The sequence below is a fragment of the Variovorax sp. OV329 genome (assembly GCF_900114785.1).
Lineage (GTDB): Bacteria > Pseudomonadota > Gammaproteobacteria > Burkholderiales > Burkholderiaceae_C > Variovorax.
This window is the reverse complement of the sequence record NZ_FOUG01000010.1, coordinates 1-111,742: the sequence shown is the minus strand read 5'-3', so window position 1 is coordinate 111,742 and position 111,742 is coordinate 1. Positions and strand designations below refer to the sequence as shown.

General features: G+C 67.1%; 104 protein-coding genes, 2 tRNA genes and 1 pseudogene (1 of these 107 cut by a window edge). 54 read left to right on the top strand and 53 right to left on the bottom strand.

Annotated features, from left to right (window positions below):
* Window positions 1-2,944 carry the 3' portion of an efflux RND transporter permease subunit gene (locus BM345_RS17835; protein WP_093381629.1) on the top strand. 251 nt of this gene lie to the left of the window's left edge, so 2,944 of the gene's 3,195 nt are visible here — the last part of the coding sequence; its start codon lies beyond the left edge, outside the window; it ends in the stop codon at window positions 2,942-2,944.
* Window positions 2,931-4,397, top strand: coding sequence for an efflux transporter outer membrane subunit (locus BM345_RS17830; protein ID WP_139237544.1), 1,467 nt, complete (start codon window positions 2,931-2,933; stop codon window positions 4,395-4,397). The genes BM345_RS17835 and BM345_RS17830 overlap by 14 nt, the downstream gene beginning before the upstream one ends.
* Window positions 4,398-4,410: 13 nt before the next feature.
* Here BM345_RS17830 and BM345_RS17825 read toward each other — a convergent pair whose 3' ends face one another.
* From BM345_RS17825 to hppD, 4 genes are all read right to left on the bottom strand, one after another.
* Window positions 4,411-4,701 (bottom strand): hypothetical protein, encoded by a 291-nt coding sequence (locus BM345_RS17825; protein WP_093381627.1) that lies wholly within the window; start codon window positions 4,699-4,701, stop codon window positions 4,411-4,413.
* Window positions 4,702-4,878: 177 nt separating this feature from the next.
* The gene (locus BM345_RS17820; protein WP_093381626.1) at window positions 4,879-5,595 is read right to left on the bottom strand and encodes an SDR family oxidoreductase; all 717 of its coding nucleotides are present in this window, start codon (window positions 5,593-5,595) and stop codon (window positions 4,879-4,881) included.
* Between the two features lies 1 nt (window position 5,596).
* A complete protein-coding gene (gene phhA, locus BM345_RS17815) occupies window positions 5,597-6,445 on the bottom strand; it encodes a phenylalanine 4-monooxygenase (RefSeq protein WP_254789797.1) in 849 nt (282 codons plus the stop codon).
* Window positions 6,446-6,534: 89 nt separating this feature from the next.
* Window positions 6,535-7,617: a 4-hydroxyphenylpyruvate dioxygenase gene (hppD, locus tag BM345_RS17810; protein ID WP_093381623.1), complete on the bottom strand. Its 1,083-nt coding sequence runs from the start codon at window positions 7,615-7,617 to the stop codon at window positions 6,535-6,537.
* 125 nt (window positions 7,618-7,742) lie between these two features.
* Between hppD and BM345_RS17805 the strand changes: the two genes are divergently transcribed.
* From BM345_RS17805 to BM345_RS17795, 3 genes are all read left to right on the top strand, one after another.
* On the top strand, window positions 7,743-8,225 hold the full coding sequence (locus BM345_RS17805) for an Lrp/AsnC family transcriptional regulator (protein WP_093381621.1): 483 nt from the start codon (window positions 7,743-7,745) through the stop codon (window positions 8,223-8,225).
* A gap of 182 nt (window positions 8,226-8,407) precedes the next feature.
* Complete coding sequence (locus BM345_RS17800; protein ID WP_093381619.1) at window positions 8,408-8,941, top strand: hypothetical protein; 534 nt, start codon at window positions 8,408-8,410, stop codon at window positions 8,939-8,941.
* Between the two features lie 38 nt (window positions 8,942-8,979).
* Complete coding sequence (locus BM345_RS17795; RefSeq protein WP_217653999.1) at window positions 8,980-9,615, top strand: class I SAM-dependent methyltransferase; 636 nt, start codon at window positions 8,980-8,982, stop codon at window positions 9,613-9,615.
* Here the strand turns inward: BM345_RS17795 and BM345_RS17790 are convergent.
* The 4 genes from BM345_RS17790 to ureE all read right to left on the bottom strand — a co-directional run bounded on the left by BM345_RS17790 (window position 9,592) and on the right by ureE (window position 14,951).
* A complete protein-coding gene (locus BM345_RS17790; protein ID WP_093381616.1) occupies window positions 9,592-12,828 on the bottom strand; it encodes an adenylate/guanylate cyclase domain-containing protein in 3,237 nt (1,078 codons plus the stop codon). The genes BM345_RS17795 and BM345_RS17790 overlap by 24 nt on opposite strands.
* 127 nt (window positions 12,829-12,955) lie before the next feature.
* Entirely contained in the window at window positions 12,956-13,603 is a 648-nt protein-coding gene (gene ureG, locus BM345_RS17785) for an urease accessory protein UreG (RefSeq protein ID WP_093381615.1), read from the bottom strand.
* 21 nt (window positions 13,604-13,624) lie between these two features.
* Window positions 13,625-14,302, bottom strand: a complete 678-nt coding sequence (locus BM345_RS17780; protein ID WP_093381614.1) for an urease accessory protein UreF — start codon at window positions 14,300-14,302, stop codon at window positions 13,625-13,627.
* A 4-nt stretch (window positions 14,303-14,306) separates the two neighbouring features.
* Complete coding sequence (ureE, locus tag BM345_RS17775) at window positions 14,307-14,951, bottom strand: urease accessory protein UreE (protein ID WP_093381612.1); 645 nt, start codon at window positions 14,949-14,951, stop codon at window positions 14,307-14,309.
* Window positions 14,952-15,001: 50 nt separating this feature from the next.
* Here ureE and BM345_RS17770 point away from each other — a divergent pair, with 50 nt between their 5' ends.
* The gene (locus BM345_RS17770) at window positions 15,002-15,202 is read left to right on the top strand and encodes a hypothetical protein (RefSeq protein WP_093381610.1); all 201 of its coding nucleotides are present in this window, start codon (window positions 15,002-15,004) and stop codon (window positions 15,200-15,202) included.
* 20 nt (window positions 15,203-15,222) lie between these two features.
* On the opposite strand, the gene ureC is transcribed toward BM345_RS17770, so the two are convergent.
* The 4 genes from ureC to BM345_RS17750 are packed head-to-tail and all read right to left on the bottom strand — an operon-like array spanning window position 15,223 to window position 18,201.
* Complete coding sequence (ureC, locus tag BM345_RS17765; RefSeq protein ID WP_093381609.1) at window positions 15,223-16,941, bottom strand: urease subunit alpha; 1,719 nt, start codon at window positions 16,939-16,941, stop codon at window positions 15,223-15,225.
* Window positions 16,942-16,943: 2 nt separating this feature from the next.
* Window positions 16,944-17,249, bottom strand: coding sequence for an urease subunit beta (locus BM345_RS17760; protein ID WP_093381608.1), 306 nt, complete (start codon window positions 17,247-17,249; stop codon window positions 16,944-16,946).
* A gap of 11 nt (window positions 17,250-17,260) precedes the next feature.
* Window positions 17,261-17,869 (bottom strand): HupE/UreJ family protein, encoded by a 609-nt coding sequence (locus tag BM345_RS17755; RefSeq protein WP_093381606.1) that lies wholly within the window; start codon window positions 17,867-17,869, stop codon window positions 17,261-17,263.
* A gap of 29 nt (window positions 17,870-17,898) precedes the next feature.
* Window positions 17,899-18,201: an urease subunit gamma gene (locus BM345_RS17750; protein ID WP_093381605.1), complete on the bottom strand. Its 303-nt coding sequence runs from the start codon at window positions 18,199-18,201 to the stop codon at window positions 17,899-17,901.
* A gap of 86 nt (window positions 18,202-18,287) precedes the next feature.
* Here BM345_RS17750 and BM345_RS17745 point away from each other — a divergent pair, with 86 nt between their 5' ends.
* From BM345_RS17745 to BM345_RS17730, 4 genes are all read left to right on the top strand, one after another.
* On the top strand, window positions 18,288-21,740 hold the full coding sequence (locus BM345_RS17745; RefSeq protein WP_254789791.1) for a hybrid sensor histidine kinase/response regulator: 3,453 nt from the start codon (window positions 18,288-18,290) through the stop codon (window positions 21,738-21,740).
* Window positions 21,737-22,756 carry a response regulator transcription factor gene (locus BM345_RS17740; protein ID WP_093381604.1) on the top strand — a complete coding sequence of 340 codons (1,020 nt, stop codon included), beginning with the start codon at window positions 21,737-21,739 and terminating at the stop codon, window positions 22,754-22,756. Before BM345_RS17745 ends, BM345_RS17740 begins: the two co-directional genes overlap by 4 nt.
* Before the next feature lie 139 nt (window positions 22,757-22,895).
* Complete coding sequence (locus BM345_RS17735; protein WP_139237543.1) at window positions 22,896-23,582, top strand: hypothetical protein; 687 nt, start codon at window positions 22,896-22,898, stop codon at window positions 23,580-23,582.
* A 73-nt stretch (window positions 23,583-23,655) separates the two neighbouring features.
* Window positions 23,656-24,576 (top strand): NAD(P)-dependent oxidoreductase, encoded by a 921-nt coding sequence (locus BM345_RS17730; RefSeq protein ID WP_093381601.1) that lies wholly within the window; start codon window positions 23,656-23,658, stop codon window positions 24,574-24,576.
* A 10-nt stretch (window positions 24,577-24,586) separates the two neighbouring features.
* Here the strand turns inward: BM345_RS17730 and BM345_RS17725 are convergent, their stop codons facing one another.
* The 4 genes from BM345_RS17725 to BM345_RS17710 are packed head-to-tail and all read right to left on the bottom strand — an operon-like array spanning window position 24,587 to window position 28,103.
* A complete protein-coding gene (locus tag BM345_RS17725; protein ID WP_093381600.1) occupies window positions 24,587-24,991 on the bottom strand; it encodes a hypothetical protein in 405 nt (134 codons plus the stop codon).
* A gap of 39 nt (window positions 24,992-25,030) precedes the next feature.
* Window positions 25,031-25,387 carry an MliC family protein gene (locus BM345_RS17720; RefSeq protein ID WP_093381598.1) on the bottom strand — a complete coding sequence of 119 codons (357 nt, stop codon included), beginning with the start codon at window positions 25,385-25,387 and terminating at the stop codon, window positions 25,031-25,033.
* A complete protein-coding gene (gene recJ, locus BM345_RS17715; RefSeq protein ID WP_093381597.1) occupies window positions 25,384-27,126 on the bottom strand; it encodes a single-stranded-DNA-specific exonuclease RecJ in 1,743 nt (580 codons plus the stop codon). Before recJ ends, BM345_RS17720 begins: the two co-directional genes overlap by 4 nt.
* Window positions 27,123-28,103, bottom strand: coding sequence for a hypothetical protein (locus BM345_RS17710; RefSeq protein ID WP_093381595.1), 981 nt, complete (start codon window positions 28,101-28,103; stop codon window positions 27,123-27,125). The genes recJ and BM345_RS17710 overlap by 4 nt, the downstream gene beginning before the upstream one ends.
* A gap of 32 nt (window positions 28,104-28,135) precedes the next feature.
* Between BM345_RS17710 and BM345_RS17705 the strand changes: the two genes are divergently transcribed.
* Window positions 28,136-29,392 carry a lipoprotein-releasing ABC transporter permease subunit gene (locus BM345_RS17705; protein WP_093381593.1) on the top strand — a complete coding sequence of 419 codons (1,257 nt, stop codon included), beginning with the start codon at window positions 28,136-28,138 and terminating at the stop codon, window positions 29,390-29,392.
* Window positions 29,385-30,119: a lipoprotein-releasing ABC transporter ATP-binding protein LolD gene (gene lolD / locus BM345_RS17700; protein ID WP_093381592.1), complete on the top strand. Its 735-nt coding sequence runs from the start codon at window positions 29,385-29,387 to the stop codon at window positions 30,117-30,119. The genes BM345_RS17705 and lolD overlap by 8 nt, the downstream gene beginning before the upstream one ends.
* A 34-nt stretch (window positions 30,120-30,153) precedes the next feature.
* On the opposite strand, the gene BM345_RS17695 is transcribed toward lolD, so the two are convergent.
* From BM345_RS17695 to BM345_RS17680, 4 genes are all read right to left on the bottom strand, one after another.
* On the bottom strand, window positions 30,154-31,194 hold the full coding sequence (locus BM345_RS17695) for a VWA domain-containing protein (protein ID WP_093381591.1): 1,041 nt from the start codon (window positions 31,192-31,194) through the stop codon (window positions 30,154-30,156).
* Window positions 31,194-32,186 carry a DUF58 domain-containing protein gene (locus tag BM345_RS17690; protein WP_093381589.1) on the bottom strand — a complete coding sequence of 331 codons (993 nt, stop codon included), beginning with the start codon at window positions 32,184-32,186 and terminating at the stop codon, window positions 31,194-31,196. Before BM345_RS17690 ends, BM345_RS17695 begins: the two co-directional genes overlap by 1 nt.
* Entirely contained in the window at window positions 32,167-33,132 is a 966-nt protein-coding gene (locus BM345_RS17685; protein ID WP_093381769.1) for an AAA family ATPase, read from the bottom strand. The genes BM345_RS17690 and BM345_RS17685 overlap by 20 nt, the downstream gene beginning before the upstream one ends.
* A gap of 102 nt (window positions 33,133-33,234) precedes the next feature.
* Window positions 33,235-34,245: a S1C family serine protease gene (locus BM345_RS17680; RefSeq protein WP_093381588.1), complete on the bottom strand. Its 1,011-nt coding sequence runs from the start codon at window positions 34,243-34,245 to the stop codon at window positions 33,235-33,237.
* 117 nt (window positions 34,246-34,362) lie between these two features.
* On the opposite strand from BM345_RS17680, the gene BM345_RS17675 reads away from it, so the two are divergent.
* Both BM345_RS17675 and BM345_RS17670 read left to right on the top strand, forming a co-directional pair.
* Window positions 34,363-35,214: a TatD family hydrolase gene (locus tag BM345_RS17675; RefSeq protein WP_093381586.1), complete on the top strand. Its 852-nt coding sequence runs from the start codon at window positions 34,363-34,365 to the stop codon at window positions 35,212-35,214.
* Window positions 35,215-35,353: 139 nt separating this feature from the next.
* On the top strand, window positions 35,354-35,701 hold the full coding sequence (locus tag BM345_RS17670) for a hypothetical protein (protein ID WP_093381585.1): 348 nt from the start codon (window positions 35,354-35,356) through the stop codon (window positions 35,699-35,701).
* A gap of 68 nt (window positions 35,702-35,769) precedes the next feature.
* Here BM345_RS17670 and BM345_RS17665 read toward each other — a convergent pair whose 3' ends face one another.
* On the bottom strand, window positions 35,770-36,600 hold the full coding sequence (locus BM345_RS17665; RefSeq protein WP_093381583.1) for a mechanosensitive ion channel family protein: 831 nt from the start codon (window positions 36,598-36,600) through the stop codon (window positions 35,770-35,772).
* 281 nt (window positions 36,601-36,881) lie between these two features.
* Here BM345_RS17665 and BM345_RS17660 point away from each other — a divergent pair, with 281 nt between their 5' ends.
* The 4 genes from BM345_RS17660 to BM345_RS17645 all read left to right on the top strand — a co-directional run bounded on the left by BM345_RS17660 (window position 36,882) and on the right by BM345_RS17645 (window position 41,584).
* On the top strand, window positions 36,882-37,628 hold the full coding sequence (locus BM345_RS17660; RefSeq protein ID WP_093381582.1) for a class I SAM-dependent methyltransferase: 747 nt from the start codon (window positions 36,882-36,884) through the stop codon (window positions 37,626-37,628).
* The gene (locus BM345_RS17655) at window positions 37,625-39,433 is read left to right on the top strand and encodes a type IV pilus assembly ATPase TfpB (RefSeq protein ID WP_093381580.1); all 1,809 of its coding nucleotides are present in this window, start codon (window positions 37,625-37,627) and stop codon (window positions 39,431-39,433) included. The genes BM345_RS17660 and BM345_RS17655 overlap by 4 nt, the downstream gene beginning before the upstream one ends.
* A gap of 136 nt (window positions 39,434-39,569) precedes the next feature.
* On the top strand, window positions 39,570-40,058 hold the full coding sequence (locus BM345_RS17650) for a tripartite tricarboxylate transporter TctB family protein (protein WP_093381579.1): 489 nt from the start codon (window positions 39,570-39,572) through the stop codon (window positions 40,056-40,058).
* A gap of 14 nt (window positions 40,059-40,072) precedes the next feature.
* Complete coding sequence (locus BM345_RS17645; RefSeq protein WP_093381577.1) at window positions 40,073-41,584, top strand: tripartite tricarboxylate transporter permease; 1,512 nt, start codon at window positions 40,073-40,075, stop codon at window positions 41,582-41,584.
* A gap of 65 nt (window positions 41,585-41,649) precedes the next feature.
* Here BM345_RS17645 and BM345_RS17640 read toward each other — a convergent pair whose 3' ends face one another.
* Entirely contained in the window at window positions 41,650-42,576 is a 927-nt protein-coding gene (locus tag BM345_RS17640; protein WP_093381576.1) for a LysR family transcriptional regulator, read from the bottom strand.
* Between the two features lie 93 nt (window positions 42,577-42,669).
* Between BM345_RS17640 and BM345_RS17635 the strand changes: the two genes are divergently transcribed.
* From BM345_RS17635 to BM345_RS17620, 4 genes are read left to right on the top strand one after another with little or no spacing between them, the layout of a single operon-like run.
* On the top strand, window positions 42,670-43,638 hold the full coding sequence (locus BM345_RS17635; protein ID WP_093381574.1) for a Bug family tripartite tricarboxylate transporter substrate binding protein: 969 nt from the start codon (window positions 42,670-42,672) through the stop codon (window positions 43,636-43,638).
* A 37-nt stretch (window positions 43,639-43,675) separates the two neighbouring features.
* Window positions 43,676-45,289 carry a gamma-glutamyltransferase family protein gene (locus tag BM345_RS17630; protein WP_093381573.1) on the top strand — a complete coding sequence of 538 codons (1,614 nt, stop codon included), beginning with the start codon at window positions 43,676-43,678 and terminating at the stop codon, window positions 45,287-45,289.
* 14 nt (window positions 45,290-45,303) lie between these two features.
* Entirely contained in the window at window positions 45,304-46,266 is a 963-nt protein-coding gene (locus BM345_RS17625; RefSeq protein WP_093381571.1) for a DMT family transporter, read from the top strand.
* Between the two features lie 26 nt (window positions 46,267-46,292).
* Window positions 46,293-47,084: an SDR family oxidoreductase gene (locus tag BM345_RS17620; RefSeq protein ID WP_093381569.1), complete on the top strand. Its 792-nt coding sequence runs from the start codon at window positions 46,293-46,295 to the stop codon at window positions 47,082-47,084.
* A gap of 74 nt (window positions 47,085-47,158) precedes the next feature.
* On the opposite strand, the gene BM345_RS17615 is transcribed toward BM345_RS17620, so the two are convergent.
* A complete protein-coding gene (locus tag BM345_RS17615; RefSeq protein WP_093381767.1) occupies window positions 47,159-48,643 on the bottom strand; it encodes an alpha/beta hydrolase family protein in 1,485 nt (494 codons plus the stop codon).
* Window positions 48,644-48,896: 253 nt separating this feature from the next.
* Between BM345_RS17615 and BM345_RS17610 the strand changes: the two genes are divergently transcribed.
* The 4 genes from BM345_RS17610 (at window position 48,897) to BM345_RS17595 (ending at window position 52,897) form a co-directional block, all read left to right on the top strand.
* Entirely contained in the window at window positions 48,897-49,886 is a 990-nt protein-coding gene (locus BM345_RS17610; protein ID WP_093381563.1) for a quinone oxidoreductase family protein, read from the top strand.
* Window positions 49,887-49,911: 25 nt separating this feature from the next.
* On the top strand, window positions 49,912-50,844 hold the full coding sequence (locus BM345_RS17605; protein ID WP_093381562.1) for a LysR family transcriptional regulator: 933 nt from the start codon (window positions 49,912-49,914) through the stop codon (window positions 50,842-50,844).
* 99 nt (window positions 50,845-50,943) lie between these two features.
* The gene (gcl, locus tag BM345_RS17600) at window positions 50,944-52,734 is read left to right on the top strand and encodes a glyoxylate carboligase (protein WP_093381560.1); all 1,791 of its coding nucleotides are present in this window, start codon (window positions 50,944-50,946) and stop codon (window positions 52,732-52,734) included.
* A gap of 87 nt (window positions 52,735-52,821) precedes the next feature.
* A tRNA-Gly gene (locus BM345_RS17595) sits at window positions 52,822-52,897 on the top strand.
* Window positions 52,898-52,975: 78 nt separating this feature from the next.
* Here the strand turns inward: BM345_RS17595 and BM345_RS17590 are convergent.
* The 7 genes from BM345_RS17590 to oxc form a co-directional block, all read right to left on the bottom strand.
* Window positions 52,976-53,986 (bottom strand): 2-dehydropantoate 2-reductase, encoded by a 1,011-nt coding sequence (locus tag BM345_RS17590; RefSeq protein WP_093381559.1) that lies wholly within the window; start codon window positions 53,984-53,986, stop codon window positions 52,976-52,978.
* A 25-nt stretch (window positions 53,987-54,011) separates the two neighbouring features.
* On the bottom strand, window positions 54,012-54,845 hold the full coding sequence (locus BM345_RS17585; RefSeq protein WP_254789796.1) for a fumarylacetoacetate hydrolase family protein: 834 nt from the start codon (window positions 54,843-54,845) through the stop codon (window positions 54,012-54,014).
* A gap of 51 nt (window positions 54,846-54,896) precedes the next feature.
* The gene (locus BM345_RS17580; RefSeq protein WP_093381558.1) at window positions 54,897-55,226 is read right to left on the bottom strand and encodes an HAD family hydrolase; all 330 of its coding nucleotides are present in this window, start codon (window positions 55,224-55,226) and stop codon (window positions 54,897-54,899) included.
* A gap of 220 nt (window positions 55,227-55,446) precedes the next feature.
* Window positions 55,447-56,700: a formyl-CoA transferase gene (gene frc, locus BM345_RS17575; protein WP_093381556.1), complete on the bottom strand. Its 1,254-nt coding sequence runs from the start codon at window positions 56,698-56,700 to the stop codon at window positions 55,447-55,449.
* A 12-nt stretch (window positions 56,701-56,712) separates the two neighbouring features.
* On the bottom strand, window positions 56,713-57,144 hold the full coding sequence (locus BM345_RS17570) for a PAS domain-containing protein (RefSeq protein ID WP_093381555.1): 432 nt from the start codon (window positions 57,142-57,144) through the stop codon (window positions 56,713-56,715).
* Window positions 57,145-57,252: 108 nt separating this feature from the next.
* On the bottom strand, window positions 57,253-58,521 hold the full coding sequence (gene frc, locus BM345_RS17565) for a formyl-CoA transferase (RefSeq protein WP_093381553.1): 1,269 nt from the start codon (window positions 58,519-58,521) through the stop codon (window positions 57,253-57,255).
* Between the two features lie 27 nt (window positions 58,522-58,548).
* Entirely contained in the window at window positions 58,549-60,333 is a 1,785-nt protein-coding gene (gene oxc / locus BM345_RS17560; protein WP_254789790.1) for an oxalyl-CoA decarboxylase, read from the bottom strand.
* 140 nt (window positions 60,334-60,473) lie between these two features.
* Here oxc and BM345_RS17555 point away from each other — a divergent pair, with 140 nt between their 5' ends.
* On the top strand, window positions 60,474-61,082 hold the full coding sequence (locus tag BM345_RS17555; protein ID WP_093381552.1) for a Crp/Fnr family transcriptional regulator: 609 nt from the start codon (window positions 60,474-60,476) through the stop codon (window positions 61,080-61,082).
* A gap of 73 nt (window positions 61,083-61,155) precedes the next feature.
* Here the strand turns inward: BM345_RS17555 and BM345_RS17550 are convergent, their stop codons facing one another.
* The 4 genes from BM345_RS17550 to BM345_RS17535 all read right to left on the bottom strand — a co-directional run bounded on the left by BM345_RS17550 (window position 61,156) and on the right by BM345_RS17535 (window position 65,535).
* On the bottom strand, window positions 61,156-62,685 hold the full coding sequence (locus BM345_RS17550; RefSeq protein ID WP_093381550.1) for a tripartite tricarboxylate transporter permease: 1,530 nt from the start codon (window positions 62,683-62,685) through the stop codon (window positions 61,156-61,158).
* Window positions 62,686-62,700: 15 nt separating this feature from the next.
* Entirely contained in the window at window positions 62,701-63,210 is a 510-nt protein-coding gene (locus tag BM345_RS17545; protein WP_093381549.1) for a tripartite tricarboxylate transporter TctB family protein, read from the bottom strand.
* Window positions 63,211-63,338: 128 nt separating this feature from the next.
* Window positions 63,339-64,361, bottom strand: a complete 1,023-nt coding sequence (locus BM345_RS17540) for a Bug family tripartite tricarboxylate transporter substrate binding protein (RefSeq protein WP_093381547.1) — start codon at window positions 64,359-64,361, stop codon at window positions 63,339-63,341.
* A 241-nt stretch (window positions 64,362-64,602) separates the two neighbouring features.
* The gene (locus tag BM345_RS17535; protein ID WP_093381546.1) at window positions 64,603-65,535 is read right to left on the bottom strand and encodes a histone deacetylase family protein; all 933 of its coding nucleotides are present in this window, start codon (window positions 65,533-65,535) and stop codon (window positions 64,603-64,605) included.
* A gap of 164 nt (window positions 65,536-65,699) precedes the next feature.
* Here BM345_RS17535 and BM345_RS17530 point away from each other — a divergent pair, with 164 nt between their 5' ends.
* A complete protein-coding gene (locus BM345_RS17530; protein WP_093381545.1) occupies window positions 65,700-65,939 on the top strand; it encodes a hypothetical protein in 240 nt (79 codons plus the stop codon).
* 78 nt (window positions 65,940-66,017) lie between these two features.
* Here BM345_RS17530 and BM345_RS17525 read toward each other — a convergent pair whose 3' ends face one another.
* Entirely contained in the window at window positions 66,018-66,926 is a 909-nt protein-coding gene (locus tag BM345_RS17525; RefSeq protein WP_093381543.1) for a LysR family transcriptional regulator, read from the bottom strand.
* 115 nt (window positions 66,927-67,041) lie between these two features.
* On the opposite strand from BM345_RS17525, the gene BM345_RS17520 reads away from it, so the two are divergent.
* Window positions 67,042-67,281, top strand: coding sequence for a hypothetical protein (locus tag BM345_RS17520; RefSeq protein WP_093381542.1), 240 nt, complete (start codon window positions 67,042-67,044; stop codon window positions 67,279-67,281).
* A 98-nt stretch (window positions 67,282-67,379) separates the two neighbouring features.
* Entirely contained in the window at window positions 67,380-67,676 is a 297-nt protein-coding gene (locus BM345_RS17515) for a hypothetical protein (RefSeq protein WP_093381541.1), read from the top strand.
* A gap of 7 nt (window positions 67,677-67,683) precedes the next feature.
* Here BM345_RS17515 and BM345_RS17510 read toward each other — a convergent pair whose 3' ends face one another.
* The 4 genes from BM345_RS17510 to BM345_RS17495 all read right to left on the bottom strand — a co-directional run bounded on the left by BM345_RS17510 (window position 67,684) and on the right by BM345_RS17495 (window position 73,978).
* A complete protein-coding gene (locus BM345_RS17510) occupies window positions 67,684-69,342 on the bottom strand; it encodes a Na/Pi cotransporter family protein (protein ID WP_093381539.1) in 1,659 nt (552 codons plus the stop codon).
* A gap of 43 nt (window positions 69,343-69,385) precedes the next feature.
* Entirely contained in the window at window positions 69,386-69,892 is a 507-nt protein-coding gene (gene lspA, locus BM345_RS17505) for a signal peptidase II (protein WP_093381764.1), read from the bottom strand.
* On the bottom strand, window positions 69,892-72,756 hold the full coding sequence (gene ileS, locus BM345_RS17500) for an isoleucine--tRNA ligase (RefSeq protein ID WP_093381538.1): 2,865 nt from the start codon (window positions 72,754-72,756) through the stop codon (window positions 69,892-69,894). Before ileS ends, lspA begins: the two co-directional genes overlap by 1 nt.
* Before the next feature lie 196 nt (window positions 72,757-72,952).
* On the bottom strand, window positions 72,953-73,978 hold the full coding sequence (locus BM345_RS17495; protein WP_093381537.1) for a bifunctional riboflavin kinase/FAD synthetase: 1,026 nt from the start codon (window positions 73,976-73,978) through the stop codon (window positions 72,953-72,955).
* Window positions 73,979-74,119: 141 nt separating this feature from the next.
* Here BM345_RS17495 and BM345_RS17490 point away from each other — a divergent pair, with 141 nt between their 5' ends.
* The gene (locus tag BM345_RS17490; protein WP_093381763.1) at window positions 74,120-74,677 is read left to right on the top strand and encodes an HNH endonuclease; all 558 of its coding nucleotides are present in this window, start codon (window positions 74,120-74,122) and stop codon (window positions 74,675-74,677) included.
* Between the two features lie 78 nt (window positions 74,678-74,755).
* Here BM345_RS17490 and BM345_RS17485 read toward each other — a convergent pair whose 3' ends face one another.
* Together BM345_RS17485 and BM345_RS17480 are read right to left on the bottom strand one after the other, a co-directional pair.
* Window positions 74,756-75,871, bottom strand: coding sequence for an acyl-CoA dehydrogenase family protein (locus BM345_RS17485; protein WP_093381536.1), 1,116 nt, complete (start codon window positions 75,869-75,871; stop codon window positions 74,756-74,758).
* A 94-nt stretch (window positions 75,872-75,965) separates the two neighbouring features.
* Window positions 75,966-77,147 (bottom strand): acyl-CoA dehydrogenase family protein, encoded by a 1,182-nt coding sequence (locus BM345_RS17480; RefSeq protein ID WP_093381534.1) that lies wholly within the window; start codon window positions 77,145-77,147, stop codon window positions 75,966-75,968.
* An 86-nt stretch (window positions 77,148-77,233) separates the two neighbouring features.
* Here BM345_RS17480 and purN point away from each other — a divergent pair, with 86 nt between their 5' ends.
* The 4 genes from purN (at window position 77,234) to BM345_RS17460 (ending at window position 82,475) form a co-directional block, all read left to right on the top strand.
* The gene (gene purN / locus BM345_RS17475; protein WP_093381533.1) at window positions 77,234-77,827 is read left to right on the top strand and encodes a phosphoribosylglycinamide formyltransferase; all 594 of its coding nucleotides are present in this window, start codon (window positions 77,234-77,236) and stop codon (window positions 77,825-77,827) included.
* A 108-nt stretch (window positions 77,828-77,935) separates the two neighbouring features.
* Window positions 77,936-79,798, top strand: a complete 1,863-nt coding sequence (locus tag BM345_RS17470) for a M48 family metallopeptidase (protein WP_093381531.1) — start codon at window positions 77,936-77,938, stop codon at window positions 79,796-79,798.
* A gap of 51 nt (window positions 79,799-79,849) precedes the next feature.
* Window positions 79,850-81,121 (top strand): RsmB/NOP family class I SAM-dependent RNA methyltransferase, encoded by a 1,272-nt coding sequence (locus BM345_RS17465; RefSeq protein WP_093381530.1) that lies wholly within the window; start codon window positions 79,850-79,852, stop codon window positions 81,119-81,121.
* A gap of 139 nt (window positions 81,122-81,260) precedes the next feature.
* Window positions 81,261-82,475 (top strand): DesA family fatty acid desaturase, encoded by a 1,215-nt coding sequence (locus BM345_RS17460; protein WP_093381528.1) that lies wholly within the window; start codon window positions 81,261-81,263, stop codon window positions 82,473-82,475.
* Between the two features lie 130 nt (window positions 82,476-82,605).
* Here BM345_RS17460 and rpmG read toward each other — a convergent pair whose 3' ends face one another.
* From rpmG to trxB, 3 genes are all read right to left on the bottom strand, one after another.
* Window positions 82,606-82,779 carry a 50S ribosomal protein L33 gene (rpmG, locus tag BM345_RS17455; RefSeq protein WP_093381527.1) on the bottom strand — a complete coding sequence of 58 codons (174 nt, stop codon included), beginning with the start codon at window positions 82,777-82,779 and terminating at the stop codon, window positions 82,606-82,608.
* An 11-nt stretch (window positions 82,780-82,790) separates the two neighbouring features.
* A complete protein-coding gene (rpmB, locus tag BM345_RS17450; protein WP_093381525.1) occupies window positions 82,791-83,024 on the bottom strand; it encodes a 50S ribosomal protein L28 in 234 nt (77 codons plus the stop codon).
* Between the two features lie 200 nt (window positions 83,025-83,224).
* Window positions 83,225-84,175 carry a thioredoxin-disulfide reductase gene (gene trxB / locus BM345_RS17445; RefSeq protein ID WP_093381524.1) on the bottom strand — a complete coding sequence of 317 codons (951 nt, stop codon included), beginning with the start codon at window positions 84,173-84,175 and terminating at the stop codon, window positions 83,225-83,227.
* Between the two features lie 168 nt (window positions 84,176-84,343).
* On the opposite strand from trxB, the gene BM345_RS17440 reads away from it, so the two are divergent.
* The 8 genes from BM345_RS17440 to BM345_RS17405 all read left to right on the top strand — a co-directional run bounded on the left by BM345_RS17440 (window position 84,344) and on the right by BM345_RS17405 (window position 93,396).
* Window positions 84,344-85,018: a Crp/Fnr family transcriptional regulator gene (locus tag BM345_RS17440; RefSeq protein WP_093381522.1), complete on the top strand. Its 675-nt coding sequence runs from the start codon at window positions 84,344-84,346 to the stop codon at window positions 85,016-85,018.
* Window positions 85,019-85,139: 121 nt separating this feature from the next.
* Window positions 85,140-87,533 (top strand): DNA translocase FtsK, encoded by a 2,394-nt coding sequence (locus BM345_RS17435; RefSeq protein ID WP_093381521.1) that lies wholly within the window; start codon window positions 85,140-85,142, stop codon window positions 87,531-87,533.
* Between the two features lie 34 nt (window positions 87,534-87,567).
* Entirely contained in the window at window positions 87,568-88,209 is a 642-nt protein-coding gene (lolA, locus tag BM345_RS17430; RefSeq protein WP_093381519.1) for an outer membrane lipoprotein periplasmic chaperone LolA, read from the top strand.
* Between the two features lie 4 nt (window positions 88,210-88,213).
* Window positions 88,214-89,527, top strand: a complete 1,314-nt coding sequence (locus tag BM345_RS17425; RefSeq protein ID WP_093381517.1) for a replication-associated recombination protein A — start codon at window positions 88,214-88,216, stop codon at window positions 89,525-89,527.
* A gap of 224 nt (window positions 89,528-89,751) precedes the next feature.
* Window positions 89,752-90,681: a branched-chain amino acid ABC transporter permease gene (locus BM345_RS17420; protein WP_093381516.1), complete on the top strand. Its 930-nt coding sequence runs from the start codon at window positions 89,752-89,754 to the stop codon at window positions 90,679-90,681.
* Between the two features lie 13 nt (window positions 90,682-90,694).
* A complete protein-coding gene (locus BM345_RS17415) occupies window positions 90,695-91,885 on the top strand; it encodes a branched-chain amino acid ABC transporter permease (RefSeq protein ID WP_093381514.1) in 1,191 nt (396 codons plus the stop codon).
* 19 nt (window positions 91,886-91,904) lie between these two features.
* Window positions 91,905-92,675 (top strand): ABC transporter ATP-binding protein, encoded by a 771-nt coding sequence (locus tag BM345_RS17410; RefSeq protein WP_093381513.1) that lies wholly within the window; start codon window positions 91,905-91,907, stop codon window positions 92,673-92,675.
* 1 nt (window position 92,676) lies between these two features.
* Window positions 92,677-93,396: an ABC transporter ATP-binding protein gene (locus BM345_RS17405; protein ID WP_093381511.1), complete on the top strand. Its 720-nt coding sequence runs from the start codon at window positions 92,677-92,679 to the stop codon at window positions 93,394-93,396.
* A gap of 46 nt (window positions 93,397-93,442) precedes the next feature.
* Here the strand turns inward: BM345_RS17405 and BM345_RS17400 are convergent, their stop codons facing one another.
* Both BM345_RS17400 and BM345_RS17395 read right to left on the bottom strand, forming a co-directional pair.
* Window positions 93,443-94,420, bottom strand: coding sequence for a Bug family tripartite tricarboxylate transporter substrate binding protein (locus tag BM345_RS17400; protein ID WP_093381509.1), 978 nt, complete (start codon window positions 94,418-94,420; stop codon window positions 93,443-93,445).
* A gap of 47 nt (window positions 94,421-94,467) precedes the next feature.
* On the bottom strand, window positions 94,468-95,529 hold the full coding sequence (locus tag BM345_RS17395; RefSeq protein WP_093381502.1) for a CDP-6-deoxy-delta-3,4-glucoseen reductase: 1,062 nt from the start codon (window positions 95,527-95,529) through the stop codon (window positions 94,468-94,470).
* A gap of 34 nt (window positions 95,530-95,563) precedes the next feature.
* Here BM345_RS17395 and BM345_RS17390 point away from each other — a divergent pair, with 34 nt between their 5' ends.
* On the top strand, window positions 95,564-96,487 hold the full coding sequence (locus BM345_RS17390) for an NAD-dependent epimerase/dehydratase family protein (RefSeq protein ID WP_093381501.1): 924 nt from the start codon (window positions 95,564-95,566) through the stop codon (window positions 96,485-96,487).
* A gap of 15 nt (window positions 96,488-96,502) precedes the next feature.
* Here BM345_RS17390 and BM345_RS17385 read toward each other — a convergent pair whose 3' ends face one another.
* Together BM345_RS17385 and BM345_RS17380 are read right to left on the bottom strand one after the other, a co-directional pair.
* Window positions 96,503-97,384: a prohibitin family protein gene (locus BM345_RS17385; RefSeq protein WP_217653998.1), complete on the bottom strand. Its 882-nt coding sequence runs from the start codon at window positions 97,382-97,384 to the stop codon at window positions 96,503-96,505.
* Between the two features lie 235 nt (window positions 97,385-97,619).
* Window positions 97,620-97,704 (bottom strand) — tRNA-Leu (locus tag BM345_RS17380).
* A 43-nt stretch (window positions 97,705-97,747) separates the two neighbouring features.
* Here BM345_RS17380 and cysM point away from each other — a divergent pair.
* Genes cysM through BM345_RS17365 form a run of 3 tightly spaced genes read left to right on the top strand, consistent with a single transcriptional unit; the run spans window position 97,748 to window position 99,460 of the window.
* The gene (cysM, locus tag BM345_RS17375) at window positions 97,748-98,650 is read left to right on the top strand and encodes a cysteine synthase CysM (protein WP_093381497.1); all 903 of its coding nucleotides are present in this window, start codon (window positions 97,748-97,750) and stop codon (window positions 98,648-98,650) included.
* A 14-nt stretch (window positions 98,651-98,664) separates the two neighbouring features.
* On the top strand, window positions 98,665-99,243 hold the full coding sequence (locus tag BM345_RS17370; protein ID WP_093381495.1) for an NUDIX hydrolase: 579 nt from the start codon (window positions 98,665-98,667) through the stop codon (window positions 99,241-99,243).
* Window positions 99,233-99,460, top strand: coding sequence for a sulfurtransferase TusA family protein (locus BM345_RS17365; protein ID WP_093381493.1), 228 nt, complete (start codon window positions 99,233-99,235; stop codon window positions 99,458-99,460). Before BM345_RS17370 ends, BM345_RS17365 begins: the two co-directional genes overlap by 11 nt.
* Before the next feature lie 76 nt (window positions 99,461-99,536).
* Here BM345_RS17365 and galU read toward each other — a convergent pair whose 3' ends face one another.
* Together galU and BM345_RS17355 are read right to left on the bottom strand one after the other, a co-directional pair.
* Entirely contained in the window at window positions 99,537-100,430 is an 894-nt protein-coding gene (gene galU, locus BM345_RS17360; RefSeq protein ID WP_093381491.1) for a UTP--glucose-1-phosphate uridylyltransferase GalU, read from the bottom strand.
* 70 nt (window positions 100,431-100,500) lie between these two features.
* The gene (locus BM345_RS17355; protein WP_093381489.1) at window positions 100,501-103,371 is read right to left on the bottom strand and encodes a valine--tRNA ligase; all 2,871 of its coding nucleotides are present in this window, start codon (window positions 103,369-103,371) and stop codon (window positions 100,501-100,503) included.
* A 226-nt stretch (window positions 103,372-103,597) separates the two neighbouring features.
* Here BM345_RS17355 and yaaA point away from each other — a divergent pair, with 226 nt between their 5' ends.
* The 6 genes from yaaA (at window position 103,598) to BM345_RS17325 (ending at window position 108,941) form a co-directional block, all read left to right on the top strand.
* On the top strand, window positions 103,598-104,404 hold the full coding sequence (gene yaaA / locus BM345_RS17350) for a peroxide stress protein YaaA (protein ID WP_093381487.1): 807 nt from the start codon (window positions 103,598-103,600) through the stop codon (window positions 104,402-104,404).
* Window positions 104,401-105,273 (top strand): 2OG-Fe(II) oxygenase, encoded by an 873-nt coding sequence (locus BM345_RS17345; protein ID WP_093381486.1) that lies wholly within the window; start codon window positions 104,401-104,403, stop codon window positions 105,271-105,273. Before yaaA ends, BM345_RS17345 begins: the two co-directional genes overlap by 4 nt.
* A 2-nt stretch (window positions 105,274-105,275) precedes the next feature.
* On the top strand, window positions 105,276-106,181 hold the full coding sequence (locus BM345_RS17340) for an alpha/beta fold hydrolase (protein ID WP_093381484.1): 906 nt from the start codon (window positions 105,276-105,278) through the stop codon (window positions 106,179-106,181).
* Window positions 106,178-107,035, top strand: a complete 858-nt coding sequence (gene queF, locus BM345_RS17335) for an NADPH-dependent 7-cyano-7-deazaguanine reductase QueF (protein ID WP_093381483.1) — start codon at window positions 106,178-106,180, stop codon at window positions 107,033-107,035. The genes BM345_RS17340 and queF overlap by 4 nt, the downstream gene beginning before the upstream one ends.
* A gap of 55 nt (window positions 107,036-107,090) precedes the next feature.
* Complete coding sequence (locus BM345_RS17330) at window positions 107,091-107,795, top strand: hypothetical protein (protein ID WP_093381762.1); 705 nt, start codon at window positions 107,091-107,093, stop codon at window positions 107,793-107,795.
* Between the two features lie 69 nt (window positions 107,796-107,864).
* A complete protein-coding gene (locus BM345_RS17325; protein ID WP_254789789.1) occupies window positions 107,865-108,941 on the top strand; it encodes a purine-nucleoside phosphorylase in 1,077 nt (358 codons plus the stop codon).
* A 3-nt stretch (window positions 108,942-108,944) separates the two neighbouring features.
* On the opposite strand, the gene BM345_RS17320 is transcribed toward BM345_RS17325, so the two are convergent.
* On the bottom strand, window positions 108,945-109,625 hold the full coding sequence (locus BM345_RS17320) for a TIGR02117 family protein (RefSeq protein ID WP_093381481.1): 681 nt from the start codon (window positions 109,623-109,625) through the stop codon (window positions 108,945-108,947).
* Between the two features lie 13 nt (window positions 109,626-109,638).
* Window positions 109,639-110,847, bottom strand: coding sequence for a Y-family DNA polymerase (locus BM345_RS17315; protein WP_175545045.1), 1,209 nt, complete (start codon window positions 110,845-110,847; stop codon window positions 109,639-109,641).
* A 147-nt stretch (window positions 110,848-110,994) separates the two neighbouring features.
* Here BM345_RS17315 and BM345_RS17310 point away from each other — a divergent pair, with 147 nt between their 5' ends.
* The gene (locus tag BM345_RS17310) at window positions 110,995-111,555 is read left to right on the top strand and encodes a putative glycolipid-binding domain-containing protein (RefSeq protein ID WP_093381478.1); all 561 of its coding nucleotides are present in this window, start codon (window positions 110,995-110,997) and stop codon (window positions 111,553-111,555) included.
* 7 nt (window positions 111,556-111,562) lie between these two features.
* Here the strand turns inward: BM345_RS17310 and BM345_RS17305 are convergent.
* A pseudogene (locus tag BM345_RS17305) lies at window positions 111,563-111,742 on the bottom strand (twin-arginine translocation pathway signal protein); the annotation flags it as partial.

Genomic DNA, 111,742 nt, shown 5'->3' with positions numbered 1-111,742 from the left:
GAGTTCGACCGGCAACCTGACGCTGTCGGTGTTCTTCGAGATCGGCACCGACCCGTCGCTGGCGCAGGTGGACGTGCAGAACCGGGTGAACCTGGCACTGCCCACGCTGCCCTCGGCGGTGAGCGCACAGGGCGTCTCGGTGGCCAAGAAGTCGCAAGCCTTCATGATGATCGTGGCGATCTACTCGCCCGACCAGAGCCTGGACCAGACCTACGTGGCGAACTACGCCAACATCAACGTCCTGGACAACATCAAGCGTATTCCCGGCGCCAACCAGAGCTCCATTTTCGGCTCGCCCGACTACGCCATGCGCCTGTGGCTCAAGCCCGACCGCATGGCCAGCCTGGGCCTCACCGCCACCGACGTGCAGAACGCGGTGGCGCAGCAGAACCAGCAGTTCGCCGCCGGCCGCCTGGGCGCCTCGCCCACGGCCGCGCCGGTGCAGCAGACCTTTCCGGTGGCCACCTCGGGCCGCATGACCGAGCCCTCGCAGTTCGAGAACATCATCCTGCGCGCGCAGTCGGGCACCGGCGCCATCGTGCGGGTCAAGGACATCGGCCGGGCCGAGCTGGGCGCCAAGGACTACTCGATCCGCTCCAAGTACAACGGCAAGACGGCCACGCTCATCGCCATCTACCAGCAGCCCGGCGCCAACGCCCTGCAGGTGGCCACCGACGTGCGCAAGGCGCTGACCCAGATGAAGGGCACCTTCCCGCCGGGACTGGACTACGACATCGCGCTGGACACCACCGAGTTCGTCAAGGAATCGATCAACGAGGTGGTCCACACCTTCTTCGAGGCCGTGGTGCTGGTCGTGCTGGTGGTGTTCATCTTCCTGCAGAGCTTTCGCGCGACCATCGTGCCGATCCTGGCGGTGCCCGTGTCCATCATCGGCGCCTTCATCGGCATGTCGGCCATGGGCTTCTCGATCAACATGCTGACCCTGTTCGGCATGATCCTGGCCATCGGCATCGTGGTGGACGACGCCATCGTGGTGGTGGAGAACGTCGAGCGGAACATGAACGAGTTCGGGCTCGACCCCAAGACCGCGGCCAAGCGCGCCATGGACGAGGTGAGCGGGCCGGTGGTGGCCATCGTGCTGGTGCTGTGCGCGGTGTTCATCCCGGTGGCCTTCCTCTCGGGCATCACCGGCCAGCTGTACAAGCAGTTCGCCATCACCATCGCGGTGTCGGTGGTGCTCTCGGGCATCGTGGCGCTGACGCTGTCGCCGGCGCTCGCGGCCATCCTGCTCAAGCCGCATCCGCCCGGCAAGCACGAGAAGAAGGGCTTCTTCGGCTGGTTCAACCGCAACTTCGACAAGCTCACCAACAGCTACGGTCGCAGCACGCAGCTGGTGATCAAGCGCGTGCTGGTGGCCCTGCTGCTGATGGTTGGCATGGTCGCCATCATGATGGGCCTGTTCAAGAGCGTGCCTGGCTCCTTCCTGCCGGTGGAAGACCAGGGCTACATCTACACCGCCGCGGTGCTGCCCGATGCCGCGAGCCTGGACCGCACCGAGGCCGCCACCGACCGGGCGCAGCAGTGGTTCTCCAAGCAGCCGGGCGTGAAGTCCGTGGCCACCGTGCCGGGCTTCAGCCTGATCGACTCGCAGAACAAGTCCAACGCCGGCGTGCTCTTCGTGTCGCTCAAGGGCTTTGCAGAACGGCAGGCGGCGTCGGACAAGGCGGATGCGCTCATCCGCCAGGCCGGCCACGAGTTCTCGAAGAACGAGGACTCGCTGATGATTCCGGTGAACCCGCCCTCCATCCCGGGCCTGGGCACCACCGGCGGCTTCGAGTTCTGGGTGCAGAGCGAGGGCGATGCCCCGCTGCAGCGGCTGGAGGAACTCACCCGCGCCATCATCGCCAAGACGCGCGAGCGGCCCGAGCTGCAGGGCGTGAACTCCACCATCAACACCCGCTCGCGCCAGTTGATGGTGGACGTGGACCGCGACAAGGCCGAGAGCCTGGGCGTGCCGGTGGAAGACGTGTACTCCACGCTGCAGACGCTGTTCGGCTCGCTTTACGTGAGCCAGTTCCCCAAGAACAGCCGCCTGTTCCAGGTGATCCTGCAGGCAGAGCCCACCTACCGCACCAAGCCCGAAGACCTGCAGAACATGTACGTGCGCAGCCGCAGCGGCGACATGGTGCCGCTCAAGGCGGTGGCCAACACGCGCTACGTGGTGGGTGCCGACCTGGTCACGCGCTTCAACAACTATCCGGCGGCCAAGATCTCGGGCGGGCCCGCGCCCGGCTACAGCTCGGGCCAGGCGCTCAACGCCATGGAGGAGGTGGCCCGCGAGGTGCTGCCCGAGGGCTTCGCCTTCGCCTGGTCCGGCCAGGCCTACGAGGAAAAGAAGGCCGGCTCAACCGCGGGCATGGTGTTCGCCTTCGCGCTGGTGATGGTGTTCCTGATCTTGGCGGCGCAGTACGAGAAGTGGTCGCTGCCCGTAGGCGTGCTGCTGGCGGTGCCCTTCGCGCTCTTCGGCGCCATCCTCGCCATCTGGCTGCGCGGCACCGAGAACGACGTGTACTTCCAGATCGGGCTGACGGTGCTCATTGCGCTGGCGGCCAAGAACGCGATCCTGATCTTCGAGTTTGCGGTCGAGCTGCGCCACAAGGAAGGCATGTCGCCCTACGACGCCGCCGTGTCCGCCGCCAAGCTGCGTCTGCGTCCGATCATCATGACCTCGCTGGCCTTCATCCTGGGCTGCGTGCCGCTGGCGATTGCCAGCGGTGCCTCCTCGGCCAGCCGCCATTCGCTGGGCACCGGCGTCATCGGCGGCATGCTGGGCGCCACGGTGATCGCGATCTTCTTCATTCCGATGTTCTTCTGGGGCCTGGAAACCCTGAGCGAGCGAAGCGCCGGCAAGAAGAAAAAGGACGCGCCGGACACGCCGCCCGCCGGGGGCACGGCCGAGGGGGTGGACCATGCGTCGCACTGACTGGAGCAAGGGCGCGGCTGCAACTGCCGCACTGATGCTGCTGTCCGGCTGCCTGCTGGGGCCGGACTACAAGCGCCCGGAACTGGGCGCGCCCGAGCAGTTCCGCTTCACGCCGCCGCGCGACCAGATCAGCCCCAGCTCGGCCGACACGGCCTGGTGGAAGCTGTTCGGCGATGCGCAGCTGGACGCGTTGATCGACGAGGCGCTGGCCAGCAACCTGGACGTGGTCGCTGCCGCCGCGCGCGTGGACCAGTTCTATGGCGCCCTGGGCGTGACGCGTTCCGCGCTGTTCCCGCAGGTGGGCGCCGACCTGGGGGGCAGCCGCAACCGGGCCAGCAGCCTGAGTGCGGCGGGCGCACCTGTCACCAACCCCTACAACGCCGTGCAGGCCAGCCTGCTGGCCAGCTGGGAGATCGACCTGTTCGGCCGCACTCGCCGGCTGACCGAGTCGGCCACGGCGCAGCTCAACGCCAGCGAGGCCGCCCGCCGCGCCACGGTGCTGTCGGTGGTGGCGGCCGTGACCAGCGGCTACGTGAGCCTGCGCGACCTGGACCGCCAGGTGGACGTGGCGCGCGACACGATCAAGCTGCGCGCGGACTCGCTCAAGCTCTTCGAGCGGCGCTTCCAGGGTGGCGTGGTGTCGGAGCTGGAGCTGAGCCAGGCCCGATCGGAATACGCGACGGCCCTGCGCACCCTGCCGCAGCTGGAGCAGTCGGCGGCGCAGCAGGAGAACGCGCTCTCGGTGCTGGTGGGCCGCAACCCCGGCCCCATCGTGCGCGGCCGTGCCATCGACCAGCTGGCGATGCCGCCGGTCCCTGCCGGATTGCCATCGGAGCTGATCGAACGCCGGCCCGATTTGTTGGCGGCCGAGCAGGCGCTGGTCGCGGCCAATGCGCGCATCGGCGCGGCGAAGGCGGCGTACTTCCCCAGCATCTCGCTCACCGGCGCCTTCGGCGGGGCAAGCACCAGCCTGTCGGGCCTTTCAAGCGGGTCGGCGCGCGTGTGGTCCTACGGCCTGGACATCAGCGTGCCGATCTTCACGGCCGGTGCCATCGCCGGCCAGGTGGAGAGCGCGGAGGCAGGCCAGCGCGAGTCGCTGGCGCAATACCGCAAGGCGGTGCAGACGGGGTTCCAGGAGACCGAGGACGCGCTGGTCGGCGTGGACAAGACGCGGCTGGCGCTCGATGCATCCAGGCAGCAGACCGACGCGCTGGCCAACTATGCGCGGCTGGCGCGCAGGCGCTATGACGGGGGCTATTCGAGCTACCTGGAAGTGCTGGACGCGGAGCGCAGCCTGTTCAATGCGCAGCTGCAGCTGGCGCAGAGCCAGGCCGACGTGCTGCTGCAGGCCACGGCGCTCTACAAGGCGATGGGCGGCGGCTGGGTCGACCTGGCGGACCAGGCGACGCCCAAGCCGAAGAACGCGCCCGAAGCGCCGCCGCCCAAGGGCTAGGAATCCGGGCGGCTCAGCGCACGTAGGCGGCGCGGGCCTCGTGCACGATTCGCTCGCGCAGCAAGACGAGGCTGTCTTCGTCGCCGTCGCAGCTCTCGCGCAGCGCTTGGGCGGCGTCGGTATCGTCCAGCGTCTTCAGCAGGATGCGCAGTGCCTTGGACTGTGCCTTGGTGAATTCACCCTGGGCTTCGAAATCGCCGAGTTGCCGCAACGATGCGGTGGGGGCGAAGTCGCGGAACTCCAGAAGATCCAGCGCAAGCGAAAGCTGGTGCGAGGAGAGCGTGGGGATGGCGAGAGCTGTCATGTGGGCTGGGCCTCACTTCCTGAAAAAGAGATGAGGCAGTCTCTGTCCAAACGCTTAAGCCGCGCTGAAGCGGCTGCGATGCTCGCCCGTGCTTTCGTGGAGTGCTTCACGTCCCGGCCTTCGAGACGCCGTGCCCGTGCCATTGCGGCAACAGGCCCTAAGTACTCGTTCGCTGCTTCAGCTCAGGCCGGTGACCGGCAGCGCCGCGCCGTGAACCGCGCGCGCCGCATCGGAGGCCAGGAAGACGATCACCTGAGCCAGGTCGCGCGGCGCGACCCAGTTGGCCGGGTCGGCATCGGGCATGTCGGCACGGTTCTCCGGCGTGTCGATGATCGTGGGCAGCACGCAGTTCACGTTGATGTTCTGCGTGCGCAATTCGGCCGCCATCGACTCGGTCAGGCGGATCACCGCGCTCTTGGCCGCGATGTAGGCGCCCATGTTGGCCAGCCCTCGCTGCGCGGAGAAGGCGCCGATGTTGACGATCTTTCCGCTGCCCTGCTGCTGCATCTGCGGCACCACGGCATGGGCCATGTGCTGCACCGTGCGCACGTTCAGGTCGTAAAGGAAGTCCCAGGTCCTGGCCTCGGTGCCGTGCACGGGCGTGCCCATGCGAAAGCCCCCGGCCAGGTTGCACAGCACGTCGATGCGGCCGAAGCGCTTGACCACGGCCTGCGCCGCGGCGTCGGCCTCGGCGGGCTTGAGCAGGTCGGCGGAAAGGAACATGCGGCGCTCGCCCGCATCGCCGAAGACGGCGCTGAGCCGCTCGGCCTGCAGGTCGACCAGCGCAAGGCGTGCGCCGCGCGAGGAAAACTCCTCGGCCACCGCGCGGCCCAGGTTGCCGGCGGCGCCGGTGATCATCACGACGGCGTCGTCGAGGTTGCTGCTGGCAGTCATGTCAGGTGCTGGCCTTGGCCGAGTTGCGAGCCTCGAGATGGTACCGGCCCGTGCCGCGCGAGACCACGCGGTCGGTGGGCAGCACCGTGCCCGGTTCGTACTCGGGCTGGCCGGCGATGCGCTCGTACAGCGGCGCGAAGTCGATGTGCGCCAACTCCAGCAGTTGCTGCAGGCCGTCGATGACGAAGTAGCTTTCCTGGAAGTCGTCGATGCGGTAGCGGGTGCGCATCACGCGCTCCAGGTCGAAGCCGATGCGGTTGGGCGAGTCGTCTTCCAGCGCGAACACCGATTCGGTGCGGGAGGACGCAATGCCCGCGCCGTAGATGCGCACGCCGTCCTTCTGCTGCACCAGGCCGAACTCGACCGTGTACCAGTACACGCGCGCCAGCTTGTCCAGCACGCCCAGCTTCTGCGCGCGCAGGCCGCCGCGGCCATAGGCCTGGATGTAGTCGGCGATCACCGGGTTCATCAGCATCGGCACGTGGCCGAACACGTCGTGGAAGACGTCCGGCTCTTCCAGGTAGTCCAGTTCGTGCGGCTTGCGGATGAACTGTCCCGACGGAAAGCGCCGGTTGGCCAGGTGGTCGAAGAAGACTTCGTCGGGCACCAGGCCGGGCACCGCCACCACCTGCCAGCCGGTCTTTTGCATCAGCACCTCGGACAGGCGCCGGAAGTCGGGGATCTGGTCCGGGCCGATGGGCAGCTTGTTCATGCCGTCGACGAACTCGTCGCAGGCACGGCCGGGCAGCAGGCGCGACTGGCGCTCGAAGAGCGTCTTCCACACGGCGTGCTCGGCCGGCGTGTACTTCTCCCAGCCCTGGTCGATGGTCCAGTCGGCCCGCGTGGGCATATCGCCCGCGGCCAGGCCGTGCAGTTCCTTCGTTTCCTGCTCGATGGTTTCCAGCATGACGGTCCTCCCGCTGTTTGCGATGGCCTGGCTCAGGCCTTTTCCAGCACGCCGCGGTTGATCTGGTCGCGCTCCAGCGACTCGAACAGCGCCTTGAAGTTGCCTTCGCCGAAGCCTTCGCGGTAGTTGCCCTTGCGCTCGATGAACTCGAAGAACACCGGGCCCAGCAGCGGCTCCGAGAAGATCTGCAGCAACAGGCGCGGCTGGCCGCCTTCGGTCGTGCCGTCCAGCAGGATGCCGCGTGCCTGCAGCTCGGAAACTTCCTGGCCGTGGCCCGGCAGGCGCTTGGCCAGGTTCTCGTAGTAGATGTCGTTGGGCGCGCTCAGCAGCGGGATGCCGGCCATCTGCAACTGGTCGATGGACTCCAGCAGGTTGTCCGTCAGCAGGGCGATGTGCTGGATGCCCTCGCCGTTGAACTGCATCAGGAACTCCTCGATCTGCCCGCCGCCCTGCTTGGCTTCCTCGTTCAGCGGGATGCGCACCAGGCCGTCGGGCGCGGTCATGGCCTTGGAGGTCAGGCCGGTGTATTCGCCCTGGATGTCGAAGTAGCGGATCTCGCGGAAGTTGAACAGCCGCTCGTAGAAGGCTGCCCAATGCGCCATGCGGCCGCGGTAGACGTTGTGCGTGAGGTGATCCACCACCTGGAAGCCGTGGCCCTTGGGACGGCGGTCCACGCCCTCGATGAATTCGAAGTCGATGTCGTAGATCGACTTGCCGTCTTCGTAGCGGTCGATCAGGTACAGCGGCGCGCCGCCGATGCCCTTGATGGCCGGCAGGCGCAGCTCCATCGGGCCGGTGGCCATGTCCAGGGGTTGGGCACCCAGCTCCAGGGCGCGGGCATAGGCCTTGTGCGAATCCTTCACGCGGAAGGCCAGGCCGCAGGCCGAGGCGCCATGCTCGGCGGCGAAATACCAGGCCGGGCTCTGCGGTTCGCGGTTGACGATGAAGTTGATCTCGCCCTGGCGGTACAGCACCACGTCCTTGGAGCGGTGCCTGGCGACCAGCGTGAAGCCCAGCTTCTCGAAGATGGGTTCCAGCGTGTTGGCCACGGGCGCGGCGAATTCGACGAACTCGAAGCCTTGCAGTCCCATGGGGTTGTCGAACAGATCGGCCATGCCAGTGTCTCCATCGGTGGGTGGTTATCGGATGGATTCCGATGCTACGAATTCAGCGCGCAGTGTTACTGCGTTTTTCGGCTTTTGCAGTTCCGAGATTGCAGGATTCATGCAAAATCGTCCGGATGAGCGCTGAAGTTCAACTCGACAAGATCGATCTGCGCGTATTGGAGGTCTTGCAGGCCGATGGCCGCGCCACCTACGACCAGATTGCTGAAAAGGTGGGCCTCTCGCCCTCGGCCACGCTGCGGCGGGTCAAGCGGCTGGAGGAATCGGGCGTGATCTCGGGCTACGTGGCCCTGGTGCACCCCGAACGGGTGGGGCTGACCCTCACGGCCTACATCAACGTGCGGCTGGAAAAGCATGCCGAAACGCACAAGCGCAGCCCCATGGACGCCTTCCGCGCCTCGGTGCATGGCTGGCCCGAGGTGGTGGAGTGCAGCTCGCTCACGGGCGAGATGGATTACCTGCTGTGCGTGCGGGTGGCCGACATGGCCCATTACTCCCGATTCGTCATGGACACCCTGCTCAAGCACCCCAGCGTGCAGGATTGCAAGACCAGCTTTGTGCTGGAAAGCATCAAGCGCACGACCGCCTTGCCGTTGTGAACATTGCGAGCCATCCAAGGCACTCGAGATTTTTCAATAATCAGTGCGGAATTTGGCGAAATCGCGTTTTAATCCGCGTTGGACAGATGTTGTGAAACGTTAACCAAAGTTCTTGACCATTCTTGGGTTGTGTATAGACTGCCGACCGATTGTCTAGACCACAACGGAGAAGGAGTTCAAAAATGGGTTGGTTCATGCAAAAGCACGACATCTATGTCGGCGGCATTCTTGAAGAATTGAATCTGCGATTCGCCCCCGGCCAGGGAGCCGGTCTTTTTGGCGGGGTCGACGAAATGACTGCACTTCAAAAGGAGTTCAAGATTTTCAAGGTCGGCCGGTCCTTTCGCGCCAGCGCTGCGGTGCTGAACCTGGGCGCGCGCAATAACGAGGCGAAGAATGGCTGGCTCGAATACTTGGGCAGCCTCCATCAGCATCCCTCCAACAAGGGTGCAGCCAATGGCGACGCCGCCATTGTCCAGGCCCTCAAGAAGAACCTCGCTTCGAAGGCGCCGCTGCCGGTCCATTTCACTTCGCACGATCTCCAGCAGAACGATGCGGTGCAGATCACCGAGAAGGCCCGGCCCATCCACTACCTGGAGCAGGACTACCTCCTCATCTCGCTGCCCATGCAGTCCGTGCAGGCTGCGCGCGCCTCCATGCGCGGGAAGGCCAAGGCGCGGTCGACCGCCAAGAAGGCTGCCAAAAGCGCGAGCTGAGCAAGCCTGTGGGACTGCCTGCGCCAGAGGCTGCCACTTTGGCGCAAGAGTCCCTGCTTGCCTCCATTGGCGGGTACTACTCGGAAAAGGTCCGGGAGCACGGGGCGACGCCCCTGGGTGTCGACTGGTCCTGCGTTCCGACGCAGGAAATGCGTTTCGTGCAGTTGCTCAAGCTTTGCGACTTCAGCGAGGATTTCTCGCTGAACGATGTCGGCTGTGGCTACGGGGCGCTGCTGCAGTTTCTCAAGAGACGGTACAGGCGCCGGCAGATCCAGTACTTTGGAACCGACCTCAGCGACGGAATGATCGCGGCAGCCAGCCGGAAATGGAGAAGCCACCCGTCGGCTCGTTTTTCCCTCGCATCCCAAGGGCTGCAAATTTCTGATTATTCGGTGGCCAGCGGCATTTTCAACGTCAAATTGAATGGCGCGAACGAAGCGTGGGACGCAATCATTCGAAATTCCCTTCAGCGGATGCGGGATGCGAGTCGCAAGGGGTTTGCGGTGAATTTCCTGTCTGCGCCGTTAAATCCTGAATCTGGAATTGCAGAGCTCTATTTCGCCGAGCCCGAGCATTGGGCTGGCTATTGCGAACGGCAACTGAACACGGAAGTGGAGATTGTCCGGGGATACGGACTCAAGGAATTCACGTTATTGATGCGCCACCCGGGCTGATGGCGCCATCTCGAACGAGGTGCCGTCCGGCAATTCCTGCAGTGCCAGGTCCAGCTTCTTCTGCAGGATCGTCGCGCCGGTCACGTTGACCAGATCTCGGGCCCGTTCAAGCAGCAGCGGCACCCGTTCGGCTTGGCGGCTGCGCAGGAGGGCCGAGCCCAGCACGATCAGCGAGCGGCACTCCGCGATCCGGTTGCTTTGGAGGGTGGCGGCGGTGATGGCGCTTTCCGCGTAGCTGATCGCGCAGTCGTGCGCATCTTGCCCGAGGCAGCTTTCGGCGAGGCCCGCCAGGATTTCCGGTCCGAACTCGACGGCTGCCCTGGATTCCTTCAAGCGCGCCAAGGCTTCGTTGAAGGATGTCCGAGCCTGGGCAAAATCGCCCAGGACCGAGGCCGCAATGCCGGCGCAGTTGTGCGCGAAGATCTGGGCATAGGAACTGCTCGAGGTCGCGGCGAACTTCATGACCTGCTCCGAATGGTCGGCGACGAGTTCCTTGTCATCGCTGCACCAGGCGAGATCGATGTGGACGTGGTGAGCGATCTGCCTCATCACCGGGTCGGCATCCGAGGCGGCACGCCCCGCGAGCTGCGCCAGCAGTTGCAATGCTTCGTCGAATCGTCCCAGCCGGTTCAGCAGCCTGGCCCTGATCCCGCAGCCCCATTGGTCGGCATCGACGCCGATGAATTCGCGATCGAAGGTGTCGATCTGCGCCTGGCCCGCCAGGCCGGCGTCGTTCGCCGCGATGCCTTCGCGCAGGAGGCCCGACCAGGCGTAGGCGTGGCTGAGCGAAATGTCGAGCAGTGCCCTACGCCCTGCGCCGGTGGAATGCGGCGCCAGGGCCAGTGCCTTTCTGACGCATTGCACATACTCGTCCGAAGCGCCGCCGTTGGATTGCAGGCTGCGCCCCTGGGCGAAGAGGAGCAACTGCACCAGATTGACGTCCGTCTGCTCGGCAAGCGCCAGTGACTCCTCGACGATCTGCTGGATCTCTTCCTGGCGCAGGCCTTCTCGCCAGCCCAGCAGGACGATCCGGCCACCGGCGTGCGAGCGCAGGCTGCCGACCTCCTGGGTGGCAGGCTGGTTCTTCAGCAACTCCCGGACCTTGCGCCAATGCTTGGTGGCCTGGGATGCGTTGGTCGATGCGATCCATGCCGCGGCCTTCGCTTCGTGCTGCGCCGCCTTCAGGTGGGCGCCGGCAGCCGCATAGTGGTGGGCGATCAGAGCGGCAAATTCCTTGGCGCGACTGCGGTAGTACTCCTCCATGGCGCCCGCGACGGCCTCGTGCAGCGACGAGCGTCTCGCGCGCAATTGGGTTTCGTACGCCACTTCCTGGATGAGCGGATGCCGGAACGAGTATTCGAAGCCGGCTTCATCGGGCTGCAACTGGATGAAGTCTGCAGCGCACAAGCGCTCCAGGATTTCGCCGATGTCGCCCGAGACCTCTTCCCGGGCAATGCGCTCCAGAACGAACAGCGGAATGTCCTTGCCGATGACCGAGCACATCTGGAGCAATGACTTGTCGGCTGGACTCAGGCGGTCGATGCGTGCCCCGATGATCGATTGGACGTTGAACGGGAGCGATCTTTCCAGTGCGTCGATCTTCCCCTCGACACTGGAGGCGACGAAGGAGATCACGTCCTCGTTCAGGGAGCGGACAAGCTCTTCCGCAAAGAGCGGATTTCCGCCGCTGCGTCGAATGATCAATTCGCGGGCGGCCGACAGGTTGCGGTGATAGCTGGTCAGGTCGCCGACGATCTGGCCGACGATCTCGTTGCTGAGGTCGTTCAGGTCCAGACGCCGATAGTTCGGCCCTGCCTGCCATGCGGCAGTGAAGACCGGCCGGTGATTCAGCAGCAGCAGAACCTTGGTGCCGACAACCGCAGTCACCAGTTCGGACAGGAACTCCAGGCTCGGCTCGTCGAGCCAATGCAGGTCTTCCAGCAGGATCAGCGTGACCTGCTCGCGTGGCTGGCGGACCAACTGCCGCGTGATGGCGAGCAGGCGCGAGCGCCTGGCCATGGAAGAAGACATTGGCGGCGCATCGTCGGAATTCGTCAGCCCGATGAACTCGGCCACCAGCGCCTCGTCCTGCGCATCCATCTGCAGGTCCCCGGCATGCTGGGCCGACAGGGCTTGCGATAGCTTCCTTCTGGCCGTTGCGGCGTCATCGATGTCCGAAATCTGGAAGAAGCACTTGCGAAACAGCTCGAGGATGGGCTGCAGCGGGGCTGCATGCCCATAGAGCTGCACGCGGACCTCATGCACGACCACGCCGCGCGCCCGGCACCAGGCCGCGAACTCCGAGCACAGGCGGCTCTTGCCCGCGCCCGGCTCGCCAGATATTCCGATGACCGGAGCTGCGCCTTTTTCCGCCTGCTCGATGGCCGACTGCAGCAACGCCGTCTCGACGGTGCGACCCCGGAACTGCGCCCGCGTGTTCCGGCGCAGCAGCCCCTCCGCCACGGCATTGCTGCGCGCCAGGCTGAAGAGCGAAGTCGGCGTGCCGATTCCCTTGAGCGGGACCAGGCCCAGGGCATCGCAGTCGTAGTGGTCGCCGGCTTGTGCACGGGTCGCCTGCGTGATCCGGATCTCGCCCGGCTCCGCGCTGGCCATCACTCGGCTGGCCAGATGGATGGTCAATCCGTGCACGCCATCGCTGCGTGCACTGATGCCCACCGTCGGGTCGGACGCGATCTGGCCGGTGTGCAGGCCGATGCGAACGCTCAGGCCCGAGGCGTCGTTCGCAAATACAGCCTGGATCCGAAGGGCAGCCTCGCAGGCCAGTCGAACGTGGCCCTCCAGAGTGCGCGGCGCTCCGAACAGGGCCAGCAGGCCGTCGCCGAGCGTGCGAACCACCGTGCCGCCATAACGCTCGACCGCTTCGCACATCTGGTGGACTGCCGGCTGCAGGCGCTGCATCGCGTCTTCAGGTCCCAGGTGTGCCACTGCTTCGGTGGAACTCGCGATGTCCGCGAACAACACCGTGGCAATCTTCAGTTCGCCACGATGCTCGGTGAGGCGAGTGGGCGCAACGACCTCCAGCGCCGCGGCGACAGCCGCCGGAGCCAGGCCGGTTCCGCAAGCTCCGCAGAATCTGGCCGTCGGGCCGTTCTCACGGCCGCAATGGGAGCAGAGCGAGCCAAACTGGCAACCGCAGCTCTCGCAGAAGCGGTTCGTGTCTGGATTGTTCGAGTTGCAAGCCGAGCATTGCATGGTGGCGCCGATCGACGATGGTTCGAGAGCTGAAGCCTCCCCTCTGGGGCCCCATTGGCTAACGATTGCAGCCGAAAAGCTAACACTCTATTGCAAATCGTCCACCCCCCAGCCGCAATACAGATCGCTATTCGAGAAGCATTCCACGTTCCTCGATGAAACGGATCACCTCGTCCAGGCCGCTCTGGGTCTTGAGATTGGTCATGACGAAGGGCCGCGCCTTGCGCATGCGCTTCGTGTCCGCTTCCATCACCGACAGGTCGGCGCCCACGTAAGGCGCCAGGTCGGTCTTGTTGATGATGAAGAGGTCGCTCTTGGTGATGCCCGGCCCGCCCTTGCGCGGGATCTTCTCGCCCGCCGCCACGTCGATCACGTAGATCGTGAGGTCCGACAGCTCGGGGCTGAAGGTGGCGGCCAGGTTGTCGCCGCCGCTTTCCACGAACACCACGTCGGCATCCGGAAAGCTCGCGAGCATGCGGTCGATGGCTTCCAGGTTGATCGACGCGTCCTCGCGGATGGCGGTGTGCGGGCAGCCGCCGGTCTCCACGCCCATGATGCGCTCGGCCGGCAGCGCGCCGGCCACCGTCAGCAGGCGCTGGTCTTCCTTGGTGTAGATGTCGTTGGTGATGGCCACCAGGTCGTACTGCCCGCGCATGCGCTTGCACAGCATCTCCAGCAGGGTGGTCTTGCCCGAGCCGACCGGGCCGCCGATGCCCACGCGCAGGGGCGGCAGTCTCTTGGTGCGGTGGGGGATGTGGTGGAGGGCTGCGCTCATACGTGTCGTTGGGTCGAAGGCCTAGCTCCTGAAGAGCCGGGAGTACTGGGTTTCATGCCGCGCCGACAGCACGGCGAGCATGGGGGAAAAAGCCTGGCGCTCGTCGTCGGGCAGGGCCATGGCCCGCTGTACCGCCTCGGGAATCTCGGTCGCCAGGCGGGCAAGCATGCGCTGGCCGGCGCTCTGGCCCAGCGGCACGGCCTTCACCGCGGCGCTCACCATGTTCTCGGCCCAGCCGAAGGCGAAGGCCAGGCAACCGTCGCGTACCGTGGCGCCCGCGCGCTCGGCGGCGAAGGCGAAGGCGATCGGGTAGCCGACCGGACGGCCCTGGAAGATGCCCGCCGCGTCCGCGTGGTGCAGCTTGAGCCACTCGACGAAGGAATGGCCCATCTGCAAGGTCTGCAGCAGGAACTCCGCGCTCTCTCGCGTCTGCATCACCCAGGCATTGAGGCGGGCGATGGCTTCGGTGTCGCCGGCCCGCCAAGCCGCCTGGGCCTGCGCGACCACCGCGAGGTCGCCACGGCCCAGGCTCAGGTGCAGCTGGTCGGCGAGCCAATCGGCGGCCGCGGCCTCGGTGTCCACGCCCGCCATCTCGACCGCGGCCTCCAGTCCCTCGGAATAGGAGAAGCCGCCCACCGGCAGGGCCGGGGAGGCCAACCAGATGAGCTGCAGGAGGGAGGAGGCGCTGGGCTCGGACATGGGGTCAGTGGGAGTGGCCGCCGTGGTCGTGTTTGTGGTCGTGTTTGTGGTCGTGGTCGTGGTCGTGTTTGTGGTCGTGGTCGTGGTCGTCGAAGGCTTCCGGCGCCAGCACCAGCGGCCTGCTGCCTGTCTTTGCCTCGCCATGCGAGTGGCCATGGCTGTGATCGCCGTGCGAATGCCCGTGGCCGGCGCCGTGCGAGCCATAGGCGCCGCCTTCCGGCTCGAAGGCTTCCTCCGCCTGCACCACGATCAGGTGCATGGCACGCAGCATGTCGGCCAGCACGTGGTCCGGCTCGATCTTGAGGTGGTCCGGCTGCAGCTCGATGGGCACGTGGCGGTTGCCCAGGTGGTAGGCCGCGCGCGTCAGGTCGAAGGGCGTGCCGTGGGCGGAGCAATGGGTGATGCGCAGCACCGGCTGCGGCGCCGCGATGACGCGGACCAGCGAGCCGTCCTCGGCCACCAGCACGTCGCCGCCGCGCACCGAGGTGCCGCGCGGCAGGAACACGCCCAGGCTTCGGCCCTGCGAGTCGGTGGCGTCGAAGCGGCTCTTCTGGCGCACGTCCCAGTCGAGTTCGATGGTGGCGGCGCGCTTGATCAGCACAGGGGCCAAGCCGCGGCCCTGGGGCATGAGTTTGTTGGCGGTGAGCATGGGCAAGGAAGCAGAATCAAAGGCCATTACAACGCATCAGGGAGTACGGCATGCACAAGGTGGAGATCGTCGAGATCGACGGGGAGTTGGGGTTCGCCCTGCCAGCGGAAATATGCGAGAAGTTGAAAGTGAGGCCGGGCGACAAGCTCGACCTGGTCCCGGTGACACAGGGCATGCTTCGCCTGACTGTCCTGCAGCAGCCGGATACCACCGCTGATGCGCTCGGCAAGGCGGATGGTGACGCGCCGTAGGCGGGACCGGATGCGCTGCGTCAGAACAGAAAATACCGCTGCGCCATCGGCAGCAGCGTCGCCGGCTCGCAGGTGAGCAGTTGGCCATCGGCGCGCACCGCGTAGGTCTGCGGGTCGATCTCCATCTTCGGCGCCAGGCCGTTGTGCACCATGTCCTTCTTGCGCACGCCGCGGATGTTGCGCACCGCCGAAAGCGTCTTGCGCAGGCCATAGCGCTCGCCAACGCCGGCCGCGAGGCCCGCCTGCGAGACGAAGGTGAGCGAGCCCTTGGCCAGCGCGCCGCCGAAGGCGCCGAACTGCGGCCGGTAGTGCACCGGCTGCGGCGTCGGGATGGAGGCGTTGGGGTCGCCCATGGCGGCCAGCGCGATGCTGCCGCCCTTGATGATCGCGAAGGGCTTCACGCCGAAGAAGGCCGGCTTCCACACCACCAGGTCGGCCCACTTGCCCACTTCCACGCTGCCCACCTCGTGGCTGATGCCGTGGGAGATGGCGGGGTTGATGGTGTACTTGGCCACGTAGCGGCGCACGCGGAAGTTGTCGTTGCGCTCGCTGTCCTCGCGCAGCTTGCCGCGTTGCAGCTTCATCTTGTGCGCGGTCTGCCAGGTGCGCATGATGACCTCGCCGACCCGGCCCATGGCCTGGCTGTCGCTGCTCATCATGCTGATGGCGCCCATGTCCTGCAGGATGTCCTCGGCCGCGATGGTTTCCTTGCGGATGCGCGACTCGGCAAAGGCCAGGTCCTCGGCGATGCCGGCATCCAGGTGGTGGCACACCATGAGCATGTCCACATGCTCGTCCAGCGTGTTCACCGTGTAGGGCATGGTGGGGTTGGTGGAGGAGGGCAGGAAGTTGGCCTCGCCCACCACGCGCAGGATGTCCGGCGCATGGCCGCCGCCCGCGCCCTCGGTGTGGAAGGCGCAGATGGCGCGGCCGCCGACGGCGGCGATGGTGTCCTCGACGAAGCCCGATTCGTTGAGCGTGTCGGAGTGGATCGCCACCTGCGTGTCGGTGGCGTCGGCCACGTCCAGGCAGTTGCTGATGGCCGCGGGCGTGGTGCCCCAGTCCTCGTGCAGCTTCAGGCCGATGACGCCGGCCTCGATCTGCTCGTGCAGGGCGGCGGGCAGGCTGGCGTTGCCCTTGCCCAGGAAGCCCAGGTTCATCGGGAAGGCGTCGGCCGCCTGAAGCATGCGCTCGATGTGCCAGGGGCCGGGCGTGCAGGTGGTGGCGAAGGTGCCGGTGGCCGGGCCGGTGCCGCCGCCCAGCATGGTGGTCACGCCCGAGGCCAGGGCCTCTTCGATCTGCTGCGGGCAGATGAAGTGGATGTGGCTGTCGATGCCGCCTGCGGTGACGATGTTGCCTTCGCAGCTGATGACTTCGGTGCCCGGGCCGATGACGATGTCCACGCCCGGCTGCACGTCGGGGTTGCCGGCCTTGCCGATGGCCACGATGCGCCCGTCGCGCAGGCCGATGTCGGCCTTGACGATGCCCCAGTGGTCGAGGATGAGCGCGTTGGTCATCACGGTGTCGACCGTGCCCTGGGCGCGGGTGCGCTGGCCCTGCGCCATGCCGTCGCGGATGGTCTTGCCGCCGCCGAACTTCACCTCTTCACCGTAGCCGCCGGCGCGCAGGGTGTAGTCCTCCTCGACTTCGATCACCAGGTCGGTGTCGGCCAGGCGCAGGCGGTCGCCCACGGTGGGGCCGAAGATCTCGGCGTAGGCGCGTCTTCCGATCGTGGCCATGTTCAGAGTTTCCCTTGGACCAGGCCGCGAAAGCCGTAGACAGTGCGCTCACCGGCGAAGTCGCACAGCTCCACCGTGCGCTGCTGCCCGGGCTCGAAGCGAACCGCCGTGCCCGAGGCAATGTTCAGCCGCATGCCATGCGCGGCCTCGCGGTCGAAGCCGAGCGCCGCGTTCGTTTCGGCGAAGTGGTAGTGCGAGCCGACCTGGATCGGCCGGTCGGCGGTGTTCTGCACTACCAGCGTCAGCGTGCGGCGGCCGCGGTTCAGGACGTGGTCGCCGTCGTCGGTGATGAGTTCGCCGGGGATCATCGCGCGCGGCCTCAGGCGGCCTGCGCCAGCAGCGCCGCGCCCAGGGCCACCACGCCGGCGCCGGCGATGCGCGGCAGCCAGGCATTCGCGTGCCGCAGCGCCCAGCCGAAGGCAATGCCGGCCGCGTGCAGGACCAGGGTGGCGGCGACCATGCCGGCCAGCGTGAGGGCGGCACCTTGCTCGCCCGCCAGTTCCTGGCCGTGCGCCACGCCGTGGAAGACGGCGAACAAGCCCACCAGCGCCACGGCCACGCCGGCCGGCAGGTGGATGCGCGTGGCCACCAGCAGGCCCAGCACCAGCAAGGAGGCGGCGATCATCGGCTCGACCGCCGGCAGCTGTAGACCGGCCAGCCCCATCAGCGCGCCTGCCAGCAGCATGCCGGCAAAAGCCAGAGGCGCCCACAGCAGGTCGGGCCAGGCGCGGCGTGCCGACAGCGCGCTCCACAGGCCCACCGCCACCATGGCGGCCAGGTGGTCGGCGCCGGTCAGCGGGTGCATGAAGCCGGCCATGAAGCCGTGGTGGTGCGCACCGGCGTCGACGCCGGTGTGGGCGAAGGCCGCCAGCGGAAGGGCGAGGGCGGCAAGGGCCAGGGTCTTGATCGCAGCGTTGGCTTGGCGCATGAAGGCTCTTTCTTTTCGTTGTGGTGTCGTCAGACGATGGGCTGGTGCACGGTCACCAGCTTGGTGCCGTCGGGGAAGGTCGCCTCGACCTGGATGTCCGGGATCATCTCGGGGATGCCTTCCATCACGTCGGCGCGACTGAGCACCGCACGGCCCTCGCTCATGAGCTGGGCCACGGTCCTGCCGTCGCGCGCGCCTTCCATGACGGCGGCGGAGATCAGCGCGACGGCTTCGGGATAGTTGAGCTTCAAGCCGCGGGCCCGGCGGCGTTCGGCCAGCAGGGCGGCCGTGAAGATCAGGAGCTTGTCTTTTTCTCGGGGTGTCAGTTCCATGGGGCCGGACCTTATCGTCAGCCACAGGACCTTGCAACGATCGTGCCTCGGCCGCGGCCCGGCACGACTGTTGCACCCGTGAAGGCGTGAACCCGCCCCTGCCGCCCGCCGCCACTGCAGACCCCGCCCCGGATGCCACCGGGGCGCCGCAGCGCATCGTCAAGATCCGGCGCGACTACAACAGCTGGGTGGCCAGCGAAACCCTGGAGGACTACGCGCTGCGCTACACGCCGCAGCGCTTTCGAAAATGGTCCGAATGGCGGGTGGCGAACACGGCCTTCGGCGCCGCCTCCTTCCTGATCCTGGAGGCGGTGGGCGCCACGCTGCTGGTGCAGTACGGCTTCATCAATGCCTTCTGGGCCATCCTGGTCACCGGGCTCATCATCTTCCTGGCGGGCCTGCCCATCAGCGTCTACGCGGCGCGCTACGGCGTGGACATGGACCTGCTCAGCCGCGGCGCGGGCTTCGGCTACATCGGCTCGACCATCACCTCGCTGATCTACGCCTCCTTCACCTTCATCTTCTTCGCGCTGGAGGCGGCCGTGATGGCCTATGCGCTGGAATTGGCGCTGGGTGTGCCGCCGGCCTGGGGCTACCTGGTGTGCGCGCTGGTGGTCATTCCGCTGGTGACGCATGGCGTCTCGGCCATCAGCCGGCTGCAGCTGTGGACCCAGCCCATCTGGCTGCTGATGCTGGTGGTGCCCTTTGTCTATGTACTGATGCGCGATCCTGGTGCGTTTGCTGGCATCACGCACTACAACGGAGCGCGCAGTGCATCGCCGGAATTCCAGTTTCCCCTTTTTGGTGCCGCGCTGACGGTGGGCATCGCGCTCATCACCCAGATGGGCGAGCAGGCCGACTACCTGCGCTTCATGCCGGCGCGCACCGCGGCCAACCGCGGCCGCTGGTGGCTGGGCGTGCTGGCCGGCGGGCCGGGCTGGGTGATCCTGGGCGTGGCCAAGATGCTGGGCGGCGCACTTCTGGCCTACCTGGCCATCTCTCACATGGTGCCGCCCGAGCGGGCGGTGGACCCGAACCAGATGTACCTGGCGGCCTACGAGTACGTCTTCCCGAATTTCACCTGGGCGATCTGGGCCACGGCGCTTTTCGTGGTGATCTCGCAGCTGAAGATCAACGTCACCAACGCCTATGCGGGCAGCCTGGCCTGGAGCAACTTCTTCTCGCGCGTGACGCACAGCCATCCGGGCCGCGTGGTGTGGGTGGTATTCAACACGCTCATCGCCTTCATGCTGATGGAGATGAACGTGTTCCAGGCCCTGGGCGACGTGCTGGGCCTGTACGCCAACATCGCCATCGCCTGGATGATGGCGGTGGTGGCCGACCTGGTCATCAACAAGCCGCTGGGGTTGTCGCCGCCCGGCGTGGAGTTCAAGCGGGCGCACCTGTGGGACATCAACCCGGTGGGCGTGGGCGCGATGGCGCTGGCCTCGGGGCTGTCCATCACCGCGCACCTGGGCGTGTTCGGGCCGCTGGCGCAGGCCTTCTCGGCACTCATCGCGCTGGGCACCGCCTTCGTCGCGGCGCCGCTCATCGCCTGGGCCACGCGCGGCAAGTACTACCTGGCCCGGCCGCCGGAAGAGCAGCACCGCTACCAGAAGCTGGAGCTTCGCCGCTGCGTGATCTGCGAGCGCGAGTACGAAGGGCCGGACATGGCCCACTGCCCGGCCTACCAGGGCCCGATCTGCTCGCTGTGCTGCACGCTGGATGCGCGCTGCGGCGACCTGTGCAAGCCCAGCGCCAGCCTGTCGGCGCAGTGGGGCGCTGTGCTGCGCTGGCTGCTGCCGAAGAAGAGCTGGCGCTACCTGGACACGGGCCTCGGGCACTTCCTGCTGCTCATGATGGTCGTCGTGCCGCTGCTGGCGGCGGTGTTCGGCGTGCTCTACCAGCAGGAGTTGCGCGCACTCGTCGATGCCAATGCGGCGGAGGAAGCCCAGGCGGCGCTGCGTTCGGCCTTCATGAAGGCCTACATGGCGCTGCTGGTCATCGCCGGCATCGTGGCCTGGTGGCTCGTGCTGGCGCAGCAGAGCCGCAAGGTGGCGCAGGAGGAATCCAACCGGCAGACGCACCTGCTCATGCGCGAGATCGAGTCGCACCGCGAGACGGATCGCGCCCTGCAAGCCGCCAAGCAGAGCGCCGACTCGGCCAACCAGGCCAAGAGCCGCTACATCAGCGCCATCAGCCACGAGCTGCGCACGCCGCTCAACAGCATCCTGGGCTATGCGCAGCTGATGGGCGAGGACAGCACCGTGCCGCCGCACCGGCGCCAGGCGGTGGCGGTGATCAAGCGCGGCGGCGAGCACCTGCTCTCGCTCATCGAGGGCACGCTGGACATCGCCCACATCGAGGCCGGCAAGCTCACCCTTCACGCCAAGCCGATGCGCTTCGCCGACGTGATGCAGGAGCTGGCCGACATGTTCGAGCTGCAGGCCGAGGAGAAGGGCCTGGCCTTCCGCTTCGAGCCCACCGGCACGCTGCCCGAGGTGGTGCGGGCCGATGAGAAGCGGGTACGGCAGATCCTCATCAACCTGCTGGGCAACGCGATCAAGTTCACCGCCCGCGGGCAGGTTAGCTGGCGCATCCGCTATGCGCGCGAGTTCGCGGCGCTGGAGATCGAGGACACCGGTCCGGGCATGTCGAGCGAGGAGATCGCACGCGTGTTCGAGCCCTTCGCGCGCGGCGCCAGCGCCGGGCAGACGGCCCCGGGCGCGGGCCTGGGCCTGACGATCTCCAAGATGCTCACCGACCTGATGGGCGGCGAGATGTCGGTGCAGAGCACACTGGGCCAGGGCTCGGTGTTCACGGTGCGCCTGTTCGTGCCGCGCGTGCACGAATCGCACGCCGCGGGCCCGGCCCATCGGCTGGCGCAGCCCCGGCCCCAGGTCATTCGCCGCGGCTACGAGGGGCGCCGCCGCCGCGTGCTGGTGGTGGACAACGAGGAGCCCGACCGCCAATTGCTGGTCGACCTGCTCGGCCCGCTGGGCTTCGACCTGCGCACCGCTGCCAGCGGGCACGACGCGCTGGACCTGCTCGCCGCGGGCCTGCGGCCCGATGCCATGTTCGTCGACCTGGCCATGCCCGGCATCGACGGCTGGGAAACCATCCGCCGCGCGCGCGGGCTGGGCCTCGCGCACACCGCGGTGGCCATCGTCTCGGCCAACGCCTTCGACAAGCGGCTGGAGAACGACGTGGGCATCGCGCCGGAAGATTTCCTGGTCAAGCCGGTGCGCCACAGCGAACTGCTCGACTGGCTGGAGCAGCGCCTGCAGCTGCGTTGGACCAGCGAGCCCGCGCCGGCCGGGGAAGCGAAGCCGGAGGCGCCGATGGTGCGCCCATCGCCCGAGCGAATCCGCCTGCTGGAAGAAGCGGTGAGCCTGGGCTACCTGCGCGGCATCATGAACCAGCTCGACGAGATCGAGCGTGCGCAGCCGGAGTGCGCGCCCTGGACCGACCGGCAGCGCACCATGGCGCGGCAATTCCAGCTGGACGCGCTCAGCCGTTCGCTGGCGGAACTCAAATGAACCCGAACAAGGAAAACGAGCCCTCGCTCGTGAACAGCCTGCGCGATGCCACCGGCACCGGCGACCTGGTGCTCATCGTCGACGACGTGCCCGACAACCTGGCCGTGCTGCACGACGCGCTGGACGAATCCGGCTACACCGTGCTGGTGGCTACCAACGGCGAGCAGGCCCTGGCCCGCGCCGCGCAGGCCCGGCCCGACGTGGTGCTGCTCGACGCCCTGATGCCGGGCCTCGACGGCTTCGAGGTGGCGCGGCGCCTGAAGGCCGACGCCGCGACCGCGCACATTCCCATCATCTTCATGACCGGCCTGACCGACACCGAGCACCTGGTGGCTGCGCTGGAGGCGGGCGGGGTGGACTACGTCACCAAGCCCATCAAGCCCAAGGAAGTGCTGGCGCGCATGAACGTGCACCTGCAGGGCGCGCGCATGGCGCGGCAGCAGGCCCGGCAGGCGGGGCAGGCGCGCAATGCGCTGGACGCCTTCGGCTACGCGAGCGCCACGGTCCGCTGGCCCGAGGGCCGCATCTCCTGGCAGACCGCGCTCGCGCGCGAGCTGCTGGCGCGCTACTTCGGCACCCAGGCGCCGGAGACGCCGGCCCCCTTGCTCGAGTGGCTGCGCCGCCACCTGCCCGACGCGCAGCAGCGGCAGATCGAGCCGCCGCCGCTGGTCATCGAGCTGGGGCGCCAGCGCCTGACGCTTCGCCTGCACCAGCAGACAGGGCATGACGACGACGGCGACGAGTGGCTGATCATCATGCGCGAGGCCTCCGACACCGCCGTGATCGAGGCCATGAGCCTGTCGCTCAAGCTCACGCCGCGCGAGGCGCAGGTGCTGTACTGGGTGGTCAAGGGCAAGACCAACCGCGACATCGGCGAGATCATCGGCAGCAGCCCGGCCACCGCCAAGAAGCACCTGGAGCGGGTGTACGTGAAGCTGGGCGTGGAAACGCGCACCGCGGCGGCGGGCGTGGCCATCAAACGCATCCGCGAGCTGATGCCCGGCTTCGAGATCTGAGCGGCAGCCCGCGCGGCTTTCACACCGGCGTCTTGCGGCGTGCGCAGCATCAGGCGGCAGAAGGGCCGCCTGTTCGATGCTTTGCCTCTGCCTCAAAGCATGAACAATGCGCGCAGGAACGAGGAAAAGAAAAATGCGCGTGAATCCATGGCCTGCCCGATTCGGGGTCGCCGTGCCGATGCTGGCCGTCACGATGGCCGCACACGCCGGAGGCCACTTCGAAGTGGACGATGCCGGCACCCTGAACGCCGGCGAATGCCAGGTGGAGCTGTGGGGTGGCCATGGGCGCAAGACGGACATCAACTTCTATCACGCAGGCCCGTCCTGCGGCGTGGGCGTGGTGGAGCTCGGCCTCAACTGGGACATCACCCGGGGCGTTCGCACCAACCTGCTCGGGCCCCAGGCCAAGTGGACCTTCTTCGGGCGAGAGCCGGATTCGGTCGTCTCGGCCGCGGTGTCGGCCGGCGCCCAATACGACGTGCATCACGGCGGGCAGTGGGGCGGGCAGGGGCTGCTCGCGCTCAGCTGGCAGGCGCTGGCGCCGCTGCAGGTCAACGCCAACCTCGGCGTCGACTGGGCGACCGAGGGCGGCGATCGCTATTCGCGCGGCGGCCTGCAGGTGCAATGGGCAGTGCGGCCCGACTTCACGCTGATCGCCGAGCGCAACCATTCCTTCTCGCAGTGGGGCACGCGGGTCGGTTTTTCCTGGCAGGTGAGCACGCAGACCAGCATCGACTTCAGCATTGCCCACCTCGGGCTGGCGGGCGGCGAGTGGGTCTACACGGTGGGCCTCAACCAGGCCTTCGACTTCGGCGGCAAGCGCTGAACCAGGCAGCGCCGGCCGGCGCGAACGACAATGGGCTTCCATCTGAACAACCCATCGAGCGAGAGACAAGCGCATGAGCAGTCCTGAGCCAGCAACCCCCAAGAAACTCAACGTCGGCCTGATCGGCGTCGGCCTCATGGGCCACGGCATCGCCACCAACATCGTCAAGCACGGCCATTCGCTGTCGGTGCTGGACCATGCGGGCAACCAGCCGCTGGACGCCCTGCGCGCCGCCGGCGTGCGCAGCTTCGCGCGGCCCGCCGAACTGGCGGCGCAGGTCGACCTGCTGCTGCTGTGCGTCACCGGCTCGCCGCAGGTGGAAGCGGTGCTGCTGGACACCAAGGAAGGCGCGCTGCTGGGCCTGAAGCCCGGCGCCGTGGTCATCGACCTGTCCACCGCCATTCCGGCCTCGACCGAGCGCCTGGCCGGCCTGGTCGAACAGGCCGGCGGCCGCTTCATGGATTCGGCCATGACACGCACGCCCAAGGAAGCGGCGGAAGGGCGCCTGAACCTGCTGGTGGGGGCCGAGCCAGCCTTGTTCGAGCAGGTGCGGCCGCTTCTGGCCTGCTTTGCCGAAAACATCACCCTGTGCGGCCCGGTCGGCAGCGGCCACCGCATGAAGCTGCTGCACAACTACGTGTCGCTGGGCACGGTGGCGCTGATCGCCGAGGCCGCGGCCCATGCCGAGCGCGCGCAGGTCGCGCCCGAGGTGCTGGTGGACGTGCTGGCCAAGGGCGGCGGCGGCGGCGTGGCGCTGGAGCGCCTCAAGCCCTTCCTGCTGGCGCGCGATGCCACCGGCTTGCGCTTCGCCATGAGCAACGCGGTGAAGGACCTGGGCTACTACGCCCAGATGGCGCAGGACAGCCAGGCGGCGCGCGCCATCGCCGAGGGCGTGAAGAGCACCTACGAGCGCGGCGTGGCCGAGGGCTCGGCAGAGACGCTGGTGCCCGAGCTGATCGCCATCCTGGCCAAGGCCGGCGAAGCGGGGCGCTAGAAGCGCCTGTTCAGAGGCGGGTCGCCCAGAGGGCGATCACCGCCACCCCCAGCACTGCCACCATGGCGACCAGCCAGCGCACCAGCACCCGGTTGGCCTCCACGCGGCTGACCAGCAGCGTGTTCTGGCTGGCCAGGGTGTCGATCAGCTGGGTCGATTCCACCATCTGCTTGTGCAGCTCGACCAGCGCGGCCTCGGTCAAGTCCAGGCGCGATTCGAGTTCCGCCAGGCGCTCGGCCGGCGAGCGGGGCGGCAGCGCGGCGTCGCGAGCGGCTTCGCCCTCGCCGGGCTGGGGTGGCGCCTTCCTGGCCACGTTGCCCCACAGTTTCTTCGCGGCATCCGCAATCTGCGGCGCATTGCTGATGACATCGGCCCAGGGGACCATCTTCAGCATCGTGTACCAGCCAACGGCCATCGGGTCGTTCCTTTGTTCGAGAGTCTTGCTGTTGCGGTGTCAGGCGGGCGTGCGCTTGCAGGTCACCGGGGCGGCGTTGGGGCCCCAGCGCAGCGCCACCTCGCCCTGGTGTTCCCAGAAGCTCACGTCCGCGCCCACATAGCGCGCGCCGCTGGCAGCGGGCTGCGACTTGAGCTCGGCCAAGCCGTCGGCGCGGCGCAGCCACAGCGTCGAGCTGTCGGGCTGGCTGTAGCGCGCCACGAGCAGGGAGCCGTCGCTGCAGGCAAAGCGGATGGGCGGGCCCTGCAGGGATGATGAGCTCGGCCCGCCGGGCTCGGAGCTGGCGCAGCCGGCCGCCAGGGCCAGCGGCGCCAGGGCCAGGAAGATTCGGCGGATGGAGCGGGTCGGACTTCTCATGCTTTCTCTCCTTGAGTGGCTTCGGCGGCGGGCAGTTCCGCCGCCTCGATCATGAAGCGGACCCGGCGCACGCCCTGCCACTCGTCGGCTTCAAGCCGGAAGGCGAGCATGGCGCGCGGCGGCAGCGGATCGGTGTGGCCGAACCAGATGCCGTCCACCGGCCGGCCGTGGTGGCGCAGCTTGAGTGCCAGGTGCTTTTCGCCCACCAGGCGCTGCGACAGCACCTCCAGCTCCTCGCTGAAGGTGGGCGGCGCGAAGCCCTGGCCCCAGACCTCGCGCTGCAGCGTGTCGACCATGTCGATGCGCAGGTACTCGGGCGCCAGCGGGCCGTCGGTGTCCATGCGGCGGGTGAGGGTGGCGGCATCGAGCATTTCCGACGCTACCTCGGCGAAGGCGGCCTGGAAGCGCTCCAGCTGGTCGCGCGCCACGGTGCAGCCGGCGGCCATCGCATGGCCGCCGAAGCGCAGCAGCACGCCGGGTTGGCGCTTGGCCACCAGGTCCAGCGCGTCGCGCAGATGGAAGCCGGCGATGGAGCGGCCCGAGCCCTTGAGTTCGTGTTCCTTGCCCTCGGCGCCGCTGGCGGCGAAGACGAAGGTCGGCCGATGGAAGCGGTCCTTGATGCGCGAGGCCACGATGCCCACCACGCCTTCGTGGAAGTCGGCGTCGAACACCGTGATGGCCGCCGGCGGCACCTGGCCGGAGGCGAACAGCGACTCGGCCGCGCGCAGGGCCTGCTCGCGCATCTCGCCCTCGATGCCGCGGCGCTCCCGGTTGATCTCGTCGAGCATGCGCGCCAGTTCGTCGGCGCGCGCCGCGTCGTCGGTGCTCAGGCACTCGATGCCCAGCGTCATGTCGGCCAGCCGGCCGGCGGCGTTGATGCGCGGCCCCAGCGCAAAGCCGAAGTCGAAGGTGGTGGCCACGGCGGACTTGCGTTCCGCCGCCTCGAAGAGCGCCGACAGGCCCGCCGGCATGGCGCCGGCGCGGATACGGCGCAGGCCCTGCGCCACCAGGCGGCGGTTGTTGGCATCCAGCCGCACCACGTCGGCCACGGTGCCCAGGGCCACCAGCGGCAGCAGGTCGTCCAGCTTGGGTTGCGTGGCGGTGTCGAAGGCGCCGCGCTCGCGCAGTTCCGATCGCAGGGCCAGCAGCACGTAGAACATCACGCCCACGCCGGCGATGTTCTTGCTCTCGAAGCCGCAGCCGGGCTGGTTGGGGTTGACCAGCACATCGGCCTGCGGCAGTTCGGCGCCGGGCAGGTGGTGGTCGGTGACCAGCACCGACAGGCCCAGCGCCTTGGCGGTGGCCACGCCATCCACGCTGGCGATGCCGTTGTCCACCGTGATGAGCAACTCGGCACCGGTCTGCGCCACGCGCTGCGCGATGCTGGGCGTGAGGCCGTAGCCGTCCACCACGCGGTCGGGCACCAGGTAGCTCACGTTCGCCGCGCCCAGGCGCCGCAGGCCACGCAGGGCGACGGCGCAGGCGGTGGCGCCATCGCAGTCGTAGTCGGCCACGATGCACATGCGCCGCTGCTCGCGGATGGCGTCGGCCAGCAGCACGGCGGCCTCGCGGGTGCCCTGCAGCGTCTGCGGTGGCAGCAGGCGGGCCAGCCCCTCGTCCAGTTCGTCCTTGGCGCAGACGCCGCGCGCGGCGTACAGGCGGGCCAGCAGCGGATGCACGCCGGCCTGCTCCAGCGTCCACGCACTGCGTGGCGGAATCTCGCGGGCAATGATCTTCATAGCGCGCCCAGCACCTCGGCCACAGCGGGCGGGCGCTCGAACAGGCGGCGCGCGAACGCGGCAAGGCCGCCGCCCTCGCGCGGCACGAAGGTCTTCGCGGCGCGGTCGCCGCACAGGGTCAGGCGAACGGCCGCACCGCGCTCGCTGTCGGCGAGCAGGGGCGCGATGCGCTGCGCATCCAGCGCCTGCCAGGCCTCGGACCAGCCGGGTGCATCGTCGCGTAGGGCGGGCGTGCGCAGGCGGCTGTCGACCTCGGGCGCAACCACGGTTCCGGCGAAGTCGGCCGGCAGGACGCCGGTGCCGCTGAGCCAGAAGGAATTGATGGGCGGCACGCGGCGCTCGGTGCGCGCATCGTTGACCGCATGGGTGTAGAGCAGCATCTGCATTTCGTTCTGCAGGCGGCGCAGCGGGCGCGACGCCTCGGTGAGGGGAGACCACTCGGAGATGGGATGGCCCACCGCGCGGTCGATGGAGGCGGTGGCCAGGCCGTCGAGCAAGGCACTGCGGGCGAGCCAGCGGCCGGGTTCCGGCGTGGCATACACCTCGATACCGTCCTCGACGAAGAAGGGACGCAGCGCGTCGAGCAGCGCGGCCGACTCGGCTGCGGAGATATCAAGCTGCTCCGGATCGCCCAGCGCCACGTCGTCGATGCCGACCTGCCAGTGGCACAGGGTCATCAGGCCCCAGCCCTGGTCCGGCGAGGCGGGCGGCAGGCCCAGTTCGCGGGCTTCCAGGGCGGCCCAGGGGATGAGGCCGTCGACGGTCGGCAGGCCGCGCGCAGCGGCCAATGCGCGCTTGTGCGGCGGCGAGAGGGTGGACTCGTCCTGCGCATCTTCCTGCGCGGGTGCAAGGCGCGCGAGCAGGCGCTCCAGGTTCGGCAGCTTCAGTTGGGCCAGGGCGGCACGGCAGCCGGGCGTGGCACGGCCGGCGAAGGGAATCACGAGGTGGGGGGCGCGGGCAGGCGCGGACGCAGGCATGGGGCTATTGTCCGGGATGCCACAATTCCAGGATGCGACTCCCTTACGAGCTGCAACTCGGCTGGCGCTACACCCGCGCCGGCCGGGCCACGCGGCGCAACGGCTTCATCAATTTCATCTCCGGCGTTTCCATGCTCGGCATTGCGCTGGGCGTGGCGGCGCTGATCATCGTGCTGTCGGTCATGAACGGCTTCCAGAAGGAAGTGCGTGACCGCATGCTGGGCGTGGTCTCGCACATCGAGATCTTCTCGCGCGACGGCCAGGCGCTGCAGGACATCGACGCCATCATGGCCGCCGCCCGGAAGAACCCGCAGGTGATCGGCGCAGCCCCCTTCATCGGCGCGCAGGCCCTGCTGGCGCGCGGCGAGGACATGAAGGGCGTGCTGGTGCGCGGCATCGAGCCCAAGCTGGAACCCGAAGTCACCGACATCGCGACCACCGCGCAGAAGGGTGCCCTCGACCGGTTGGTGCCGGGCGAATTCGGCATCGTGCTGGGCGGCGACCTGGCGCGCTCGCTCTACGTTCGCGAAGGCGACACGGTCACGCTGATCGCGCCCGGCGGCCAGGTGACGCCGGCCGGCGTCGTGCCGCGCCTGAAGCAGTTCAAGGTGGTGGGCACCTTCGATTCGGGCCATTACGAATACGACTCCGCCCTGGCCATGATCCACGAGCAGGATGCCGCCAAGGTGTTCCGCCTCGAAGGCCCGAGCGGCATCCGCCTGAAGCTCAAGGACCTGCACCAGGCGCGCGAGGTGGCCGACCAGCTGGCCGTGACACTGCCGGGCTCCTTCCTCATCCGCGACTGGACGCGCCAGAACCGCACCTGGTTCGCCGCGGTGCAGGTCGAGAAGCGGATGATGTTCATCATCCTCACGCTGATCGTGGCGGTGGCGGCCTTCAACCTGGTCTCCACGCTCGTGATGACGGTGACCGACAAGCGCGCCGACATCGCCATCCTGCGCACGCTGGGCTCGAGCCCGCGCAGCATCATGGGCATCTTCGTGGTGCAGGGCGCGATGGTGGGCGTGATCGGCACCATCGGCGGCCTGCTGCTGGGCCTGGGCATCGCCTACAACATCGACGTCATCGTGCCGGCGCTGGAGAAGCTCTTCCACGCCAGCTTCCTGCCCAAGGACATCTACCTCATCAGCCGCATGCCCAGCGACCCGCAGCAATCGGACATCGTGCCCATCACCATCATCTCGCTCATCCTCGCCTTTGCCGCGACGCTGTACCCGAGCTGGCGCGCCAGCCGCGTCAACCCCGCCGAGGCGCTGCGCTATGAGTGAAGTGCTGAGCGAAAAAGTGCTGACGTCCGCCACACCTGTCGAACCCAAGGTGGTGCTGCGCGTGCGCGGCCTGACCAAGCGCTTCCAAGAAGGCCGCATCGACCTCACGGTGCTGCACGGCGTGGACCTGGACGTGCGCGCCGGCGAGACGCTGGCCATCGTCGGCGCCTCGGGCTCGGGCAAGAGCACGCTGCTGCACCTGATGGGCGGGCTGGATGCGCCCACCTCGGGCACCGTCGAGCTGCATGGCAAGGACATGGCCCACGTGGACGCCGCCGAGCAGGGGCGCCTGCGCAACCGGCACCTGGGCTTCGTCTACCAGTTCCATCACCTGCTGCCCGAGTTCAGCGCGCTGGACAACGTGGCCATGCCGCTGAAGATTCGCCGCGAAGATCCGTCCGTGGCGCGCGATGCGGCCACGAAGATGCTGGCCTCCGTGGGGCTGGCCGAGCGCCTGGCGCACCGGCCGGCCGAACTGTCCGGCGGCGAGCGCCAGCGCGTGGCCATCGCCCGCGCGCTTGTCACGCAGCCCGACTGCGTGCTGGCCGACGAGCCCACCGGCAACCTGGACCGCGCCACCGCCGACAGCGTGTTCGCGCTGATGCTCAAGCTGGCGCACGATCGAGGAACGGCCTTCGTGGTGGTCACGCACGACGAGGCGCTGGCTGCACGTTGCGACCGGATGCTGCGGCTCACGACCGGGCGGCTGGCGGACGGCCAGCGCTAGGAGCGAATCGCCAGGCGGCCGCAACCGCGGATGCCTAAAGAATGCGGTTGAACCAGAGCAGCGACAGGCCGGCCGAGAGCAGCATCAGCACCGCTGCGCCCAGCGCGAACAGAGCCGAGATCTCGGTCTCCTTCTTCTCCACCGTCAGGCGCGAACTGAGGGTCTCGTAGACCTTCTTCAGGTCGTCTGCGGTGCCGGCGTAGAAGTACTCGGCCTGCGTCTTGTTGGCGATGGACTTGAGCGTGTCCTCGTCCAGCCGCACGCGCATGGACCAGCCTTCGAAGCCGATGGTCTCGCCGTCCACGGTGCCCACGCCCACGGTGTAGACGCGCACGCCGCGGTCGGCCGCGACCTTGGCGGCGTCCAGCGGATCGACGCCGGTGGTGCGCTGGCCGTCGGTGAGCATGATGATCGCCGCCGAGGTGTAGGAGCCCGGCGTGACCGGCACGAACTCCTTTTTCTGCGACTTGCCCGCCTGGTCGATCGGCACGCCGCGCTGCGCCGACTTCGGCGCGAAGTCGTCGATGCCGATGCCCGCATCCGGGAACAGCGTGGACAGCGCCACCACCAGTCCATTGCCGGTGGCGGTGCCGCGTTGAAGCTGGAAGGAATCGATGGCGGTAACCAGGTCCTCGCGGTTGGTGGTGGGCAGTTGCGCCACCTGCGCGCTGCCGGCAAAGGCGACGATGCCCACCTTCACTGTGCGCGGCAGTTCCTTGAGGAAGCTCTTGGCCGCCGTCTGTGCCGCCGCCAGGCGGTTGGGCTGCACGTCGGCCGCGCGCATGCTGCCAGACACGTCCATTGCCAGGATGATGGTCTGCTGGTTTGAGGGCAGCATGACCACCGCCAGCGGCCGGGCGGCAGCGATGACCAGCGCGGCCATGGCCAGCAGGAACAGGAAGGGCGGGATATGCCGCCGCATGGTCTGCCCGACGCCCATGGCCTCGCGCACGATCGAGAGGCTGGCATAGCGGATCGCCAGCTTCTTCTTGCGCCGCAGCAGCCACAGGTAGAGCAGCACCAGCACCGGCAGCGCCAGCAGCAGCCAGAGGAACTGGGGCCAGAGGAAATTCATCATCCCATCACCTTCGCATAAGCCACGCCGGAGCGCACACGGCGCTTGCGCAGGTCGACGAAGCGCACGATGGCCTCCACCAGGTCATCGTCGGTCGAGAGTTCGAGCGTGTCCACGCCGGCACTGCCCAGGGCCTGGCGCAGGGTGCTCTCGCGCTCGGTGGCCAGACGGGCGAAGCGCTTGCGAAAGCCCGGGTCGTGCGTGTCCACCCACAGCTGCTCGCCGGTCTCCGCATCGGTGAGGGGAACCAGCCCGAGGTCGGGGATCTCCTGCTCCAGCGGATCGGACAGGCGCACCGCCAGCACCTCGTGGCGCTGGGTCAGGCGGCCCAGCGGGCGCTCCCAGCCAGGTTCGCTCAGGAAGTCGGAGACGACGAAGACAGTGGAGCGGCGCCGGATCATGTTGCCGGCCGCGTCCAGCAACTCGGCAAGCCGGGTGGTGCCGCCCGGCTTGGCGCCGCGAGGCTCGGCACGCCGATCCATCGCGTGCATCAGGTGCAGCACGTGGGCACGGCCGGTGCGTGGCGGGATCACCGCTTCGAGCTTGCTGCCGTAGACCAGCGCCCCCACCCGGTTGCCATGGCGCGTCAAGAGGCGCGCCACCACGCCGACGAAGCCGGCGGAGATCTCGCGCTTGGCCCGGGTGCCTGAACCGAAGTCGACCGAGCGGCTCAGGTCGAGCACGAACCAGGCGGCCATCTCGCGGTCTTCGGTGAACACACGCACATGCGGCACCTGCAGCCGGGCGGTGACGTTCCAGTCGATGTGGCGCACGTCGTCGTGGTGCTGGTATTCGCGCAGGTCTGCCAGGTCCAGGCCGGCGCCGCGCATCAGCGTGCGGTAGTCGCCCTGCAGCAGGCCGTCCAGGCGGCGGATGACGGTCCATTCCAGGCGGCGCAGCGCGCGCTCGGTGCCGGCTGCCGCCGCCTCGGCGTGCAGTTGGGCATCGTTGGCGGCGCGCTGGCGCCGGCTGCTAGGCCACCAGCTTTTCATGTTCCATGACCTTGGCCGGCGCAGGCACGGCGCGCATGATGCGGTCGATGAGGCTGTCGGGCGAGAGGCCTTCCGACAGGCCCTCGTAGGAGAGCGTGACGCGGTGGCGCAGCACGTCGGGGGCCAGGTCGATCATGTCCTCGGGCAGCGCGTAGCTGCGCCCGCGCAGCAGCGCGAGGGCCCGTGCGCCCTCGGTGAGGTTGATGCTGGCGCGCGGGCTGGCGCCGAAGGTGATGAAGCGGCGCATGTCCTTCAGGCCGTGCTTCTCGGGCGTGCGGGTGGCCGACACCAGCTTCACCGCATACTGGATGAGCGAAGGGTCGACGTACACGCGCCGCGCCTGCGCCTGCAGCAACGCCAACTGCTCGGTGGTGGCAATCGGGCTGGCCTGCACCGGAGGGCCGATCACCCGCTCGACGATCACGAACTCTTCCTCGTCGCTGGGGTAGTCCACCAGCACTTTCATCATGAAGCGGTCCACCTGCGCCTCGGGCAGCGGGTAGGTGCCCTCGGTCTCGATCGGGTTCTGCGTGGCCATCACCAGGAAGGGGCGCGGCACCTTGTGCGTCTCGCCGGCGATGGTGACCTGGCGCTCCTGCATGACCTCCAGCAGTGCACTCTGCACCTTGGCAGGCGCGCGGTTGATTTCGTCGGCCAGCAGCAGGTTGGCAAACACCGGCCCCAGCGAAGTGCTGAAGTCGCCGGTCTTCTGGTTGTAGATGCGCGTGCCCACCAGGTCGGCCGGTACCAGGTCGGGCGTGAACTGGATGCGCTTGAAACGCCCCCGCACCGTGTCGGCCAGGGTCTTCACCGTGAGAGTCTTGGCCAGGCCGGGCACGCCTTCGACGAGCAGGTGGCCTTCGGCGAGCACGGCCACCATCACGCGCTCCAGGAAGCGGTCCTGCCCCACCACTACGCGCTTGACCTCGTAGAGGATCTGCTCCATGAGTTCGCTGCTGCTGGACGCCGCCGATGCGGTGGCCTGCTGGGCGGCGGTCTGGACGTCGGGGGTGGCTGAGCTCATGCGGTGCTTCCTGGCGTGGGTGGTTCAGAAGGGGGGCATGCCCGCGGCCGAAGCCGCGTTCTCGATCGGAACGGCAAAACCGATGCCGATGAAGGTGCGCTGCTGTGTGGGGTTGAGGATGGCGGTGACGATGCCCAGCACCTCGCCGCTCATGTTGACCATGGGCCCGCCTGAATTGCCCGGGTTGGCCGCGGCGTCGAACTGGATGAGGTTGCTCATCTCCTGCTGGCCCTCGGGCGAGCGGAAGGAGCGCTTCAGGCCCGACACCACGCCGGCCGAGACGGAGGGGCCGATGCCGAAGGGGAAGCCCACCACCGCCACGTTGTCCCCGGGCATCAGGTCGGCGGTGGAGCGCATGGTGGCCGCCACCAGGTCGTCCGGAATCTTGTCGGCCTGCAGCACGGCCAGGTCGTTCTCGGGCTGAAGCCCGACGATGGAAGCATTGGCCTCCAGGCCGTCGAAGAAAGTCACCTTGATCTTCTCGGCGCCCGCGATCACGTGCAGGTTGGTGAGGATCACGCCCTTGTCGACGATCACCACGCCCGTCCCCACGCCGCGCTCGACCTCGCCTTCGGCGGTGGGCGGCGGATCGGTGGGCGGCTTGCCGCGCGCCATGTTGCGGCCGCGCTTCTCGACCTTGGCGGCAGGTGTGGTCTTCTCGGAGCCCAATGCAACCACTTGCACCACCGAGGGTCGGATGATGTCGGCCGCGCGTGCCGCTTGCGAGGGCAGCACGGCCGTCTGCAGGCTGCGCAGCACCGCGGCGTCGATGTCCTTCTGCGTCAGTTGGTGGGCGGTGTGCCGGGGGAGGTAGTAGTAGCCGCCCGCGCCCAGCGCACCCAGCAGCACGGCGGAAAGAATGGAGTTGCGCCACAGATGGCGGCGCGGCCTGGATGGCGGTGCGGCCGCATCGGCGGCGGGCGCACCTGAAGCATCGGCCGCGCCCGTTCCGGCTTGCGGCTCGTCCACTTCGCTCGCACCGGCCGACTGTTGCGGCACACGGGGCGAACGGCTGTACAAAGCAGGCCTGCGCATGGGCACCTCCGCCTTTTCACCACCAAGAGGACACGTGAGCCTTCACGGTAGCACGCTTTGTGCGGGCGTGCATCTGATCGGATGAAGGGCCGCAGGTCTGGGGCATCATCGGCTTTCATGCCCACGCCCTTCATCGACACGCACTGTCACCTCGATGCGCCCGAATTCGACACGGACCGTGTCGAAATGCGTGCGCGTGCCGCGGCTCAGGACGTGATGGTCTGCGTGATTCCGGCTGTGGCTGCCTTCAATTTCGACACTGTCCGCCAACTCGCACATGCCCAGGGCGACGTCTATGCGCTGGGCATCCATCCGCTGTGCGCCGGCAGCGCCACCGAGGACGAGGTGGCGTTGCTGGACGCTGCGCTCAGCGCCCACCGTGACGATCCGCGCCTGGTGGCGGTGGGCGAGATCGGCCTGGACTATTTCGTCGAGGGACTGGAGCCGGGCCGGCAGGAACGCATCTTCGAGGCGCAGCTGCGCCTGGCACGCAAGCACGACCTGCCGGTGCTGCTGCACGTGCGTCGATCGGTGGACCCGGTGCTCAAGGCGCTGCGGGTCGCCGGAGGCGGCAAGCCCTGGCACGGTATCGCCCACGCGTTCAACGGTAGCGAACAGCAGGCGCAGGCCTGCATCGAGCTGGGACTCAAGCTGGGCTTCGGCGGCGCGGTCACCTTCGACCGGGCACTGCGGCTACGGCGGCTGGCCACCACGTTGCCGCTGGAGGCCATCGTGATGGAGACCGATTCGCCCGACATCCCGCCGCACTGGGTGTACAAGACCCAGGCCGACCGTGCGCAAGGCCAGCCGCAGGGACGCAACGAGCCGGCCGAACTCCCGCGCATTGCCGAGGTGGTGGCCGGACTGCGCGGCATGACGGTCGAGGAGGTCGCGCAGGCAAGCACCCGGAATGCGCTGGAAGCTTTGCCCCGTCTTGCGGGGCTCGTTTCGGTGTCCGGCATTGGCTGACACGGCACGTAGTCGAAGTGCCCGAATTGCAACGAAGTGATTGTTCGGGGCTGTTTGGTGTCATCCTTGAGCCTGCGAATCCCATTGAGATGGTGGCAATTCGCAATGCCACGTAAAACCTACAAAAGGAGTTAGCAGCATGACCCATTCGTTCCGCAATCGACTTTCTGTCGCCGCCGCCCTGTCGCTGGCGATGCTGGCCGGTCCGGCCCTGGCGCAGAAGACCGAACCCAATGCGGCCGAGAAGGCCTGGGACTCGACCAAGAACACCAGCGAGAAGGCCTGGGATTCCACCAAGAGTGGCACCGAGAAGGCTTGGGACAAGACCAAGAGCGGTACCAAGAAGGGCTGGGATGCCACCAAGAAGGGCACCAAGAAGGCGACCACGGCGGCTGGCAATGCCGGCGACTCCGCCATCGCGGGTACGCGCAAGGCCGGCGAGTCGATCGCCGAGAAGCTGCCGCCGGATCCGGCGAAGAAGCCCTGACAGACCACAGGCAAGCGCCAGAACAAAACCCGCCGATCGGCGGGTTTTTCTTTGGGCGCGGCGCCGGCTCAGGCCGTGGCGGCCTGCGGCGGCACGCTGCGGTAGGCCAGTGGCGTCTCGGGCGTCGGGAAGCCCGCCGCGCCGAACACGCGCACCACCGCCCGGTGCGTGTCGAAGTACACCTGCCAGTAGTGGTCGGTGTGGGTGTAAGGACGCACTGCCAGCAGCGGGCCTTCGGGCGTGAACTGCAGGATCTCCACGTCCGGCGGCTGCTCTGTCGACACGTTCGGGATCTTCGCCAGTTCCGCCTTCAGGAGCTCGATGGCCTGGGTCACGTCGACGCCGTTGGCCAGCTTGGCCACCGTGTCCACGCGGCGAAAGCCCAGGGTGCTGAAGTTCTGGATGTTGTCGCCCAGCACCTTGTTGTTGCCCACCAGCGTAACGGTGTTGTCGGGGGTGATGAGCGTGGTGCCGAACAGGCCCAGTTCCTTCACCGTCCCCGTGACGCCGCCCACGCAGACGAAGTCGCCCACTCTGTAGGGCCGCATGACCTGCAGGAAGACGCCGGCCGCGAAGTGGGTGAGCAGCCCGCCCCAGGCGGTGCCGATGGCCAGGCCCGCACCGGCAAGCAGCGCCGCGAAGGAAGTGGTGCGCACGCCGAACATGTCCAGGATCGCCAGCACCAGGACGATGTTGAGGATCACGCCCAGGATGGACACCAGGTAGTTGCTGAGCGTGGGGTCCATGCGCTTGCCCCGCTCGAGCGCCCCGCTGACCAGTCGCTGCGCCAGGCCGATCAGCCAGCGCCCGATGGCCCACGCAACCAGCGCACCGATCACCTTGAAGCCGAAGTCCGCGCCCTGCGTGGTGATGAAGGTCCAGATCACTTCCGTGTTCATTCTTGATTTCCCTCCTTCTGCGCCGATGCCGCTTTCCGGGCCTCGGCACGCGTTGAAACCAGCATGTCCGGGACTTGTCGCGCACAACACCCCCGGCCATGCTTGCGAAGCTCGCGTCCAGGACTGCCGGGGCAGCGCCGATGGGGTCGCGAGGCAGCGGTATTATGCTCAGGCGCCCGCTGGCGCCAACATTTATTTCGCGTGCACCAACCCCATGAAGCCCGCTTGCAGTGGGCTTCTGGTGCTATCAAAAGCGTAGCAATCGAGTCCCTCAATCGTCCATGAAGCCATCCCTGCCCGAGGTCAATTTCTCCGACTGGGGAGACGTGCGCTACCTGCATCTGGGCACCGAGTGGGTCCAGGGCTCCATGAAGCTGGACGCGCCCTTCGAGATCGAACTCGAGTACGTGCAGCGCATGATGGCCTGGCTGCTCTTCGTCGAGCCCTCCAGCGTGATGAACCGCCACGCCATGCAACTGGGCCTTGGTGCGGCCTCGCTCACCAAGTTCTGCCGCAAGCAACTGCGCATGCGCACCACGGCCATCGAGCTCAACCCGCAGGTGCTGGCCGCCTGCCGCGGCTGGTTCAAGCTTCCACCCGACGATGCCAAGCTGACGGTCGTGATTGCCGATGCCTCGGTGGAGATCCGCAAGTCCCAGTGGCAGGAGAGCGTGGACGCGCTGCAGGTCGACCTGTACGACCACGAGGCAGCCGCGCCGGTGCTGGACACGGAAGACTTCTACCGCGACTGCCGCGGGCTGCTCACCGAGAGCGGCTGCATGACGGTCAACCTGTTCGGCCGTTCCTCCAGCTACGAGCGCAGCCTGGAAAAGATCATCGCGGCCTTCGGTGAAAAGGCGGTGTGGGCCTTCCGGCCGACGCGCGAAGGCAACACGGTGGTGCTGGCGCAGCGCGAGCCCGGCCGTCCGAGCCGTGCCACGCTTGCCGAGCGCGCGCAAACCATACAGACTCGCTGGGGCCTGCCCGCGCCCAAATGGCTGCGGGTGTTCAAGGCCTACAGCTTATGAGCGCCACGCCATTGCCCGTTTCCTCCGCCACCGCCCAATCGAACCCGCCCACGGCCTACCAAGGGCCGCTTGAACTGAAGCTGGTCATCGAATGGCTGGCGCGCGACGGCGTCATCTCGCCCGCCGAGGCGCAGCGCACCATTGCCCGCTGCGCGCGGGCGGAGAGCCGGCAGGCGCCGCTGGTGCGCCTGGCCGCGGTGGCCATGACGCGCGAGAGCGACGGCAAGCCGCTCGACCTGGAAATGCTCACGCAGTGGCTGGCAGGTCGCGCGGGCCTGCCTTACCTGCGCGTCGACCCGCTCAAGGTCGACGTGGGCAAGGTGGCCGACACGATGAGCGCTGCATACGCCGAGCGGCACAAGGTGCTGCCGGTGCAGGTCACACCCACCGAGGTGGTGGTGGCCACCAGCGAGCCCTTCATCACCGACTGGGTCGGCGAAGTGGAGCGACAGGCGCGGCGCAGCGTGCGGCGCGTGGTGGCCAACCCGGCGGACATCCATCGCTACACGGCCGAATTCTTCGCCCTGGCCAAGTCGGTGCGCGCCGCGCAGAAGGCCGGCGGGGCGTCGAGCGCGGCCAGCTTCGAGCAGCTGGTGGAACTGGGCAAAAGCAACAAGCAGCTCGACGCCAACGACCAGAGCGTGGTGCAGGTGGTCGACTGGCTGTGGCAATACGCCTTCGACCAGCGCGCCAGCGACATTCACCTGGAGCCCCGCCGCGAGCAGGGCGTGATCCGCTTTCGCATCGACGGCGTGCTGCACCCGGCCTACCAGATGCCCATGGGCGTGATGAACGCCATGGTGGCGCGCATCAAGCTGCTGGGCCGCATGGACGTGGTCGAGAAGCGCCGCCCGCTGGACGGCCGCATCAAGACGCGCAACCTGCGCGGCGACGAAGTCGAAATGCGCCTGTCCACGCTGCCCACCGCCTTCGGTGAGAAGATGGTGATGCGGATCTTCGACCCCGACACCACGGTGAAGAACCTGGACGAACTGGGGTTTGCGCAGCATGACGCCAAGCGCTGGGAACAGCTGGTCACGCGCCCCCACGGCATCGTCCTGGTGACCGGGCCCACCGGCTCGGGCAAGACCACCACGCTGTACTCCACGCTCAAGCGCGTGGCCACCGAGGAGGTCAACGTCAGCACCATCGAGGACCCGATCGAGATGATCGAGTCCTCCTTCAACCAGACGCAGGTGCAGCCGCAGCTGGACTTCGGCTTCACCGAGGGACTGCGCGCGCTCATGCGGCAGGACCCGGACATCATCATGGTGGGCGAGGTCCGCGACCTCCCCACGGCCGAGATGGCTGTGCAGTCCGCACTCACCGGCCACCTGGTTTTCAGCACCCTGCACACCAACGACGCGCCCAGCGCCATCACCCGGCTCATGGAGCTGGGCGTGCCCAACTACCTCATCAACGCCACCATGCTGGGCGTGCTCGCGCAGCGCCTGGTGCGCACCCTGTGCCCGCACTGCAAGCAACCTGACGAGTCGGTCACGCGCGAGCGGCTCGACGAGTTCGTCAAGCCCTGGCAGATCTCCGGTTCGGTGCGGGCCTACCGGCCGGTAGGATGCGTGGACTGCCGCATGACCGGCTATCGCGGCCGCATGGGCCTGTACGAGCTGCTCACCGTCTCCGAAGAGTTCAAGTCCCAGGTGAACAAGGAGCCGAACATCGGCATGCTGCGCCGGCAGGCGGTTGCCGACGGCATGCGTCCGCTGCGCCTCGCTGGAGCGCTGCGCGTGGCCGAAGGACTCACCACCATCGAGGAAGTCCTGAGCGCCACGCCGCCCATGGAATAGCCCGCGAGACAGGGCCTCGCACACGGCCATGACGCAGGGATTACCCTAGCTCTACGCTAGGTGGAATCCACATCGAGAAGCTTTCATTCAGCCTCCAGAATCCGCAGGTTCGAATTCCGAATCGAGGAGACTGTTCGTGAAAATCAAGAGTCAGAAGGACTTCTTCGCGGGCGTCATGTTCACCGTGGTCGGGGTCGCCTTTGCATGGGGCGCAACCACCTACAACGTGGGCAGCGGCGCGCGCATGGGTCCGGGGTACTTTCCCCTGATGCTCGGCATCGTGATGGCCATCTTCGGCCTGATCATCATGTTCACCGGCCTGACGGTGGAAACCGCCACCGGCGACCCCATCGGCAAGTGGGCCTGGAGGCAGGTCGTCTTCATCCTTGGCGCCAACCTGGCCTTCGGTGTGCTGCTGGGCGGCCTGCCCAGCTTCGGCATCCCGGCCATGGGATTGATCATCGCGATCTATGCGCTGGTCATCATCGCGGCGCAGGCCGGTAGCAAGCATGCCCTGCCTTCCGTTCTCGGACTGGCGACCGTGCTCGCAATCGGCAGCTACATCGCCTTCATCTGGGCCCTGAAGCTCCAGATCCAGGTCTGGCCCACCTTCATCACCGGCTGACTGAGCACAGAAACATGGAACTGATTCACAACCTGTCGGTGGGGTTCGGCGTTGCCTTCACCTTCACCAACCTGCTGTACTGCCTGATCGGCTGTATCCTGGGCACGCTGATCGGCGTGCTGCCCGGCATCGGCCCGGTGGCCACCATCGCGATGCTGCTGCCTGCCACCTACGCGCTGCCGCCGGTGTCGGCCCTGATCATGCTGGCCGGTATCTACTACGGCGCACAGTACGGCGGCTCGACCACCGCCATCCTGGTGAACCTGCCTGGCGAGTCATCCTCGGTGGTGACAGTGATCGACGGGCACCAGATGGCCAAGCGAGGGCGGGCAGGTCCTGCACTCGCCGCTGCCGGCCTCGGCTCGTTCTTCGCAGGCTGCGTGGGCACGCTGATCCTGGCCGGCTTCGCGCCGCCGCTGACCGAGTTGGCCTTCAAGTTCGGCCCGGCCGAATACTTCTCGCTGATGATCCTGGGCCTGATCGGCGCCGTGGTGCTGGCCTCGGGCTCGCTGCTCAAGGCCGTCGCGATGATCGTGCTGGGCCTGCTGCTGGGCTTGGTGGGCACCGACGTCAACTCCGGCGTGGCGCGCTTCTCCTTCGACATTCCGGAACTCACCGACGGTATCGGCTTCGTGGCCATCGCCATGGGCGTGTTCGGCTACGGTGAAATCATTGCCAACCTGGCACAGCCGGAAGACGAGCGCGAAGTGTTCACTGCCAAGGTGACGGGCCTGTTCCCCACCAAGGAAGACTTCAAGAACATGGTGCCCGCCGTCCTGCGCGGTACGGCACTGGGTTCGGCGCTGGGCATCCTGCCCGGCGGCGGCGCGCTGCTGGCGGCCTTCGCGGCCTACACCATCGAGAAGAAGACCAAGCTGCGTCCGGGCGAAGTGCCCTTCGGCAAGGGCAACATCCGCGGCGTGGCGGCTCCCGAGTCGGCCAACAACGCCGGTGCGCAGACCTCCTTCATCCCGCTGCTGACGCTGGGCATCCCGCCCAACGCCGTGATGGCGCTGATGGTGGGTGCCATGACCATCCACAACATCCAGCCGGGCCCGCAGGTGATGACCAGCAACCCCGAGCTGTTCTGGGGCCTGATCGCCTCGATGTGGATCGGCAACGCGATGCTGGTGGTCCTGAACCTGCCGCTGATCGGCATGTGGATCAAGCTGCTGTCGGTGCCTTACCGCTTCCTGTTCCCTTCGATCGTGCTGTTCTGCGCCGTCGGCGTCTACTCGACGAACAACAACACCTTCGACATCTGGATGGTGGGTGCCTTCGGCTTCATCGGCTACCTCTTCTACAAGCTGGGATGCGAACCCGCCCCCTTGCTGCTGGGCTTCATCCTGGGCCCGATGATGGAAGAGAACCTGCGCCGTGCGCTGCTGCTCTCGCGGGGCGACTGGAGCGTGTTCGTCAGCCGTCCGATCTCGGCGGGCCTGCTGGCTGCGGCCGTGCTGCTGCTGGTGATCGTGCTGCTGCCGGCGGTGAAGTCAAAACGCGAGGAAGCCTTCGTCGAGGAATGACGGGGCTGCCCATCGCTTCATGAAAACAACGGCGCCTTCGGGCGCCGTTTTCGTTTGTGCGCGCTTCAGGCCTTGGGCGCGCGCGGCGGCTTCAGGTGCTGCCGTGCGAAGTCCAGGAAGGCCATGGCCGCTGGGCTCAGCGGGTGCTTGGCCAGGCGCAGCGCCATCACCGGGTATTCGAGCACCGGCCGGGTCACCGTGAGCGCTCGCAGGTCGTCGGGCATCAGCACCTCGACGTAGCGCGGCAGCAGGGCCACGCCGGCCCCGGCCTGGATCAGGCCGAAAGCGGTGGACAGCATCGACACGTGGTGCACCACCTGCGGCACCACGTTGGCCACGCCGGCGAGCTGCCGGCTCACCGAGCGCCAGATGTTGGCGTCGGGGTTGACGTGCACGAAGGGCAGGGCCTCCAGCTGGCGCGCCTCGATGCTGCTTCGCTGCGCGAGCGGATGGTCCGAGCGCACGAACAGGGCCATGCGCTCGGTGAAGAGCGGCTCTGTGGCCAGTTCGGAATGGGAGGCGCCGATGTCGGAGCCGAAGCCCAGGTCGGCCTCCTGCGAGATCACGCGCGAGATCATCTGCTCGGCGGTGCTGTCCAGCAGGGTGGTGGCGAGCTTGGGGTACCTTTGCGCGAAACCGCCCAGCAGCGGCGGCATCAGGGCGCCTGCGGTGAGATGGCCCACCGCCAGCACCACCCGGCCTTCGCGCAGCTGGGCCTGCGAGCGGCAGGCGTTTACCGATTCATCCACCAGGCGCAGCGCACGCACGGCGGTGTCGACCATCATCTGTCCAGCCTGCGTCATCTGCAGGCGCCGCCCTCGCACCACCAGGGGCTGGCCCAGTTCCTCTTCCAAGCGCCGGATCAGGTGGCTGATGGCCGGCTGGGTGAGCTGGAGGCTCTCGGCGGCGCGGGTGAAGCTGCCCGACTCGGCCACTGCGGCCAGGGCGCGCAGCTGCTGCAGGGAGATTTCCTCGGTGCCCGTGCGCGCCATAAATTCATCTCATAGTTGAATAACTTGGATTATCTGGCTTGATGCGCCCGCGCTGCTTAGCATCGAAGGTTTGCATCCTCGAGAAACCCCACCATGCAACGCCACCTGTTCCTGAAGAGCCTCGCTGCAGCGCTGTGCCTAGCCGCCTCGGGCGCCAGCTTCGCCCAGGCCTACCCGAACAAGCCGATCCGCCTGATCGTGCCTTTCCCGGCAGGTGGCGCCACCGACCTGTTCGCGCGCACGCTCACGCAGAAGATGGGCGAGAAGCTGGGCACCACGCTGGTGGTGGACAACAAGCCCGGCGCGGGCGGCGCGATCGGCTCCGACCTGGCGGCGAAGGCGGTGCCGGACGGCTACACCCTGTTGCTGGCCACCACCAGCACGCATGCCATCGGCCCGGCCATCAGCAAGCTGCCCTACGACACGGCGCATGACTTCACGCCCATCGCCCACGTCGGTGATGCGCCCAGCATCATGCTGGTGCCCACCAGCGCGCCGGTGAAGACGGTGCGCGAGTGGATCGACTACGCCAAGAAGAACCCCGGCAAGCTGAACTACGCGTCCAGCGGCAACGGCACCATCGTCCAGCTGACGGCGGAGCTGTTCAAGTCGCAAGCGGGCGTGTTCGTAACGCACATCCCCTACAAGGGCACGGCGCTGGCCATGCCCGACCTGATGAGCGGCAAGGTCGACGTGCTCTTCGACTCGCTGCCCACCGGCATGCCTTTCGTGCGGGACGGCCGCCTGCGTGCCCTGGGCGTCACTTCGCTCAAGCGCAGCCCGCTGGCACCCGACCTGCCCGCGGTGGCCGAGACGCTGCCCGGCTTCGAATCCAACACCTGGTTCGGCCTGTACGGCCCCAAGGCCCTGCCGGCCGAGGTCGTGGCCCGCATCAACAAGGCCGCCAACGAGTCGCTGGCCGACCCCGCGCTGCGCGAGAAACTCTCGAGCCTTGGCATCGAGCCGACCCAGAGCACGCCCGAGCAGCTGACGAAACTGGCGGCCCAGGACACGGCCAAGTGGAAGCAGATCATCATCGATCGCAAGATCACGAACGACTGACGCTGACCGGGCCCGTACGCTTCTTCTGGACCTTGAAATGAACTTCAACTTCGACAACCCCTACCTCAGCACCCGCCTGCCGGTGTTCGCGCGCAACGTGGTCTCCACCTCGCATCCGCTGGCGGCGCAGGCCGGCCTGCGCATCCTGCAGCAGGGCGGCAACGCGGTGGACGCGGCGGTGGCCACGGCCGCGGTCATGACCCTGGTGGAGCCGGTCAGCAACGGCCTGGGCAGCGATGCCTTCTGCATCCTGTGGGACGGCAAGAAGCTGCACGGCCTCAACGCTTCCGGCAGCGCGCCGCAGGCCTGGACGCCCGAGTACTTCACCAAGAAGTACGGCGCCGATGCCAAGGCACCGCCGCAGCGCGGCATCGACTCGGTCACCGTGCCCGGCGCGGTGGCGAGCTGGGCGGCACTGTCCGAGCGATTCGGCAAGCTGCCCTTTGCCGACCTGATGGTGCCGGCCATCGAGATCGCCGAGCGCGGCTACCTCATGCCGCCCGTCGTGCAGCAGAAGTGGGACGCGGCCACGCCGCTGCTGCAGTCGCAGCCGGGCTTCGCGCAAGCCTTCCTGCCCTGGGGCCGTGCGCCCAAGGTGGGCGAGCTGTTCAGGTTTCCCTCGGCGGCGCGTGCGCTCAAGTCCATCGCAAAGACCAAGGGCGAGTCCTTCTACCGCGGCGAGATCGCCCAGGCCATCGAGAAGTTCTCGGCCGAGCACGGCGGCGCCCTCAAGGCCAGCGACATGGCCAACTGGAAGCCCGAGTGGGTCGAGCCCATCTCGCGCGACTACCGAGGCCACACGCTGCACGAGATCCCGCCCAACGGCCAGGGCATCGCGGCGCTGATCGCGCTGGGCATCCTGGAGAAGTTCGACATCGGCTCGCTGCCGGTGGACTCGGTGGGTTCGCAGCACCTGCAGATCGAAGCGATGAAACTCGCCTTCGCCGACTGCTACCGCTACGTGTCGGACCCATCGTCGATGGAGGTGACCCCCGCGCAAATGCTCGATGACGCCTACCTCGCATCGCGTGCCAAACTCATCGACGTGAAGAAGGCACAGGATTTCAAGGCAGGCAACCCGGTCAAGGGCGGCACCATCTACCTCACCGCTGCCGACGAGAGCGGCATGATGGTGAGCTTCATCCAGAGCAACTTCATGGGCTTCGGCTCCGGCTGCGTGGAGCCCGACTTCGGCATCAGCCTGCAGAACCGCGGCCATGGCTTCAGCCTGAATGATGGCAGTCCCAACCAGGTGGCACCGGGCAAGCGCCCCTTCCACACCATCATCCCGGCCTTCCTCACCAAGGACGGCCAGCCGGTGATGAGCTTCGGCGTCATGGGCGGCAACATGCAGCCCCAGGGCCACATGCAGACGCTGGTGCGCATGCTCGACTACAAGCAGGCGCCGCAGGCGGCCTGCGACGCCCCGCGCTGGCGCTTCAACGCCGGCCTGGAGATCAACGTCGAGGCGGCGATGAACGCCGACACGGTCGCTGGCCTGAAGGCCCTGGGCCACCAGGTCGAGGTCATCAACGACTCCTACCAGGACTTCGGTGCCGGCCAGTTCATCTGGCGCGCCGGCGATCCGGCGGTGGAAGGCTACGTGGCGGCCAGCGACCCGCGCCGCGACGGCCTGGCCGCCGGCTACTGAACCCCTTCCGACGAATGCAGGAACAAGCCACCCGAGCCCCCACAGTCACGGCCACGCCCTCGTCCTCCGCGCACGAGGCGAAGCCGCACAACAACAAGCTGGGCGCCGGGCTGGCACTGGCCACGCTGGGCGCGATCGCCTTCAGCGGCAAGGCCATCATCGTCAAGCTGGCCTACCGCCACGGGGTGGACGCGGTCACGCTCATCATGCTGCGCATGCTGTTCGCGCTGCCGCTGTTCGCGCTGATGGCATGGTGGGCGGGGCGAGGCAAGCCGCCGCTCACCCGGCGTGACTGGCTGGGCGTGCTGGGGCTGGGCTTCTCGGGCTACTACCTTGCGAGCTTCCTGGACTTCGCCGGCCTGGCCTACGTCACGGCCAGCCTGGAACGGCTCATCCTGTACCTCAACCCCACGTTGGTGCTGATTGCCAGCTGGGTCATCTACAAGCGCCGCATCACCCGCAAGCAGCTGCTGGGCATGGCCATCAGCTATGCGGGCGTGCTGCTGGTCTTCGGGCACGAGTTGGCACTGGGCTCCGGCGGTGCCGAGGCCTGGGGCACCCTGCTGGTCTTCCTGAGCGCGGTGAGTTATGCGATGTACCTGGTCTACAGCGGCGAGTTCGTGCAGCGCCTGGGCTCGATGCGGCTGGTGGGCCTGGCCACGAGCGTGGCCTGCATCCTGTGCATCCTGCAGTTCGCGCTGCTGCGCCCGCTGGGCTCGGCCTTCGACGTGGCGCCGCAGGTGATCTGGCTGTCGGTGCTCAACGCCACGCTGTGCACCGCGCTGCCGGTGCTGGCCGTGATGATGGCCATCGAGCGCGTGGGCGCTGCCATGGCGGCGCAGACCGGCATGGTGGGCCCCATGTCCACCATCCTCATGGGTGTGGTGATTTTGGGCGAGCCATTCACCATCTGGATCGCAGCGGGTACGCTCCTGGTCATCGCAGGCATTTTCGTTTTCACGCGCAGCGCACGCTGACGCGTTTTCCAGGAACAGGAGCAGACATGGATCTGAGTATTGCGGGCCGCACGGCCCTGGTGTGTGGGGCCAGCAAGGGGCTGGGTTTCGGCTGCGCGCTGGCGCTGGTCAAGGAAGGCGTCAACGTCGTCATCGTGGCGCGCGGGCAGGAGGCCCTCGACGCGGCCGCCAGGCAGTTGCAGGCCGCTGCCACCGGTGGCGCCTTCGTCAAGCACGTGGCGGCCGACATCACCACCGAGGCCGGCCGGACCGCGGTGTTCGCGGTGCAGCGCGACTACGACATCGTGGTCACCAACGCGGGCGGCCCGCCGCCCGGCGACTTCCGCGACTGGGACCGAGAGGCCTGGATCAAGGCGGTGGACGCCAACATGCTCACCCCCATCGAGCTGATCAAGGCCACCATCGACGGCATGGCGCAGCGCGGCTTCGGCCGCATCGTGAACATCACCTCCAGCTCGGTGAAGTCGCCCATCGACATCCTGGGCCTGTCCAACGGCGCGCGCAGCGGCCTGACCGGCTTCGTTGCGGGCGTGGCGCGCAACCCCACCGTCGCGGGCAAGGGCGTGACCATCAACAACCTGCTGCCGGGTGCCTTCGACACCGACCGCCTGCGCTCGACCATGGAGGGTGGCGCCAAGAAGTCGGGCCAGAGCGTGGAAGCCGTCAAGGATTCGCGCAAGAAGACCATTCCGGCGCAGCGCTTCGGAACCGCCGAAGAGTTCGGTTCCATCTGCGCCTTCCTGTGCAGCGTCCATGCGGCCTACCTGACGGGGCAGAACGTGCTGGCGGATGGCGGGGCGTACCCGGGGACGTACTGATCGCCTCCAGGGTCCCCAAGAAGAAAGGCCGGCATTAGCCGGCCTTTTTCTATTGCTTTCTCAGGCAGGCGTGCTCAGGGCGGGCAGGCTTTGCCCAGCATTGCGAGCCCGGCCCGCGTGTTCGTCGTGGTGGTGCTGTCGTCCGGGCCACCGGTGTCGATGGTGAACTTGCAGCCGTAGTTGGCGTTGGCCACCGTGGCCGGCGTCAGCACGTCGTCGCCGTCGGGCTTCACGCCGTCGCGTTCCCACTTGATCATCGAGTCGAAGGCGGCCACCTGTTCCGCAACGGTGAAGTCGCAGTGGGTCACGCCGCGGATCGCGCGCTGCACCAGCCAGCCGCTGTTGCCCTTGGCGGCCGCGCGCCTTGCGTAGATCTGCTCCATGCTGAAAGGCACGTACAGGTCGCCCAGCGTATGGATCGACACCACCGGAATCTTGAATTCGCCGTTGGTCTTGGGAATCCAGCGCAGGCCGTCCCGGCGCAGGCGGTTGGCATCGGCGACCGGCGTGATCTTGAGCGCTGCCGCGTTGAGCGCCGACGAGGCTGCCGCGTCGCCGTCGATGGTGTAGGTGAAGCGGGTCGTGTCCAGGCTGCTCTTGTTGAGGATGCCGTTGATGGTGCCGTCGCCGCCGAACACGCCCAGCACTGCGTTGAACGACTGGCCTTGCGCAAAGCCGACGTCGAACAGCGGGCGCGGACCACCGGTGAGGTTCTGGATTACCGACATGTACGCCACGCCATTGGGCGCCTTGGGCGTGAGTTGCCCCTGTGCACCGATGGTGAGCAGGTTGCCCAGCACGAGGCTGCTGACGTCCGCCCAGCCAGTGAACGGGTACTTCGGGACGCCGGCCAGCGCTTGCGCCGTGACCTGGGCCCCTGCGAAGTAGTCGAAGAGCTCGGTGTCGCCCACCACGCCGCACATGGGCACGGCACCGGCGTACTTCACCTTGTGTTTGGCGGTGGTGGCGGCCTCGTCCTCGATGGCGGCAGCGGTGATGTGGCCGCCCATGGAGTGGCCGGTGATGTAGAGCTTCGTCGGTGCGGCGAGCGATCGGCCGTTGGCCTGTGCGATCTTGTTGAATTCCAGTGCAAGTGCGTTGGTGTCCTCCACCCCTGCGCGCACGTCGTAGTAGTTCTTGGCGTAGCTCGATGCGGCCCAGGCATATCCGTTCTGGATCAGGTAGCGCCGGATGCTGGGGTTGCTCACGCCCAGCACGTTCCCGGTGCCGGCATAGCCGTGGGCGTACATGACCAGCTTTCCGTTCCAGTTGGCAGGCACCTCGATCCGGTACGCGGCGCCGCCCAGCACGCCGGCCCAGCGGCTCGTGGTCGTGTTGTCCACCGTGTCGCCGGCGTCGGCCTTGAGCGCAGCGAAGGTGGTGGCGGTGGGATCGGCTGCGGCGAAGGAGTTGCGGCTGTCCTGGTCGCGTGCCTCCTCCGGCGCAGGCGCTGGGGCGGGGGCTGGTGCGGGCGCAGGGGCTGGCGTGTCACTGCCGCCGCCGCAGGCCGAGAGGGAAAGCAGGGCCGCGGCCATCAGGCTCAGGCTTGTTCTTTGCATCGTCAAATCAGTCTCCGGATGTTGTTGTTGCAAGCGAATTGGCGCGCGGCCTTCTCCTGCCGCGCGTCACCGTGCCGCTGGGGCGGGGCCAGCGTAGGGGGCGGCCGACCCGGGCAGGGCTGGGCTTTCCCGAACTTCGTATCACCTATGTGACAGTGGCGTCGCTCTGCGCCGGCGGCCCCGCGCCTGCGCAGCCCGGGCCTTCATGGCACCATCCGCCGGTCCGCAAGTTCAGAACCCGAGGAACCCGAAGATGAAAAGCAAAGCCATACGCATCGACCGCCACGGCGGCCCCGAAGAACTGAAGCTGGTCGAGGTCGAGGTGGGCGAGCCCGGCCCCGGCGAAATCCGCATCCGCCACCATGCCGTGGGCCTGAACTTCATCGACACCTACCAGCGCAGCGGGCTCTATCCCTTCGCGATGCCGCTGCAACTGGGCATGGAAGCCGCCGGCGTGGTGGAGGCGGTAGGCGAGGGCGTGACGCACCTGCAGGCCGGCGACCGCGCCGCATACGCTAGCCAGCCGCCCGGCGCCTACTGCGAGCTGCGCGTGATGCCGGCCAAGAACGTCTGCAAGCTGCCCGATGCCATCTCCTTCGAGACCGGCGCGGCCATGATGCTCAAGGGCCTGACCACGCAGTACCTCTTGAAGAAGACGTTGCCGGCCGAGGGCCTGCAGCCGGGCGACCACATCCTCTTCCACGCGGCCGCCGGCGGCGTGGGCCTCATCGCCTGCCAGTGGGCCAAGGCGCTGGGCCTGAAGCTGATCGGCACCGCCGGCACCGACGCCAAGTGCCAGCTGGCCCTCTCCCATGGCGCCGAGCACTGCATCAACTACAGCACCGAGAACTTCACCCAGCGCGTGAAGGAGATCACCGGCGGCAAGGGCGTGAAGGTGGTGTACGACTCGGTGGGCAAGGACACCTGGGAAGGCTCGCTGGACAGCCTGCGGCCCTTCGGCCTGCTGGCCGTGTTCGGCAACGGCTCCGGGCCGGTGCCGCCGGTGAACATGGGCCTGCTGGCTTCCAAGGGGTCGCTCTACATGACGCGGCCCACGCTCTTCACCCACATGGCCACGCGCGAGAGCACGCAGGCCATGGCCGACGACCTGTTCGCCGTGGTGCTGAGCGGCGCGGTGAAGATCCCGATCGAGCAGCGCTACGCCCTGGCCGATGTGCAGCAGGCGCACCGCGACCTGGAGGCGCGCAAGACCACGGGCTGCACCATCCTCACGCTGCAATGAGCGGGCCTCGCGAGGGGCGCGCGGCGTGAAGAACGCCACCCTGCGCCAGCTCAAGGTCTTCGAGGCGGTGGCGCGCCACCTGAGCTTCTCGCGCGCTGCCGAAGAGTTGCACCTCACGCAGCCGGCCGTCTCCACCCAGGTGAGCAAGCTCGAGGAGCATGCGGGCAACGCGCTCTTCGAGCAATTCGGCAAGAAGGTCTACCTGACGGCGGCGGGCGCGGAACTGCTGGCGATCAGCCGCAACATCATCGGCCAGTTCGAAGCCGCCGAAGCCGCAATGACGCAGTTCCGCGGCGTTACGGGCGGGCGCCTGAACGTGGGCGTGATCAGCGCGGGCGACTATTTCCTGCCGCGCGTGATGGTCGAGTTCGCCGGCCGCAACAAGGGCGTGACGCTCAACTTCACGGTGCACAACCGCGCGGGGCTCCTCGCCTGCATCGGCGAGAACCAGACCGACCTGGCGATCATGGTGCGGCCGCCCACGGACATGGACACCATCGCGCAGCCCTTCGCAGTTCATCCCTACGTGATCGTGGCGGCTGCGGACCATCCGCTGGCCGGCAAGCGCAAGATTCCGCTGGCGCGCATCATGAAGGAGCCTTTCGTGTCGCGCGAGAAGGGCTCCGACACCTTCCATGCCATGGAGGATGCCTTCGGCGAGAACCTGCCGCTGCTGCACCTGGCCATGGAAATCCGCAGCACCGAGACCATCAAGCAGGCGGTCATCGCCGGCATGGGCCTGGGCTTTCTCTCGGCCCACACGCTGAGCCTGGAACTGCGCACCGGCAGCCTGACCTTGCTGGACGTGCAGGGCTTTCCGCTCATGCGCAACTGGTACGTGGTGCACCGTCGCACCAAGCGGCTGCCGCCGGTGGCGCAGGCCTTCAAGGACTTCCTGCTCGCCGATGGCGAGGCACTGATCGAGAAGATCGTTCCCATCACCGGACCCGCGCACTGACCCCGCATTCCAGCGCGGAATAGCCGTTATGCGCCGCGCGCGTCTAGCGCGCAGACCATCGCATCGCGACCATGGGCTCATCTCAAGAAGGAGTTGTCCATGGCAAAGATGAAGGCTGCACTCGCGGCTGTGCTGGTGATGGAGAAGGAAGGCGTCTCGCAGGCCTTCGGCGTGCCAGGTGCCGCCATCAATCCGCTGTATGCAGCGATGCGCGAGCGTCAGTCCATCGCCCACATCCTGGCGCGCCACGTGGAGGCTGCCTCGCACATGGCCGAGGGCTACACGCGGGCGCGTGCCGGCAACATCGGCGTGTGCATCGGCACCTCGGGCCCTGCGGGCACCGACATGATCACGGGCCTGTATTCGGCCGGCGCGGACTCCATCCCGATCCTGTGCATCACCGGCCAGGCGCCGCGTGCACGCCTGTACAAGGAAGACTTCCAGGCCGTGGACATCGAGTCCATCGCCAAGCCGGTGACGAAGTGGGCCGTCACGGTGCGCGAGCCGGCGTTGGTGCCGCGCGTGTTCCAGCAGGCCTTCCACCTGATGCGCTCGGGCCGCCCCGGCCCGGTGCTCATCGACCTGCCCTTCGACGTGCAGATGGCCGAGATCGAATTCGACATCGACAGCTACGAACCGTTGCCGGTGTACAAGCCCAAGGCCTCGCGCGCGCAGATCGACAAGGCGCTGGACATGCTCGCCGCGGCCGAGCGTCCGCTGATCGTGGCCGGCGGCGGCATCATCAATGCCGATGCGGCCGACCTGCTGGTGGAGTTCGCCGAACTCACCGGCGTGCCGGTGATTCCCACGCTGATGGGCTGGGGCACGATTCCCGATGACCATCCGCTGATGGCCGGCATGTGCGGCCTGCAGACCAGCCACCGCTACGGCAACGCCACGATGCTGGCCAGCGACTTCGTGCTGGGCATCGGCAACCGCTGGGCCAACCGCCACACCGGCTCGGTCGAGGTCTACACCAAGGGCCGCAAGTTCGTGCACGTGGACATCGAGCCCACGCAGATCGGTCGCGTGTTCAACCCCGACCTGGGCATTGCAAGCGACGCCAAGGCAGCGCTGGAACTTTTCGTGGAAGCGGCGCGCGAGCGCAAGGCGGCCAAGGCCTGGCGCGACTACTCGAGCTGGAGCAGCCGCTGTGCCGAGCGCAAGCGCCTGATGCTGCGCAAGAGCCACTTCACGGAGACGCCCATCAAGCCGATGCGCGTGTACGAGGAGATGAACAAGGCCTTCCCGCGCGACACGGTGTACGTGAGCACCATCGGCCTGTCGCAGATCGCCGGTGCGCAGTTCCTCAACGTGTTCGGGCCGCGCCAGTGGATCAACTGCGGCCAGGCCGGCCCGCTGGGCTGGACCGTGCCGGCCGCCCTCGGCGTGGTGGCGGCGGACCCGACGCGCACGGTGGTGGGCCTGTCGGGCGACTACGACTTCCAGTTCCTGATCGAGGAGCTGGCGGTGGGCGCGCAATTCCGCCTGCCCTACGTGCAGGTCCTGGTGAACAACAGCTACCTGGGCCTGATCCGCCAGGCGCAGCGCGGCTTCGACATGGACTACTGCGTGCAACTGGCCTTCGACAACGAGAACGTCGAGGACCCCACACTTCGCAGCTACGGCGTGGACCACCAGGCGGTGGTGCGTGGCCTGGGCTGCAGGGCGCTGCGCGTGACCGACCCCGAGAAGATCCAGGAGGCGCTGGTCGAGGCGCGCGCACTGGCCTTCAAGCACAGCGTGCCGGTGGTGGTGGAGGTGATCCTGGAGAAGGTAACCAACATCGCCATGGGCACCGAGATCGACTCGATCAACGAGTTCGAGCCGATCGACTGCAGGCACCCCGAAGGCCGCACCGGCCTCGAACTGGCGGGCCTGCTGGCCTGAGGACGCGGCCGCGAAGATTTCTGACTGTAGGCAGTTCTTGGGCCTCCGAAAGGAGGCCCTTTTTTTTGTTCTATAATCGATGCTTCTGCGGGAATAGCTCAGTTGGTAGAGCGCAACCTTGCCAAGGTTGAGGTCGCGAGTTCGAGTCTCGTTTCCCGCTCCAGATTTCATTGCAAGCAAGTCGCAAAAAAGCCACCCTCGGGTGGCTTTTTTGTTGTCTGCGCAGAGGCGCGCAAGTGCTTCAGGCCGCCGCTTGCATGCGAACCCCGGCGCCCGCTTCTTCCATGCCGCGTGCCAGCAGCTTCACCAGCGCATACACCGTGTCGATGTGCGGCGTGGGCGTCTCGGTGAGGCGCGCGAGCTCTGCCACCGAGCCCACCAGCGCGTCGATTTCCGGCGCGCGGCCCGCTTCCACGTCCTGCAGCATCGAGGTCTTGTGCTTGCCCACCTTCTCGGCACCGGCGATGCGCTTTTCCAGCGGCACGCGGAAGGTGATGTTCAGGCGCGTGGCCACGGCCTGCGCCTCGCGCATCATGTTGGCGGCCAGCTCGCGCGACAGCGGGTACCGGCAGATGTCCACCAGCGTGGCATGCGAGAGCGCGCTGATCGGGTTGAAGCTCAGGTTGCCCCACAGCTTGAGCCAGATCTCCGAGCGGATGTCCTCCAGCACCGGCGACTTGAAGCCGGCGCGGGTGAAGGCCTCGCTCACGCGCTGCACGCGTTCGCTGGTCGCGCTGCCGTCAATCTCGCCCAGCGGGAACCGGTCGCCCTCGATGTGATGCACCACGCCGGGCGCCACCAGTTCGGACGCCGGGTAGACCACGCAGCCCAGGATGCGCCGCGCGTCGATGCTGCGCGAGACCGTGCCTTCGGGGTCCACGCTGCGCACCGGCGTGCCTTCCAGTGCGCCGCCGTGGCGGTGGAAGTACCAGAAGGGAATGCCGTTCTGCATCGGCAGAACGACAGTGTCCGGACCCATCAGGTGGTGAAGCTCGGGCAGCACGGCCTCGACCTGGTGCGCCTTCATCGCCAGGATCACCAGGTCCTGCGCGCCGGCCTCGGCGTAGCGATCGGTGGCCTTGAGCCGCGCGACCTCTTCGCTGCCGTCGGCGGCCACCAGCTTGAAGCCGTTCTCGCGAATGGCCGACAGGTTCTTTCCCCGCACGAGGAAGGTGACGTCCTCTCCGGCCAGGGCGAGCCGGGCTCCCACCAGGCCGCCGATGGCACCGGCGCCGATCACTGCGATTTTCATGTTGTGTTCCAGGAAGTTTTGAAAATCAGATCGGTGGCGCGGCGCTGCCATAGGGGTTGGAGAGACGGCCGATGCCGTCGATCTCCACCTCTACGCTGCTGCCGGCCTTCATCGAGCCCACGCCGATGGAGGTCCCGCACAGGATCACGTCGCCAGGAAAGAGCGTCATGTCCATGGAGATGAGGCTCACCAGCTGTGCCACCGAGAAACGCATGTCGCTCACCGGGTAGTGCTGGCGGATCTGGCCGTCCAGCAGCGTGGTCACGGTGAGCGTGGCCGGATCGAGGCCGGTGGCGACCACCGGGCCCATCGGGCAGAAAGTGTCGAAGCCCTTGGCCCGCACCCATTGGGCGAAGGAGGCGTCGCGATTGAGGATGTCGGCCACCGTCACGTCGTTGGCGCAGGTGTAGCCGAACACATGGTCCAGGGCATCCGCCTCGCTTACCGCGGTGGCGGTCTTGCCGATGACGATGCCCAGCTCGCCTTCGAACACCACCTTGCCGCCGCTCACGGGCGGGCGGATGGTCTGCTTCGTCGCGAGATAGGAGTTGGGTGTCTTCACCAGGTAAAGCGGCTCGGCCGGCACGGCCAGCTGCAGCTTCTCGCCCAGCGCCTTGAAGTTGTTCCACAGCGCGATCACCTTGCTCGGCAGGGTGGGCGTGAGCAGCTCGATCTCGGCCACCGTCAGGATGACGCCGGAGGGGCTGCAGGCGCCGAACATGTCGCCCTGCCATTCATGCACCGTGTTGCCATGCAGGACGCCGAAGCTGGTCTTGCCCGCGTGGCGAAAGCGCAGCCAGCGGCGCTGCGGTGCCTGCGGAGTCTGGACACGGGCCGGCGCGGCGCCGGGGCTGGTGATGGTGTCGATGCTCACTGTGTGGTTCCTTCTCGCACGAGGCGTTGTCGGTGCTCAGATGCCGAGCTCGCGGCCCAGCGTCTCGGCCCAGTTGAAATGCGCGGCGCCCGCGATGCCGGCCTGCGAGAGGCGTTGGCGGTGCTCGGCGGCCTTGTCCTGGATGACGCCGCACAGGAACTCGGCGTCGTAGGCGCGCAGCAGGTGCGGCTGCTGCGACTCGAGGTAGTGGCGGATGCGGGCCGGCGCATCGGCGCGCTGGCGCAGCAGTTCGACGTAGGTGACGCAGTCCCAGTACCAGCGCAGGCCGAGTTCGTTGAAGGCAGCGTTGAAGGCATTGCGGTCCAGCTCTTCGTCGAGGTATTGAGGGGGCAGATCGTTGACCATGACCAGAGATTCCTTGTGCTGTGGTGCCGGGGTGGATGGGGGAGGGAAGAAGCCTTCGAAAGGCGTCGGCACAAGTGAATCTTCAAAGTTCTGATCGATAAATAACAGTCAAAGTATTTAATTCAAATCATCAACGATTACTTATACATTTCGAAGTGCACCGACCCTGGCGGCAAGAACGCGGCCGGTCAGTGCAGCAGGGAAAGGTGTGGGGCGGTCCTCAGACGACCTTCTGCTCGCGCAGCAGCGCCACTTCCTCGGCGCTGTAGCCCAGCTGGCCCAGCACGTCGTCGGTGTGCTCGCCCAGCAGGGGAGAGCGGGTGACGTCGGTCGGGCTGTCGCTCAGCTTGATGGGGTTGCCCACCGTCAGGTACTTGCCGCGCGTGGGATGGTCAACCTCCACCAGCGTGCCGCTGGCGCGCAGCGACTCGTCCTCGGCGATTTCCTTCATCGACAGGATCGGGCCGCAGGGGATGTCCAGCTCATTGAGGATGTCCATGGCCTCGAACTTGGTCTTGGTCATGGTCCATTGCTCGATGCGCCTGAAGATGGGCTTCAGGTGCAGCAGGCGGGCCTGCGGCGTGGCGTAGGCCTCGTCGTCGATCCAGCCTTCCTCGCCGATCACGCGGCAGATGGCCGGCCACACGGCGGCCTGCGTGATGAAGTAGATGTAGGCGTTGGGGTCGGTCTCCCAGCCCTTGCACTTGAGGATGGAGCCCGGCTGGCCGCCGCCCGAGGCGTTGCCTGCGCGCGGCACCGCGTCGCCGAACTTGCCGTCCGGGTACTGCGGGTACTCGTGCATGGTGTGGGTGCGTTCCAGGCGCTGCTGGTCGCGCAACTTCACGCGGCACAGGTTGAGCACCGCGTCCTGCATGGGTGCGAGCACCTTCTGGCCGCGGTTGGTCATGGTGCGCTGGTAGAGCGCCGCCACGATGCCCAGCGCCAGGTGCAGGCCGGTGCCACTGTCGCCGATCTGCGCGCCGGTCACCATCGGCGGGCCGTCTTCCATGCCGGTGGTGGAGGCCGCGCCGCCGGCGCACTGCGCCACGTTCTCGTAGACCTTGCAGTCCTCGTACTTGCCGGGGCCGAAACCCTTGACCGAGGCGACGATCATGCGCGGGTTCAGCTCGTGGATGTGCTCCCAGGTGATGCCCATGCGGTCGAGCGCGCCGGGCGCGAAGTTCTCCACCAGCACGTCGCAGGTCTTGATCAGGCGGTCCAGCACCTTGCGCCCCTCGGGCTTCTTGGTGTCCAGCGTGATCGACCGCTTGTTGTGGTTGAGCATGGTGAAGTAGAGGCTGTCCACGCCCGGGATGTCGCGCAGTTGCCCGCGCGTCGCATCGCCTTCACCGGCGCGCTCCACCTTGATCACGTCCGCCCCGAACCAGGCCAGCAGCTGCGTGCAGGTCGGTCCGGATTGGACGTGCGTGAAATCGAGGATTCGCACCCCGTCGAGTGCCTTGGCGCCAAGCATGGAAAAGCTCCTTCAGTTTTTGGATTCGAGTTCTGCCAGGCGGGCGCGCAGCTTCCGGTCTTCCTGGAAGCGTGCGGATTCGTCGCGCACGATGGCGACGATGCCGTTGACCGTTCCGTCGTCCGCCAACAACAGCGAGACGCTGAACGCAATTGAAAGCGAGTGGCCGTCCTTGTGCAGCGCGGGCACCTTCAAGAGGGAAGTGCCATAGCGCGTGACGCCGGTTTCCATGGTCTTGGCGTAGCCGTCCCAGTGGCGCTGACGCTGCCGCTCGGGAATGATCAGGTCGAGGTTCTTGCCCAGCGCCTCGGCGGGGGTGAAGCCGAAGATGCGCTCGGAGGCCGGGTTCCACAGGACGATGTCGCCCTGGGCGTCACAGACGATGATGGAATCGCCGGCGCCTTCCACCAGCTGGTTGAGATCGACAGGTACGGAAGAAGGCATGACAACACCCCTCTCGCGCAAACGGGCGCGAGTTCTCTCTCAAGAATGAATCCAATGCGGGCCGCCCGCACCTAGGGGCGGCCCGTATTCACAAGCGCACGAGGAGGCTCACACCACCTTGGATTCGTGCAGCTTGGCGATCTGGTCCTTGCTGTAGCCCAGCTCGGCCAGCACGTCGTCGGTGTGCTCGCCCAAGAGCGGCGAGGCGGTGACTTCGGGCTTGAGGTCCGAGAACTTGATCGGGCTGCCGATGGTCCAGTAGCTGCCGCGTTCCTTGTGCTGCACTTCGACGATGGAGCCGCTCTTGCGCAGCGATTCGTCGACCAGCAGTTCCTTCATCGACAGCACCGGGGCGCAGGGAATGTCGAACTTGCGGAAGATGTCGACCGCCTCGAACTTGGTCTTGTCCTTGATGAAGTCCTCGATGGTGGCAAAGATCTGCTCGATGTGCGGCTGGCGTGCCTTGGCGGTGGTGTAGTCCGGATCGGTCTTCCACTCGGGCTTGCCCAGCGCGTCGCAGATCGGCTCCCAGGCGTGACCCTGCACGGTGAAGTAGATGTACGCGTTGGGGTCGGTCTCCCAGCCCTTGCACTTCAGGATCCAGCCCGGCTGGCCGCCGCCGCCGGCATTGCCGCCGCGCGGCGTGACCTTGCTCTCGAAGGCCTCCATCTCGTGCGGGTACTGGGGGTACTCTTCCAGGTAGCCGATCTTCTCCAGGCGCTGCTGGTCGCGCATCTTCACGCGGCACAGGTTGAGCACGGCGTCCTGCATCGAGCAGGCCACCTTCTGGCCCTTGCCGGTCTTCTCGCGGCCGATGATGGCCGTCAGGATGCCGATGGCCAGGTGCATGCCGGTGTTGGAGTCGCCCAGCGCCGCGGCGCTGATGGTGGGCTGCGAGTTCTCGCCCTTCCACCAGCCGGTGGTCGATGCGGCCCCGCCGGCGCACTGCGCCACGTTCTCGTACACCTTCAGGTCTTCGTAGTGGTGGCCTTCGCTGAAGCCCTTGACCGATGCGTGGATCAGCCTGGGGTTCAGTTCCTGGATGCGGGCCCAGGTGAAGCCCATGCGGTCGAGCGCGCCGGGGCCGAAGTTCTCCACCAGCACGTCGGATTCCTTCACCAGCTTTTCCAGCACCGCCTTGCCTTCGGCCGTCTTGGTGTCCAGCGTGATCGAGCGCTTGTTGCTGTTGAGCATGGTGAAGTACAGCGCGTCCACGTTCGGGATGTCGCGCAACTGGCTGCGCGTGACGTCGCCGGCGCCGGGGCGCTCCACCTTGATCACGTCGGCCCCGAACCAGGCCAGCATCTGGGTGCATGCCGGACCGGCCTGCACGTGCGTGAAGTCGATGATCTTGATGCCTTCGAGAGGTTTGGTCATGTTCAATATCTCCTGGAGTTGCCTGGGTTACTTCTTCTTGGCCGTGGCCGGGTTGAGACTGGTGATGCGGCCGCTTTCGGTGCCGGCGGTCTCGTCGATGACTGCGTTGATCAGGGTCGGGCGGCCGGATGCGACGGCTTCGGCCAGCGCCTTCTGCAATTCATCGGCGGTGGTGGCGTTCACGCCGTGGCCGCCGAATGCTTCCATCAGCTTGTCGTAGCGCGCGTTCTTCACGAACACGGTGGGCGCCACGTCGGGCGTGCCGCTCGGGTTCACGTCGGTGCCGCGGTACACGCCGTTGTTGTTGAAGACGATCACGCAGATCGGCAGGTTGTAGCGGCAGATGGTCTCCACTTCCATGCCGGAGAAGCCGAAGGCGCTATCGCCCTCGATGGCGATCACCGGCTTGCCCGTGACCACCGCGGCGGCCACCGAGAAGCCCATGCCGATGCCCATGATCCCCCAGGTGCCCACGTCCAGGCGCTTGCGCGGCTCGTACATGTCGACGATGGAGCGGGCGAAGTCCAGCGTGTTGGCGCCTTCGTTCACGATGATGGCGTCGGGGCGTGCCTTGACCTGGTCGCGGATCACCGACAGCGCGCTGTGGAAGTTCATCGGCGAGGGACGGGCGGCCAGCTGCTGCGCCATCTTCGCCAGGTTCTTCTCCTTGCGCTCGGCGATGGCGCCGGTCCATTCGGCCGGCGGCTTGGCCCAGTTGCTGCCCATGCCCGCCACGAGGGCGGACACGCAGGAGCCGATGTCGCCGATCACCGGCGCCTCGATGGCGACGTTGCTGTCGATCTCGGTGGGTGCGATGTCGATCTGGATGAACTTCTTCGGGCCCTTGTCGGCGCCCCAGGTCTTGCCCTTGCCGTGCGAGAGCAGCCAGTTCAGGCGGGCGCCGACCAGCAGCACCACGTCGGCTTCCTGCAGCACGTAGGAGCGGGCGGCGGCGCCCGACTGCTCGTGCGTGTCGGGCAGCAGGCCCTTGGCCATCGACATGGGCAGGTAGGGGATGCCGCTCTTCTCGACCAGTGCGCGGATGTCGGCATCGGCCTGCGCGTAGGCAGCGCCCTTGCCCAGCAGGATCAGGGGGCGCTTGGCCTCCTTGAGCAGGTCCAGCGCACGCTTGACCGATTCATTCGAAGGGATCTGTGCCGGGGCCGGGTCGACCACCTTGATCAGCGAATGCTTGCCCGCCTCGGCGTCCATGACCTGGCTGAACAGCTTGGCCGGCAGGTCCAGGTACACGCCGCCGGGACGGCCGGACAGCGCGGCGCGGATGGCGCGTGCGATGCCCACGCCGATGTCCTGCGCATGCAGCACGCGGAAGGCGGCCTTGCACAGCGGCTTGGCGATGGCCAACTGGTCCATCTCCTCGTAGTCGCCCTGCTGCAGGTCGACGATCTCGCGCTCCGAGGAGCCGCTGATGAGGATCATCGGGAAGCAGTTGGTTGTGGCGTTGGCCAGCGCGGTGAGGCCGTTGAGGAAGCCGGGTGCCGACACCGTCAGGCAAATGCCGGGCTTCTGCGTCAGGAAGCCGGCGGCGGCGGCGGCGTTGCCCGCGTGCTGCTCGTGGCGGAAAGAGATCACGCGCATGCCTTCGGCCTGCGCCATGCGGGTGAGGTCGGTGATTGGAATGCCCGGCAGACCGAAGATCGTGTCGATGCCGTTGAGCTTGAGCGCATCGATCACCAGATGGAAGCCATCGGTGGTTTCGCGTTGCGGCGCTTCGTCCGCGATGCTCTTGATGGCACGAGCGATCGCCGGGTCGAGCGCCGCTTCCTGCTTGTCCGTGGTGACTGAAGACATGTCTCTCCTTAGTGCGTTTTGCCTGAACGGCCCGACTATGATTCGCGGCATGCCGTCGGCGCGTTGACCAAAGTCAACTTTCGCGAAAACGACGCCGGCAGGGTGTGCGGAGACCTACGCCGAGAGAACAAAACGACCCCATGACCTTGTTGGAAAACCACCCGGAGAAAAACATCATTCGTCTCCAGCTCCGGGAAAACGTGGTGCTCAAGGACCTGAGCGACAGCGAGCGAACCGAACTCGAGAGCCACCTGGTGGTGGTGGAGGGCAACAAGGGCGATTTCCTGCTGCACCAGGGCGTGCGCGAGATGGCCCAGTACTTCATCCTCGACGGCATCCTCAAGCGCGTGGTGAGCAACGCGGAGGGCAAGGAGATGATCCTGCGCTTCGCCGACGAGAACGAGATGGAGACCAGCTATGCCGCGCTGCGCCTGGGCACGCCCACGCCCTACGGCATCGTCTGCGTGACCAAGGCCCGCGTGGCCACGCTGCCGCTCAAGGAGTGGATCGCCTTCCTCAACCGGCATTCGGAGGCCAAGGAGCACTTCGAGTACGCGGTGATGAAGGGCATGAGCGAGATCATGGCCCACACCATCACGCTGCACCTGCTGGACGCGCCGGGCCGCGTGCACCGCTTCATGCGCAAGCACCCCGAGCTCATCGACCGCATTCCGCGCAAGGAGCTGGCTTCCTACCTCAACCTCTCGGCGGAAACCCTGAGCCGCCTTCGCGCCAAGGGAAAAATCTAGCCATCCGCGGCGTGGAGCTGAAAAAGACAAGGCGCCCGCGGGCGCCTTTTGTCCTTTCATGCCTTGCGATGAATCAATCGACCGGCCGTTCCTTGTGGAATTCATCCTTCTTGGGCGTCTTGATGAAAGCCACCAGCTTGCCCAGCAGCGGCCAGAACAGCATCAGAAGCGCCAGCGTCGTGATGCTGCCCACCAGGGGGTTCGCGAACATGATCATCACGTCGCCCTGCGAGACCAGCATGGCCTGGCGGAACGAGTCCTCGGCCTTGTCCCCCAGCACCAGTGCCAGCACCAGCGGCGCGAGCGGGAAGTCCAGCTTCTTGAACAGGTAGCCCACCACGCCGAAGCCCAGCATGAACCAGATGTCCAGCATCGCGTTGTGCACCGTGTAGGCCCCGATGGCGCAGATCACGATGATCACCGGCGCGATGATCGAGAAGGGGATGCGCAGGATCGACGCGAACAGCGGCACCGTGCTCAGCACCACGACCAGGCCCACGATGTTGCCCAGGTACATGGAGGCGATCAGGCCCCAGACGAAGTCCTTCTGCTCCACGAAGAGCAGCGGTCCGGGCTGCAGGCCCCAGATCAGCAGGCCACCCAGCAGCACGGCGGCGGTCGGCGAGCCCGGGATGCCCAGGGCCAGCATGGGCAGCAGGGCGCTGGTGCCGGCGGCGTGGGCGGCGGTCTCGGGCGCGATCACGCCTTCCATCTCGCCCTGGCCGAACTTGTTGCCGTTCCTGGACATCTTCTTGGCCAGGCCGTAGCTCATGAACGAGGCCGGCGTGGCGCCACCGGGGGTGATGCCCATCCAGATGCCGATCAGCGAGCTGCGCACCGAGGTGACCCAGTACTTGGGCAGCTGTGCCCAGGTCTTGAGCACCACCTTCGGATCGATCTTCGCGCTCTTGCCCTGGAACTCGAGGCCTTCTTCCATCGACTGCAGGATCTCGCCGATGCCGAACAGGCCGATCACCGCGATCAGGAAGTCGAAGCCGCGCATCAGCTCGGTCTGGCCGAAGGTCAGGCGCAGCTGGCCGGTGACGGTGTCCATGCCCACGGCGGCAAGCGCGAAGCCCAGCGCCATCGAGGCCAGGATCTTGAAGGGCGAGCCCTTGCCCATGCCCACGAAGCTGCAGAAGGTGAGCAGGTACACGGCAAAGAATTCGGGCGAGCCGAACTTCAGCGCGAACTTGGCCACCAGCGGCGCCATGAAGGTGATCATGATCACCGCCACCAGCGCGCCGATGAAGGACGAGGTGAAGGCGCTGGTGAGTGCTTCGCCGGCGCGTCCCTGCTGTGCCATGGGATAGCCGTCGAAGGTGGTGGCCACCGACCAGGGCTCGCCCGGGATGTTGAAGAGCACCGAGGTGATGGCGCCGCCGAAGAGGGCGCCCCAGTAGATGCACGACAGCATGATGATCGCCGAGGTCGGCGACATCGTGAAGGTCAGCGGCAGCAGGATGGCCACGCCGTTGGCGCCGCCCAGGCCCGGCAGCACGCCGATGAGCACGCCCAGGATGATGCCGACGAACATCAGCAGGATGTTCATCGGGCTGATGACCACCGAAAAGCCCTGCATCAGGGCATTGAGTTCTTCCATTTCCCGTGGCTCCGATCAGTAACCGAGGAAGGCGAGCGGATCGAATGCACCCTTGTACAGGGGCACTTTGAACCACACCTCGAACATGCAGAAGAAGACGACGTTGATCAGCACCGCGGCAAGCACGCTCTTGATCCACGAGTACTTGCCCAGCACGATCATGAACAGGGCGATGTAGATGGCCGAGGCCACGTAGATGCCCACCAGCGAGATGGCCCCCACGTACACGATGGCCGGCAGCAGCACCGACATCACGCGCCCGAGTTGCACGCGGTCCACGAACACCTCGGTGTTGCGCTCCTTGCCCAGCACGGACTGGTAGAGGATGCCAAGCGAGGAGATCGTGATGATCAGCCCGATGTAGAAGGGAAAGTAGCCCGAGCCCGGGCCGTCGCTGGTCCAGCCCGCGCCGAGGCGGCGGCTCTCGACGATCACGACGATCCCGACCACCAGCAGCACTGCCGCCACCACCGCTTCCACCACCCAGGTGGCAATGCCCGTCCGGGCTGTCTCCTCATGCTCCATCGATCATCTCCATCGTAGGTCTCAAGAAAGAATCAGGCAGCACCGCCCCCCGCCACCCGGCGGGCCGGGCGGCTTCGGTCCTTGCAGGGACGCGCGATGGGGCGGTGGCTGTCGAAGAAGGCGCGCGCTTACTTGGGCGCCATGAAGCCGGCTTCGGTCATCAACGTCTTGTGGGTGGCCTCGGCATCGGTCAGCCACTTCTTGAAGGGGTCGCCAGACATGAAGGTCTGGTTGAAGGCACCCTTCTCCATGTACTCGGCCCAGTCCGGCGTGGCCTTGACCTTGTTGAGCAGGTCCACGTAGAAGGCCAGCTCATCGGGCTTCACGCCAGGCGCCATGAAGATGCCGCGCAGCATGGTGTAGGCCGTGGGCACGCCGGCCTCCTTGCAGGTGGGGATGTCGTTCCAGGACTGGGTGTCGGTCACCTTGGCCTTGTAGGGCATGCGCTGGTCGTCGAACACGCACTGCGCGCGAAGCTTGCCGGCGCGCCACTGGGCCACGGCCTCGATCGGGTTGTTCACCGTCGAGTTGATGTGGCCGCCCACCAGTTGCACCGCCACCTCGCCGCCGCCCTTGAAGGGCACGTAGATGAACTTGGTGCCGGTGGCTTTCTCCAGTGCCACGGTGATGATCTGGTCTTCCTGCTTGGAGCCGGTGCCGCCCATCTTCATCTTGCTCGGGCCCGCGGCCTTGGTGGCCGCGATGTATTCGTTGGCCGACTTGTAGGGCTCGTCGGCGTTGGTCCACAGGACGAACTGGTCCAGTGCCATCATCGCGACGGGCGTCATGTCCTTCCAGTTGAAGGGCACGCCGGTGGCCATGGGCGTGGTGAACAGGTTGGACAGGGTCACGACGATCTTGTGTGGATCGCCCTTGGCTTCCTTGATGGCGAGAAAGCCTTCGGCACCGGCGCCGCCCGACTTGTTGACGACGATCAGCGGCTCCTTCATGAGCTTGTGCTTGACCACGATGCCCTGGATCAGGCGGGCCATCTGGTCGGCGCCGCCGCCGGTGCCTGCGGGTACCACGAATTCAACTGGCTTGGTGGGTTCCCATGCGAAGGCTGGCGCCGTGGCGGCCAGCGCCAGCAAAGCTGCGGCGCAGACTTTCGTACGACAGGAAAGGACGCGGGACGCAAGGCTCTTGATCATGTTGTCTCCTAAGTTGTTGCGGCTCTCTTCTTGGCTCGATTCAGATTGCTTTCGAGTTCCTTTCTAACGATCGCAGATGCTGCGCGTTGGAAAACGTTCACTAATTGACCGAAGTCAATTTCTCGAAGAATCAATATCGGTATCAACCCGCGCCTTGCCGCGGGCGAAGGCACGAGGGTCCTGCGCGGCGAGCGCGCGCACATGCGCAGGAGTGGTGTGTGCCGCGGGCGCGTGCGGGCCGTCAGGCCTGCATCAGCGCGCGCACATGCGCGGCCGTGCCGCTGGCCAGGGCCTGAAGGCTGTAGCCGCCTTCGAGGATGGACACCACGCGGCCCTGCGCGGTGGCGTCGGCGATCTTCATGAGCTCGGCGGTGACCCAGTGGAAGTCGTCGTCGGTGAGGCTCAGGCCGCCCAGCGGATCCTTGAAGTGCGCATCGAGCCCGGCCGAGATGATGAGCAGCTCGGGCTCGAAGCGGCGCAGCGGTGGCAGCAGGTCTTCCGTGATGCGCGATCGGAAGGTGGGCGAGTCGCAGGCCATGGACAGCGGCACGTTCACGATGTTGTTCGCCACGCCGTGCTCCTGGCGCGCGCCGGTGCCCGGGTAGAAGGGCGACTGGTGCGAGGAGCCGTAGAAGAGCTCGCCGTCGTTCCAGAACGCGTGCTGCGTGCCGTTGCCATGGTGCACGTCGAAGTCCACCACCGCGATGCGCTGCAGCCCGTGCGCCTGGCGCGCGTGCAGCGCGGCGATGGCCGCCTGGTTGTAGACGCAGAAGCCCATCGCGCGGTCCGCCTCGGCGTGGTGGCCGCAGGGGCGCGTGGCGCAGAAGGCGTTGCGTGCCTCCCTGGCCATCACCGCATCGACCGCGGCACAGGCCGCGCCCACGCAGCGCATCACCGCCGCCAGCGTGCCGGGCGACATGATGGTGTCGCCCGCATCGAGCAGCTGGTAGCCCTCCATGGGTGCCATGGCTTCCACGCTGGCCACGTAGTCGGGCGTGTGCACCAGCAGCACCTGCTCGCGGGTGCCCAGCGGCGCCTCGCGCCAGCGTGCCTTGGCGAATTCCGGCGCTTCCAGCGCCGCCAGCACCGCGCGCAGCCGTTCGGGCGATTCGGGGTGATGCGGTCCGGGGCGGTGCTCCAGGCAGTCGTCGTGGGTGTAGATCAGGGTGGTCATGCGTGAAACCCGATGGAGCGAAGGCCGGGGTTGGCCGGTGGAGAAGGGCGGCGCGCCGGCACTTGTTGGCGTGCGCCCATCGAAGAACGAGGGTTTTCCCCCAGATTCGGGAAAACCCTATAAAATTGTGTCAATTCGCAGAATCCACATAGGAGTTCCCTTCCATGTCCGCGCTGAACCCGTCCACTTCCGCATCTGCCGTTTCCGGTGGTTTTTCCGGTGCGTTGAAGACCTTCGCCGATGAAGCTTCGGCCCTGATCCAGGCCCTGCTCAACCCGGGCCAGATCCTGCGCGAGGTGGAGCAGATGCGCACGCTGCTGAAGGCCGCCCACGCGGCCGAAGCCACCGACCCGGCACGGGCCGCGCAGCTGCGCGCCAGGGCCGCGCGCGTCGGCCTGAACTGAGCTTCGTTTCTGACGCACGGAAGTCCGCATTCGTCGCGGATTCTGTGTGGGGCGACGCGGCGCCGCGCTTGACCCGCGTCAAGTTTTCGCAGCACGCGTCCTAGGCTTTTTCCCCATGTCCCCTGGCGCCGGCGCCGTCTCTCGGTAGCTGCCGGCCGTTTCGCGCAGGCCTTCCAGCGCCTCGTGCAGGGCCGCCTGCTCGGTGCCCGCCGCGTAGACCGCGTAGGCCGGGTAGAGAAACTCCGGCGTGTCGGGCACCCGGTACAGCCGACCTGCCTCCAGGTGAGGCCGCACCACCTCCTGGCGGAAGTAGCCGGTACCGCCGGCCGTCAGCACGTACTCCAGCCCCAGCGGCCCCAGCCCGGCCTGCAGCGGTGCATTCGAGAGTTGCGGAAAGGCCAGCCCATGCTGCGCCTCGAACTCCGGCCCCCAGTCCACGTTCACGTAGTCCGCCGCCTCCAGCGTCCGCAGCCCGGGCTGGCTGCTGACCATCACCAGCCGTTCCTCGATCAGCAGTTCCACCCGCAGGCCGGGCTTCTGCTGCGGGGCGTAGGCAATCGCCACGTCGAGCACGCCGCTGGCCACCTGGTCGAGCAGCTCGTGCGGCGGGCCGACCGTGCAGCGAAGCGCCAGGTCGGGGGCGCGTTCGCGCATGCGCACCAGCCAGCGCGGAAGCAGTGGGTGCCACAGGCTGATCTCGCAGCCCAAAGCCAACGCCGCGCGGCGCCCCGCCGGCACCGCCACCTGCTGGCGCGCGCGTTCCCAGACCTGCACGAAGGTGCGTGCGTGGGGCATGAAGCGCTCGCCGGCGGGCGTCAGCACGGCCCCCGACTTGTTGCGCACGAAAAGCTGGCGGTCCAACTGTTCTTCGAGGCTTCGCACGCGTGCGCTCACGGCGGTCTGCGTCACGTGCAGGCGCTCGGCCGCGCGCTGGAAGCTGTGGCTGTCGGCAATGGCCAGGAAGGTCTGGGCCAGGGGGATGTCCATCGGCGTTTGCCTCCAGATCAATGCAAATAAAGTGCATTGATAAGGCAATAAAACTCGTTGTACTTATATCGGTGTAGACCCTAGGATCGCCGCATCACAACAACGGAGCAACGCAATGTCCACTGCCGAACAGATCCTCTCTTCCACCGCCCAGCCCAGCCGCCTGCAAGCCGCCCTCGGCACTTTCGCTGCCGAAGCCGCGACGCTGCTCGGAGCGCTGCTTCAGCCCGGTCGCGTGCTGTCCGAAGTGGAGCAGATGGGAAAGCTGCTCACGGCCGCCAATTCGCTGGACGCCAGCGACCCGGACCGCGCCACACTGCTGCGCCGCCGTGCCGCACGCATCGGCCTGAACTGAGCCTTTTGCCTTCTCCTAGGGAAGCCGCTAGGTTGCCGCTTTCCGAAGGCGCATGGTAAGAACCGGTCATGGGAGCCTAGCCATGATTCGGAGAGGCCATGCAGAACGACAACGGAGACAAGCGCGCCCCGATGCGCGCGAACGGCGAGCGTGACGATGCCCTGGGCGCAAGAACCGCCTTGTGCGGCCGCGCGTTGAAGGTGGTGATCGCGCTCGTTGCGCTGGCGGCCGTGGCCGCCTCGGTGCCCGCCCTGGCGCGCGCCGACTTCCCCATCGCAAGCCTGCTCATCTACAGCATCGGCATGGGCTTCATCGCCATCCCGCTGCTGCTGTACCACGAGTGGCTGCTCAAGCGTCTTTCGCAAGGCATGGGCGGCACCAGCCCGACTGCCTGAATCCTTCTTATGAGCCCAGGTCAGCCAGGCGCGATGCGCGCAGCCGGCTGGGTGCGAGCGCGCCCGCCGAGTCCAGGATCGGGTAGGCGATCGAGCAGATGTGCGAGTTGATGCGTTTGAGCTCGCTGATCAGGTCGATGTGCAGCGAGCTGGTCTCGATGCTCGAGGTGGTCTGCTCCGCCAGCCGCAGCAGGTGCGTGCTGGCGTAGTGGTGCTCCAGCTCCCGGAAGCGCACCTTCTCTTCCAGCAGGCGCTGCGCGTCGTGCAGGTTGCCGACCAGGAACACGCTCATGCCCAGGCGCAGGTTGGCCAGCAGGCGCTCGTGCAGTTCCACGATCTCCTTCATGCCGGCTTCCGAGAAGTTGCGGTGCGGGCGGATCTTCTTGTCCTCGATATCGATGATCACCCGCTCGATGATGTCGCCGATCTGCTCCATGTTGATGGTGAAGCTGATGATGTCGGTCCAGCGACGGCTCTCCGCTTCACCCAGCGCCTCGCGCGAGATCTTGGTCAGGTAGTACTTGATGTCCGAGTAGAGGCGGTCGACGTCGTCGTCCATCTTGCGCAGCTCGGCGGCCAGCTTCAGGTCGTTGCGCCGGATCACCTCCAGCATGCCGATCAGCATGGTCTCGACCAGGTCGGCCTGGTGCATGGCTTCGCGCGCGGCGTTCGAAATCGCCAGGCTGGGCGTCGACAGCGCCGACGGGTCCAGGTGCTGCGGGCGGCGGCTGGAGGGCGGCTGCATCGGCTCTGGCATCAGCCGGGTCATGGCCCGTGCCACCCAGTCGGTCAGGCCGATGAACAGCACGCTCATCGCCACGTTGAGTGCCAGGTGGAACAGCACCACCACCTGCGGGTCTTCCAGGTGCGGACGCAGATAGCGCAGCCACAGGCCGATGCACGGTGCCGCCAGCGCCACGCCCAGGATCTTGAAAATCAGGTTGCCGATGGTCACCTGCCGCACCGGCGTCGATGACTTGGCGGTGGTCAGCACGGCCAGCAAGCCGCTGCCCAGGTTGGCGCCCAAGACCAGCCCCAGGGCCACGTCCATCGGCACCACGTTCGAGCTGGCCATGGCCGCCACCAGCAACACCACCGCGAGGCTGGAGTAGGCCAGCACCGCGAGCAGGGCGCCCAGCGTGATCTCCAGCAGCACGTCGCTGGTGAGCGAGGCCAGCAGCGCGCGAACCGGCGGTGCCGCGAACAGCGGGCCGGTGGCTGCCACCACCAGCTGGAGCGCCAGCAGCATCAGCCCCAGCCCGATGAGGATGCGGCCGAAGCGGCCCGCCTGCGTGGCCTGGCGCGAAACGTAGAGCACCACGCCGACGAAGATGAACAGCGGCGACAGCCAGGACAAATCGACCGAGAACAGCACGGCCATGAGGGCGGTGCCCACGTCGGCACCGCGCATCACCGCCAGCGCCGCCGGCAATGCCACGAGGCCCTGGCCGACGAAGGAGGAGGTCATGAGCGAGGTGGCGGTGCTCGACTGCACCAGCGCCGTGACCCCGATGCCCGACAGCGCCGCGGAGAAGCGGTTTCGCATGCTGTGCGCGAGGAAGTCGCGCAGGTTGGCACCGAACACGCCCATCACGCCGGTTCGAACGAGATGGGTTCCCCATACCAGCAGCGCGATGGCTGCCAGCAAGTTCAACAAATGCTTCATGAATGCGGACAACTATACGCGCCGGTTGGGCGCGCGTTGTGCGCTAGCGTTTGCGCCGCATGCGCAGCAGTTCGTCCAGGATGAGGCAGATGGCGCCCAGCGTGATGGCGCTGTCGGCGAGGTTGAAGGCAGGGAAGTGCCGGCCGCCCAGGTGGAAATCGAGGAAGTCGACCACGTAGCCGTGCATCATGCGGTCGATGACATTGCCGATGGCGCCGCCCAGGATCAGCGCCATGGACATCGAGAACAGCCGCTGCCCCGCATGCGAGCGCAGCATCCAGGTGATGAACACGGCGGCGGCCACGCCGATGCCGGTGAACATCCAGCGCTGCCATCCCGCCGCATCGGCCAGGAAGGAGAATGCCGCGCCGGTGTTGTGCGCCCGCACGATGTTGAAGAAGCTGGTCACCACCGTCTGGTCGCCATAGCGGTAGTTGCCCAGGATCACCGCCTTGGTGAACTGGTCCGCGATGACGATCAGGAGGGCGATGAGCAGCCAGGGCCAGATGGCGGCCCGGCCGCTGCTGGCGAGAGTAGGAGTGCCGCTCATCATGCAATGCGGCGCTCTTCGCCCGCGCCGAACAGGTTGCTGGTGCAGCGGCCGCACAGCGTGGGATGGTCCACGTCATGGCCGACGTCGGTGCGCCAGTGCCAGCAGCGCTCGCACTTGAGCGCCGTGCTGGGCTGAACCTGCACCGCCAGCTCGGGTGCCGAGAGAAGCTCGACGGCCGAGGTGATCAGCACGAACTTCAGGTCGTCGCCCAGGCTGGCCAGCAGGGCGTGGTCCGCCTCGTTGGCCGAGAGGCTGATGTTGGCCTGCAGGGAGGAGCCCACCTTGCCTTCGGCGCGCACGTTCTCGATCTCCTTGTTGACCACGTCGCGCACCTCGCGGATGCGGTTCCACCTGGCCAGCAGCGCCTCGTCGGGCTCGCCCAGCGCCAGGTAGGTCTGGGTGAAGATCGACTGGCCCTTGTCCTCGCCGGTGGCGCAGATGGCCCAGGCTTCCTCGGCGGTAAAGCTCAGGAAGGGCGCCATCCAGCGCAGCATGGCCTGGGTGATGTGCCACAGGGCCGTCTGCGCGCTGCGGCGCGCCTTGGAGCCGGCGCCGGTCGTGTAGAGGCGGTCCTTGAGCACGTCCAGGTAGAAGGCGCCCAGGTCCTCGCTGCAGTAGACCTGCAGCTTGGACACCACGGGGTGGAACTCGTAGACCTTGTAGTGCGCCAGGATCTCGGCCTGGAACTGCGCCGCGCGGCTGAGCGCGAAGCGGTCGATCTCCAGCATCTCCTCGAAGGGCACCAGGTCCTTCTCGATGTCGAAGTCGCTGGTGTTGGCCAGGAGGAAGCGCAGCGTGTTGCGGATGCGGCGGTAGGCATCCACCACGCGGGCGAGGATCTTGTCGTCGCCGGCGATGTCGCCCGAGTAGTCGCTCGCGGCCACCCACAGGCGGATGATCTCGGCGCCCAGCTTCTTGCTGACCTCCTGCGGGTCGATGCCGTTGCCCAGCGACTTGCTCATCTTGCGGCCCTGGCTGTCCACGGTGAAGCCGTGCGTCAGCAGGCCGCGGTAGGGCGCGCGGCCGTACAGGGCGCAGGCCAGCAGCAGCGAGGAATGGAACCAGCCGCGGTGCTGGTCATGGCCTTCCAGGTAGAGGTCGGCCTCGGGGCCGGTCTCGTGGAATTGCGGCGCGTGCGTGCCGCGAAGCACGTGCTGGAAGGTGGAGCCGGAGTCGAACCACACCTCCAGGATGTCGGTGCTCTTGGTGTAGTGCGGCGCGTCCTGCGCGCCCAGGATCTCTTCCGCGCTCACGCGGCTCCAGGCCTCGATGCCGCCCTGCTCGACGATGGTCGCGGCCTGGTCGAGGATCTCCATGGTGCGCGGGTGAAGCTCGCCCGAATCCTTGTGCAGGAAGAAGGGGATGGGCACGCCCCAGCTGCGCTGGCGCGAGATGCACCAGTCGGGCCGGTTGGCGATCATGTCGTGCAGGCGCGCCTTGCCGTTCTCCGGATAGAAGCTGGTCTCCTCGATGGCGGCCAGCGCCATCTGGCGCAGCGTCTGCCCGGCCTTGTCCTTCGTGAACACGCCTTCGCCTTCGTCCATGCGGATGAACCACTGGGCGGCCGCGCGGTAGATCACCGGCGTCTTGTGGCGCCAGCAGTGCGGGTAGCTGTGGCTGATGGTCTCGGTGGTGAGCAGGCGGCCGGCATCGCGCAGCGCGGCGATGATGACCGGCACGGCCTTCCAGATGTTCTGGCCGCCGAAGAGCGGGAAGTCGGGGGCGTAGGAGCCGTTGCCCTGCACCGGGTTCAGGATGTCGTCGTACTTCACCCCGTGCGCGATGCAGGAGTTGAAGTCGTCCACGCCGTAGGCCGGCGACGAGTGCACGATGCCGGTGCCGTCGGTGGCGGTGGCGTAGTCGGCCAGGTACACGGGCGAGAGGCGGCGGTAGCCCGCGTCCACGTCGTACAGCGGATGCTCGAACTCCAGCCCGCCCAGCTTCTCGCCCTTGACGGTGGCCAGCACCTTGCCGTCCAGCGCGTAGCGGTTCATGCACATCTCGACCAGCGAGGCGGCCAGCACCAGCAGGCCCCGCTCGGTGTCGACCAGCGAGTACTCCAGCTCGGGGTTGAGGTTGAGCGCCTGGTTGGCCGGGATGGTCCAGGCGGTGGTCGTCCAGATGACGATGAAGGCGTCCTTGTCCAGCTTCGGCAGGCCGAAAGCCGCGGCCAGCTTCGCCGGCTCGTGCGACTTGAAGGCGACGTCCAGCGTCTGGCTCTTCTTGTCCTGGTACTCGATCTCGAACTCGGCCAGCGAGGAGCCGCAGTCGAAGCACCAGTACACGGGCTTGAGGCCGCGATAGACGAAGCCGCGCTCGATCACGCGCTTGAAGGCGCGGATCTCGCCCGCCTCGTTGGCGTAGTCCATGGTCTTGTACGGATGCGTCCACTCGCCCAGCACGCCCAGGCGCTGGAAGTCGACCATCTGCTGCGCGATCTGCTCGGTGGCATAGGCGCGGCTCTTGGCCTGCATCTCGTCGCGGCTGAGGTTGCGGCCGTGCTTCTTCTCGATGGCGTTCTCGATCGGCAGGCCGTGGCAGTCCCAGCCGGGCACGTACAGCGCGTCGTAGCCTTCCAGCTGGCGCGCCTTGGTGATCATGTCCTTCAGGATCTTGTTGACTGCGTGGCCCATGTGGATCTGGCCGTTGGCGTAGGGCGGGCCGTCGTGCAGGATGAACCGGGGCGCGCCGTGGCGCGCGTCGCGCAGGCGCTGGTAGCGGCCTTCCTGGTTCCATTCCTTGACCCAGCCCGGCTCGCGCCTGGTCAGGTCGCCGCGCATGGGGAAGGGCGTGTCGGGCAGGTTCAGCGTGGCGCGGTAGTCGGTGGCGGCCGCGCTGTCTTCGGTGGGGGTGTCAGCCATGGTGTGTCCGTGAGAATTCCGAGGTGTCCTGGGCAGCGCCGCCTTCAGGCAGCGCCAACGAATGGGGTTCTTCAAGGACGCGGCAAGTGCCGGCAGGCGTCCTCGTACTGGGGACCGGCGGAAAGAATTCTTGGCAGCAGCGAGGGCGATCGGGTTGCGAAGCGCCAGGCGGAAGCGAAGCCAGACCTTCCGCCGCTCAAATTCGGTCGCGCGAGGTCTGCCGGTGGGTGGACCCGAAGAACGCACGCGCGTCGTCCCGGTCCTTGGCGATACCCGCCGTCAGGGCCTCGAGGCTGTTGTAGCGCAGCTCGTCGTGCAGTTTGTGCAGGAGTTCCACGCGCACGATTTTACCGTAGGCGCCTTCGGCGCCCAGGTGGGCAGGCCATTCGAGGCAGTGCGTCTCCAGCAGCACCCGCCCGCCGTTGACGTCGTTGGCGTCCAGCGAGGGACGCACGCCCAGGTTGGCCACGCCCGGCAGGGGCGTTTCGGACAGGCCGTGCACCAGCACCGCGAAGATGCCGCTGGCGGCCGGCTTCCAGTGCTTGAAGCGCAGGTTGAGGGTGCGAAAGCCGTCGTCGCGCCCCGGCTCGGTCGCGCCGAGGCCGCGGCCCAGCTTGCGGCCGTGCACCACGTGGCCCGAGATGGCGTAGGGGCGGCCCAGCAGGGCTTGGGCGTGGGCCATGTCGCCGGCGGCCAGGGCCTCGCGCACAGCCGAGCTGGAGACGCGCTGGCCATGCACCTCGTAGCTCATCATGCGGGCCACGTCGAAGCCGCGCGCCGCGCCGGCCGCGTCCAGCATGGCGTAGTCGCCGACCCGCTTGGCGCCAAAACGGAAGTCGTCGCCCACGAGCACGTAGCGTGCACCCAGGCCCTGGATCAGCACGTCTTCGATGAAGGCCTCGGCCGGGCGGCCGGCCAGGCGCGCGTCGAAGGGCAGCACCACGGTCTGGTCGACACCGCATGCGGCCAGCTCGCTCAGCTTGTCGCGCAGGGTGCCGATGCGTGCGGGGGCCAGTTCGGGCTTGCGGGCCATCTGGGCGAAGTAGTCGCGCGGGTGCGGCTCGAAGGTCATCACGCAGCTGGGCACGCCGCGATGGCGCGCCTCCGTGGTCAGCAGCGCCAGCATGGCCTGGTGCCCCCGGTGCACGCCGTCGAAGTTGCCGATCGTCAGCGCACAGGCCGGGGCCACGCCCGGATGACGGAAACCGCGGAAGATCTGCATGGGTGGAGTATCTTTTTGATAGCACGCCGTGCCCGGCCGATGGCCCCTGGCAGGCTGTTTGTCATGAAAGCGGTATATATTGTGACGCGTTGATCGGCATCGATTGCCCCGGTTCCTGTTTTGTACGAGGAGGCGTAGGTGGTGAAGGTCTTGAAGCTGTCGGCCCAAGGGCTGCCGCAGTCGTGGATATCGCTGGAACAGGCGGTCACCCACTATGCGGCGGATGAGGTGCGCTGGGAAGTCGGCGCACAGGTGGCGCTGTTCCGCGGCGGCCACAACGCCGTCACGGGTCAGCAGTCGCAGATCGCCGTCAACAGCATCATCGGCACCAAGGGCGTGCCCAAGATCAATCCCTTCGCGCAGCGCCCCGGGCTCACCAACAGCAAGCTCTTCGCGCGCGACCGCAACATCTGCGCCTATTGCGGCGGCCATTTCCACGACGAGGACCTGACCCGCGAGCACATCCGGCCCTTCGCCCAGAACGGCGTCGACACCTGGATGAACGTGGTCACCGCCTGCCGGCCCTGCAACCACCGCAAGAGCAACCGCACGCCCGAGCAGGCCGGCATGGCATTGCTCTACACGCCCTACGTGCCGAGCCTCTGGGAAGACTTCATCCTGCGCAACCGCCGCATCCTGGCCGACCAGATGGAGTTCCTGATGGCGCACCTGCCGCACAACTCGCGCTTGCACGGCTAGCAGCCCCGCCCAGGAAAAGAAAAACGCCCGCAGGCGCTAAGCCTGCGGGCGTTTTGTCTTGTTCTCGCGCTGGATCGATCAAGCAAAGACGCCGGCCGTGTCCTGCATGCGCGCCGCCACCTCGCCCAGGTGGTGCAGCGAGTCGCCGAAAGTCATTTCCATCTGCGTGAGCTTGCGGAAGTAGTGGCTGACGATGTATTCGTCCGTCACGCCGATGCCGCCGTGCAGCTGCACCGCGTTCTGGCTGACGTAGCGCATCGACTGGCCCACCTGGTACTTCGCGCGGGCAATCGCCTGGCGGCGCTCGGCCGCCGGGGCGTTGAGCTTGAGGCTGGCGTAGTAGCTCATCGAGCGGGCCAGCTCCAGCTGCATCTTCATGTCGGCCGCGCGGTGGCGCAGGGCCTGGAAGCTGCCGATCAGCACGCCGAACTGCTTGCGCGTGTTGAGGTACTCGACCGTGATGGCCAGGGTCTTCTCCATCACGCCCACGGCCTCGGCGCAGAGGGCAGCGATGCCGATGTCCACGGCGTTCTCCAGCACCGGCAGGCCGTCGGCGGCGATGAGCGTGGCGGCGGCGTTGCTCAGCACCACTTCGGCAGCGCGGCTGCCATCCTGCGTGCCGTAGCCCTTCGTCTCGACGCCGCTGGCGGCGCGCTCGACCAGGAAGAGGGCGATCCTGCCGTCCGCCTGCGCGGGCACGAGGAAGGCATCGGCCTGGTCGCCGGCCGGCACCAGGCTCTTGGTGGCCGACACGGTCCAGCCGTTGGCCCCCTTGCTGGCCTTGGCCTCGCAGACGTCGAGCTTGTAGCGCGCCTTGCGTTCCTGGTAGGCCAGCACCACCAGCGCCTGGCCGCCGGAGATGCGCGGCAGCCAGTTGTCCTTGGTGTCCTGGTCGGCGTGGGCGGCCAGCACGGCGCCGGCGATGAAGGATTGCGCCAACGGCTCCAGCACGATGCCGCGGCCCAGCTCTTCCATCACCACCATGCCTTCGACCGGACCCATGCCCAGGCCGCCTTCGTCCTCGGGGATGTACAGGCCGGCCAGGCCCAGCTCAGCCAGTTCGTCCCAGGCTTCGCGGGAGAAGCCGCCTTCCTTTTCGATGGCCTGGCGGCGCTCGAAGGTGTAGCCCTTTTCGACCCACTTGGCGACGGCCTCGCGCAGCTGCTGCTGGTCGTCGGAAAAATTGAAGTCCATTTTGTATTCCTTAGCGAAGCTCTTGCTGGAGCCCCCTCTCGGAGGGGGCGCGGGGGAGCAGTCTGTTCGCGCACGGCGCGAACCCTGCTCGGCGTCAGCCGAGCAGGGTTTGCGCCACGATGTTTCGTTGCACTTCGTTGGAACCACCGTAGATGGTGGTCTTGCGCATGTTGAAGTAGGTGCTGGCCAGCGGCGCCAGTTCAGGATGGCCGCCGGGGAAGTTGCCCTGCCAGCCCGCTTCCATGGCCTCGCGGATGAGCGGCAGCGAGTAGGGGCCGCCCGCCAGCATCATCAGTTCGCTGTAGCGCTGCTGGATCTCGCTGCCGCGGATCTTCAGCAGGCCCGCGATGTCCAGCGAGTTCTTGCCCGATTTCTCGGCCGAGAGAACGCGCAGCACCAGCATCTCGAGGGCGACCACGTCCACCTCGAGCTTGGCAATCTCGTCGCGCAAGCGCGTGTCGTCCCAGGCCCCTTCCTTCTTGGCGATGCGCTTGAGGCGCTCGAGTTCGCGCTTGGCGCGGTTCACGTCGGCGATGTTGGTGCGCTCGTGCGAGAGCAGGTGCTTGGCATAGGTCCAGCCCTTGTTCTCCTCGCCGATCAGGTTCTCGGCAGGCACCTCGACGTTGTCGAAGAAGACGTCGTTCACCTCGTAGCCGCCGTCCATCAGCTTGATGGGGCGCACGGTCACGCCGGGCGACTTCATGTCCAGCACGATGAAGCTGATGCCGGTCTGCGGCTTGCCCTCGGTGCTGGTGCGCACGAGGTTGAACATCCAGTCGCCGTACTGGCCGAGGGTGGTCCAGGTCTTCTGGCCGTTGATGATGTACTTGTCACCCTTGCGCTCGGCGCGGGTGCGCACCGAGGCCAGGTCGGAGCCCGAGCCGGGCTCGCTGTAGCCCTGGCTCCACCACACTTCGCCGCTGGCGATGCCGGGCAGGAAGCGCTTGTGCTGCTCGGGCGTGCCGAAGGCCATGATCACCGGCGCCACCATCACGGGGCCGAAGGGGATGATGCGCGGCGCGCCGGCCAGCGCGGTCTCTTCCTCGAACAGGTGCTTCTGCACGGCGGTCCAGCCGGGGCCGCCGAATTCCTTGGGCCAGCCGTAGCCCAGCCAGCCCTTCTTGCCCAGGATCTTGGCCCAGCGCTGCAGATCGTCGCGCGTGAGTTCGAGGGCGTTGTGCACCTTGTGCGAAATTTCCTTGGGCAGGTTTTCCGCAACCCAGGCACGGATGTCTTCGCGGAACTTCTGTTCCTCGGGGGTAAAGGCCAAATCCATGGGATGTCTCCAGAGAATCCAAGTTTTTAGCACGCTCGTTCGCGCGGCCCAGTCCAAAACGCGACACAAGGATAATCCTCGTCTGCATGACGAAGAACATAGTGATTCTGATCTCGGGGGGCGGCTCCAACATGGCCGCGATCGTGAACGAAGCCAACTCCGGGCGCTGGGCAGAAAGATTCGGCGCCCGCGTGGCCGCCGTCATCAGCAACAAGGAGGAGGCCGAGGGCCTGGCCTTCGCGCGTGAACGCGGCATCGCCACAGAGGTAGTGAAGCACCGCGACTTCGCATCGCGCGAGGCCTTCGATGCGGCGTTGTCGGAGGTGATCGACCGGCACCAGCCGGCGCTGGTGGTGCTGGCCGGCTTCATGCGCATCCTCACCGCCGGTTTCGTGGCGCACTACGCGGGTCGGCTGATCAACATCCATCCATCCCTCCTGCCGGCCTTTCCGGGCCTGGACACCCATCAGCGCGCGATCGATGCGGGCTGCAAGGTGGCTGGTGCCACAGTCCACCAGGTCACGGCCGACCTGGACCTGGGCCCGATCCTGGCGCAGGCGGCGGTGCCGGTGATGCCGGGCGATACGCCCCAGTCGCTTGCCGCGCGGGTGCTCACCCAGGAACACGTCCTCTACCCCCGAGCCGTCGAGGCCTTCCTTGCGACATCGGTCACGGCCTGAGGCAATTTCACCACGGGCTTAATTCACGGAAGCCCTTGGTGCGTCGATTTCGCAGCTTGGCTGGCAATGTTGACGTTTAACATTCTTTTAAATTTGTAAGGGATTGATTTGGATCGGGCCGACTTTGTCCACCTGGTGCGTCTGAGCGAGCACGACAGTGCCGACGACAGCGCACGCTACAGGCGCGGCGTCGCGTTCTTCGCGGCGCTCGGCTACGCCTGGGTGCTCGCCTGCCTGGTGCTGGCAGTGGGCATCCTCGTCTGGATTGCCGCCTCCTTCGGCCGGCCGGGCCTGAGCAACTTCAACCGTGTCTGGCTGGGCGTGTTTGCGCTGGGCCTGCTGTCGGCGACCCTGCGGGCGTTGTGGGTCAGCCTCGACAAGCCCGAGGGCGTGCGGCTGGAGCGTGAAGACGCGCCGCGCCTGTTCGACGCGCTGGACCGCATCCGCGACCGCATCAACGGCCCGCCGGTCCACCACGTCTACCTCGACGGCGACTTCAACGCCAGCATCCGGCAGCTGCCGCGCTTCGGCCTGCTGGGGGGCGCCGTCAATTACCTGAGCGTGGGCCTGCCGCTGCTGATGGCGCTGGACCGCCGCCGGCTGCTGTCGGTGCTGGCGCACGAATACGGCCACCTGCGCGGCAACCACGGCCGGCTCAGTGCCTGGATCTACCGCACGCGCCTTTCCTGGCTCAAGCTCGACGAGAGCCTGCAGCGCAACGAAGGAATCATGGCCACGGTGTCGCAGGCCTTCTTCCGCTGGTACTTCCCGCGTTTTGCCGCCAAGACCTTCGCGCTGGCCCGCCAGGACGAGTACGAGGCCGACCGCATCTCGGCCAAGCTGCTGGGCACTTCGGTGGCGGCGGCCGCGCTGACCGAGATTGCCGTCAAGGGCGCCTGGTATGCCGAAAGCTTCTGGCAGGCCCACTGGGCACGTGCCGCCGCCGAAACCGAACCGGTCGGGCCCTTCACCACGCTGCGCGCGCAGCTGCGCGCCGCGCCGGAACCGGTGTTTGCCCGCGAGGCGCTGCGTGGCGCCATGCGCCGGGTGAGCGACGTGGACGACACCCACCCGGTCTTGCGCGACCGCCTCGAGGCATTCGAGGAAAAGGCTGTGCTTCCCGATTGGTCCGCCAAGCCCGCGCTGGACATGCTCGCCAACCAGGGGCAGAAGTGGGTCGAGCACTTCGACCACCAGTGGTGCCGCGACCACGCCAACGACTGGAAGCAGCACCACGGCTACCTGCTTCGGGTGCGCGAGCGCGTCGATGCGCTGGCCGCCAGCGCCGGGCGCAACAACGCCGACGAGATGGTCGAGTGGGCCGACCTGGAGCGCCGCCTGGACATGAACGCCGACGTGCGCGGCCGCTACGAGCGCGCCTTGGAGATCACGCCCGAGCATGCCGGCGCGCTGCGAGGCTATGTGCAGATGCTGCCGGCGCTGGATCGCGCGGCCCGCCTGCCGGCGCTCACGCGCCTGCACGATTCGGGCACGGCCAGCCGCTGGTGGGCGGCCAAGACCGCGGTCGCGCTGCTGGAGAACCCCGAGGCCGGTCCGCACGACGAGGCCGCGCTCAAGCAGTGGCGCGGCCGCCTGAAGGATGCCGAGGAGGCCGAACGCCGCGCCTGGGAAGAGATCACCGGCACGCCTTTCTTCAGCCAGATCGCGACGCACGACCTGAGCGATTTCGAGATGGGCGAACTGCAGGCGGACCTGGTTCGATGCCACCCCGTGTCGCGGGCCTGGCTGGTGCGCAAGACCTTGCGCGAGTTTCCCTGGCGCCGGGCCTACATCCTGTTCGTCGAGCTGCCCGGCCTGGTTGACGAGGAGCGCTACCAGTTGTGCCGCCAGCTCGAGCAGACACTGAGCCTGCCCGGTGCCGCACTGGTGCTGTGGGCCGGCCATTCACCCACGCTGCAGGACATCCAGCGCCACGCCCGCGTCCCGATCTGGACGCGCACCTTGCGCTGATCTGTCCTTGCCCTGCGCCGCCGGCGAGCGGGGCGATGGGACAATCGGGGGATGCACCCCAAAGCCTTGCTGGACACCACCGCCGAACTCGTCGGCCTGGTCCTGAAATTCGACCATCCCGCGGACGCCGTCGTCTCGCGCTACTTCCGCGAGCACCGCGAACTCGGCCCGCGCGAGCGCGCCACCCTCGCCGAGACCGTCTACAACGTCCTGCGCAACAAGCTGCGCTATGACCATTTCTCGCCATCCGGCAGCGGGCCGAAGGAGCGCCGGATGGCCATATTGGGCTTCCACGGGCCGCGCGACTTCCTTCACAGTGCACTCAACCCCGTGGAGTCCAACTGGCTGAAGGCCTGCGACGCCATCAAGCCGGACGACCTGCTGGAGCGCCATCGGCACAACCTGCCCGAGTGGCTGGTCGGCCCGCTGAAGGCGCAGGTCGGCGACGAGTTCTGGCCCCTGGCCGAATCCATGCTCAAGACCGCCCCGCTGGACCTGCGCGTCAATGCCCTGAACGACAAGCGGGCGGACGTGCGCGCCGAGCTGAAGCAGGCCGGCATCCCGGCAACGCCCACGCCGTACTCGCCCTGGGGCCTGCGCATCGACGGCAAGCCGCCGCTCACCAAGCTCGACGCCTTCACCCGTGGCGCCATCGAGGTGCAGGACGAAGGCTCCCAGCTGCTGGCCCTGCTGCTGGACGCCAAGCGCGGCGAGATGGTGGTCGATTTCTGCGCCGGCGCCGGCGGCAAGACCCTGGCCATCGGTGCCTGCATGCGCAACACGGGGCGGCTGTACGCCTTCGACGTGTCGGCGCATCGGCTGGATGCGCTCAAGCCCCGGCTGGCGCGCAGCAAACTCTCGAACGTCCACCCGGCGGCGATCGCCCACGAGCGGGATGACCGGGTCAAGCGCCTGGCCGGCAAGATTGATCGGGTCCTGATCGATGCCCCGTGCTCCGGCCTGGGGACCTTGCGCCGCAATCCGGACCTGAAATGGCGGCAATCACCGCAGGGTGTCGAGGAACTGACAGCCAAGCAGGCGGCCATTCTCCAGAGCGCATCCCGCTTGGTGAAATCCGGCGGGCGGCTGGTCTATGCGACCTGCAGCGTGCTGCCGCAGGAAAACGAGGCAATTGCAGAGGCTTTTGGCGCCGCCAACCCCGATTTCGAGATCCAGGACGCCGGCGAACTGCTGGCTGCCTTGAAGGTGGAAGGGGCAGCGCGCATGTGCAGCGGCGGCGATACCGGCACCCGCTACCTGCGGCTGTGGCCCCACCGGCACGATACCGACGGCTTTTTCGCGGCGGTCTGGAAACGCAAGTGAACTTGAATTGGGTGTTTCAACCTAATCGGCTGATTCGCTCCCTTTCCTGAGGGAAATCAAGGGTCTTTTTCGGGACGGTCCGGTAAAATAAGTCCTTAACCTGAGTGCCGTGCCTTCGCGCGGTCATGGAGAACCTAAGTTGTTTCTTACTGATTCTGCTGTTGTGAGCTCTGCCATCGACTGGCTCGCCAACGGCTTGTTGAATCTCAGTTGGTGGGAGATCGTGATCTACACCCTGGTGACCACGCACATCACGATCGCGTCGGTCACCATCTTCCTGCACCGTGCTCAGGCACACCGTGCCATGGAGCTGGGACCCATTCCTTCGCACTTCTTCCGTCTCTGGTTGTGGCTGGGCACCGGCATGGTGACCCGCGAGTGGGTCGCCATCCACCGCAAGCACCACGCCAAGTGCGAGACCGAGGAGGATCCGCACAGCCCGCAGACCCGCGGCATCGACACCGTGCTGTGGCGAGGCGCCGAGCTGTACCGTGCCGAGGCGAAAAACGCCGAGACCATCGCCAAGTTCAGTCATGGCGTGCCCGACGACTGGATCGAGCGCAACCTGTATTCGCGCTACAGCTGGCAGGGCGTGGGCCTCATGCTGATCCTGAACGTGGCGCTGTTCGGCGCGCTGGGCCTCACCGTGTGGGCCGTCCAGATGCTGTGGATCCCCATCACCGCCGCCGGCATCATCAACGGCATCGGCCACTACTGGGGCTACCGCAACTTCGAGGCCGCCGACGCCAGCACCAACATCTCGCCCTGGGGCCTGATCATCGGTGGCGAAGAGTTGCACAACAACCACCACACCTATCCCACCTCGGCCAAGTTCTCTGTCAAGAAGTACGAGTTCGACATCGGCTGGATGTACATCCGGGCGCTGCAGGCCATCGGCTGGGCCAAGGTCAAGAAGGTTCCGCCGAAGCTGCAGATGGGCGCCGTCCAGCCCGTGGCCGACGAGAAGACGCTGGAAGCCGTCATTGCCAACCGCTACGAAGTGATGGCCCGCTACGCCCGCGAAATGCGCCGCACCTGCAAGGCCGAGATCGAAGTGGTCAAGGCCAAGGGCGCCGACCTGTCGGTGCTCCAGGGCGCCAAGCGCTGGCTGCATCGTGACGACGACAAGGTGCCGGCTTCGGCCCGCCAGAGCCTGGCGCAGGCGCGTGCCGCCCACCCGGTGCTCGACAAGATGGTCACCATGCGCGAAGAGTTGCGCCAGATGTGGATGAGCACCAACCAGTCGCGCGAGCAACTCGCCGCCGAGCTGGCCGCCTGGTGCCACCGTGCCGAGGCGAGCGGCATCTCCGCCCTGAAGGACTTCTCGGTCCGCCTGCGCGCCGCCCGCGCCTGATCGCAAGTTCCCTCGTGAAAAGCCGACCTGCGGGTCGGCTTTTTTTTTCGCCCGTAGCACGCAGGCCTGTCGAGCGCGCAAGAAAAAACCCGCTGGATCACAGCGGGTTTCTTGCAAGGGAAGGGCTGGATTACTTCAGCTTGATTTCCTTGTACTGGACGTGCTTGCGTGCCTTGGGGTCGAACTTCATGATCGCCATCTTCTCAGGCATCGTCTTCTTGTTCTTGCTGGTCGTGTAGAAGTGGCCGGTACCCGCGGTGGATTCCAGCTTGATCTTTTCGCGTCCGCCTTTGCTCGTTGCCATGGTCGTGCTCCTTAAGCTTGGCCACGTGCACGCAGGTCTGCGAGCACGGCGTCGATGCCGTTCTTGTCGATCAGGCGCAGAGCAGCGCTCGAAACGCGCAGGCGAACCCAGCGGTTTTCGGTCTCGACCCAGAAACGGCGGTATTGCAGGTTCGGCATGAACCGGCGCTTGGTTTTGTTGTTGGCGTGGGAAACATTGTTCCCGACCATCGGGCCCTTGCCCGTGACTTCACATACGCGTGCCATGAGGACACTCTTTCATGAACAGCTGGCACCGCATCGACGTGAGTCGATCCAGGTGTGTTTCAGCTTGACCTCGCCAGAAAACGGGTGGCGGTAGCCCGGCTTGCCGAGATGCAAGAGCCGTTGCGGCCCGGTGCAGGGATTCACGGATTTCGGCAAAGCCAAGGATTATAGCCCGGAACGCCCCGGGCTGGCGGGTGGGCTTATTCCTGCTCGAGGAAGCGTTGGGCGTCCAGCGCCGCCATGCACCCCGTGCCGGCGCTGGTGATCGCCTGGCGGTAAACATGGTCCTGCACGTCGCCGGCGGCGAAGACGCCCGGCACGCTGGTCATGGTGGCCATGCCCTTGAGGCCCGACTGGGTCAGGATGTACCCGTCCTTCATCTCCAGCTGGCCCTGGAAGATGTCGGTGTTGGGATGGTGGCCGATGGCGATGAAGCAGCCCTTGAGGTCCAGGTCCTCGGTGGCGCCGGTCTGGGTGTTCTTCAGGCGGATGCCGGTCACGCCGGAGTCGTCGCCGAGCACCTCGTCCAGCGTGTTGTGCACCTTCAACTCGATCTTGCCTTCGGCGACCTTCTCGTGGAGCTTGTCCACCAGGATCGGCTCGGCCTTGAACTTGTCGCGGCGGTGCACCAGGGTCACCTTGCTGGCGATATTCGACAGGTACAGGGCCTCTTCGACGGCCGTGTTGCCGCCGCCGATCACGCAGACCTCCTGCTCGCGGTAGAAGAAGCCGTCGCAGGTGGCGCAGCCCGAAACCCCGCGGCCCATGAAGTTCGTTTCCGAGGGCAGTCCCAGGTACTTGGCCGAGGCGCCGGTGGCAATGATCAGCGCGTCGCAGGTGTAGGTATTGCTGTCACCGGTGAGCGTGAAGGGGCGCTTGCTGAAATCGACCTTGTTGATATGGTCGAACACGATCTGGGTCTTGAAGCGCTCGGCATGCTCCAGGAAGCGCTGCATCAGGTCTGGCCCTTGCACGCCGTGCACGTCGGCCGGCCAGTTGTCCACCTCGGTCGTGGTCATCAGCTGGCCGCCCTGGGCGATGCCGGTGATCAGCATAGGGCTCAGGTTGGCGCGTGCGGCATAGACGGCGGCGGTGTAGCCGGCGGGCCCGGATCCGAGAATGAGTACCTTGGCGTGTTGCGGGGTTGACATTGGGGAAAGCCTGTAAAAGATGTAAATGCACGCCCTGTGCGTGTACATTTTGAAGAAATGATGGATACGAAGTATCCGCGCCCGGTTCCAAATGGGCGTGACGATGATTTCAATGCGCGCGATTGTATGAATCCATTGGGTCGCGCCAATCAAGAGGGACTTTGAAGAATGTCGATGCTTTCCAACCTCGAACTCCTTCGGCGCGTGCCGCTTTTCTCGGCACTGACGGGTGCGCAGTCGGCAAGCATTGCAGACGCCATCGTCAAGAAGCGTTTCAAGCGAGCCGAGATGGTGGTGGAGCAGGGCAAGAAGTCCGACGCGCTCTACATCATCCTCACCGGCCGAGCCCGGGTCATGAGCACCGACAGCCGCGGCCGCGAGGTCATCCTGGCCACCCTGCAGCCGGGCGACTACATCGGCGAGATGAGCCTGATCGACGACGAGCCGCACTCGGCCACGGTTCGCACCGAGGTGCAGACCGACGTGCTCATGCTGGACCGCGAAGCCTTCTCGCGCTGCCTGCCCGAGACCAACTCCATGTCCTTCAACATCCTGCGCGGCCTGGTGGCGCGCCTGCGCCACGCCGACCGCAAGATCGAGTCGCTGGCGCTGATGGACGTGTACGGCCGCGTGGCCCGCTCGCTGCTCGAATTCGCGGTGGACGACGGCGCGGGCAACAAGAAGATCCGCGAGAAGATCTCCCGCCAGGACCTGGCCAAGATGGTCGGTGCCTCGCGCGAAATGGTCAGCCGCGTGATGAAGGACCTGGAAGAGCGCGGTTTCGTCGACACCCAGGAAGACGGATCGATGATCGTCAAGGAACGCCTCTCATCGCTCACCTGAAGCGGCTGCCGCGCAGTCCGTCCTTTTGTGACAATGGGGCGCCCGCACGGTGCCCCGACCTCGATTCGATGACGGCCAGGGCGCCCTCGCGCAAGCGAGCGGGCGCTCTGCCGCTTTTGACATGACCTATTCGCTCAATACGCTTCAATCCGCCGCAGGCGCCGGGTCGCCGCCGGCGCGAACGCGCGCGCTGCGCTTCGCGCACGAACTCACGCTGATCGCCAGCTTCGTGCTGCTGCTGTTCTGGCTGCTGGCCATGCTCAGCTATACCCCTTCGGATTCCGCCTGGTCCACCTCCGGCACCGGCGGCGAGGTCAAGAACTGGGCCGGCCGCCTCGGCGCCTGGCTGGCTGACGGCAGCTACTACCTGGCCGGCTACTCCGTGTGGTGGTGCGTGGCCGCGAGTTGGCGCGCCTGGATGTCTTCGCTGGCCGGCTGGCTGCGTGGTGTCGAGGGCGGGCAGGCGGAAGCGCCCAAGGGCCGCTTCAACCGCAGCCGCATCGCCTTCTGGTTTGGCCTGATCCTGCTGCTTTGCGCAAGCGCCATGCTGGAATGGTCGCGCCTTTACCGGCTCGAATTCCGCCTTCCGGGCCACGGCGGCGGCGTGCTGGGTTACCTCGTGGGGCCGCTGAGCGTGAAATGGCTGGGCTTCACCGGCTCGGCGCTGGTGGCCATCGCCGGGGGCGTGATCGGCTCGGCCCTGGTGTTCCGCTTTTCCTGGACGCAGATCGCCGAGCGCATCGGCTCGCGCCTGTATTCGCTGTTCGAGTCTCGGCGCGAGAAGCGCGAAATCGCGCAGGACATCGCCATGGGCAAGAAGGCGGTGCGCGAGCGCGAGCGCGAGGAAAGCATCCTGGGCGGCGACCGCGACATGGACGACGTGGAAGGTCCCGACGAGGAACTGCGTATCGAGCCGCGCCCCAAGCGCCGTCCGCCCGCGCCGCCAGTGCAGATCGAGCCGGCCCTGGCCGAGGTGCCCAAGAGCGAGCGCGTGGTCAAGGAACGCCAGAAGCCGCTGTTCAAGGAACTGCCCGACAGCAAGCTGCCGCAGGTGGACCTGCTCGACGCCGCGCAGGCCCGCCAGGAAACCGTGTCCTCCGACACGCTGGAGATGACCAGCCACCTGATCGAGAAGAAGCTCAAGGACTTCGGCGTGGAAGTGCGTGTGGTGCTGGCTTCGCCCGGGCCGGTGATCACGCGCTACGAGATCGAGCCTGCCACCGGCGTGAAGGGCTCGCAGATCGTGAACCTCGCCAAGGACCTGGCGCGTTCGCTCTCGCTGGTGTCCGTCCGCGTGATCGAGACCATTCCGGGCAAGAACTACATGGCGCTGGAACTGCCCAACGCCAAGCGCCAGTCCATCAAGCTCAGCGAAATCCTCGGCTCGCAGGTCTACAACGAGGCCAAGTCGATGCTGACCATGGGCCTGGGCAAGGACATCGTGGGCAACCCTGTGGTGGCCGACCTGGCGAAGATGCCGCACGTGCTGGTGGCCGGCACCACCGGCTCGGGCAAGTCGGTGGGCATCAACGCCATGATCCTGAGCCTCCTGTACAAGGCCGAGGCGAACGACGTGCGCGTGCTCATGATCGACCCGAAGATGCTGGAAATGTCGGTCTACGAAGGCATTCCGCACCTGCTTGCGCCGGTGGTCACCGACATGAAGCAGGCCGCCTACGGCCTGAACTGGTGCGTGGGCGAGATGGAGCGCCGCTACAAGATCATGAGCAAGGTGGGCGTGCGCAACCTGGCCGGCTACAACGCCAAGATCGACGAGGCCAAGAGCCGGGGCGAGTTCATCTACAACCCCTTCAGCCTCACGCCGGACGATCCGGAGCCGCTCAAGCGCGAGCCGCACATCGTGGTCGTGATCGACGAGCTGGCCGACCTGATGATGGTGGTGGGCAAGAAGATCGAGGAGCTGATCGCCCGGCTGGCCCAGAAGGCCCGCGCTGCCGGCATCCACCTGATCCTGGCCACGCAGCGGCCCAGCGTGGACGTGATCACCGGCCTGATCAAGGCCAACATCCCGACCCGCATCGCCTTCCAGGTCAGCAGCAAGATCGACAGCCGCACCATCCTCGACCAGATGGGCGCGGAAGCGCTGCTGGGCATGGGCGACATGCTGTACATGGCCAGCGGCACCGGCCTGCCGGTGCGCGTGCACGGCGCCTTCGTGTCGGACGAGGAAGTACACCGCGTGGTCGCTTACCTCAAGTCGCAAGGGGAGCCGGACTACATCGAAGGCGTCCTGGAGGGCGGAACCGTCGATGGCGAAGGTGATCTACTGGGTGAAGGCGGCGCCGAGGGCGGCGAGAAGGACCCGATGTACGACCAGGCCGTGGAAGTGGTGCTCAAGCACCGCAAGGCCAGCATCTCGCTCGTGCAGCGCCACCTGAAGATCGGCTACAACCGCGCCGCGCGGCTGGTCGAGGACATGGAACATGCCGGCCTGGTGAGCGCCATGAGCGGCAGCGGGCAACGCGAGATCCTGGTTCCCGCGCGCAGCGAGTAGGCAGCCGGCGATCTCGATTCAGGGAGTTGGACAGATGTTGAAGCGTTTGTTGTTGGGTGGCTCGCTCGTGCTTTCGCTGGCCGCGGGGCAGGCGTGGGCGGGCGGCATGGAAAGCCTGGAGAGCTTCGTGAAGAACGTGCGCTCGGGCCGGGCCCAGTTCACGCAGACGGTCACGCCGCCGGCCAAGGAAGGCGAAAGTGCGCGCAACCGCGTCTCCACCGGCAGCTTCGAATTCCAGCGGCCGGGCAAGTTCAAGTTCGACTACAAGAAGCCCTTCGCGCAGCTCATCGTGGCCGATGGCGAATCGCTGTGGCTCTACGACGCCGACCTCAACCAGGTCACGCAGCGCAAGCAGGCGCAGGCCCTGGGCTCCACGCCCGCCGCGCTGATCGCCGCGGCCTCGGACCTGCGCGCACTCCAGGCGGACTTCCAGCTCGAAGCTGCGCCCGATCGCGATAAGCTGCAATGGGTCAAGGCCACGCCCAAGGCCAAGGACGGGCAGCTGCAGCACGTGCTCGTCGGCTTCTCGGGCGAGTCCCTGGCCGCCCTGGAAATCCTCGACAGCTTCGGCCAGCGTTCGGTGCTCAAGTTCGACAAGTTCGAGATCAACCCCAGCCTGCCGGCCAGCACCTTCGCCTTCAAGACTCCTGCGGGCGCGGACGTGGTCCGGCAATAAGCCCTTGGCCGCCTCGTCTTCCAGCAGCAGCGGCGCGAGCCTGCACCAGCCGCTCGCGGAGCGCCTGCGGCCGCGCAAGCTCGACGAGGTGATCGGGCAGCAGCACCTGGTCGGGCCCGGCATGCCGCTGCGCATCGCCTTCGAATCGGGCCAGCCGCATTCCTTCATCCTGTGGGGGCCGCCGGGCACCGGCAAGACCACCATCGCGCGGCTCATGGCCGATGCCTTCGACGCGCAGTTCATCGCCATCAGCGCAGTGCTGGGCGGCGTGAAGGACATCCGCGAGGCGGTCGAACGCGCGCAACTCGCGCGCGACGGCCTCACGCAGCAGCGCACCATCGTGTTCGTCGACGAGGTGCATCGCTTCAACAAGAGCCAGCAGGACGCCTTCCTGCCGCACGTGGAAAGCGGGCTCTTCACCTTCATCGGCGCGACCACCGAGAACCCGTCCTTCGAGGTGAACTCCGCGCTGCTGTCGCGTGCCGCCGTCTACGTGCTGCAGCCGCTGGGCGAGGACGACCTGAAGCGGATCGTGGCCAAGGCCCAGGAGCTGGGCGCGCTGCCGCCCATCGAGGCCGCGGCGCTGGACCGCCTGGTGGCCTACGCCGACGGCGACGCGCGCCGGCTGCTGAACACGCTCGAGACCCTGGCCGTGGCCGCGCGCACCGAGAAGCTGGCAGACATCACCGACGCCTGGACCCTGCGCATCCTGGGCGAGCGCATGCGCCGGTACGACAAGGGCGGCGAGCAGTTCTACGACACGATTTCCGCCCTGCACAAGTCGGTGCGCGGCAGCGATCCGGACGCCGCGCTGTACTGGTTCGTGCGCATGCTCGACGGCGGTGCCGATCCGCGCTACATGGCCCGCCGCCTAGTGCGCATGGCCAGCGAGGACATCGGCCTGGCCGACCCGCGCGCGCTGCGCCTGGCACTGGACGCGTCCGAGGTCTACGAGCGCCTGGGCACGCCCGAGGGCGAGCTGGCGCTGGCCGAATGCGTGGTCTACCTGGCCATTGCGCCCAAGTCCAACGCCGTCTACAAGGCCTACAACGAGGCGCGCGCCTTCATCCAGAAGGACGGCACCCGGCCCGTCCCCATGCACCTTCGCAATGCGCCGACCAAGCTGATGAAGCAGCTGGACTACGGCAAGGGCTACCGCTACGCGCATGACGAGGAGGGCGGCTTCGCGGCCGGCGAAACCTACCTGCCCGAGGGCATGGAGCCGCCCGGTTTCTACCGTCCGGTTGAGCGTGGCCTGGAGATCCGCATCTCGGAAAAGATGCGCGAGCTGCGCCGTCGCAACGACGAATCCAGCTAGGCGCCCAGCCTTTGTGCGCCCCGGCTGTCACAGCCGTGCGCCAGCGGGAAAACCCCGGCCTGCCTGCCCCAATTTGGGGTTTGCACTTGACTACAATCCCGCCCACTAACCCGCGGCCAACCCATTGCTGGCGGGTTTTTTGCTAACTAAAGCGCCTAAGCGCCGACCGGGCGTGTCGGGTAAATAGAAGCAGCTCCCAAGGCTGCAATGAAAAAGGGACTCTTATGGACATCCTGCTGCAACAGATCATCAATGGTCTGGTTCTAGGCAGCATGTACGCCCTCATAGCCTTAGGCTATACGATGGTGTACGGCATTATCAATCTCATCAACTTCGCCCATGGCGAGGTCCTCATGGTCGGTGCCCTGACCAGCTGGACCATCATCGGCTGGATGCGCGAGGCCATGCCCACCGCGCCGGGCTGGGTGATCCTGATCCTGGCTTTGATCATTGCCTGCATCGTGGCGGCAACCCTGAACTTCGTGATCGAGAAGGTGGCCTACCGGCCGCTGCGCAACAGCCCGAAGCTGGCCCCGCTGATCACCGCGATCGGCATGTCCATCCTTCTGCAGACGGTGGCCATGATCATCTGGCGGCCCACCAACAAGGCCTACCCGACGCTGCTGCCTTCGGAGTCGGTGCACATCGCCGGCGCTTCCATTTCGCCGACGCAGATCATGATCCTGGGGCTCACCGCCGTGTCCCTGGCGATCCTGACCTGGATCGTGAACTTCACCAAGCTCGGCCGCGCGATGCGCGCCACCGCCGAGAACCCGCGCGTGGCGGCCCTCATGGGCATCCGGCCCGACATGGTGATTTCGGCCACCTTCATCATCGGCGCAGTGCTCGCCGCCATTGCCGGCGTGATGTACGCCTCCAACTACGGCATCGCCCAGCACGCGATGGGCTTCATTCCCGGCCTGAAGGCCTTCACCGCGGCCGTGTTCGGCGGCATCGGCAACCTGGCCGGCGCGGTGGTCGGCGGCATCCTGCTGGGCCTGATCGAGGCAGTGGGCGCCGGCTACCTGGGCACGGTGACGGGTGGCGTGCTGGGCAGCCAGCACAGCGACATCTTCGCCTTCATCATCCTGATCCTGACGCTCACCGTGCGCCCCTCGGGCCTGCTGGGTGAACGCGTGGCCGACCGCGCTTGAGGAGGACAAGACCATGAACGACTCCTTCAAGAAGCTTGCCGTCTTCATCGGCGCCGCGGTGCTGCTGGTGGCGTTGCCGCTGGTGCTGCAGACCCAGGGCAACGCCTGGGTGCGCATCGTCGACATCGCGCTCCTGTACGTGATGCTGGCCCTGGGCCTGAACATCGTGGTGGGTTATGCGGGCCTGCTCGACCTGGGCTACGTGGCCTTCTTCGCCATCGGCGCCTACCTGTATGCGCTGCTCGAATCGCCGCACCTGATCGAGACCTTCCCGGCGATCAAGGCGATGTTCCCCAACGGCATGCACATCTCGATCTTCATCGTGATACCGCTGGCCTTCGTGGTGGCGGCGGTGTTCGGGGTGATCCTCGGTGCGCCCACGCTGAAGCTGCGCGGCGACTACCTTGCCATCGTCACTCTTGGCTTCGGCGAGATCATCCGCGTGTTCCTCAACACGCTGGACCATCCCTACAACATCACCAACGGGCCGAAGGGCATCCTTGCCATCGAGCCGGTGCACGTGGCGGGCATCAACTTCGGCCGCACGCTCAAGCTCGACGGCTTCTCGATCCCGTCGGTAACGCTGTACTACTACCTGTTCCTGACGCTGGTCATCATCACCGTGGTCATCTGCCACCGCCTGCAGGTCTCGCGCGTGGGCCGCGCCTGGATGGCCATCCGCGAGGACGAGATCGCTGCCAAGGCCATGGGCATCAACACCCGCAACCTGAAGCTGCTGGCCTTCGGCATGGGCGCGAGCTTCGGCGGCGTGTCCGGTGCCATGTTCGCCTCCTTCCAGAGCTTCGTCTCGCCCGAGTCCTTCAGCCTGATGGAGTCGGTGATGATCGTCGCCATGGTGGTGCTGGGCGGCCTGGGCCACCTGCCGGGCGTCATCCTGGGCGCCGTGCTGCTGGCTGCATTGCCCGAAGTGCTGCGCTACGTCGCCGGCCCGCTGCAGTCGATGACCGACGGCCGCCTCGATGCATCCATCCTGCGCCAGCTCTTCATCGCGCTGGCCATGATCATCATCATGCTGGTGCGTCCGCGCGGCCTGTGGCCCTCGCCCGAGCATGGCAAGTCGCTCAACCGGCGCAAGGCGCCGGACCCGGTGCCCGGTTCCACGCAGGCGGTCACGCCCGGCGTGGACAACCCCGCCGACGAAGTGCCTGGCGATTCCTCGCGTCCCATGTCGATCAACCCCTGAGCAGCGAGGAAGCACAGCAATGACTGACACCATCCTCGACGTCCGGGGCATCTCCAAGCGCTTCGGCGGCCTGCAGGCCCTCTCCGACGTCGGCATCAACATCAAGCGTGGCCAGGTCTATGGCCTGATCGGCCCCAACGGCGCCGGCAAGACCACCTTCTTCAACGTGATCACCGGGCTGTACACGCCCGACAGCGGCAGCTTCCACCTGGCCGGCAAGCCCTACCAGCCGACGGCGGTGCACGAAGTGGCCAAGGCCGGCATTGCCCGCACCTTCCAGAACATCCGCCTGTTCGCCGACATGACGGCGCTGGAGAACGTGATGGTGGGCCGGCACATCCGCACCCACTCGGGCGTGATCGGCGCCATCCTGCGCACCAAGGGTTTCAAGAACGAGGAGTCCGAGATCGCCGAGCGCGCGCATCAGCTGCTCGACTACGTGGGCATTGGCAAGTTCGCCGACTACAAGGCCCGCACGCTGAGCTATGGCGACCAGCGCCGCCTGGAGATCGCCCGCGCCCTGGCCACCGACCCGCAACTGATCGCGCTGGACGAGCCCGCGGCCGGCATGAACGCCACCGAGAAGGTGCAGCTGCGCGAGCTGATCGACCGCATCCGCAAGGACAACCGCACCATCCTGCTCATCGAGCACGACGTGAAGCTGGTGATGGGCCTGTGCGACCGCGTGACCGTGCTCGACTATGGCAAGCAGATCGCCGAAGGAACACCCGCCGAGGTGCAGAAGAACGAAAAGGTGATCGAGGCTTACCTCGGCACCGGAGGACATTGAGATGAGCGGAAAAACTCTGCTGAAGGTCAGCGGGCTCAAGGTCGCCTACGGTGGCATCCAGGCCGTGAAGGGCGTGGACTTCGAGGTGCGCGAGGGCGAACTGGTCTCGCTGATCGGCTCCAACGGCGCCGGCAAGACCACCACCATGAAGGCCATCACCGGCACGCTGCCGCCGCTGGGCGGCGACATCGAGTTCCTGGGCAAGAGCATCAGGGGACGCGGCGCCTGGGACCTGGTCGCCGACGGCCTGGTGATGGTGCCCGAGGGCCGCGGCGTGTTCACCCGCATGACGATCACCGAGAACCTGCAGATCGGTGCCTTCATCCGCAACGACAAGCCCGAGATCGCCAAGGACATCGAACGCGTGTTCGCCACCTTCCCGCGCCTGAAGGAGCGCGCCACGCAGCTGGCCGGCACCATGTCGGGCGGCGAGCAGCAGATGCTGGCCATGGGCCGGGCGCTGATGGCCCGCCCCAAGGTACTGCTGCTGGACGAGCCCTCGATGGGCCTGTCGCCCATCATGGTCGACAAGATCTTCGAGGTGGTGCAGGAGGTCTACAAGCAGGGCGTGACCATCCTGCTGGTGGAGCAGAACGCCAGCCGCGCGCTGCAGTTGGCCGACCGCGGCTACGTGATGGAGTCGGGCCTGATCACCATGACCGGCGACGCCAAGGTGATGCTCAACGATCCCAAGGTTCGCGCTGCCTACCTCGGCGAATAAAAAAAGGCCGGCGTCAGCCGGCCTTTTTTCTTGCGTCGCTCTGACGTCAGTCGACGCGGGCGCCGGTGGCCTTGACCACCTTCTCGTACCTGGCCAGCTCGCTTTTCATGAAGGCGCCGAACTGATCGGGCGTGTTGCCCACCGGCTCGGCCATCAGGTTGGCGAACTTGGTCTTCACGTCGGGCGAGGCGAGGGCGGCGATGAAGGCCTTGCTCATCTTGTCCAGCGTCTCGTGCGGCGTGCCGGCGGGTGCCACCAGGCCCCACCAGGTGTCGATGGCAAAGCCCTTGAGCGTGTCGGCCACTGGCGGCACTTCCGGCAGCATCGAGCTGCGCGTGAGCGTGGTGACGGCCAGCGCCTTGAGCTTGCCCGAGCGGATGTTGGGTGCGGCCGTGGCCAGGTTGTCGAAGTTGAAGTCGACCTGGCTGGACAGCAGCGCCAGCTGCGCCGGGTTGCCGCCGTTGTAGGGAATGTGGGTGGCGAAGATGCCCGCTTCCTTCTTGAACATCTCGCCGGCCAGATGGCCTGCGCTGCCGTTGCCGCCGCTGCCGTAGTTGAGCTTGCCCGGGTTGGCCTTTCCGTACGCGATGAGGTCGGCCACGGAGTTGATCTTCAGGCGCTGCGCCGTCTCCGCGTTCACCACCAGCACGTTGGGCACGCGGACCATCTGGGTGATGGGCGCGAAGTCGGTGGCCGCATTGAAGGGCATCTTGGCGTACAGCCACGGGTTCACCGCGTTGGTGGCGGTGGCCGCGATGCCGATGGTGAGTCCATCAGGCGCGGCCTTGGCCACGGCGTCGGCGCCGATGTTGCCGCCGGCGCCGGGCTTGTTCTCGATGATCACGGTTCCCAGCGAATCCTTCACCTTCTCCGCCAGCACGCGTGCCGTGACGTCGATGGGACCGCCGGCCGCATAGGGAGCGATGATGCGGATGGGGCGGCCGCCCGGCTGCGCCAGTGCGGGCAGCGTGCTGGCGCCCAGCGCGGCGACGGCGGTGGCGAGGAGGAGTCGGCGGGAGTTCAAGGGTTGTCTCTTTCTCTGGATGTGCTTGTCTTGCTTGTCGGAATGGGTCAGGGCACGGCCTTGTCGGCTTCGGAGGTGAAGGAGTCCGCGAAGAACTCCTCGTCCGGCAGTCCGGCGCGCGCCACGTAGTCCTTGTGCGCCGAATCGACCACGATGGGCGCACCGCAGGCATACACCTGGTGGCCCGACAGGTCGGGGATGTCTTCCAGCACGGCGAGGTGGACGAAGCCGGTGCGGCCGGTCCAGTTGTCCTCGGGCACGGCGTTGGACACCACCGGCACGTAGTGCAGGTTGGGCATGCGCGTCATGCAGTCCTTCAGCCAATCGTCCATGTACAGGTCCTCGGGCCGGCGGCCGCCCCAGTACAGAACGGCGGGCCGGGTGATGCCCTTGTGCTCCATGTGCTCGATCAGCGCCTTGATGGGCGCGAAGCCGGTGCCCGAGGCCAGCAGCACCACGGGCTTGTCGGAATCCTCGCGCAGGAAGAAGCTGCCGTAGGGGCCTTCGATGCGCAGGATCTCTTTTTCCTTCATCCCGCCGAAGACGTGGTCGGTGAAGCGGCCGCCCGGCATGTGGCGGATGTGCAGTTCCACCCCGTGGCCCGGCTGCGCCAGCGTGTGCGGCGCGTTGGCCATCGAGTAGCTGCGGCGCACGCCGCCCTGCAGGATGAATTCGACGTACTGGCCCGCATGGAACTGCAGCGGCTCGCCCGCCGGCATCTGCAGGCGGATGCCCATGACGTCGTGCGACAGGCGGGTGAGGGCCTGAACCCGCACCGGCATCTTGCGCACCGGAAAGGCACCGGCCTCGGTGACCTGGCGCGACTCGAGCACCACGTCGGTCTTGGCGCGCGAGCAGCAGGTGAGCACGTAGCCGTTGATCTGCTCCTCGGCGCTCAGGGCCTTGCTCTGGTGGGCGCCGATCTCGACCTCGCCTGACAGCTTCTTGCATTTGCAGGAGCCGCAGGCGCCGTCCTTGCAGCCGTAGGGAAGGCCGATGCCCTGGCGAATGGCCGCCGCCAGGATGGTTTCGTCGCCCTGGGCGGCGAAATGGCGTCCGCTCGGCTCGATGGTGATGGAAAAGCCCGCCTCGGGCGACCCTGCACTCATGGGTATTCTTTGTCTCTCGCTAAAGGATGGAATTTTGCCTGCAATCCATAGTCCCCTCGGGGCGCTGCCCTCGCGCTTTCGCCGCCAGCGGGTGCTGATCGTCGGATGTGGCGACGTCGGCCTGCGCGCCGCCCGCCTGATGGCCGGCCGGGTGCGCCTGCTGGGCCTGACCTCGTCGCTCGGGCGCGTGCCGGAGTTGCGCGCGGCCGGTCTCACGCCCATCGTCGCCGATCTGGACGATCCGGCCAGCCTGCAACGCCTGGCGGGGCTTGCCGACCGCGTGCTGCACCTGGCGCCGCCGCGTGTCGAATCGGGTCGCTGGTGGCGCGATGGCCGCACCACGGCGCTGGTGCAGGCCCTGCGCCGGCGCAGCCTGCCGCTTGCGCTGGTCTATGGCTCCACCAGCGGCGTGTACGGGGACTGCGGCGGCGCGCGCATCGACGAGTCGCGCGCGCTGGCGCCCGACACGCCCCGGGCGCACCGCCGCGTGGACGCCGAGCGCGCCGTGCGCTGGCTGGGCCGCGCGGGCGTGCAGGCGCGCATCCTGCGCATCCCTGGCATCTACGCGAACGACCGCGAGGGCGGCACGCCACGCGAGCGCCTGGCGCGTGGCACGCCGGTGCTGCGGTGTGAGGACGATGTCTACACCAACCACATCCACGCCGACGACCTGGCCCGCGCCTGCATGCTGGCCCTGTGGCGCGGCGGTGCGCAGCGCGTGTTTCACGTGAGCGACGACAGCGAGATGCTGATGGGCGACTACTTTGACCTGGCGGCCGACATCTATGGCATGGAGCGTCCGCCGCGCGTCGGGCGCAACGATGCGCAGGGGCAACTTCCCGTGCAGCTGCTGAGCTTCATGGGCGAATCGCGTCGCATGAGCAACACGCGGATGAAGCGGGAGTTGCGCCTGCGGCTGCGCTACCCGACGGTCAGCGAGGGGCTCAGGGGCCGCTGAAGGCCTGCGGGCGGGCTACTTCTTGTCGATGCTGAGGAAGGGCATCGGCGCCGAACCATAGACGTTGGTCGGCAGCTTGCCGTCCCAGCGCCTGGCCTTTTCCAGCTCGACCTCGATGCGGCGCAGCTCCAGCACGTCCTTGTTCTGGGCCAGCGCGAGGTTCTGCACCTTCAGGGCGTCCGCTTGGGCGGTGGCGATCTTCAGCGCAGCGTAGGCCTCGCCATCGGCGCGTGCCTTCTGGGCCGTTGCCTCGGCCTCGGCGACCGCGACCTTCTGCTTCTGCTCGGCCGTCACCGTCAGCACCTTGTTCTCCGCCGCCTGGCGCAACTGCTCCTGCGTCGCCTTCTCGTTGATCGCGGCCATGTACTCGCGCGAGAAGGAGAAGTTGCGCATGTCGATGTTGATGATGTGCGCACCGTACAGGGCAACCTTCACGCGCAACTGCGAGCCGATTTCGTTGGAGACGATGGCGCGCTTGGCGATGAGTTCGGGCGCGGTGAATTTTGCTGTCACCGCCTTGAAGGTTTCCTGCGTGGCGGTGCTGATGTAGCTGTCGAGGTTGCCGTCCTTGCTGTACTGCTCGAACACCTCCGCCACCTTGTTGGGCAACACGCTGTAGCGCACCGTGAGGCTGGTGGTCACCGGCTGCAGGTCGGAGGTGCTGCCCTCGGCCTTCTCGATGTCGGCCTGCTCGGCGCGCACGTTGAAGATGTTGAGCTTCTCCCATGGCCACAGCAGGAGGTAGCCCTCGCTCTGGATGCCCTTGATGTTGCCCCCCACCGTGATCACGCCGCGGTGGCCGGTGGGCACCGTGTGCAGCGGGTTGACGATGGCACCGGCGACCAGCAGCGCCAGGCCGACGGCGCCCCAGCGCACGTACCTGTAGTTCACTTCCATCGAGACTTCTCCCTCCAAGTTCGGATTCGGTGCAGGGCCAAGCTCGGGCCGTTGCTCTCGGCCTCCGGGCGACTGCATCCGCGGGGAAGTATCGATGAGCCTTCGGAATTTGAGGCCGTGGCGCAGCACGCACGTTGTGGCGATGCCGAAAACTTGGCACTGCCGCGCAGGGCGGGGGAAGTCTTGAAAAAAGCAATGCGCCCGAACGGCGCTGAAAGTCAGCCCTGGAAGAGGCTGGTGCCGGAGGCCGGAATCGAACCGGCACGCCTTGCGGCGGGGGATTTTGAGTCCCCTGCGTCTACCAATTTCACCACTCCGGCAGCTGGAGGGAAGGGAGCCCGAAATTATGGCACAGTGCTTGCCATGAAGTACCCGACGATCGAAGACGCCATTGGCAAGACGCCCCTGGTGGCGCTGCAAAGAATCGAAGCGGCGGACAACGCCAAGCGCGGCAACGTGATCCTCGCCAAGCTCGAAGGCAACAACCCCGCAGGTTCGGTCAAGGACCGCCCGGCCCTCTCGATGATCAGGCGCGCCGAGGAGCGCGGCGAGATCAAGCCGGGCGACACGCTCATCGAAGCCACCTCTGGCAACACCGGCATCGCCCTGGCCATGGCGGCCGCCGTGCGCGGCTACCGCATGGTGCTGATCATGCCGGAAGACCTCTCGGTGGAACGCGCCCAGACGATGAAGGCCTTCGGCGCCGAGCTGGTGCTCACGCCCAAGAGCGGCGGCATGGAATACGCCCGCGACCTGGCCGAGCAGATGGTGGGGCAGGGCAAAGGCCGCGTGCTCGACCAGTTCGCCAACCCCGACAACCCGCGCATCCACTACGAGACCACCGGCCCCGAGCTGTGGGAGCAAACGGGCGGCAAGATCACGCACTTCGTGAGCGCGATGGGCACCACCGGCACCATCACCGGCGTGTCGCGATTCCTCAAGGAAAAGAACCCGGCCATCCGCATCGTGGGTGCGCAGCCCGACGAAGGCTCGCGCATCCCCGGCATCCGCAAGTGGCCGCAGGAATACCTGCCCAAGATCTACGACCCCAGCCGCGTCGACGAGACCGTCAACGTGAGCCAGGACCATGCCGAGGAAACCTGCCGTCGCCTGGCGCGCGAGGAAGGCATCTTCGCGGGCATCTCGTCGGCCGGCGCGCTGTGGGTGGCCCTGCAGGTGGCCCGGACGGTGGAGAACGCCACCATCGTCTTCGTGGTGTGCGACCGCGGCGACCGCTACCTGTCCACCGGCGTCTTCCCCGCCTGAGCAGGAGCCCGCTTATGCCCCAGCCCAAGTTCTGCCAGGTCTGCGCTACGCCGCTGGAATGGATCACGCAAGTCGAAGACAGCGGCCCCACGGAGCGGCTGCGCTGCCCGGCCTGCGGCCACACGCACTGGAACAACCCGACGCCGGTGCTGGCCGCCATCGTCGAGTACCGCGGCCAGGTGCTGCTGGCGCGCAATGCGGCCTGGCCGGGCAAGATGTTCGCGCTCATCACCGGCTTCATGGAGGCCGGCGAGACGCCCGAGGAGGGCATCATGCGCGAGGTCAAGGAAGAGACCAACCTCGACGTGAGCTTCACGAAGATCGTGGGCGCCTACGACTTCCAGCGCATGAACCAGGTGATCATCGCCTACCATGTGGTGGCCGACGGCGAGGTGAAGCTCTCGCCCGAGCTGGTCGACTACAGGCTCTACGACCTGCCCCAGCTCAAGTGCTGGCCCGCAGGCACGGGCTATGCGCTGGCCGACTGGCTGCGCACGCGGGGCCACGAGCCGGTGTTTTTCACGCAGGAAGAGAACGAAGAGCGGCGCAGGGGCCTGAACCTGCCGCCGGAGGAGCCACAACGTGCAGGTTGATCGCGAAATCGATACCCGCGGGCTGAACTGCCCGCTGCCCATCCTGAAGGCGAAGAAGTCGCTCAACGAGATGCAGAGCGGCCAGCTGTTGCGCGTGGTCGCCACCGACCCCGGTTCGGTGCGCGACTTCCAGGCCTTCTCGCGCCAGACCGGCAACGAGCTGGTCGAACAGCAGACCGAGGGCACCGACTACATCCACGTGCTCAAGCGGCGCTGAGTTGCTGCGCCCATGAAAAGGCCGGGCTCGACCCGGCCTCGTCTTGCAGCCGGCGTGCGCCGGCGGTGCGCAAGCCTCAGAGCTTCAGGCCCTTGAGGTATTCGCGGAACTGCCCACCCACTTCGGGATGCGCCAGCGCCAGTTCCACACTGGCCTGAAGGAAGCCTTCCTTGCTGCCGCAGTCGTATCGGGTGCCTTCGTAGGCATAGGCGTAGACCGATTCCTTGTCCAGCAACGCCGCGATGCCGTCGGTGAGCTGGATCTCGCCGCCCGCGCCCTTTGGCTGGTTGCGGATCTGCGCGAACACCGAGGGCGAGAGGATGTAGCGGCCCGCCACGCCCAGGCGCGACGGGGCGACGTCGGGACTCGGCTTCTCGATCATGCGGCGCACGCGGGTGAGGCCGTTCTCGACCGCATCGCCAGCCACGATGCCGTAGCGCTTGACGTGTTCCAGCGGCACTTCCTGCACCGCCAGGATCGAGCCGCCCAGGCGCGCGTGCGCAGCCACCATCTGCTGCAGGATGCCCTGGCCGCCCTTGGGGCCCACCATCAGGTCGTCGGCCAGCAGCACGGCGAAGGGCTCCTTGCCCACCAGGTGCTCGGCGCACAGCACCGCATGGCCCAGGCCCAGCATGCGGGGCTGGCGCACGTAGGAGCAGGTCATGTCCTCGGGCACCACCGAGCGGGCGATGTCCAGCAGGGCCGTCTTCTGCTGGGCCTCGAGCTGGCTTTCCAGCTCGTAGGCGGTGTCGTAGTGGTCCTCGATGGCGCGCTTGTTGCGGCCGGTCACGAAGATCATGTCGCGGATGCCAGCCTCGTAGGCCTCCTCGACGGCGTACTGGATCAGCGGCTTGTCCACCACGGGCAGCATTTCCTTGGGCTGCGCCTTGGTGGCGGGGAGGAAGCGGGTGCCGAAGCCCGCTACGGGGAAAACGGCCTTCCGGATACTCGTCGTCGTCGAATTGGGCATGCTGGAAACTCTGAGTTAAGGAATCTGAGACACAGATTCCTATCCTAAAGGCCCCAGGTGGCCTTCAACGTCAGCCAAGACGCACTAACTGGTCTTTCAGCCTAGTCAGCATCGCGGAAAAGTTCGCAACCCGTTGTTTTTCCTGCGCAATGACGGCTGGCGGCGCCTTGGCCACGAAGGCCTCGTTGCCCAGCTTGGCGTTGGCCTTGGTGATCTCGCCCTCGATGCGCGCGAGTTCCTTGGCGATGCGCGCCTTCTCCGCGCCCTTGTCGATCTCCATGTGCAGGCACAGGCGGGCCGGGCCGACCACGGCCACCGGCGCGGCCTCGGCGGCCGTGGTCCAGGAAGCCTCGTCGTCGAACACCTTCACTTCGCTGAGCTTGCCCAGTGCCTGCAGCACCGGCGCGGCGCTGCGCAGGAAGGCCGCGCTGTCGGCGTCGTCCGCAACGGCATACAGCGGCAGGCGGGTGGCGGGCGAGACCTTCATCTCGCCGCGCAGCGTGCGGCAGGCATCCACCAGCGCCTTCAGGCGCGCGGCGTACGCCTCGGCGGCCTCGTCGATCTTGCCGGGCTGGGTCTCGGGATAGGCCGAGATCATGATCGACTCGCCCTGGCGGCCGGCCACGGGCGCCACCTTCTGCCACAGTTCCTCGGTGATGAAGGGAATGAGCGGATGGGCCAGGCGCAGGAGCGCCTCCAGCGTGCGGATGAGCGTGCGGCGCGTCGCGCGCTGCTGCGACTCGTCGCCGGTCTGCAGTTGCACCTTGGCGATTTCCAGGTACCAGTCGCAAAACTCGTCCCAGGCGAACTGGTAGATGGCGTTGGCCACGTTGTCCAGGCGCAGGGCGTCGAAGCCCTGGGCCACTTCGGCCTCCACGCGCTGCAGCTTGGACGCGATCCAGCGATCGGCCTGCGAGAAGCTCAGGTAGCCGTGCGCCGGGCCACCCGGCTGGCACTCTTCCTTGGTGTGCTCGCGCAGGCCGCAGTCGAAGCCCTCGCAGTTCATCAGCACGAAGCGGGTGGCGTTCCAGAGCTTGTTGCAGAAGTTGCGGTAGCCCTCGCAGCGCTTGCTGTCGAAGTTGATGCTGCGGCCCAGCGAGGCCAGCGATGCGAAGGTGAAGCGCAGCGCGTCCGCGCCGAAGGCCGGGATGCCCTCGGGGAATTCCTTCTGCGTGTTCTTGCGCACCGTGGGCGCGGTCTCGGGCTTGCGCAGGCCCTGCGTGCGCTTGTCCAGCAGCGTGGGCAGGTCGATGCCGTCGATCAGGTCGACCGGGTCGAGCACGTTGCCCTCGGACTTGCTCATCTTGTGGCCGTGCGAATCGCGCACCAGGCCGTGGATGTAGACCTCGCGGAAGGGCACCTTGCCGGTGAAGTGCTTGGTCATCATGATCATCCGGGCGACCCAGAAGAAGATGATGTCGTAGCCGGTGACCAGCACGCTGGAGGGCAGGTACAGCGCCAGGTCCTCGGTCTCCTCGGGCCAGCCCAGGGTGGAGAAGGGCACCAGGGCCGAGGAGTACCAGGTGTCCAGCACGTCCTCGTCGCGGCGCAGCGTCTTGCCGGGCGCTTGCGCCAGGGCCTCGGCCTCGTCGTGGGCCACGTAGACCTTGCCATCTTCGTCGTACCAGGCAGGGATCTGGTGGCCCCACCACAGCTGGCGCGAGATGGTCCAGTCCTGGATGTTCTCCATCCAGTGGTTGTAGGTGTTGACCCAGTTCTCGGGCACGAACTTCACCTCGCCCGAGCGCACGGCCTCGATGGCCTTGTGGGCGATCGACGTGCCGTCGTTGCCTGGCTTGGTCATGGCCACGAACCACTGGTCGGTGAGCATGGGCTCGACCACCGCGCCGGTGCGGGCGCAGCGCGGCACCATCAGCTTGTGCTTCTTGGTCTCGACCAGCAGGCCCAGGGCCTCCAGGTCGGCCAGCACCGACTTGCGGGCCACGAAGCGGTCTTGCCCGCGGTATTTCTCGGGCGCGTTCTCGTTGATGGTCGCATCGAGCGTGAGCACGCCGATGATGGGCAACTGGTGGCGCAGGCCGACGGCATAGTCGTTGTGGTCGTGCGCGGGCGTGACCTTGACCACGCCGGTGCCGAATTCCTTGTCGACGTAGTCGTCGGCGATGACCGGGATCAGGCGGTCCACCAGCGGCAGGCGCACCTGCTTGCCGATCAGCGCCTTGTAGCGCTCGTCCTCGGGGTGGACCATCACGGCCGTGTCGCCCAGCATGGTTTCGGGGCGGGTGGTGGCCACGGTGAGCTCGCCGCTGCCATCGGCCAGCGGGTAGCGGATGTGCCAGAGGAAGCCGTCTTCCTCCTCGCTCTCCACTTCCAGGTCGCTCACCGCTGTCTTGAGCACCGGGTCCCAGTTGACCAGGCGCTTGCCGCGGTAGATGAGGCCTTCGTTGTACAGCTGCACGAAGGTCTGCGTGACGATCTTCGAAAGGCGATCGTCCATGGTGAAGTACTCGCGGCTCCAATCCACCGAGTCGCCCAGGCGGCGCATCTGGTTGGTGATGGTGTTGCCGGACTTCTCCTTCCATTCCCACACGCGGGCGACGAAGTTCTTGCGGCCCAGGTCATGGCGGCTCTGGCCCTGCTCCTGCAACTGGCGCTCCACCACGATCTGCGTGGCGATGCCGGCATGGTCCGAGCCCGGCACCCACAGCGTGTTGTCGCCCTTCATCCGGTGGTAGCGGGTGAGGCTGTCCATGATGGTCTGGTTGAAGGCATGGCCCATGTGCAGCGTGCCGGTCACGTTGGGCGGCGGCAGCTGGATGGAGAAGGCCGGCTGCCCGGCCTTGGCGGCCTGCGTGCCGCGATAGCCGGCCTTGGCATAGCCGCGGCGCTCCCATTCGGGACCCCAGTGCGCTTCCAGCGCGGCGGGTTCGAAGGACTTGGACAGGCTCTGGAGGCCGGGCTGGTTCGGGGTGTCGCTCATGGCAGGGGGCAGAAAGCGGGTAGGGAAGCGGTCGCCTGCCGCCCGTGGCGGGCCTCGCGGCGCCGGGGTGGTGCAGGCAGGAAGGACATCCCGCAGGATGCCGCAGGGCGGCCCAAGGGCCGGAAAGCCATCGATTTTAAGGCGATGCGGCCACTTGCGCCGGTGCCGTGCCGGGCGATTGCCCGGCCGGCCTGCTCGCCGGCAGGGGTCACCCGATAATCCCTCGATGCTCTTCCTGCTGTCTCCTGCCAAGTCGCTCGACTACGAAAGCGACATTCCCGCCGATCTTCCCGCCACCACGCCCCATTTCGAGAGCCCGCGCGGCCCCTCGGTGGAACTGATCCGCATCCTGCGCCAGAAGTCGCCGCAGGACATCTCGCAGCTGATGGACCTGTCGGACAAGCTGTCCCTGCTCAACGTCGGCCGCTACGCCGACTGGCGCGCCAGGAGCACGCCCGAGAACTCGCGCCAGGCGGCGCTGGCCTTCGACGGCGACGTGTACGGCGGGCTGGACGCGAAGTCGCTCAGCCCCGAACAGCTGGATTGGGCGCAGCAGCACGTGGTGATCCTCAGCGGCCTCTATGGCGTGCTGCGCCCGCTGGACCGCCTGCAGCCCTACCGCCTGGAAATGGGCACGCAGCTGGCCAACCCCAAGGGCAAGGACCTCTACGCCTTCTGGGGCAAGCGCATCTCGGCCTACCTCAACACGCGTGCTGCGGCCGATGCCACGCCGGTGGTGATCAACCTGGCCTCGCAGGAATACTTTCGCGCGGTGGACCTGAAGGCGCTCAAGGCCCGCGTGGTCGAGTGCGTGTTCGAGGAATGGAAGCCCCAGCCCGGCAAGGCCGGCGGCGGGCAGTACAAGATCATCAGCTTCTTCGCCAAGCGCGCCCGCGGCCTGATGGCGCGCTGGGCCGTGCTGCACCGCGCGGCCACGCCGCAGGCGCTGGAGCGATTCGACCTCGAAGGCTATGCTTTCGTTGCCGCCGCCTCCCGTCCCGACCGCATGGTGTTCCGCAGGAAAAGCCCATGACCGACCAGCAGCAAGCCTCCTACTCCCGCCAGCCGATCAGCGACGACCTGCGCCGCTGGGTGGACGAGCAACTCGCCGCCGGCCACACCGTTGCCGCCTTGCGCAGCTCCATGCGCGAGGCCGGCTGGATGCCGGACGCCATCGACGCGGCGCTCGGTACAGAGGTGCTTGCCGAGACCGCGATGCCAGCAGGTCGACCGTCGCAGCCGACCACCGCCATGCCGGGCCCGGCAATGGAAGGCGCCCCCACGCTGATCGATGCGGGCGACCGCCAGGTGCGGGTGCAGCTCACCATGCGTCATCCGCGGGTGGTGGTCTTCGGCGACCTGCTGTCGGACGAGGAGTGCGATGCCCTCATCGACGGCGCGCGCGAGCGCCTGGCGCGCTCGCTCACGGTGGAGACCAAGACCGGCGGTGAAGCGCTCAACGTCGACCGCACCAGCGACGGCATGTTCTTCACCCGCGGCGAGAACGCGGTGGTGCAGCGCATCGAGGCGCGCATCGCCCGGCTGCTGAACTGGCCGGTGGAATACGGCGAGGGCCTGCAGATCCTGCGCTATGCGCCGGGCGCGCAGTACCGCCCGCACTACGACTACTTCGACCCCGCCGAGCCGGGCACGCCCACCATCCTGCGCCGCGGCGGCCAGCGCCTGGCCACGCTGGTGATCTACCTGCAGGCGCCGGCGCAGGGCGGCGGCACCACCTTCCCCGATGTCGGCCTGGAAGTGGCGCCCTGCCGGGGCACCGGCGTCTTCTTCAGCTACGAACGGCCCGATCCGGCCACCCGCACCCTGCACGGGGGCGCGCCGGTGCTCGCGGGAGAGAAATGGGTGGCCACCAAGTGGCTGCGCGAGCGGGAGTTCAACTGAGCATGAAGGTCCGCGCCAACGGCATCGAGATCGAGGTGGACGACCAGGGCCCGCAGGACGGGCCGGTGGTGCTGCTCATCATGGGCCTGGGCATGCAACTGATCGGCTGGCCGCGGGACTTCGTGCAGCCGCTGGTGGACGCAGGGTTCCGCGTGATCCGCCACGACAACCGCGACATCGGCCTGTCCGAAGGCTTCGACCATGCGCCGCGACACAACTTCGTGTGGCAGTCGGTGCGCGCGCGGCTGGGCCTGCCAGTGCGCTCGCCCTACACGCTGCAGGACATGGCCAATGATTCGCTGGGCGTGCTCGACGCGCTGGGCATCGAGCAGGCGCACGTCGTCGGCGCTTCGATGGGCGGCATGATCGCGCAGCGCGTGGCTTCCAGCGCGCCGCAGCGGGTGCTCTCCCTCACCAGCATCATGAGTTCCAGCGGCGCGCGCGGCCTGCCCGGACCCGACCCGAAGGTGGCGGCGGGCCTGTTCCGGCGTCCGCCGGGGCGCAGCGAAGAGGCGCTGGTGGCCTACAGCCTGGGCTTCATCCGGCTCATCGAGAGCCCGGCCTATCCCTGCGACGAGCAGGACCTGCGCGAACGCGTCACCTTCGCCATGCGCCGTGCCTACCGCCCGGCAGGCCTGTTGCGCCAGATGCTGGCCATCGGCGCCGACACCGGCCGCCGTCCCGACGAGCTGGGCCGCATCCGCTGCCCGACGCTGGTGCTGCATGGCGAGGCCGACCGGCTGGTGCCCATCGCGGCCGGCCGCGACACCGCGCGTCGCATCGCCGGTGCGCGCTTCTTCAGCATTCCCGGCATGGGGCACGACTTCCCGCCGCCGGTGAACCGGCTGCTGCTGGCCCACATCATCCCTTTCCTCGCTTCGGTTCCTGCGAAGGACACCGCGCCATGACCCTTTCCAACACCCCCGAGCAGTCGCAGCTGGGCCGTGCCTCGGCCTACGTCGACCAATACGACCCCACGCAGCTCTTTCCCATCGCCCGCGAGACGCAGCGCGCCACCATGGGCATCCAGGAGAGTGCGCTGCCCTTCTTCGGCGCCGACTTGTGGACCGCCTTCGAGCTGAGCTGGCTGAACGCGCGCGGCAAGCCGCAGTTGGCCATCGCGCACTTCACCATTCCGTGCGAGACGGCCAACATCATCGAGAGCAAGTCCTTCAAGCTCTACCTCAACAGCTTCAACAGCAGCGTGTTTCCCGATGCGGCCGCCGTGCGCGAGCGGCTGGCGGACGACCTGAGCGAAGCAGTGTGGCGTGGCAGCGAGCGCAGCGGCCGCGTGGGCGTGAAGCTGCTGGCGCCGGAGATGTTCGACCGCGAGCAGGTGCACGAGATGGATGGCGTCGACCTGGACCGGCTGGACCTGGAGTGCACCCGCTACCAGCCCGCGCCCGATCTGCTCAGCGCCGCCTTCGATGAAATCCCGGTCACCGAGACGCTCACCAGCCGCCTGCTCAAGAGCAACTGCCTGGTCACCGGCCAGCCGGACTGGGGCAGCGTGCAGATCCGCTACAGCGGCCCGCAGATCGACCAGGCCGGGCTGCTGCAGTACATCGTGAGCTACCGCCAGCACAACGAATTCCACGAGCCATGCGCCGAGCGCATCTTCACCGACATCTGGCAGCGCTGCCGCCCCACCAAGCTGGCGGTGTATGCGCGCTACACGCGCCGCGGCGGGCTGGACATCAATCCCTTCCGCGCCAGCTGGCCGCAGGCGCTGCCGGCCAACGTCCGGACGGCTCGACAGTAGCTGTCGACGTGTTCCTACACGCCGCCCCAGCCCGTCCATCGATACTGCCCGGATGATGAAGGCCTCGCCCGCCGCCCGCAGCTGGATCGCGGCAGGCGTTCGACACGAACTGCTCACCCGCGTGCTCCCCGCGCTCCGCCATGACATGGTGGGGCCGGTGTCCGTCATGCGCATGGGCATGCTGATGCTCAAGCGCCAGGTGGAGTCGCCCCACATCGACGCCCAGGCCTGCAGCGAGCGCGTGGCATTGATCGAGTCGCAGATCGGCGAACTCATCGAAGGCGTGCGCCTGCTGCGCAACTGGGAGCTCGCCACCTCCGACGAGGGCATTGCGCGTTCGGCCCTGGTGCAGCTGTGCGTGTCGCTGCTGCGTCCGGCCTTCAGCCTTCAGGGTGTGCAACTGGATGTCGCGCCCGAGTTGGAGCAGCCCACGGCCGATGATGAGCCGCGTTGGCCGCGCGCCGCGGCGCTGCGCTACCTGCTGCTGTGCGGCCTCAACTACCTGCACGACGCGAGCCCGGAAGAACCTACCGTGATCAGCATCGCGCCGGAAGCCGAGGACGGCCTGCTGCTTCGCATGGGGCCGGCCCCGCACGGCGAGCTCAACGGAAACGCCATGTCCGAGGCGGCCGTCGTGCACCGCGCGCCACGGGCCCTGGCCATCGACGCAGTGGCGCTGCAGGGCCTCGCCGACGACCTGGGCTACGAGATCTCGGTGGGCGACGACAGCACGGTTCGCATCCGCCTGGGCGCAGACTGAGGGTGCGCACGGCGCCGCCGGCGCGCAAGGGGTGAGAATCGGGGGCTTGGTTCTTGCAACGAGTCCCCCATGAACATTCCATCCTTCCGTTTCCATGGCCGCGCCGCCTGCGGCGCTGTCGCCATTGCCCTCGCCGCAGCCCTCGCCGGCTGTGCCACGCCCGGCACCGGCGCTACAGCTTCTTCCACCACCACGCCGACCGCTGCCAAGGCAGCACCGGTGCAGGTCAAGGTCTTCGTCGCCGCCATGTTCGAAATCGGCCAGAACACCGGCGACCGCGCCGGCGAGTTCCAGCACTGGTACGAGCGCTACTGGAAGGGCGCCACGCCCATCGCCGTGCCCGGCGCGCTGGGTCCGGTGTATTGCAATGCCGACGGCGTGTGCGGCTCGGTGCTGGGCATGGGCAAGGTCAACTCCTCGTCCTCGATGCAGGCCATCCTGCTGAACCCGGCCTTCGACTTTTCCAAGGCCTACTACGTGATCTCCGGCGTGGCCGGCACGCCGCCCGCGCGCGGCACCATCGGCGAAGTGAGCTGGGCTACCTGGCTGGTGGACTACGACCTGGGCCACCGCTGGGCGCCGGAAGAGAACAAGGCGGGCGAGCCGACCTTCATGCCGCGCAAGGGCTACGAGGACTACCGCCGATTCAAGCTCAACCCGGACCTGGTGGGCTGGGCCATGAAGCTGAGGGCCGACACGCCGCTGAAGGATTCGGACTCGGCCCGCAAGTACCGCCAGCGCTACCCGCAGGCCGCGGCGCGCCGCGCGCCCTTCGTGGGAACCGGCACGCACATGACCGGCGACACCTTCTTCCACGGCCCGGGCATGTCCAACCAGGCGCAGTACATCGCCAAGCTCTACGGCGCCGACGACTACGTCATCACCGAGATGGAAGCCGCGGCCATCACGCTGGTGATCAAGCGCACCCATGGCACCGACCGCGTGATGAGCCTGCGTGGCGCCGTCAACTTCGACCAGGGCAACCCGCGCGAGACCACGCTGCAGCACCTGGACCCGGCCCCCGGCGAGACGGCCGGCGGCTTTGCCGAGACGGTGGAGAACATCGCGCTGGTCGGCACCCGCGTGGTGGACCACATCACCACGAACTGGACGCAGTGGCAGGCGGGCGTCCCGCCGCTGAAGTAAGCCTCAGGGCTTCTCTTGCGCCAGGTGCGCAGTGACGGTGAAGTCGAAGGGCGTCCAGCGGCCCACCGTCACGCCGGCCGCGCGCAGCCCTTCGCCGGTCCAGCTGTTGCAGGTGCGAAAGAGGTTCGCGCTGCCCAGCGCTTCGTAGAAGGCGTCGTTGCGCGCATAGTGCGCGCCCGGCACCGGCCGTGCTTTGCCCTGCGGCAGGCTGGCGCGCACGTGGGCCACCAGCCGCTCGTACTGCGCCTGCGACAGCGGCAGGCGGTAGGCCTTGCCTTGGGCCAGGTCCGCCTCGCGCAGGTGGCTCACATGCAGCAGCGCGCCGTTGCGGCCCATCGCGGCGCGCAATGCGTGGCGCGCGCTGAGGTCGGACCACTGCGGCGTGTAGAGGTAGATCTCGCGGTCGCCCCAGCCGATGGCGATGTAGCGCGCATCCGGCGGCGCGGCGAGCGCATGCGCCGGCGGGAACAGCGCCGTCCAGTCCATGCCGTGGCCGCGCAGCGGCAGCACCAGGTCGGTGTGCACGCCGTTGCTCAGCACCCAGGCCTGGAGCACGGCGGGTTCGCGCGGCGCATCGCGGTTGAGGGGCCAGGCCATGAGCAGGCAGGCCATGGCGAAGTAGAGAAGCAACGCCGCCAGCGGCGCCAGCAGCACGATCAACAAGCCGCGCAGGGCGTTGCGCATGGCGTGCGCGACGCTAGAACAGCGAGCCGGAGGCGTTCTGCACCTCGGCCCTGGCACGCGCAACGCGGCCCGCCGGGCGCTCCACGGGCGGCGTGGTGGCCTCGGGGCTGTCGGCCCTGGCCAGCGTGCCCACGCGCACGCCCAGCAGGCGCAGCGGCCGCTCCAGCGGTACGCGCTTGAGGCACTGGCCGGCGGTCTGGCGGATCAGCCTGCCGTCGGCGGTGAAGCTGGCCACCGTCTGGTCGCGCGTGGCGATCTTGAAGTCGTCGTAGCGCAGCTTGATGCCGATGGTCTTGCCCACGTAGCCCTTGCGCTGCAAATCTTCGGCCACCTTCTCGCACAGGTGGGTGAAGATGGCGCCCAGCTCGGCGCGGTCGCGCACCGCGTGCAGGTCGCGCTCGAAGGTGGTCTCGCGGCTCATCGAGACCGGCTCGCTCTCGGTCACCACCGGGCGGTCGTCGCGGCCCCAGGCCACCTCGTGCATCCAGGCGCCGGAGGACTTGCCGAAGTTGGCAATGAGCCAGTCGCGCTCGCAGGCGGCCAGCTGGCCCATGGTCTCGATGCCCAGGCGCTTGAGCTTCTCGTCCGCCTTGGGGCCGATGCCGTTGACCTTGCGGCAGGGCAGGGGCCAGATGCGCGTCTGCAGGTCGTCCTCGTACACCACCGAGATGCCGTTGGGCTTCTGGAACTCGCTGGCCATCTTGGCGATGAGCTTGTTGGGCGCCACGCCGATGGAGCAGGTCAGGCCGGTGGCCTCGAAGATGGATTTCTGGATCAGCCGCGCCAGCACGCGCCCGCCTTCGCGCTGGCCGCCGGGCACCTCGGTGAAGTCGATGTAGACCTCGTCCACGCCGCGGTCCTCCATCAGCGGGGCGATGTCGCGGATGATGCCCTTGAACTGGCGCGAGAAGCGGCGCACCTCGTCGAAGTCCACCGGCAGCACGATGGCCTGCGGGCACAGCTTGGCCGCCTTCATCATGCCCATGGCCGAGCCCACGCCGAAGACGCGCGCCGGGTAGGTGGCGGTGGTGATCACGCCGCGGCCCACGTAGTCCTTGAGCAGCGGAAAGGCGTTCACCGGGACGTCCGCGAGGCTGCCGCCCTCGGGCAGGTGCCGCAGGATGGCTTCGTCCACGCGGCGCCTGGCGCCGCCGATCACCACCGGCAGGCCCTTGAGCTGCGGGTAGCGCAGCAACTCGACGGACGCGAAGAAGGCGTCCATGTCCAGGTGGGCGATGCGGCGGATCGGTTCGGTCACAACCCTCGATTTTCGCAGGCTGGGGGCGTTTCCGCCCGGCGCGCCGTTCATCGCCCCTGGCCGCAGGACCACTGGTGCGCCGGGCGCTTCGATGCCATCATTGCCGCCATCATGCAGACCATCGCCACGATCTTCTGGCGCCGGCTCGATGCGCCGGGGCACGACGCCTGCCGGCTGGAGCGGCATGGTGAATCCTGGCAGCTCGACGGTGCGGCTGTCTTCCAGCACACCGACGGCCGCCCGGCACGCCTGGACTACCGGGTGTACTGCGACAAGGCCTGGCACACCAAATGGGGCCGCGTGCGCGGTTGGGTGGGGTCGGGCCAGGTCGACTTCGCCATCGCCCGCAATGCGCGCGGCGACTGGACGCTCAACGACGAAGTGGTGCCGGAGATGGGCCATTGCATCGACCTCGACCTGGGCTTCACCCCGGCCACCAACCTGGTGCAGTTGCGCCGCCTGAACCTCAAGAAGGGCGAGGCCGCCGACGTGCCCGTGGCCTGGATGGACCTGGACGGCGATTCCCTGGCGGCGGTGGCGCAACGCTACACGCGGCAAGGCGACGGCGAGTACGCCTACGAGTCGCCGCGCTTCGAATACAAGGAAACGCTCAAGGTGGGCGATGAGGGTTTCGTCACCCGCTACCCGGGGCTCTGGGAATCGGTGAGCTGAGCGGGGCTCAGCGCTGTGGCATGTCCTTGACGGAGTAACCAAGGCTCACGGTCGCGTCTTCCGGGATGGGCGGCATGGTGCCGTTCCAGGCTTCCCAGGCCGCGCGCATCGCGTCCAGGCGCTGCGGCTCCTTCCTGCCCAGGTTGGCGCGTTCGCGCTCGTCCTGCGGGATGTTGAACAGGTAGTC

Excerpts from the sequence above, each read along its gene's own strand:
- BM345_RS17705 (WP_093381593.1), top strand. The coding sequence starts at position 28,136 with ATGCGACTCCCTTACGAGCTGCAACTCGGCTGGCGCTACACCCGCGCC.
- BM345_RS17620 (WP_093381569.1), top strand. The coding sequence starts at position 46,293 with ATGGATCTGAGTATTGCGGGCCGCACGGCCCTGGTGTGTGGGGCCAGC.
- BM345_RS17420 (WP_093381516.1), top strand. The coding sequence starts at position 89,752 with ATGGACATCCTGCTGCAACAGATCATCAATGGTCTGGTTCTAGGCAGC.
- BM345_RS17615 (WP_093381767.1), bottom strand. The coding sequence starts at position 48,643 with ATGCAAAGAACAAGCCTGAGCCTGATGGCCGCGGCCCTGCTTTCCCTC.
- ureG (WP_093381615.1), bottom strand. The coding sequence starts at position 13,603 with ATGAGCGCAGCCCTCCACCACATCCCCCACCGCACCAAGAGACTGCCG.
- BM345_RS17415 (WP_093381514.1), top strand. The coding sequence starts at position 90,695 with ATGAACGACTCCTTCAAGAAGCTTGCCGTCTTCATCGGCGCCGCGGTG.
- lolA (WP_093381519.1), top strand. The coding sequence starts at position 87,568 with ATGTTGAAGCGTTTGTTGTTGGGTGGCTCGCTCGTGCTTTCGCTGGCC.
- BM345_RS17665 (WP_093381583.1), bottom strand. The coding sequence starts at position 36,600 with ATGAACACGGAAGTGATCTGGACCTTCATCACCACGCAGGGCGCGGAC.
- BM345_RS17325 (WP_254789789.1), top strand. The coding sequence starts at position 107,865 with ATGAACATTCCATCCTTCCGTTTCCATGGCCGCGCCGCCTGCGGCGCT.
- BM345_RS17730 (WP_093381601.1), top strand. The coding sequence starts at position 23,656 with ATGAGCAGTCCTGAGCCAGCAACCCCCAAGAAACTCAACGTCGGCCTG.
- purN (WP_093381533.1), top strand. The coding sequence starts at position 77,234 with ATGACGAAGAACATAGTGATTCTGATCTCGGGGGGCGGCTCCAACATG.
- BM345_RS17355 (WP_093381489.1), bottom strand. The coding sequence starts at position 103,371 with ATGAGCGACACCCCGAACCAGCCCGGCCTCCAGAGCCTGTCCAAGTCC.
- rpmB (WP_093381525.1), bottom strand. The coding sequence starts at position 83,024 with ATGGCACGCGTATGTGAAGTCACGGGCAAGGGCCCGATGGTCGGGAAC.
- queF (WP_093381483.1), top strand. The coding sequence starts at position 106,178 with ATGACCCTTTCCAACACCCCCGAGCAGTCGCAGCTGGGCCGTGCCTCG.
- BM345_RS17625 (WP_093381571.1), top strand. The coding sequence starts at position 45,304 with ATGCAGGAACAAGCCACCCGAGCCCCCACAGTCACGGCCACGCCCTCG.
- BM345_RS17570 (WP_093381555.1), bottom strand. The coding sequence starts at position 57,144 with ATGCCTTCTTCCGTACCTGTCGATCTCAACCAGCTGGTGGAAGGCGCC.
- lolD (WP_093381592.1), top strand. The coding sequence starts at position 29,385 with ATGAGTGAAGTGCTGAGCGAAAAAGTGCTGACGTCCGCCACACCTGTC.
- BM345_RS17655 (WP_093381580.1), top strand. The coding sequence starts at position 37,625 with ATGAGCGCCACGCCATTGCCCGTTTCCTCCGCCACCGCCCAATCGAAC.
- phhA (WP_254789797.1), bottom strand. The coding sequence starts at position 6,445 with ATGCCCACGCGGGCCGACTGGACCATCGACCAGGGCTGGGAGAAGTAC.
- BM345_RS17720 (WP_093381598.1), bottom strand. The coding sequence starts at position 25,387 with ATGAGAAGTCCGACCCGCTCCATCCGCCGAATCTTCCTGGCCCTGGCG.
- BM345_RS17825 (WP_093381627.1), bottom strand. The coding sequence starts at position 4,701 with ATGACAGCTCTCGCCATCCCCACGCTCTCCTCGCACCAGCTTTCGCTT.
- BM345_RS17465 (WP_093381530.1), top strand. The coding sequence starts at position 79,850 with ATGCACCCCAAAGCCTTGCTGGACACCACCGCCGAACTCGTCGGCCTG.
- galU (WP_093381491.1), bottom strand. The coding sequence starts at position 100,430 with ATGCCCAATTCGACGACGACGAGTATCCGGAAGGCCGTTTTCCCCGTA.
- BM345_RS17755 (WP_093381606.1), bottom strand. The coding sequence starts at position 17,869 with ATGCGCCAAGCCAACGCTGCGATCAAGACCCTGGCCCTTGCCGCCCTC.
- BM345_RS17610 (WP_093381563.1), top strand. The coding sequence starts at position 48,897 with ATGAAAAGCAAAGCCATACGCATCGACCGCCACGGCGGCCCCGAAGAA.
- BM345_RS17530 (WP_093381545.1), top strand. The coding sequence starts at position 65,700 with ATGTCCGCGCTGAACCCGTCCACTTCCGCATCTGCCGTTTCCGGTGGT.
- BM345_RS17340 (WP_093381484.1), top strand. The coding sequence starts at position 105,276 with ATGAAGGTCCGCGCCAACGGCATCGAGATCGAGGTGGACGACCAGGGC.
- BM345_RS17525 (WP_093381543.1), bottom strand. The coding sequence starts at position 66,926 with ATGGACATCCCCCTGGCCCAGACCTTCCTGGCCATTGCCGACAGCCAC.
- ileS (WP_093381538.1), bottom strand. The coding sequence starts at position 72,756 with ATGGCTGACACCCCCACCGAAGACAGCGCGGCCGCCACCGACTACCGC.
- oxc (WP_254789790.1), bottom strand. The coding sequence starts at position 60,333 with ATGTCTTCAGTCACCACGGACAAGCAGGAAGCGGCGCTCGACCCGGCG.
- BM345_RS17725 (WP_093381600.1), bottom strand. The coding sequence starts at position 24,991 with ATGGCCGTTGGCTGGTACACGATGCTGAAGATGGTCCCCTGGGCCGAT.
- BM345_RS17550 (WP_093381550.1), bottom strand. The coding sequence starts at position 62,685 with ATGGAAGAACTCAATGCCCTGATGCAGGGCTTTTCGGTGGTCATCAGC.
- gcl (WP_093381560.1), top strand. The coding sequence starts at position 50,944 with ATGGCAAAGATGAAGGCTGCACTCGCGGCTGTGCTGGTGATGGAGAAG.
- BM345_RS17830 (WP_139237544.1), top strand. The coding sequence starts at position 2,931 with ATGCGTCGCACTGACTGGAGCAAGGGCGCGGCTGCAACTGCCGCACTG.
- cysM (WP_093381497.1), top strand. The coding sequence starts at position 97,748 with ATGAAGTACCCGACGATCGAAGACGCCATTGGCAAGACGCCCCTGGTG.
- BM345_RS17760 (WP_093381608.1), bottom strand. The coding sequence starts at position 17,249 with ATGATCCCCGGCGAACTCATCACCGACGACGGCGACCACGTCCTGAAC.
- BM345_RS17540 (WP_093381547.1), bottom strand. The coding sequence starts at position 64,361 with ATGATCAAGAGCCTTGCGTCCCGCGTCCTTTCCTGTCGTACGAAAGTC.
- BM345_RS17710 (WP_093381595.1), bottom strand. The coding sequence starts at position 28,103 with ATGCCTGCGTCCGCGCCTGCCCGCGCCCCCCACCTCGTGATTCCCTTC.
- BM345_RS17395 (WP_093381502.1), bottom strand. The coding sequence starts at position 95,529 with ATGAGTGCAGGGTCGCCCGAGGCGGGCTTTTCCATCACCATCGAGCCG.
- recJ (WP_093381597.1), bottom strand. The coding sequence starts at position 27,126 with ATGAAGATCATTGCCCGCGAGATTCCGCCACGCAGTGCGTGGACGCTG.
- lspA (WP_093381764.1), bottom strand. The coding sequence starts at position 69,892 with ATGAGCGGCACTCCTACTCTCGCCAGCAGCGGCCGGGCCGCCATCTGG.
- BM345_RS17750 (WP_093381605.1), bottom strand. The coding sequence starts at position 18,201 with ATGGAACTGACACCCCGAGAAAAAGACAAGCTCCTGATCTTCACGGCC.
- BM345_RS17660 (WP_093381582.1), top strand. The coding sequence starts at position 36,882 with ATGAAGCCATCCCTGCCCGAGGTCAATTTCTCCGACTGGGGAGACGTG.
- BM345_RS17330 (WP_093381762.1), top strand. The coding sequence starts at position 107,091 with ATGAAGGCCTCGCCCGCCGCCCGCAGCTGGATCGCGGCAGGCGTTCGA.
- BM345_RS17635 (WP_093381574.1), top strand. The coding sequence starts at position 42,670 with ATGCAACGCCACCTGTTCCTGAAGAGCCTCGCTGCAGCGCTGTGCCTA.
- BM345_RS17320 (WP_093381481.1), bottom strand. The coding sequence starts at position 109,625 with ATGCGCAACGCCCTGCGCGGCTTGTTGATCGTGCTGCTGGCGCCGCTG.
- BM345_RS17820 (WP_093381626.1), bottom strand. The coding sequence starts at position 5,595 with ATGACTGCCAGCAGCAACCTCGACGACGCCGTCGTGATGATCACCGGC.
- ureC (WP_093381609.1), bottom strand. The coding sequence starts at position 16,941 with ATGGCCACGATCGGAAGACGCGCCTACGCCGAGATCTTCGGCCCCACC.
- BM345_RS17480 (WP_093381534.1), bottom strand. The coding sequence starts at position 77,147 with ATGGATTTGGCCTTTACCCCCGAGGAACAGAAGTTCCGCGAAGACATC.
- frc (WP_093381556.1), bottom strand. The coding sequence starts at position 56,700 with ATGCTTGGCGCCAAGGCACTCGACGGGGTGCGAATCCTCGATTTCACG.
- BM345_RS17315 (WP_175545045.1), bottom strand. The coding sequence starts at position 110,847 with ATGGACGCCTTCTTCGCGTCCGTCGAGTTGCTGCGCTACCCGCAGCTC.
- BM345_RS17630 (WP_093381573.1), top strand. The coding sequence starts at position 43,676 with ATGAACTTCAACTTCGACAACCCCTACCTCAGCACCCGCCTGCCGGTG.
- BM345_RS17555 (WP_093381552.1), top strand. The coding sequence starts at position 60,474 with ATGACCTTGTTGGAAAACCACCCGGAGAAAAACATCATTCGTCTCCAG.
- BM345_RS17590 (WP_093381559.1), bottom strand. The coding sequence starts at position 53,986 with ATGAAAATCGCAGTGATCGGCGCCGGTGCCATCGGCGGCCTGGTGGGA.
- BM345_RS17440 (WP_093381522.1), top strand. The coding sequence starts at position 84,344 with ATGTCGATGCTTTCCAACCTCGAACTCCTTCGGCGCGTGCCGCTTTTC.
- BM345_RS17410 (WP_093381513.1), top strand. The coding sequence starts at position 91,905 with ATGACTGACACCATCCTCGACGTCCGGGGCATCTCCAAGCGCTTCGGC.
- trxB (WP_093381524.1), bottom strand. The coding sequence starts at position 84,175 with ATGTCAACCCCGCAACACGCCAAGGTACTCATTCTCGGATCCGGGCCC.
- BM345_RS17675 (WP_093381586.1), top strand. The coding sequence starts at position 34,363 with ATGCCCACGCCCTTCATCGACACGCACTGTCACCTCGATGCGCCCGAA.
- BM345_RS17790 (WP_093381616.1), bottom strand. The coding sequence starts at position 12,828 with ATGCAATGCTCGGCTTGCAACTCGAACAATCCAGACACGAACCGCTTC.
- BM345_RS17680 (WP_093381588.1), bottom strand. The coding sequence starts at position 34,245 with ATGCGCAGGCCTGCTTTGTACAGCCGTTCGCCCCGTGTGCCGCAACAG.
- yaaA (WP_093381487.1), top strand. The coding sequence starts at position 103,598 with ATGCTCTTCCTGCTGTCTCCTGCCAAGTCGCTCGACTACGAAAGCGAC.
- rpmG (WP_093381527.1), bottom strand. The coding sequence starts at position 82,779 with ATGGCAACGAGCAAAGGCGGACGCGAAAAGATCAAGCTGGAATCCACC.
- BM345_RS17685 (WP_093381769.1), bottom strand. The coding sequence starts at position 33,132 with ATGGAGCAGATCCTCTACGAGGTCAAGCGCGTAGTGGTGGGGCAGGAC.
- BM345_RS17520 (WP_093381542.1), top strand. The coding sequence starts at position 67,042 with ATGTCCACTGCCGAACAGATCCTCTCTTCCACCGCCCAGCCCAGCCGC.
- BM345_RS17695 (WP_093381591.1), bottom strand. The coding sequence starts at position 31,194 with ATGAATTTCCTCTGGCCCCAGTTCCTCTGGCTGCTGCTGGCGCTGCCG.
- BM345_RS17385 (WP_217653998.1), bottom strand. The coding sequence starts at position 97,384 with ATGGAAGTGAACTACAGGTACGTGCGCTGGGGCGCCGTCGGCCTGGCG.
- BM345_RS17740 (WP_093381604.1), top strand. The coding sequence starts at position 21,737 with ATGAACCCGAACAAGGAAAACGAGCCCTCGCTCGTGAACAGCCTGCGC.
- BM345_RS17515 (WP_093381541.1), top strand. The coding sequence starts at position 67,380 with ATGCAGAACGACAACGGAGACAAGCGCGCCCCGATGCGCGCGAACGGC.
- BM345_RS17545 (WP_093381549.1), bottom strand. The coding sequence starts at position 63,210 with ATGGAGCATGAGGAGACAGCCCGGACGGGCATTGCCACCTGGGTGGTG.
- BM345_RS17670 (WP_093381585.1), top strand. The coding sequence starts at position 35,354 with ATGACCCATTCGTTCCGCAATCGACTTTCTGTCGCCGCCGCCCTGTCG.
- BM345_RS17800 (WP_093381619.1), top strand. The coding sequence starts at position 8,408 with ATGGGTTGGTTCATGCAAAAGCACGACATCTATGTCGGCGGCATTCTT.
- ureE (WP_093381612.1), bottom strand. The coding sequence starts at position 14,951 with ATGCTCACCGCCAACAAACTCATGCCCCAGGGCCGCGGCTTGGCCCCT.
- BM345_RS17580 (WP_093381558.1), bottom strand. The coding sequence starts at position 55,226 with ATGGTCAACGATCTGCCCCCTCAATACCTCGACGAAGAGCTGGACCGC.
- frc (WP_093381553.1), bottom strand. The coding sequence starts at position 58,521 with ATGACCAAACCTCTCGAAGGCATCAAGATCATCGACTTCACGCACGTG.
- BM345_RS17805 (WP_093381621.1), top strand. The coding sequence starts at position 7,743 with ATGAGCGCTGAAGTTCAACTCGACAAGATCGATCTGCGCGTATTGGAG.
- BM345_RS17510 (WP_093381539.1), bottom strand. The coding sequence starts at position 69,342 with ATGAAGCATTTGTTGAACTTGCTGGCAGCCATCGCGCTGCTGGTATGG.
- hppD (WP_093381623.1), bottom strand. The coding sequence starts at position 7,617 with ATGGCCGATCTGTTCGACAACCCCATGGGACTGCAAGGCTTCGAGTTC.
- BM345_RS17435 (WP_093381521.1), top strand. The coding sequence starts at position 85,140 with ATGACCTATTCGCTCAATACGCTTCAATCCGCCGCAGGCGCCGGGTCG.
- BM345_RS17780 (WP_093381614.1), bottom strand. The coding sequence starts at position 14,302 with ATGTCCGAGCCCAGCGCCTCCTCCCTCCTGCAGCTCATCTGGTTGGCC.
- BM345_RS17640 (WP_093381576.1), bottom strand. The coding sequence starts at position 42,576 with ATGGCGCGCACGGGCACCGAGGAAATCTCCCTGCAGCAGCTGCGCGCC.
- BM345_RS17485 (WP_093381536.1), bottom strand. The coding sequence starts at position 75,871 with ATGGACTTCAATTTTTCCGACGACCAGCAGCAGCTGCGCGAGGCCGTC.
- BM345_RS17495 (WP_093381537.1), bottom strand. The coding sequence starts at position 73,978 with ATGCAGATCTTCCGCGGTTTCCGTCATCCGGGCGTGGCCCCGGCCTGT.
- BM345_RS17645 (WP_093381577.1), top strand. The coding sequence starts at position 40,073 with ATGGAACTGATTCACAACCTGTCGGTGGGGTTCGGCGTTGCCTTCACC.
- BM345_RS17345 (WP_093381486.1), top strand. The coding sequence starts at position 104,401 with ATGACCGACCAGCAGCAAGCCTCCTACTCCCGCCAGCCGATCAGCGAC.
- BM345_RS17535 (WP_093381546.1), bottom strand. The coding sequence starts at position 65,535 with ATGACCACCCTGATCTACACCCACGACGACTGCCTGGAGCACCGCCCC.
- BM345_RS17310 (WP_093381478.1), top strand. The coding sequence starts at position 110,995 with ATGCAGACCATCGCCACGATCTTCTGGCGCCGGCTCGATGCGCCGGGG.
- BM345_RS17770 (WP_093381610.1), top strand. The coding sequence starts at position 15,002 with ATGCACAAGGTGGAGATCGTCGAGATCGACGGGGAGTTGGGGTTCGCC.
- BM345_RS17405 (WP_093381511.1), top strand. The coding sequence starts at position 92,677 with ATGAGCGGAAAAACTCTGCTGAAGGTCAGCGGGCTCAAGGTCGCCTAC.
- BM345_RS17370 (WP_093381495.1), top strand. The coding sequence starts at position 98,665 with ATGCCCCAGCCCAAGTTCTGCCAGGTCTGCGCTACGCCGCTGGAATGG.
- BM345_RS17690 (WP_093381589.1), bottom strand. The coding sequence starts at position 32,186 with ATGAAAAGCTGGTGGCCTAGCAGCCGGCGCCAGCGCGCCGCCAACGAT.